Annotated in this window: 109 protein-coding genes, 1 tRNA gene, 1 other RNA gene, 1 pseudogene and 1 other annotated feature (1 of these 113 running past the window's edge); of the genes and pseudogenes, 72 read left to right on the forward strand and 40 right to left on the reverse strand. The window is 48.3% G+C overall.

Translation table 11 applies throughout. From position 1 onward, the window contains the following. Window positions 1–124 precede the first annotated feature (124 nt). From HGT71_RS12085 to HGT71_RS12140, 13 genes and pseudogenes are all read left to right on the forward strand, one after another. Window positions 125–201 (forward strand) — tRNA-Arg (locus HGT71_RS12085). Between the two features lie 143 nt (window positions 202–344). Next, entirely contained in the window at window positions 345–1,946 is a 1,602-nt protein-coding gene (gshA, locus tag HGT71_RS12090) for a glutamate--cysteine ligase (protein WP_214218037.1), read from the forward strand. Between the two features lie 154 nt (window positions 1,947–2,100). Next, window positions 2,101–2,616, forward strand: coding sequence for an S-ribosylhomocysteine lyase (luxS, locus tag HGT71_RS12095; protein ID WP_092675735.1), 516 nt, complete (start codon window positions 2,101–2,103; stop codon window positions 2,614–2,616). A gap of 198 nt (window positions 2,617–2,814) precedes the next feature. After that, window positions 2,815–4,965, forward strand: coding sequence for an SdrD B-like domain-containing protein (locus tag HGT71_RS12100; RefSeq protein WP_214218038.1), 2,151 nt, complete (start codon window positions 2,815–2,817; stop codon window positions 4,963–4,965). 30 nt (window positions 4,966–4,995) lie between these two features. Next, window positions 4,996–7,896 carry an Ig-like domain-containing protein gene (locus HGT71_RS12105; RefSeq protein ID WP_214218039.1) on the forward strand — a complete coding sequence of 967 codons (2,901 nt, stop codon included), beginning with the start codon at window positions 4,996–4,998 and terminating at the stop codon, window positions 7,894–7,896. Between the two features lie 45 nt (window positions 7,897–7,941). Continuing rightward, entirely contained in the window at window positions 7,942–12,117 is a 4,176-nt protein-coding gene (locus HGT71_RS12110) for an RHS repeat-associated core domain-containing protein (RefSeq protein ID WP_214218040.1), read from the forward strand. Beyond that, a complete protein-coding gene (locus HGT71_RS12115; protein ID WP_244986514.1) occupies window positions 12,114–12,575 on the forward strand; it encodes a DUF4279 domain-containing protein in 462 nt (153 codons plus the stop codon). Before HGT71_RS12110 ends, HGT71_RS12115 begins: the two co-directional genes overlap by 4 nt. Window positions 12,576–12,681: 106 nt before the next feature. Next, window positions 12,682–12,828: a hypothetical protein gene (locus HGT71_RS12120; RefSeq protein ID WP_214218041.1), complete on the forward strand. Its 147-nt coding sequence runs from the start codon at window positions 12,682–12,684 to the stop codon at window positions 12,826–12,828. Beyond that, entirely contained in the window at window positions 12,828–13,292 is a 465-nt protein-coding gene (locus HGT71_RS12125) for a DUF4279 domain-containing protein (protein ID WP_214218042.1), read from the forward strand. The genes HGT71_RS12120 and HGT71_RS12125 overlap by 1 nt, the downstream gene beginning before the upstream one ends. Before the next feature lie 61 nt (window positions 13,293–13,353). Next, window positions 13,354–13,482, forward strand: a pseudogene (locus HGT71_RS15905) (RHS repeat-associated core domain-containing protein); the annotation flags it as partial. A 42-nt stretch (window positions 13,483–13,524) separates the two neighbouring features. After that, complete coding sequence (locus HGT71_RS15865) at window positions 13,525–13,785, forward strand: hypothetical protein (protein ID WP_244986515.1); 261 nt, start codon at window positions 13,525–13,527, stop codon at window positions 13,783–13,785. A gap of 234 nt (window positions 13,786–14,019) precedes the next feature. After that, window positions 14,020–14,520: a hypothetical protein gene (locus HGT71_RS12135; protein ID WP_214218043.1), complete on the forward strand. Its 501-nt coding sequence runs from the start codon at window positions 14,020–14,022 to the stop codon at window positions 14,518–14,520. A gap of 226 nt (window positions 14,521–14,746) precedes the next feature. After that, the gene (locus HGT71_RS12140; protein ID WP_048912534.1) at window positions 14,747–14,983 is read left to right on the forward strand and encodes a DUF2171 domain-containing protein; all 237 of its coding nucleotides are present in this window, start codon (window positions 14,747–14,749) and stop codon (window positions 14,981–14,983) included. A 37-nt stretch (window positions 14,984–15,020) separates the two neighbouring features. On the opposite strand, the gene HGT71_RS12145 is transcribed toward HGT71_RS12140, so the two are convergent. The 3 genes from HGT71_RS12145 to HGT71_RS12155 form a co-directional block, all read right to left on the reverse strand. Next, the gene (locus tag HGT71_RS12145; RefSeq protein WP_214218044.1) at window positions 15,021–16,847 is read right to left on the reverse strand and encodes a glycoside hydrolase family 15 protein; all 1,827 of its coding nucleotides are present in this window, start codon (window positions 16,845–16,847) and stop codon (window positions 15,021–15,023) included. Between the two features lie 155 nt (window positions 16,848–17,002). After that, window positions 17,003–18,280 (reverse strand): HlyC/CorC family transporter, encoded by a 1,278-nt coding sequence (locus HGT71_RS12150; protein ID WP_048912532.1) that lies wholly within the window; start codon window positions 18,278–18,280, stop codon window positions 17,003–17,005. An 11-nt stretch (window positions 18,281–18,291) separates the two neighbouring features. Next, on the reverse strand, window positions 18,292–19,083 hold the full coding sequence (locus HGT71_RS12155; protein WP_214218045.1) for a cytochrome C assembly family protein: 792 nt from the start codon (window positions 19,081–19,083) through the stop codon (window positions 18,292–18,294). Between the two features lie 168 nt (window positions 19,084–19,251). Between HGT71_RS12155 and ffh the strand changes: the two genes are divergently transcribed. The 8 genes from ffh to HGT71_RS12195 all read left to right on the forward strand — a co-directional run bounded on the left by ffh (window position 19,252) and on the right by HGT71_RS12195 (window position 25,918). After that, window positions 19,252–20,613 (forward strand): signal recognition particle protein, encoded by a 1,362-nt coding sequence (gene ffh, locus HGT71_RS12160; RefSeq protein WP_214218046.1) that lies wholly within the window; start codon window positions 19,252–19,254, stop codon window positions 20,611–20,613. 142 nt (window positions 20,614–20,755) lie between these two features. After that, window positions 20,756–21,004 carry a 30S ribosomal protein S16 gene (gene rpsP / locus HGT71_RS12165; RefSeq protein WP_048912529.1) on the forward strand — a complete coding sequence of 83 codons (249 nt, stop codon included), beginning with the start codon at window positions 20,756–20,758 and terminating at the stop codon, window positions 21,002–21,004. An 18-nt stretch (window positions 21,005–21,022) separates the two neighbouring features. Continuing rightward, window positions 21,023–21,571, forward strand: coding sequence for a ribosome maturation factor RimM (gene rimM / locus HGT71_RS12170; RefSeq protein WP_048912528.1), 549 nt, complete (start codon window positions 21,023–21,025; stop codon window positions 21,569–21,571). A gap of 33 nt (window positions 21,572–21,604) precedes the next feature. Next, on the forward strand, window positions 21,605–22,366 hold the full coding sequence (gene trmD / locus HGT71_RS12175) for a tRNA (guanosine(37)-N1)-methyltransferase TrmD (protein WP_099825755.1): 762 nt from the start codon (window positions 21,605–21,607) through the stop codon (window positions 22,364–22,366). A gap of 41 nt (window positions 22,367–22,407) precedes the next feature. Next, window positions 22,408–22,755, forward strand: coding sequence for a 50S ribosomal protein L19 (gene rplS, locus HGT71_RS12180; RefSeq protein WP_048912526.1), 348 nt, complete (start codon window positions 22,408–22,410; stop codon window positions 22,753–22,755). A 227-nt stretch (window positions 22,756–22,982) separates the two neighbouring features. Next, window positions 22,983–24,266, forward strand: a complete 1,284-nt coding sequence (locus HGT71_RS12185) for a cystathionine gamma-synthase family protein (RefSeq protein WP_214218047.1) — start codon at window positions 22,983–22,985, stop codon at window positions 24,264–24,266. 134 nt (window positions 24,267–24,400) lie between these two features. Next, on the forward strand, window positions 24,401–25,426 hold the full coding sequence (gene adhP / locus HGT71_RS12190; RefSeq protein ID WP_214218048.1) for an alcohol dehydrogenase AdhP: 1,026 nt from the start codon (window positions 24,401–24,403) through the stop codon (window positions 25,424–25,426). A 60-nt stretch (window positions 25,427–25,486) separates the two neighbouring features. After that, window positions 25,487–25,918: an OsmC family protein gene (locus HGT71_RS12195; RefSeq protein ID WP_214218049.1), complete on the forward strand. Its 432-nt coding sequence runs from the start codon at window positions 25,487–25,489 to the stop codon at window positions 25,916–25,918. Between the two features lie 22 nt (window positions 25,919–25,940). Here HGT71_RS12195 and HGT71_RS12200 read toward each other — a convergent pair whose 3' ends face one another. Then, complete coding sequence (locus HGT71_RS12200) at window positions 25,941–26,246, reverse strand: hypothetical protein (protein ID WP_241595324.1); 306 nt, start codon at window positions 26,244–26,246, stop codon at window positions 25,941–25,943. 2 nt (window positions 26,247–26,248) lie between these two features. Next, window positions 26,249–26,431, reverse strand: a complete 183-nt coding sequence (locus tag HGT71_RS12205; RefSeq protein ID WP_099825749.1) for a hypothetical protein — start codon at window positions 26,429–26,431, stop codon at window positions 26,249–26,251. Between the two features lie 140 nt (window positions 26,432–26,571). On the opposite strand from HGT71_RS12205, the gene HGT71_RS12210 reads away from it, so the two are divergent. The 4 genes from HGT71_RS12210 to HGT71_RS12225 all read left to right on the forward strand — a co-directional run bounded on the left by HGT71_RS12210 (window position 26,572) and on the right by HGT71_RS12225 (window position 27,824). After that, window positions 26,572–26,769: a hypothetical protein gene (locus HGT71_RS12210; protein ID WP_048912523.1), complete on the forward strand. Its 198-nt coding sequence runs from the start codon at window positions 26,572–26,574 to the stop codon at window positions 26,767–26,769. Window positions 26,770–26,838: 69 nt separating this feature from the next. Next, window positions 26,839–27,129, forward strand: a complete 291-nt coding sequence (locus HGT71_RS12215; protein WP_214218050.1) for an I78 family peptidase inhibitor — start codon at window positions 26,839–26,841, stop codon at window positions 27,127–27,129. Between the two features lie 145 nt (window positions 27,130–27,274). Further along, window positions 27,275–27,418, forward strand: coding sequence for a hypothetical protein (locus HGT71_RS12220; RefSeq protein ID WP_214218051.1), 144 nt, complete (start codon window positions 27,275–27,277; stop codon window positions 27,416–27,418). Between the two features lie 103 nt (window positions 27,419–27,521). Next, window positions 27,522–27,824 (forward strand): PsiF family protein, encoded by a 303-nt coding sequence (locus tag HGT71_RS12225; RefSeq protein WP_214218052.1) that lies wholly within the window; start codon window positions 27,522–27,524, stop codon window positions 27,822–27,824. A gap of 103 nt (window positions 27,825–27,927) precedes the next feature. Here the strand turns inward: HGT71_RS12225 and proC are convergent, their stop codons facing one another. After that, window positions 27,928–28,740, reverse strand: coding sequence for a pyrroline-5-carboxylate reductase (proC, locus tag HGT71_RS12230; protein ID WP_214218053.1), 813 nt, complete (start codon window positions 28,738–28,740; stop codon window positions 27,928–27,930). Window positions 28,741–28,830: 90 nt separating this feature from the next. On the opposite strand from proC, the gene HGT71_RS12235 reads away from it, so the two are divergent. Beyond that, window positions 28,831–29,271: a YaiI/YqxD family protein gene (locus tag HGT71_RS12235; RefSeq protein ID WP_099825744.1), complete on the forward strand. Its 441-nt coding sequence runs from the start codon at window positions 28,831–28,833 to the stop codon at window positions 29,269–29,271. Window positions 29,272–29,286: 15 nt separating this feature from the next. Here HGT71_RS12235 and HGT71_RS12240 read toward each other — a convergent pair whose 3' ends face one another. Further along, window positions 29,287–29,964 carry a DUF2076 domain-containing protein gene (locus tag HGT71_RS12240; protein ID WP_214218054.1) on the reverse strand — a complete coding sequence of 226 codons (678 nt, stop codon included), beginning with the start codon at window positions 29,962–29,964 and terminating at the stop codon, window positions 29,287–29,289. Between the two features lie 237 nt (window positions 29,965–30,201). Here HGT71_RS12240 and aroL point away from each other — a divergent pair, with 237 nt between their 5' ends. Then, window positions 30,202–30,729, forward strand: coding sequence for a shikimate kinase AroL (gene aroL / locus HGT71_RS12245; RefSeq protein ID WP_214218055.1), 528 nt, complete (start codon window positions 30,202–30,204; stop codon window positions 30,727–30,729). Window positions 30,730–30,788: 59 nt separating this feature from the next. Next, window positions 30,789–31,073 (forward strand): pyrimidine/purine nucleoside phosphorylase, encoded by a 285-nt coding sequence (gene ppnP / locus HGT71_RS12250; RefSeq protein WP_214218056.1) that lies wholly within the window; start codon window positions 30,789–30,791, stop codon window positions 31,071–31,073. A 42-nt stretch (window positions 31,074–31,115) separates the two neighbouring features. Here the strand turns inward: ppnP and rdgC are convergent, their stop codons facing one another. From rdgC to sbcD, 3 genes are all read right to left on the reverse strand, one after another. After that, window positions 31,116–32,027: a recombination-associated protein RdgC gene (gene rdgC / locus HGT71_RS12255; RefSeq protein WP_048911654.1), complete on the reverse strand. Its 912-nt coding sequence runs from the start codon at window positions 32,025–32,027 to the stop codon at window positions 31,116–31,118. 77 nt (window positions 32,028–32,104) lie between these two features. Beyond that, the gene (locus tag HGT71_RS12260; protein ID WP_214218057.1) at window positions 32,105–35,779 is read right to left on the reverse strand and encodes an AAA family ATPase; all 3,675 of its coding nucleotides are present in this window, start codon (window positions 35,777–35,779) and stop codon (window positions 32,105–32,107) included. Window positions 35,780–35,782: 3 nt separating this feature from the next. After that, window positions 35,783–37,003 (reverse strand): exonuclease subunit SbcD, encoded by a 1,221-nt coding sequence (gene sbcD / locus HGT71_RS12265; RefSeq protein WP_214218058.1) that lies wholly within the window; start codon window positions 37,001–37,003, stop codon window positions 35,783–35,785. A gap of 186 nt (window positions 37,004–37,189) precedes the next feature. On the opposite strand from sbcD, the gene phoB reads away from it, so the two are divergent. From phoB to proY, 4 genes are all read left to right on the forward strand, one after another. Then, window positions 37,190–37,879: a phosphate regulon transcriptional regulator PhoB gene (gene phoB / locus HGT71_RS12270; RefSeq protein WP_048911657.1), complete on the forward strand. Its 690-nt coding sequence runs from the start codon at window positions 37,190–37,192 to the stop codon at window positions 37,877–37,879. Window positions 37,880–37,890: 11 nt separating this feature from the next. After that, window positions 37,891–39,207, forward strand: coding sequence for a phosphate regulon sensor histidine kinase PhoR (gene phoR / locus HGT71_RS12275; RefSeq protein WP_214218059.1), 1,317 nt, complete (start codon window positions 37,891–37,893; stop codon window positions 39,205–39,207). A 346-nt stretch (window positions 39,208–39,553) separates the two neighbouring features. Then, window positions 39,554–40,876 (forward strand): branched-chain amino acid transport system II carrier protein, encoded by a 1,323-nt coding sequence (brnQ, locus tag HGT71_RS12280; protein WP_214218060.1) that lies wholly within the window; start codon window positions 39,554–39,556, stop codon window positions 40,874–40,876. Between the two features lie 62 nt (window positions 40,877–40,938). Next, window positions 40,939–42,294: a proline-specific permease ProY gene (gene proY, locus HGT71_RS12285; RefSeq protein WP_214218061.1), complete on the forward strand. Its 1,356-nt coding sequence runs from the start codon at window positions 40,939–40,941 to the stop codon at window positions 42,292–42,294. A 43-nt stretch (window positions 42,295–42,337) separates the two neighbouring features. Here proY and lysM read toward each other — a convergent pair whose 3' ends face one another. Further along, window positions 42,338–42,775: a peptidoglycan-binding protein LysM gene (gene lysM, locus HGT71_RS12290; protein WP_214218062.1), complete on the reverse strand. Its 438-nt coding sequence runs from the start codon at window positions 42,773–42,775 to the stop codon at window positions 42,338–42,340. Window positions 42,776–42,950: 175 nt separating this feature from the next. Between lysM and nrdR the strand changes: the two genes are divergently transcribed. The 5 genes from nrdR to thiL all read left to right on the forward strand — a co-directional run bounded on the left by nrdR (window position 42,951) and on the right by thiL (window position 46,543). After that, window positions 42,951–43,403: a transcriptional regulator NrdR gene (gene nrdR / locus HGT71_RS12295; RefSeq protein ID WP_092675629.1), complete on the forward strand. Its 453-nt coding sequence runs from the start codon at window positions 42,951–42,953 to the stop codon at window positions 43,401–43,403. Next, on the forward strand, window positions 43,403–44,521 hold the full coding sequence (gene ribD / locus HGT71_RS12300; RefSeq protein WP_214218063.1) for a bifunctional diaminohydroxyphosphoribosylaminopyrimidine deaminase/5-amino-6-(5-phosphoribosylamino)uracil reductase RibD: 1,119 nt from the start codon (window positions 43,403–43,405) through the stop codon (window positions 44,519–44,521). Before nrdR ends, ribD begins: the two co-directional genes overlap by 1 nt. A 78-nt stretch (window positions 44,522–44,599) precedes the next feature. After that, window positions 44,600–45,070: a 6,7-dimethyl-8-ribityllumazine synthase gene (gene ribH / locus HGT71_RS12305; RefSeq protein ID WP_214218064.1), complete on the forward strand. Its 471-nt coding sequence runs from the start codon at window positions 44,600–44,602 to the stop codon at window positions 45,068–45,070. 16 nt (window positions 45,071–45,086) lie between these two features. Next, window positions 45,087–45,506: a transcription antitermination factor NusB gene (nusB, locus tag HGT71_RS12310; protein ID WP_048911678.1), complete on the forward strand. Its 420-nt coding sequence runs from the start codon at window positions 45,087–45,089 to the stop codon at window positions 45,504–45,506. Between the two features lie 62 nt (window positions 45,507–45,568). After that, window positions 45,569–46,543 carry a thiamine-phosphate kinase gene (thiL, locus tag HGT71_RS12315; protein WP_214218151.1) on the forward strand — a complete coding sequence of 325 codons (975 nt, stop codon included), beginning with the start codon at window positions 45,569–45,571 and terminating at the stop codon, window positions 46,541–46,543. A 28-nt stretch (window positions 46,544–46,571) separates the two neighbouring features. Here the strand turns inward: thiL and dxs are convergent, their stop codons facing one another. Genes dxs through xseB form a run of 3 tightly spaced genes read right to left on the reverse strand, consistent with a single transcriptional unit; the run spans window position 46,572 to window position 49,598 of the window. Further along, window positions 46,572–48,437, reverse strand: coding sequence for a 1-deoxy-D-xylulose-5-phosphate synthase (dxs, locus tag HGT71_RS12320; protein ID WP_214218065.1), 1,866 nt, complete (start codon window positions 48,435–48,437; stop codon window positions 46,572–46,574). Window positions 48,438–48,456: 19 nt separating this feature from the next. Further along, window positions 48,457–49,356, reverse strand: a complete 900-nt coding sequence (ispA, locus tag HGT71_RS12325; protein ID WP_214218066.1) for a (2E,6E)-farnesyl diphosphate synthase — start codon at window positions 49,354–49,356, stop codon at window positions 48,457–48,459. Window positions 49,357–49,358: 2 nt separating this feature from the next. Continuing rightward, a complete protein-coding gene (gene xseB / locus HGT71_RS12330; RefSeq protein ID WP_214218067.1) occupies window positions 49,359–49,598 on the reverse strand; it encodes an exodeoxyribonuclease VII small subunit in 240 nt (79 codons plus the stop codon). A gap of 216 nt (window positions 49,599–49,814) precedes the next feature. On the opposite strand from xseB, the gene thiI reads away from it, so the two are divergent. Continuing rightward, complete coding sequence (gene thiI, locus HGT71_RS12335) at window positions 49,815–51,263, forward strand: tRNA uracil 4-sulfurtransferase ThiI (RefSeq protein ID WP_214218068.1); 1,449 nt, start codon at window positions 49,815–49,817, stop codon at window positions 51,261–51,263. Between the two features lie 30 nt (window positions 51,264–51,293). Here thiI and HGT71_RS12340 read toward each other — a convergent pair whose 3' ends face one another. Continuing rightward, window positions 51,294–51,890 carry a DJ-1/PfpI family protein gene (locus tag HGT71_RS12340; protein ID WP_214218069.1) on the reverse strand — a complete coding sequence of 199 codons (597 nt, stop codon included), beginning with the start codon at window positions 51,888–51,890 and terminating at the stop codon, window positions 51,294–51,296. Continuing rightward, window positions 51,847–52,764: a 2-dehydropantoate 2-reductase gene (gene panE / locus HGT71_RS12345; RefSeq protein WP_214218070.1), complete on the reverse strand. Its 918-nt coding sequence runs from the start codon at window positions 52,762–52,764 to the stop codon at window positions 51,847–51,849. Before panE ends, HGT71_RS12340 begins: the two co-directional genes overlap by 44 nt. A 99-nt stretch (window positions 52,765–52,863) precedes the next feature. On the opposite strand from panE, the gene HGT71_RS12350 reads away from it, so the two are divergent. Next, window positions 52,864–53,355 carry a YajQ family cyclic di-GMP-binding protein gene (locus tag HGT71_RS12350; protein ID WP_099825718.1) on the forward strand — a complete coding sequence of 164 codons (492 nt, stop codon included), beginning with the start codon at window positions 52,864–52,866 and terminating at the stop codon, window positions 53,353–53,355. Window positions 53,356–53,412: 57 nt separating this feature from the next. On the opposite strand, the gene HGT71_RS12355 is transcribed toward HGT71_RS12350, so the two are convergent. From HGT71_RS12355 to HGT71_RS12390, 8 genes are all read right to left on the reverse strand, one after another. Further along, window positions 53,413–54,774 (reverse strand): MFS transporter, encoded by a 1,362-nt coding sequence (locus tag HGT71_RS12355; protein ID WP_214218071.1) that lies wholly within the window; start codon window positions 54,772–54,774, stop codon window positions 53,413–53,415. 127 nt (window positions 54,775–54,901) lie between these two features. After that, the gene (gene cyoE / locus HGT71_RS12360) at window positions 54,902–55,792 is read right to left on the reverse strand and encodes a heme o synthase (protein ID WP_048911688.1); all 891 of its coding nucleotides are present in this window, start codon (window positions 55,790–55,792) and stop codon (window positions 54,902–54,904) included. 14 nt (window positions 55,793–55,806) lie between these two features. Further along, on the reverse strand, window positions 55,807–56,136 hold the full coding sequence (locus HGT71_RS12365) for a cytochrome o ubiquinol oxidase subunit IV (RefSeq protein ID WP_092675588.1): 330 nt from the start codon (window positions 56,134–56,136) through the stop codon (window positions 55,807–55,809). Then, entirely contained in the window at window positions 56,136–56,744 is a 609-nt protein-coding gene (locus HGT71_RS12370) for a cytochrome o ubiquinol oxidase subunit III (protein ID WP_048911690.1), read from the reverse strand. The genes HGT71_RS12365 and HGT71_RS12370 overlap by 1 nt, the downstream gene beginning before the upstream one ends. Continuing rightward, window positions 56,744–58,726 (reverse strand): cytochrome o ubiquinol oxidase subunit I, encoded by a 1,983-nt coding sequence (cyoB, locus tag HGT71_RS12375; RefSeq protein ID WP_214218072.1) that lies wholly within the window; start codon window positions 58,724–58,726, stop codon window positions 56,744–56,746. The genes HGT71_RS12370 and cyoB overlap by 1 nt, the downstream gene beginning before the upstream one ends. 2 nt (window positions 58,727–58,728) lie before the next feature. Then, the gene (gene cyoA, locus HGT71_RS12380) at window positions 58,729–59,655 is read right to left on the reverse strand and encodes a cytochrome o ubiquinol oxidase subunit II (protein WP_099825715.1); all 927 of its coding nucleotides are present in this window, start codon (window positions 59,653–59,655) and stop codon (window positions 58,729–58,731) included. A 392-nt stretch (window positions 59,656–60,047) separates the two neighbouring features. Further along, window positions 60,048–61,520: an AmpG family muropeptide MFS transporter gene (locus HGT71_RS12385; RefSeq protein WP_214218152.1), complete on the reverse strand. Its 1,473-nt coding sequence runs from the start codon at window positions 61,518–61,520 to the stop codon at window positions 60,048–60,050. 42 nt (window positions 61,521–61,562) lie between these two features. Continuing rightward, a complete protein-coding gene (locus HGT71_RS12390; protein WP_214218073.1) occupies window positions 61,563–62,147 on the reverse strand; it encodes a lipoprotein in 585 nt (194 codons plus the stop codon). 157 nt (window positions 62,148–62,304) lie between these two features. Between HGT71_RS12390 and bolA the strand changes: the two genes are divergently transcribed. The 8 genes from bolA (at window position 62,305) to HGT71_RS12430 (ending at window position 71,868) form a co-directional block, all read left to right on the forward strand. Beyond that, on the forward strand, window positions 62,305–62,619 hold the full coding sequence (bolA, locus tag HGT71_RS12395; protein ID WP_048911695.1) for a transcriptional regulator BolA: 315 nt from the start codon (window positions 62,305–62,307) through the stop codon (window positions 62,617–62,619). A gap of 278 nt (window positions 62,620–62,897) precedes the next feature. Then, a complete protein-coding gene (gene tig / locus HGT71_RS12400; RefSeq protein WP_214218074.1) occupies window positions 62,898–64,196 on the forward strand; it encodes a trigger factor in 1,299 nt (432 codons plus the stop codon). Between the two features lie 219 nt (window positions 64,197–64,415). Then, window positions 64,416–65,039: an ATP-dependent Clp endopeptidase proteolytic subunit ClpP gene (clpP, locus tag HGT71_RS12405; RefSeq protein WP_214218075.1), complete on the forward strand. Its 624-nt coding sequence runs from the start codon at window positions 64,416–64,418 to the stop codon at window positions 65,037–65,039. An 87-nt stretch (window positions 65,040–65,126) separates the two neighbouring features. Continuing rightward, window positions 65,127–66,398, forward strand: coding sequence for an ATP-dependent protease ATP-binding subunit ClpX (gene clpX, locus HGT71_RS12410; protein WP_062812390.1), 1,272 nt, complete (start codon window positions 65,127–65,129; stop codon window positions 66,396–66,398). A 179-nt stretch (window positions 66,399–66,577) separates the two neighbouring features. Then, window positions 66,578–68,935 carry an endopeptidase La gene (gene lon / locus HGT71_RS12415; RefSeq protein WP_214218076.1) on the forward strand — a complete coding sequence of 786 codons (2,358 nt, stop codon included), beginning with the start codon at window positions 66,578–66,580 and terminating at the stop codon, window positions 68,933–68,935. 171 nt (window positions 68,936–69,106) lie between these two features. Beyond that, complete coding sequence (gene hupB / locus HGT71_RS12420; RefSeq protein ID WP_048911701.1) at window positions 69,107–69,379, forward strand: nucleoid-associated protein HU-beta; 273 nt, start codon at window positions 69,107–69,109, stop codon at window positions 69,377–69,379. A gap of 172 nt (window positions 69,380–69,551) precedes the next feature. Then, window positions 69,552–71,420: a peptidylprolyl isomerase gene (gene ppiD, locus HGT71_RS12425; protein WP_214218077.1), complete on the forward strand. Its 1,869-nt coding sequence runs from the start codon at window positions 69,552–69,554 to the stop codon at window positions 71,418–71,420. Between the two features lie 133 nt (window positions 71,421–71,553). Continuing rightward, window positions 71,554–71,868, forward strand: coding sequence for a ComEA family DNA-binding protein (locus HGT71_RS12430; RefSeq protein ID WP_214218078.1), 315 nt, complete (start codon window positions 71,554–71,556; stop codon window positions 71,866–71,868). 32 nt (window positions 71,869–71,900) lie between these two features. Here HGT71_RS12430 and queC read toward each other — a convergent pair whose 3' ends face one another. Beyond that, the gene (gene queC / locus HGT71_RS12435; RefSeq protein ID WP_214218079.1) at window positions 71,901–72,596 is read right to left on the reverse strand and encodes a 7-cyano-7-deazaguanine synthase QueC; all 696 of its coding nucleotides are present in this window, start codon (window positions 72,594–72,596) and stop codon (window positions 71,901–71,903) included. 107 nt (window positions 72,597–72,703) lie between these two features. Between queC and HGT71_RS12440 the strand changes: the two genes are divergently transcribed. From HGT71_RS12440 to amtB, 3 genes are all read left to right on the forward strand, one after another. After that, window positions 72,704–73,159, forward strand: coding sequence for an Lrp/AsnC family transcriptional regulator (locus HGT71_RS12440; protein WP_048911704.1), 456 nt, complete (start codon window positions 72,704–72,706; stop codon window positions 73,157–73,159). A 178-nt stretch (window positions 73,160–73,337) separates the two neighbouring features. After that, on the forward strand, window positions 73,338–73,676 hold the full coding sequence (gene glnK / locus HGT71_RS12445) for a P-II family nitrogen regulator (protein ID WP_092675984.1): 339 nt from the start codon (window positions 73,338–73,340) through the stop codon (window positions 73,674–73,676). 25 nt (window positions 73,677–73,701) lie between these two features. Further along, window positions 73,702–74,991: an ammonium transporter AmtB gene (gene amtB / locus HGT71_RS12450; RefSeq protein ID WP_214218080.1), complete on the forward strand. Its 1,290-nt coding sequence runs from the start codon at window positions 73,702–73,704 to the stop codon at window positions 74,989–74,991. Between the two features lie 52 nt (window positions 74,992–75,043). Here the strand turns inward: amtB and HGT71_RS12455 are convergent, their stop codons facing one another. After that, window positions 75,044–75,916, reverse strand: a complete 873-nt coding sequence (locus tag HGT71_RS12455) for an acyl-CoA thioesterase domain-containing protein (protein ID WP_214218081.1) — start codon at window positions 75,914–75,916, stop codon at window positions 75,044–75,046. Between the two features lie 173 nt (window positions 75,917–76,089). Between HGT71_RS12455 and HGT71_RS12460 the strand changes: the two genes are divergently transcribed. Beyond that, on the forward strand, window positions 76,090–76,560 hold the full coding sequence (locus HGT71_RS12460; RefSeq protein ID WP_048911709.1) for a YbaY family lipoprotein: 471 nt from the start codon (window positions 76,090–76,092) through the stop codon (window positions 76,558–76,560). Window positions 76,561–76,585: 25 nt separating this feature from the next. Here the strand turns inward: HGT71_RS12460 and HGT71_RS12465 are convergent, their stop codons facing one another. Continuing rightward, a complete protein-coding gene (locus HGT71_RS12465) occupies window positions 76,586–76,900 on the reverse strand; it encodes an MGMT family protein (RefSeq protein WP_214218082.1) in 315 nt (104 codons plus the stop codon). A 128-nt stretch (window positions 76,901–77,028) separates the two neighbouring features. Between HGT71_RS12465 and ffs the strand changes: the two genes are divergently transcribed. Beyond that, window positions 77,029–77,125, forward strand: an RNA gene (gene ffs, locus HGT71_RS12470) — signal recognition particle sRNA small type. A gap of 78 nt (window positions 77,126–77,203) precedes the next feature. On the opposite strand, the gene HGT71_RS12475 is transcribed toward ffs, so the two are convergent. The 4 genes from HGT71_RS12475 to HGT71_RS12490 all read right to left on the reverse strand — a co-directional run bounded on the left by HGT71_RS12475 (window position 77,204) and on the right by HGT71_RS12490 (window position 82,451). Next, window positions 77,204–77,428, reverse strand: coding sequence for an HHA domain-containing protein (locus HGT71_RS12475; protein WP_048911711.1), 225 nt, complete (start codon window positions 77,426–77,428; stop codon window positions 77,204–77,206). A gap of 34 nt (window positions 77,429–77,462) precedes the next feature. After that, on the reverse strand, window positions 77,463–77,798 hold the full coding sequence (gene tomB, locus HGT71_RS12480) for an Hha toxicity modulator TomB (protein ID WP_214218083.1): 336 nt from the start codon (window positions 77,796–77,798) through the stop codon (window positions 77,463–77,465). Window positions 77,799–78,127: 329 nt separating this feature from the next. Further along, window positions 78,128–81,244: an efflux RND transporter permease subunit gene (locus HGT71_RS12485; RefSeq protein WP_214218084.1), complete on the reverse strand. Its 3,117-nt coding sequence runs from the start codon at window positions 81,242–81,244 to the stop codon at window positions 78,128–78,130. Window positions 81,245–81,272: 28 nt separating this feature from the next. Next, complete coding sequence (locus HGT71_RS12490; RefSeq protein WP_214218085.1) at window positions 81,273–82,451, reverse strand: efflux RND transporter periplasmic adaptor subunit; 1,179 nt, start codon at window positions 82,449–82,451, stop codon at window positions 81,273–81,275. 165 nt (window positions 82,452–82,616) lie between these two features. Between HGT71_RS12490 and acrR the strand changes: the two genes are divergently transcribed. Then, on the forward strand, window positions 82,617–83,261 hold the full coding sequence (gene acrR, locus HGT71_RS12495) for a multidrug efflux transporter transcriptional repressor AcrR (protein WP_214218086.1): 645 nt from the start codon (window positions 82,617–82,619) through the stop codon (window positions 83,259–83,261). Here acrR and HGT71_RS12500 read toward each other — a convergent pair. Both HGT71_RS12500 and priC read right to left on the reverse strand, forming a co-directional pair. Then, on the reverse strand, window positions 83,258–83,419 hold the full coding sequence (locus HGT71_RS12500; RefSeq protein WP_214218087.1) for a DUF2496 domain-containing protein: 162 nt from the start codon (window positions 83,417–83,419) through the stop codon (window positions 83,258–83,260). The two genes, acrR and HGT71_RS12500, sit on opposite strands and share 4 nt — an antisense overlap. 61 nt (window positions 83,420–83,480) lie before the next feature. After that, window positions 83,481–83,972, reverse strand: coding sequence for a primosomal replication protein PriC (priC, locus tag HGT71_RS12505; RefSeq protein ID WP_214218088.1), 492 nt, complete (start codon window positions 83,970–83,972; stop codon window positions 83,481–83,483). A 127-nt stretch (window positions 83,973–84,099) separates the two neighbouring features. Here priC and apt point away from each other — a divergent pair, with 127 nt between their 5' ends. The 4 genes from apt (at window position 84,100) to recR (ending at window position 87,699) form a co-directional block, all read left to right on the forward strand. Then, window positions 84,100–84,654, forward strand: a complete 555-nt coding sequence (apt, locus tag HGT71_RS12510) for an adenine phosphoribosyltransferase (RefSeq protein ID WP_214218089.1) — start codon at window positions 84,100–84,102, stop codon at window positions 84,652–84,654. Window positions 84,655–84,806: 152 nt separating this feature from the next. Further along, window positions 84,807–86,711, forward strand: a complete 1,905-nt coding sequence (gene dnaX, locus HGT71_RS12515) for a DNA polymerase III subunit gamma/tau (RefSeq protein WP_214218090.1) — start codon at window positions 84,807–84,809, stop codon at window positions 86,709–86,711. Continuing rightward, window positions 86,050–86,111 (forward strand) — a sequence feature (DnaX frameshifting element). (Overlaps the previous gene by 62 nt.) Before the next feature lie 53 nt (window positions 86,712–86,764). Further along, window positions 86,765–87,094, forward strand: a complete 330-nt coding sequence (locus tag HGT71_RS12520; protein WP_048911719.1) for a YbaB/EbfC family nucleoid-associated protein — start codon at window positions 86,765–86,767, stop codon at window positions 87,092–87,094. After that, window positions 87,094–87,699 (forward strand): recombination mediator RecR, encoded by a 606-nt coding sequence (gene recR / locus HGT71_RS12525; RefSeq protein ID WP_048911720.1) that lies wholly within the window; start codon window positions 87,094–87,096, stop codon window positions 87,697–87,699. The genes HGT71_RS12520 and recR overlap by 1 nt, the downstream gene beginning before the upstream one ends. A 502-nt stretch (window positions 87,700–88,201) precedes the next feature. Here recR and HGT71_RS12530 read toward each other — a convergent pair. After that, on the reverse strand, window positions 88,202–89,563 hold the full coding sequence (locus HGT71_RS12530; protein ID WP_214218091.1) for a formimidoylglutamate deiminase: 1,362 nt from the start codon (window positions 89,561–89,563) through the stop codon (window positions 88,202–88,204). A gap of 98 nt (window positions 89,564–89,661) precedes the next feature. Here HGT71_RS12530 and hutC point away from each other — a divergent pair, with 98 nt between their 5' ends. Then, on the forward strand, window positions 89,662–90,423 hold the full coding sequence (gene hutC, locus HGT71_RS12535) for a histidine utilization transcriptional repressor HutC (protein ID WP_214218092.1): 762 nt from the start codon (window positions 89,662–89,664) through the stop codon (window positions 90,421–90,423). Beyond that, window positions 90,420–90,986: a HutD/Ves family protein gene (locus HGT71_RS12540; protein ID WP_214218093.1), complete on the forward strand. Its 567-nt coding sequence runs from the start codon at window positions 90,420–90,422 to the stop codon at window positions 90,984–90,986. Before hutC ends, HGT71_RS12540 begins: the two co-directional genes overlap by 4 nt. 12 nt (window positions 90,987–90,998) lie before the next feature. On the opposite strand, the gene HGT71_RS12545 is transcribed toward HGT71_RS12540, so the two are convergent. The 5 genes from HGT71_RS12545 to HGT71_RS12565 are packed head-to-tail and all read right to left on the reverse strand — an operon-like array spanning window position 90,999 to window position 95,863. Continuing rightward, window positions 90,999–92,528, reverse strand: a complete 1,530-nt coding sequence (locus HGT71_RS12545) for an HAL/PAL/TAL family ammonia-lyase (protein ID WP_214218094.1) — start codon at window positions 92,526–92,528, stop codon at window positions 90,999–91,001. Between the two features lie 5 nt (window positions 92,529–92,533). Then, on the reverse strand, window positions 92,534–93,412 hold the full coding sequence (locus tag HGT71_RS12550; RefSeq protein ID WP_214218095.1) for an ABC transporter substrate-binding protein: 879 nt from the start codon (window positions 93,410–93,412) through the stop codon (window positions 92,534–92,536). A gap of 29 nt (window positions 93,413–93,441) precedes the next feature. Continuing rightward, the gene (locus tag HGT71_RS12555; RefSeq protein ID WP_214218096.1) at window positions 93,442–94,122 is read right to left on the reverse strand and encodes an ABC transporter permease; all 681 of its coding nucleotides are present in this window, start codon (window positions 94,120–94,122) and stop codon (window positions 93,442–93,444) included. Between the two features lie 2 nt (window positions 94,123–94,124). Beyond that, complete coding sequence (locus HGT71_RS12560) at window positions 94,125–94,769, reverse strand: ABC transporter permease (RefSeq protein ID WP_214218097.1); 645 nt, start codon at window positions 94,767–94,769, stop codon at window positions 94,125–94,127. Then, on the reverse strand, window positions 94,766–95,863 hold the full coding sequence (locus tag HGT71_RS12565; RefSeq protein ID WP_214218098.1) for an ABC transporter ATP-binding protein: 1,098 nt from the start codon (window positions 95,861–95,863) through the stop codon (window positions 94,766–94,768). Before HGT71_RS12565 ends, HGT71_RS12560 begins: the two co-directional genes overlap by 4 nt. A gap of 490 nt (window positions 95,864–96,353) precedes the next feature. Between HGT71_RS12565 and hutU the strand changes: the two genes are divergently transcribed. The 13 genes from hutU (at window position 96,354) to HGT71_RS12630 (ending at window position 114,581) form a co-directional block, all read left to right on the forward strand. After that, window positions 96,354–98,030, forward strand: a complete 1,677-nt coding sequence (gene hutU / locus HGT71_RS12570; RefSeq protein WP_214218099.1) for a urocanate hydratase — start codon at window positions 96,354–96,356, stop codon at window positions 98,028–98,030. An 88-nt stretch (window positions 98,031–98,118) separates the two neighbouring features. Then, window positions 98,119–99,339: a purine-cytosine permease family protein gene (locus HGT71_RS12575; protein WP_241595364.1), complete on the forward strand. Its 1,221-nt coding sequence runs from the start codon at window positions 98,119–98,121 to the stop codon at window positions 99,337–99,339. Between the two features lie 158 nt (window positions 99,340–99,497). Next, window positions 99,498–100,706, forward strand: coding sequence for an imidazolonepropionase (gene hutI / locus HGT71_RS12580; RefSeq protein ID WP_214218100.1), 1,209 nt, complete (start codon window positions 99,498–99,500; stop codon window positions 100,704–100,706). Next, window positions 100,699–101,508 carry an N-formylglutamate deformylase gene (hutG, locus tag HGT71_RS12585; protein WP_214218101.1) on the forward strand — a complete coding sequence of 270 codons (810 nt, stop codon included), beginning with the start codon at window positions 100,699–100,701 and terminating at the stop codon, window positions 101,506–101,508. The genes hutI and hutG overlap by 8 nt, the downstream gene beginning before the upstream one ends. Window positions 101,509–102,155: 647 nt before the next feature. Continuing rightward, window positions 102,156–103,763: an ABC transporter substrate-binding protein gene (locus tag HGT71_RS12590; RefSeq protein ID WP_214218153.1), complete on the forward strand. Its 1,608-nt coding sequence runs from the start codon at window positions 102,156–102,158 to the stop codon at window positions 103,761–103,763. 50 nt (window positions 103,764–103,813) lie between these two features. After that, window positions 103,814–104,776 (forward strand): ABC transporter permease, encoded by a 963-nt coding sequence (locus HGT71_RS12595; RefSeq protein WP_214218102.1) that lies wholly within the window; start codon window positions 103,814–103,816, stop codon window positions 104,774–104,776. Continuing rightward, the gene (locus tag HGT71_RS12600) at window positions 104,773–105,720 is read left to right on the forward strand and encodes an ABC transporter permease (RefSeq protein WP_214218103.1); all 948 of its coding nucleotides are present in this window, start codon (window positions 104,773–104,775) and stop codon (window positions 105,718–105,720) included. Before HGT71_RS12595 ends, HGT71_RS12600 begins: the two co-directional genes overlap by 4 nt. Then, window positions 105,717–106,697 carry an ABC transporter ATP-binding protein gene (locus HGT71_RS12605; RefSeq protein ID WP_214218104.1) on the forward strand — a complete coding sequence of 327 codons (981 nt, stop codon included), beginning with the start codon at window positions 105,717–105,719 and terminating at the stop codon, window positions 106,695–106,697. Before HGT71_RS12600 ends, HGT71_RS12605 begins: the two co-directional genes overlap by 4 nt. Further along, the gene (locus HGT71_RS12610; RefSeq protein ID WP_214218105.1) at window positions 106,694–107,683 is read left to right on the forward strand and encodes an ABC transporter ATP-binding protein; all 990 of its coding nucleotides are present in this window, start codon (window positions 106,694–106,696) and stop codon (window positions 107,681–107,683) included. The genes HGT71_RS12605 and HGT71_RS12610 overlap by 4 nt, the downstream gene beginning before the upstream one ends. 545 nt (window positions 107,684–108,228) lie before the next feature. Further along, entirely contained in the window at window positions 108,229–108,843 is a 615-nt protein-coding gene (locus HGT71_RS12615; RefSeq protein WP_214218106.1) for a TetR/AcrR family transcriptional regulator, read from the forward strand. A gap of 73 nt (window positions 108,844–108,916) precedes the next feature. Then, window positions 108,917–110,020 (forward strand): efflux RND transporter periplasmic adaptor subunit, encoded by a 1,104-nt coding sequence (locus tag HGT71_RS12620; RefSeq protein WP_214218107.1) that lies wholly within the window; start codon window positions 108,917–108,919, stop codon window positions 110,018–110,020. After that, window positions 110,017–113,079, forward strand: coding sequence for an efflux RND transporter permease subunit (locus tag HGT71_RS12625; protein ID WP_214218108.1), 3,063 nt, complete (start codon window positions 110,017–110,019; stop codon window positions 113,077–113,079). Before HGT71_RS12620 ends, HGT71_RS12625 begins: the two co-directional genes overlap by 4 nt. 836 nt (window positions 113,080–113,915) lie before the next feature. After that, entirely contained in the window at window positions 113,916–114,581 is a 666-nt protein-coding gene (locus tag HGT71_RS12630) for an oligogalacturonate-specific porin KdgM family protein (RefSeq protein ID WP_214218109.1), read from the forward strand. Window positions 114,582–114,927: 346 nt separating this feature from the next. Here HGT71_RS12630 and HGT71_RS12635 read toward each other — a convergent pair whose 3' ends face one another. Further along, window positions 114,928–115,343, reverse strand: the 3' end of a protein-coding gene (locus tag HGT71_RS12635; RefSeq protein ID WP_214218110.1) for a family 43 glycosylhydrolase. It continues 502 nt past the right edge of the window; 416 of the gene's 918 nt are visible here — the last part of the coding sequence; its start codon lies off the right edge, out of view — the gene reads right to left on this strand; its stop codon occupies window positions 114,928–114,930.

Below are 115,343 nucleotides of genomic sequence, written 5' to 3' on the forward strand. Positions count from 1 at the left end.
CATCCGTAGCTCAGCTGGATAGAGTACTCGGCTACGAACCGAGCGGTCGGAGGTTCGAATCCTCCCGGATGCACCATTACTCGTGTAGTTCCCCAGGCTATAACTCGCATTACCCCCATACTCTGCATCCGTAGCTCAGCTGGATAGAGTACTCGGCTACGAACCGAGCGGTCGGAGGTTCGAATCCTCCCGGATGCACCATTCGCTTTTCTTCCCTAAATGCATAATCTTTATTAAATAATTCAATTGTTCTGCGCTAAGATAGCTTTTTACTGCCATAGCATCTAAGGTTTACTCATGTCCGCGACAACTTGCCGACAATCGGCTAGAGTATTGTCTGACTAATGATTGAATTAAAAAGACTTTCACCATGGGAGGTGTCAGTGTTACCTGACGTTACTAACGCGTTACGCTGGCTACAACAACAGCCACAGCTCTTAACCGGGATTGGACGAGGCATTGAGCGGGAATCGCTGCGTGTTCGGGCTGACGGCTCATTATCAGAACAAGGCCATCCTAAAGCGCTTGGATCAGCACTGACCCACGATTGGATAATTACTGATTTTGCCGAATCATTAATGGAATTTGTTACACCTGTCGATCGCGATATCCCTCATCTACTGACCTTTTTGCGTGACTTGCATAGACATGTGGCGAAGAATATTGGCGACGAGCGGTTATGGCCATTTAGTATTCCAGGCACCATCACTGATACGGAAACTATTGCCTTAGCCAATTACGGCTCCTCAAATCTCGGTAAAATGAAGCACATCTACCGCCAAGGTCTTAAACACCGCTACGGCTCGTTGATGCAGGTCATCTCCGGTATTCATTATAATTTCTCCTTACCCGTTGCTTTCTGGGAAGCGAGAGCGCTTGCCAACAATGACACTCGACCAGTACAAGCGATCGCTTCTGAAGGCTATCTTCGCATTATTCGTAACTACTACCGTTTCGGCTGGATAATCCCTTACCTGTTTGGCGCTTCGCCAGCGGTTTGCGAAAGCTTTTTGGGTGATAATCCTGTATTGAACACCATGGAAAGCGATGGACAAGGGTCTCGTTGGTTCCCTTATGCAACATCGCTACGGCTTAGCGACTTGGGGTATACCAATAAATCGCAAAGCGGATTAGAAATCTCTTTTAACTCTTTAGAGGAATACGTGGCCGGTCTTAAAAAAGCGATAGCCACGCCTTCAGAATCTTACGAGAAAATGGGATTGTTCGATGATCAGCAGCGTCGTATTCAACTGAATACTAATGTCTTACAGATTGAGAACGAACTCTACGCGCCTATCCGCCCTAAACGTGTCATTCGTCGTGGTGAAGCCCCTTCGGATGCATTAAAGCGTGGGGGGATTGAGTATATTGAAGTGCGTTCGTTGGATATCAATCCTTTCTCTGCCACCGGCATTAGCGAAGAGCAGGTACGTTTTCTCGATCTATTCTTGATCTGGTGTGCCTTGATTGATTCACCTGAGATGGATCAAGCTCAGCTTAGCTTTGTTAAGGGCAATTGGAACACTGTTATTTTAGAAGGGCGTAAACCAGGCCTCACACTAAAAGCAGAGTGTGGACAGCAGGACTTCTCGCTGCAAGAGGCTGGATTAGCCCTATTTGATGGATTAGCCTCGATTGCGAAGATTCTGGATCAGGGAACAGAGACGGCTTATCAGACGACTTGCCAGACATTACGTGGCATGATTACCGATCCTGAGACGACTTATTCAGGTAAAATATTAAGTATCATTAAGCAAGAAGGGTTTATTGGTAGTGGGATAACCTTGGCAGAGAATTACCGTCAAGCATTACTACAGGAACCTTTGGAAATCCTGAACGACGATATTTTTGCCGAAAAGGCCGCTGAGTCGATTATTGAGCAGCAGAATATTGAAGCGAGCGATACGCTCTCGTTTGAGGAATATCTTGCTTCTCGCAAGGGATAGGCGAATAGCAGACAAGAAAAAGGCCACTTCATTGTGGCCGAATAACATCTTAGTTGTCAGGATGATGATAACAAATGCGCGTCTTTCATAGATTAAGACGTCGTGTGATGTAAAAAGTTCATCAAATCGAAAATTTTTTTTAGCGAGGTGAAATATGCCGTTATTGGATAGCTTTACAGTAGACCACACCCGTATGGCTGCGCCTGCAGTACGTGTGGCCAAGACCATGAATACCCCACATGGCGATACCATCACCGTATTCGACCTCCGTTTCTGTATTCCTAATAAAGAAGTGATGCCTGAGCGCGGTATCCATACCTTAGAACACCTCTTTGCCGGCTTTATGCGTAACCACTTAAACGGTGACGGTGTGGAAATCATCGACATTTCGCCTATGGGATGCCGTACAGGCTTCTATATGAGCCTAATCGGTACGCCAGCGGAGCAACGCGTGGCCACGGCATGGAAAGCGGCGATGGAAGACGTATTGAAAGTTCAGGACCAAAAGAAAATTCCTGAGTTGAACGAATACCAATGCGGGACCTACGAAATGCACTCCCTCAGCGAAGCGCAAGATATTGCTCGTCATATCATCTCTCATGATGTAAGAGTCAATCACAATCAAGAACTAGAGCTTCCTCCAGAAACGCTAAAAGAACTGGAAATCTAATCGTCTTCACCTGATGCTTAGTAAGCGAACCGCGATCGGAACTTAACCGACTCGCGGTTTTTTTTTATAATGGCGATCACAAATGGGGTAAAAGATTTTAATAGTGTCTGTGCTTAGCCTGCTTAATATGCTTTATAGATAACATTGTGCAAGGAATGCACAAATTATCGGTGTCATGTACACCCCAGGAGCGCAAGGATGCCCGTAGAACCTCGAATCACCCGCCTATTACCTGTTTTTTACACTATTGTCGTTATCTCTCTAATGAGTTTCTGCTCCGTTGCCCGGGCGACAGAAGCCCAGTGCGCAGAGATAAGGTTCAGCTTAAGCCAACAAGCTTCTTTCGAGCGCCAAGCGTTTGACGCCCGACTGACCTTACATAATGCCAGTCCACTCCCCCTGACCGACGTGAAGGTCGATTTACAGTTCTTAGACAGCCAACTGCAGCCCGTTCAGGCTTCAACACTCAGCTTATCGAGTCAGGCGAGCTTCTTTTATCAGTTACTTGAACCAAAGCCTGAACCCTCCACCGTTACCGCTCAGCAGAGCACTACGCTTCATTGGCAAATCATTCCAACGCGCGGCGCGGCATTGCGTACCTACACTCAGTACCATCTAGCGGCGAAAGTCAGCTATACCCAAGGTGATCGTCGGGAAGAACTCGACGTCAAGCCCGTGATGATTACCGTGAAACCCCTGCCCGAACTGAGCGTTGATTATTTCCTGCCTCACGAGGTCTACGGAGACGACCCTTTCACCGACGAAATTGAGCCTCCCGTTCCCTTTATGCTTGGTGTACGGGTAATAAACACTGGGGCCAGCCCTTCTGTCGCGACGACCATTGAATCGGCGCAACCGATTATTCGAGAAAATAAACAGCACCTCCTCACGCAGTGGAAACTCTTAGCCACCCAGGTTGGCACCCAGCCAGCTGAACGGCGTATGCAGTTAAATTTGGGTGATATCGAACCCGATAAGGCTCGTGTCGGCCGTTGGTTGATGACCTCCCAGCTCTCCGGAAAATTTACTGATTTTATTGCCACTATTCGCCATGGTGAGGCACTTGGCGGCGAGCTCACCTCATTAATCAAGCAGACCCGTCACTGGGCGCTGTTGCACGATGTACAGGATACGCGCGCAGGGCGAGACGATATTCTCGATTTTCTGGTGATTAAAGGGGATGGACTGCATCTCTTTGCGTCGGAAGGGGGCGATGCAGCGGTCAGCGATGTATCGCTCGCCACGACAACGCGGCGTAACGACCAGTATCTCACCCTCTCTCTGCCCGCGAGTTCCCAGTTTCGTTACGTAAAAATAACTGACCCTTGGAAGGGGAAAAAAGCGTTATTTACCGCTTATCGTGGCGATGGCGAGATCTTACCTAGGGCGAATGTCTGGTTATCAAAAACGCGCAATGAACAGCGGCAATGGCAGCACAGTATTAACCTCTTCTTGGCCCCCGGTGGCCAAGAGAAGATTATTATCCAACTTTCTTCGCCACCACCAGCGAACAGCGCCAGTCTTACCGGCAAAGTTTTTTACGACACAAATACTAATGGATTGGTGGATAAAGGGGAGCGTGGTGTGGCGCAGCTACCGATCACATTGGAGGGTATTGATAGTCAGGGGCGGCAATGGCAACAACGGATGAAAACCGATAGGGCTGGGCAGTTTAGTTTCGATAAATTACTCTCAGGGACTTGGCGCGTTCACACCGGGTATCTTAACGGCTTTGTCGACGGAAAATCGTCGCCAGGCAGCGCCAGCGGCCATGCCGTGGCAGGTGAGATTCGCGATATCGCGTTATCAGCGGGTGAAAAAGTCACGCAATTATTATTCGCCAAACAGGCCGCGGATCAACCAGACCTTGGGCGAGCTGATCTTGAGGCGAAATGGCTCTTTCCTCCCATTATGGCACAGAGCTATCAGCCTTGGGTCGCCATGCTAGTAGTGAGTAATCGCTCCTCACAACCCGCCACAGATGTGCGCGTTCACCTACCTTGGCCGACACGCAGTATCACGCCGCAAAAAAGCCGAAGCTGGTCGATCACTCAGGGCGTACTTGCCGCGGAGTCGAGCCGCTGGCAGAGGGGCGAATGGCACATTGGTGATATGGCGGCTACTAGCCAAAGGGTACTGGTGGTAGAAGGCATTATGCGCCTTAGCGCTCGACCGCAAAGCGTCAACTTCTTCGCTCAGGTCGGTAGTCAGAGTCTCGACGATAATCTTAACAATAATGTTGCCCAGCGTTTAATCGTGGTCAGCGAACGTCAACCGAATAGTCCTCTTAACTTCGATATGAATCAATGGATTGAACAGCAGTTAGCGGAGCTAACCCGCAAAGGCTAGCGCAAAATCGTAATATTCAGGAAGAACATTATGCATAGAGTAGCAGGAAGGACGAGGGCGATTGGTGTTTGCTTACATCGTTTGGCGGTAGCGTGGGTGTTATACGGGGCACTCGGGGTAGCTCCGGCGTTTTCTGTCGTGAAATCTGTGGAATTTGGCAACTACAATGCTGTCGCTAATATCCCAATCGGCTTTAATTTTAGCTATTACGGAAAATCCTTAGATAGGGTTGTAATCAACCGCTACGGCGTCTTAAGTATAGAATCCAATCAGTATGCGCACGAATACAATAATTATCCGCTTCCTTATCGCTATAGCGGACTGTACGTTTTTTGGGATTACCTACGGGCTTCTCAGGGTATTCCTAAGGGTGGAGTCTATTATGAAACGCAAGGTGTCGCCCCTCACCGTCAATTTATCGTGCAGTTGAGCCATTTCAATGCGGGACTAGGTGCTCGGCCTATCGGGGATTTCCAAGTTATTCTGGATGAGCAGTCGAACAGCATTAAGTACCAATACCGTAATCCGCAGGGCAGTGCGACGGTCGGTCGTGATGCAACGATTGGTATTCAAGGCCCGAACCAACAATTTATTCAGATTGGCTATCACGACGAGTACGTGGTGGACGATCAGCAAGCCATACTCTTTACCCCGATACGCGATACGCTTGACTACCGCGTCGATAAACAGGCTGACTTCTCCTTTATCGATCTGACTCTCGCGGCCCCGCCGACGGGGCATTTTCTTCTCCCTCAAGGGAAGGAAGTAGTGGGGGATCAGGTTGCGATTGAAGTTGAAACAGAGACCGATGACCTGCAACAGATTGTCTCGGTAGACTTTTTTATCAATGAACAATGGCTTGCACGGCAGTCAGCCGCCCCGTGGCGAACAACCTGGTCGACCACCACCTACCGACAAGGCCAGCACTCGCTCACAGCGGTGATAACCAATCGTGATAACCGCACCACAACACTGACCAAAGCGGTACAGTTAACCAAAGTCATACCGAACAATAGGCCATCCTACTTCGCAGAGATCACTGGCCTATCACCATCAGTCGCCTGGCAATCCGGTCAGTCGATCACTATAGAAGGAAGGGCAAGGACGGTAGATGGCAAGCTACCCGCCAAACAGCAGCCCTTAATTTTGCATCTTCGTCGTAACGAGCAGACACGTTCGTTTCCTCTAACCAGTGATGCCGTAGGGAATTTTCACACTTCATTTGTCCCTAAGTTCAGTGATTACGGAGAGTGGCAGGTAGCGGTCACGCATCCCGATGATAAGGCGGTCCGCTTTCAGCCAGGAAAAGCATTTCGTGTTGAACCCCTATTACTAAGTTCAATAGAGCAAGACGTGACGGTCAGTGATAGCGAACCGTTGGTTATCACCAGTGAAGTGACCGCTGCGACAGCGGTTAAAGGGTTACGTTGGGTGCTGCGGGCTGAAGATCAACCGAGTGAGCGATTACCTAGCGGGGTGAGCTTAGGCAAAACGTCAGCCATCGATATCGCGGCGGGCAAGCAGGCTGCGCTGACTACCGAACTGACGATTTTGCCCTCGGCAGGGCGTCGAGGGCAGGTTACCCTCACGGCACTAAGTCCGTTATCTGCAAGCCACTCTCGTGGCCAACTACGAATCAACTGGCAGCGGGTGCCGGATAAAGCCCAATTAGGCTTTACACCCCAACGCCTAGCAATCGGGCTAAAGAGGGGTAGCCTTCATACCGAGACCCTGCAGTTAACAAACCTCGGCAGTCGACCTGCCGAGCAGCTAGGGTTGGCTTTAGTGGATGAACAGGGGCAACCGGCACCCGACTGGATTTTTTTCTCATCGCCGACCGCTCTGGGCGCTCTAGCCCAAGGGCAAAGTCGGTTAGTGGAGTTAACGGCGCAACCCCCGATGTCCGTTAATGAGGGCGATTATCGATTTCGCGTACTGGTCAAGGGCGAGCAACAAGTCGAGATCTCCCTCCCCGTTCAGCTGGCGATAAGTCAGCAAGGGCAGTCGCAATTATCCTTTCATCTTAGCGACATCTATACCGCCACGCGGGATGAAGGTGGGAAAGTTATCTCCGGTATCAATGGGGCAGCGATCGTCTTACAAAATGAGGCCGTGCTAAGTCAAATATGGACACTAACGAGTAACGAACAGGGAGAGGCCACCGTTAAGGGGCTACCGCCGGGCACTTACCTTTGGCGGATCAGTGCCGATCGGCATCAAAGCCGTCAGGGCAGAATAGTCGTGGCACCCGGGGAGAACCAACAGTCTGTTTTCCTCGATTACCAAACGATCACGGTGGATTTTGAGGTGAAACCGACGACGATAAAGGATCGTTATGATATCGAGCTAAACACGACCTTTCGCACCGATGTACCGGCCCCGGTGGTTATTATCAGTCCCGCGGCCATAAACTTAGCGGGATTAGCCCCCGGTTCAGAACAACGTGGCCAGCTTACCCTTTCCAATCACGGCCTGATAGCGGCCGAGAATATTCAGATAAAACTGCCAACCTCTGATGCTCGCTTCAGCTACCACTTTACGCAGACGCTACCCAAGACGCTGTCACCCGGTGAGCAACTCACCTTGGATTATCAGGTTATCGCTCGACCGCTCCAGCTCTTTAGAACTCAGCCGCTACCACGAAGCCAGACATTGGGCAGCGCATCCTGCGCCGGCTATCAGGCACCAGTGGCAGTGGGGTGGCAGAGTCTCTGCGCAAGCGGCCAAACGGTGGCGCAACAAAGCCATGCACTGTTTTATGCCCTAACCGGAACAGATTGCCACCTGGGTGCTCGGGAGCTATTTGGGGCAGGTGGGGGAAATTATCTCGGCTGGTTACCTGCTGGTAGCACTATTTTGACTTCGGGGTGCGCAGCGGACTGTGACTCTACCTGTTGTCACCCACAAGGAAAGATGGCTGGGGATAGGTAATCCTCGAACGGCTCTTACGCCCACGGCGAATGCAAGGATGCATACATGTTAACAAATTTTAGAATTACCCTCGCTCGCAGCATATTCCGCACACTTATCCTGTTGTGGGGGATGATATTCACGCCCGGGGTGAGTGCCAATAGCCCGATCTTACAAGGGTTCGCTTCACGGGTAGCGGCGCAAGTCACCCTACCCAACACCGAGTACCAAGAAGCTACGGTCGACCTAAGCGTTAAAATCTTGGGCGGAGAGCTGGTACTGACGCGGGCTTGGGTAAACAGCCAATGGATCATCAATCCAAGTTGGGCAGCACTACGCATTCAGGGGCGTGGTCATGACCAACAACCGCTACAGATCATCCGTGCAGGCACCGTCTATCGCTTAGATCCGCAAGCTAAGCAGTACGGTGCAGGAAGCTCGACCCTGCGTCGCAGTGAGAAAGGTTGGCAATGGCAAGATCGCCAAGGCAACTGGATTGACTACGATACCGCTGGTCGTATCACTCAGTATGGTAATAAACACCTGACCTTGGCTACGTTCCAATTCGATGATAGCGGCCGGCGGATAGCCGTTCAAGATAATCATGGTCAGGTTATTTATCGCTTTCAGTACGATGAGCAAGAACAGTTAGTCGCGGTCAGTGATCTGACGGGTCGCACCGTCGGCTATCAGTGGCAGGGCAACCAACTGCGCAGTGTTACGGATGTCGAAGGGCACCTTTGGCGTTACCAATACGACGACAACGGCCAGCTCAGCAAGCGTATCGATCCCGATGGCGGTGTGATGACGCTGCACTATGACAATAGGGCTATTGCGCCAAGAACGGCGATGCTCAGCGGTCAGGAAACCACCGGAAAGATTGAATCCTTATCGCCAAGTAAGCGGATATTATCCTCGCGCGCACACATCAGCAAAGTTATCGATAAATCCGGTGCGATCACCACTTGGCAGCGCCATGCGTTACAGGCTAACGGCGGCTGGCGAGTCGAGAAAATGGGACCGGACGGTGCCGTTGAACGCCAGGATTTCGACCGCCAAGGGCGCTTAACTGAAGTAACGCTTAACGGTCAGGTCATCACCCGTTTGGCTCGCCTGGATAATTTTACGCAAGAGATCACCGATGAAGGCGGAGAGATCACACGGCTGCGTTACGATAGCGCTCAACGTATTCAGCAGATTATCTCGCCAGAAGGTAAAACCGCTTCATTTACTTATGACCCGAGTCATGGTCGCCTGAATCGCTATCGAGACAACGCAGGGATTGCGACCGAGTTTAGTTACGATGACCAGGGTAATCTGCTCACGATGACCCTCGCGGCGGGCACGCCAGAGCGCTATCGCCTCGCCTGGCGTTACGACGCCTACGGTCAGCCAATCGGGATCCTGGAGGGGGAGGGAGACTCGCTTCGCCAATCGGTCATCACCTATGATCGCCAAGGCAATCCACTTACCCTAACCCAACAAGGTAAGCGTCAATACCAGTTCGACTACAACGTCGAGGGGCGGGTCACCGCCATGATCGATCCACTGGGCCAGCGTTGGCTCTATCGTTACAGTGCTGGTGGGCAGCTGCTACAGGCCACCGATCCGTTACAACAACATACCCGCTATCACTATGACGCGCTCAGTCGAGTCACCGCTATCGTCGATCCCTTAGGGCATCAATCGACCTACCTTTGGCAGCGCTCACCGCAAGGTTACCGTCTGCAGCTGACCGACGAAAAGAATCAGGCATGGCGTTACGAGTTCGATGCGCTCGAGAGACTGGTTAAGAGCGTCTCGCCGCAAGGTAACGAAACGACTCAAGACTTCACTCTTAACGGGCAACTGAGTCGACTCACCGAACCGAGCGGTGATACCCATACCTTTGAATATGGTGCAGGCAGCCCTGATCAAGGACGTTTAATCCGCTACACCAGCCCGGTCAATCAAGAGCAGTACCACTATACCGCAAGCGGGCTACCTTCAAGCATCACCCTATTGCCCCGCTTGGTGCAGCGTATTCATTATACCGCGCAAGACTTACCGGGGATTATTGAGGATACCGCAGGGCGTAAAGCGATACACGAATACAACGCCCTTGGGGCGCTGACCCGCTATATCGACCATCTGGGTGCTGAGACCCGTTATCGTTATCAGCCTCACGGCGAGCTGGCTAACGTTACGACGCCAGCGGGGCAGCAGTTTACCTTCGAGCATGATGCTTTCGGTGATCTGCTAACAGAAAGCCGACCTTCAGGGAACCATTATCAGTATCAGTACGACCTCGCCGGACAGCTCACTGCGCAACAAGATAAGCTGGGTAATCGAATCACCTATCGTTACGACGCTGCGGGACAATTAATTGCCGCGCACTATTTTGCGCCGCATCAGGTTAAGCCAGAACAGACGATTGATTATGGCTACGATGCAGCGGGTAACTTGATAGAGGTTAAACAACGCGGTAAGACCGAAAGCCACTACGTTTTTACCTACGATGCACGCGGACAACTCCTCACTGAAACCCTGCATTATGGTAATGAACACCATGCAGTGCGCACCCAATTACAGTACCGATATACAGCAGATGGGCGGCGCCAGTCGTTAACCTATCCGGATAACAGCGTACTGGCGTTTCGCTGGCAAAACGACCGATTGGCCGAGGTGATTTTACCTAATGGCCAGCACGAACGCCGCAAGGTATGGCAGTGGTACCAGCCGACCGCAATCCAGCGGCCGGGCAGCGAACAGGCGCTAAGCTTCGATGCGCTGATGCGACCGCAGATAATTACGCTAAGCGTTAATAATCAGGTCGTCGAGCGCCAGCAGTATCGGTACGACGATGCCGGGAATATTACCCAGCAAATTCGTAATGACCAGGCAACCCGCTACCAATACGATGCCGAGGACAGGCTGACCTCGATGCGCCATGCGCGGGGTGCGGTGCAGCGCTATGACTACGATGCACAGGGAAATCGTACCGTCCTCAGCGACGAGTCAGGCGCGTGGCGCTATAACGATAAACAGCAGCTAGTCAAACGGGGCAGCGGTCCCACCGAAGTCACCTATCGTTGGGGCGTAACGGGGGAACTGTTAGAAGAAACTCGCCCCCAAGCCACAACGACCTATCAATACAATGCGGCCAATCAATTAGTCACCGTCAGCCGTAATCACCAAGTTCTTGCTGAATATCACTATGATGCGTTTGGTCGGCGGATCGGTAAGTGGGTCGGTGGTGCTCAACAATGGTTTGTCTACAGTCCAGAGGGGCTTTTAGCCCAACTTGACGGCCATGGCCAGATGCAACAGGCATGGGGCTGGGAGCCGGATACGGTTTACGGCAGCAAACCGCTATGGCAGGCCGATCTTGGGCCGAAGGCCACCCTTAACACCGCGAAGATTGCTTGGCTACACACCGATAACACCGGTACGCCACTGATCGCCCTCGATGATCAGGGGAATAGAGTATGGCAGGGAACCCGCGATCCCTTTGCCGCTGTCATCCCTAGCGCTGAGAGTAAGATAACGGTGAATTTGCGCTACGCTGGGCAATATGCCGATGCCGAAACCGGGCTTTACTATAATGGTTCGCGCTATTATGACCCACTCACCGGACGATACCTACAACCCGATCCCTTAGGGCTTAGCGGCGGCCTAAACAGCTATACCTATGCCCTTAATAACCCCTTAAGTTATATCGACCCTGAGGGGCAGTTCCCGATCCTAGCATTGGCTGGGCCGATAGCTCGAACAATCGGCAGCTTGGCTATAGGGATGGCTGTAGATCATTTGATCTCTTATCTTCCCGATAACGATTGTGATCCGTGGTTAAGCCCAAGAAACTGGGCGCGGGGAATTAATTATGCCATCTCAGCCGGCGCTACGGCAAAAGGGATTTGGTCAGGCTATAAAGTATGGAAGGGGTGGGGGAAAAGACCATCAAAATATGGATGGACTAAGTGGGATGAATTACTTATACCCGTTCCAAAGAGTGTTGGAGCAAAAGGTAGGAAACCTGTAGTTTTACAAACAGGAGGAAGAACGATTGAACAACGTACGGCTAATGAGCTAAACAAATATTTCGGAAGAAATATAAATAGAAGAGAGTGGGGAAGAGCTTTAGAATCGCTTAAAAGAAGGAATAATCTCAGAAATGATGACCATGGTCGTATACTGGACAATGGTGATTATATTGGGATCCAGGGAAATATTATTGATAACATTGAGGACTACTTACATTGAGCAGTTTAAAAGGGCGGAGAACTGAAATTTCAAGCGATTATCCTAGTTGTAAGGAGTGTTATGCGACGCTTGTAATCTATCCCAGACTACTTCATCCAGAAGTTATTAGCGAAATATTGGGTATTACTCCGACCCGACAAAATGTTCTCGGTGAAAAAATCACTAACAGCCAAGGTAGAACAAGAGAAATAGAAAAATCTGGTTGGTTCCTTTCAACAGAGAATATCGTTTTTTCTAAGGATCTGCGCGATCATTTAGACTGGTTACTAAATAAAATTGAACCCTCATGTAATGTCATAGAAAAACTACAGTGTGGAAATGAAGCGATAATGGCTATAAGTTGTGTTTGGCACTCGCTGGTAGGTCATGGTGGCCCAGTTTTATGGCCAGAGCAAATGAAAAGAATGAGTGATTTAAACATGGAGTTTGGCTTAGACTTATTATTCTTTGAAGATTAAACTTTTGCATTTCTACGTGATTGATTTTTTAAATTTAAATTCAAATTTATTAAAATATTTTTTAGTTGTATTTAATTTAAAATCTAGATTATTGAGGTAGAGATAAATGGAAATGGAAGATTGGGTAAAAGCGCTGTTATTATTTAAAGAAGAGAAAGGCTTGACTCCCGAGAGCCTTGGGGAAATAAAAGATAATGGAGAGTATATTGATGATAATGGTTTTAATATGGGGAGTATCGAGGATTTCTTATAATGAAATATACAGAAACCTATAGAACACCGGTGAATAAAAATTATAGTAGTTGTTACGAATGTTACGCAATTCTTTTAATTTACCCCGCAGATATTCATCCAGATGAAATAACTAAATTACTGGATCAAAAACCAACTTTATGCTTGGTTTTTGGCGATGAATTTACTAATGTTAGAGGTATGATTCGGAAGGTTAAGTGTTCTATATGGGAATTATCTTCAAATGATTTTATGGAATCTAGGGATATACGCGATCACATAGATTGGCTCTTGGATAAAATTGAGCCAAGAAGTAAAGAGTTAAAAGAGTTACAAGAAAATCCAGACTTAACTATGTGTATTTATTGCACTTGGAGAGCGAAAAGAGGGTACGGTGGGCCAGTGTTATGGCCATCGCAAATGAAACGGATGAGTGATTTGAATCTAGAATGTAGCTTTGACGCGTATTTTTTCACAGAGGATTGATGATATTAATCTTTTATCCTTTATATACTAATTATGGCTAGGCCAGTATGCCGAAACCGGGCTCTATTATAACGGTTCGCGCTATTACGACCCAGTCACCGGACGATACCTACAACCCGATCCCTTAGGGCTTAGCGGCGGATTAAATAGTTACGTCTACGCTCTCAATAATCCCTTAAGCTATATCGACCCCGAAGGGCAGTTCCCGTTGATAGCGGTACAGTCCAAGCCGATGGCTTATTTAGTCGGCGGCTGGGCAGCTGGCGAGGCCATAGATTATTTAATCTCTTATCTGCCGGATAACGAGTGCAATCCGTTATTAAGCCCGCAACGCTGGGCAAATGCGATGACTTATGCCGTGGGGATTGACGTAACGCATAAAGGGATTAGGTCAGGATATAAGGTATGGAAGTTATCTTTTAGTAAAATAAGGATTATGATTAAATCAGCTAAATTACCCTATAAAAATACTACCACCGTCGGGCATGCTTAATCGAAGCATTCAGGACGGTATCCTGAGACCTGGGGTAAAATGCATGAACTATTCAACTTTGGGATGCTCAGGGAATGACGCATCTAAGAGATATTATCCGTGCGCCGGGATATTTTAAGAGAATTAAAACGCAGAAAGGGGTTTTATTTATAGAGAAAAGACTACCTGATGGGCGTGGGGGCAGGTTGAATATGGATGGCACTTTCAAGGGTTTTATAGATTAAGGAATGAAGTATGAATGAAATGTATGAATTATTATTTGAAGGTGTAGATAAAACCGATCTTTTTCCAATGTTAGAGTTCATTTTATCTAAAACAAAGAGCCATAGTGAGTTTACAACAATGGGCTTCCCTGTTGACGTTTATCATGAGAAAACAGATAAGGAAGTAGTGGAATTCATAACTAAACTTGAAGGTGGGTGCATATTTATAAAGCGATTAACTGATTTGAGAGTTAGCGATACATCAACAATAAGTAATCTAGCATTAAGGATAGTTAAATATCAGGATTTATTCGATATTGATATGGTTTTTAATTACTCTGATATTAGTGTTGGTTTATATTGCTCAGAAAATGAGCGTGTTGAGTGGTTAATGTATAATCTCCAGGGCTTCTCCTATAACATATCAAAAAGATTTAATTTGAAATTATATTGTGCGGGGGTTGAGCCAACTTGTGATGAAGAAATGCGTTATTTCACTAATGAAAAAATCGGGCCTATGATGGCTAGATAACATTAAACAGTACTCCCCTACGCTGGAGGTTAGCGCTTTTAAATTACTGCCGTTATTTCTAACAAATAAGCTTCTCCAATAAAACCCTATTTCTTTAGCACAAAATTATTAAAACTCTAGTCTTTGTAGCTACTATTTTTTTAATTTTTTTTATTTTGATCAGTAAATCCTGTACTATACTTTTTTGAGTGTTCGAAATAATCCCTTTAATAACGAGGACTCTCAAATGGTAACTAAAGCTCAAATCCTAGATCATGCAGAAGTAGTTGATAAGAATGGCGACTTTGTGGGCGTTGTCGACCATTTTGAAAGTGAAGACCAAATCAAGCTGGTTAAAAAAGCACCCAATGCAGACGGCAGCCACCACTTGATCCCGCTAGCATGGGTGACAAGCGTTGACGATAACAAAGTTATCTTGTCTAAAACGCTACAAGAAGTCGAACAAGAGTGGAAAGCAGTCTAAAGATATCTGCTACCCGCCTCGGCGGGTAGCACCCTTTCTAACAGCCAGACAGCGGCTGATTTCCTAGTGCTTGTGCCGCACAAATCAATGCTAAATGACTTAATCCCTGCGGAAGATTTCCTCGCCATTCTCCAGTACGAATATCAAACATCTCATTGAAGGTCTCGACATTGCCTCTGTCACACAGAGTCTCAAGAATCGTTTGCATATTTTGCTCGGCCAGAGCGTTTTCATCTAGCGCAGCGAGCGCCTCGACCATCCAAAATGAGCAGGCGACAAAAGTACTCTCCTCTTTCTCGACATGGCTGTAACGGTAAAGATGCGGTCCACCATGACCCAGCTCGTCAATCATGGCGCGGTAGGTTGCAAGCATGCGCGATTTGTTAATGCGCTGACCGTATCGATAGACCAGGGTTAAGGCTGCATCCAATTCATCATTATCATCAGAATAGAATCGGTAAGCCTGACGGGTTTCCGACCAGCAGTGCTGTTCCACCCATTGCGCGATACTGTCGCGCTCTGCTGCCCAGCGATCGCGCCATGTGGGCTCAAGGTGCCCCGCGTCGGCTAATTCCACTGCAGCATCTAAAGCGAGCCAGCATGCCATCTTAGAATGGGTGTAGTGCTGCAGGTCCGGTAGCTCCCACATACCAGAATCCTTTAATCGCCAGCGGTCGGCACATTGGTTGGCCAAACGGCATAACAGTCGTGAAGTCTCTAAATCAAGAATATGGCCAGATTGTACGAATAACTGTCCGACCGCTAACATATCCCCATACATACTGAGTTGACGCTGGTCGCGAGCATTATTTCCTTTCCGTACAGGCTGCGAGTCTTGGTAACCCTGTAGCGCTAGGTAGGTTTCAGCGGGAACCTCTCCTCCCTCCAAGGTGTAACAGGTAAGCAGTTCCTCACCGTGACGCATAATGGTTTTCGACAGCCAAGAGTAGGCGGCTTGGCAATCTTCCAGCGCACCTAAATAAACGAAAGATTTAATGATTAAGCAAGCATCGCGGATCCAAGCATAACGATAATCATAATTCTTCTCACCGCCGATACCTTCAGGGAGTGATGTCGTGGCGGCGGCGGCAAGCGCACCTGTCGGAGAAAACCAGAGAAACTTCAATGCGAGCGCGGAGCGGGTGACATGCTGTGGGTAGCTCCCTTGATAACTCAAGTTTTCTACCCAGTTTTGCCACGCAAGATGACTGGTTTCGATACGCTTATCAATTGCGTCGATTGTCGGAACGGCTAAGGGTTCAGCGTGAGAGACTAATAGGGCGCAGAGCGATGAGGAAGAGGGTTGGCTGGTTAACTGTGCGATGACCTGATTGTTTTCACAGGTCTTGATCTCAACATCATCGCTGCAGCGTAGCATCACCATCAAGTCACCGATATGGAAAATATTGCCTTGTGCGGTAGTGTCGAGCCAAGGTGAGCGAGTCTCCACTTGTGTGCCAAACCGAATGGTGAGTTGAAAAGTGATATTGCCCTCTTTACCTTCGATTCTTCTGGCTAATTCATTCCAAGGGAGAGGGCCAGCTAAATTACTATTGATTGATTCGGTAAGTAACGCCCGGCCGGAGGCGGTAATAAACTCAGTTTCTAAGATATTACTGTCTTCGCGATAACGTCGCTGAACGCTATATTCTTCCATAGGGGTCAGACTAAAGTAGCCACCAATATCGTTATCCAGTATGCGATCGAATAGGGCAGGGGAGTCCATATGCGGAACGCACCACCAGTCGATACCGCCATCGGGTGCAATCAATGCGACTGAACGGCCTTCGCCAATCGCGGCGTAATCACCAAGACCAACAGTGCCTTGTTGACGAACAGGGGAATGGTATTGACTATTCTTCAAGAGTGTCTCCTTGTGACGCGCGAACGAACTAAGTGAAATCTGATTTTCAGTAAGTTAATTAAGCATGGCACAGAAAGTCGTTTTGTCTTGAAAACAGCTGGGGATTGCTCGATAAATAAAAAACGCGACGGGGCGTCGCGTTATGAGAAGGGAGATTAACTCTGTTTAAGAGGCTTATTAGGGACGACTCGAACCTGCTTGACCATATTATCTTGCACATCAAGAATATCGATAGCAAAGGTGCCCAGTTTCACTTTAGTGTTTGTCTCTGGAATTTCTTCAAGGAACTCAAGCAGCATACCGTTAATTGTGCGCGCACCATCTTCTGGTAGGTCCCAGTTAAAGGCTTTATTAATTTCACGAACATTAGCACTGCCATCAATTAGCACTGATCCATCGTTTTGTGGCATCACTTCTTCGGCTAAAGAAGGAGACATTGAGGTGGTAAAATCCCCTACAATCTCTTCTAATATATCTTCGATAGTCACTAATCCCTTAATATCGCCGTACTCATCGATGACCAGACCCGTTTTTTTCTTATTCCGTTGGAACTTGACGAGCTGTTGATTAAGGGCAGTTCCTTCTGGAATAAAATAGATTTCATCTGCCGCCCGCAATAAATTCTCTTTAGTGAACTCACGCTTATCGTTCATGGTACGCCAAGCTTCACGTACACGTAGCATGCCGACGCAATCCTCAAGGGTATCGCGATAGAGTACTAAACGACCATGAGGCGAATGCGTCAGCTGACGGCTTAATGTTTTCCAATCGTCGTTGACGTTTATCCCAACGATTTCGTTACGCGGGATCATAATATCGTCTACGGTGACCTTCTCTAGGTCTAGCACGGAAAGCAACATATCTTGATTACGGCGCGACATCAGATTACGCGACTCATACACAATGGTTCTTAGCTCTTCTTTGCTCAATGCCGAGCTCATCGATGTCTCGGTTTTAATCCCGACCAAGCGCATTAAAAAACGGGTGATAGTATTTAATAACCAAACGATGGGTAACATGACTGTTTGAATCGGGCCGAGTAAAAGGCTACTTGGGTAGGCGACCTTTTCCGGATAGAGTGCGGCGATGGTCTTAGGTAAAACCTCAGCAAAAATTAAGACGACGAAGGTCAATACCCCGGTGGCAATGGCGACACCCGCGTTACCGTACAGGCGCATCCCGACGATTGTCGCCAGTGAGGAGGCTAAAATATTGACTAGATTATTACCGATAAGCACTAGGCTTATCAGTAGGTCAGGGCGCTTCAGCAGTTTCTCAACACGTTTTGCTGCACGGTTTCCTTGCTTTGCATGATGCCGTAACTTATAGCGGTTAAGCGTCATCATGCCGGTTTCAGAACCGGCGAACCAAGCAGAAACTAAAACCATAACAACTAAAATAATAATCAACGACGTGGTCGAGACAGAGTCCACTGAAACAATCCTTAATGAGTGAGTAATTGCTGGAGTATGCGGCTACCGAAGTAAGCCATCGTGAGCAGAAAGGCGCCACTACAATTGAACCAGACGATACGACGTCCTCGCCAACCTTTTTGGTAGTGTCCCCAAAGTAAAATGAGATAAACAAACCAGGCTAAGAAAGAAAGGATAGCCTTATCCATGTTCTCAGCGCTAAAAAAATTCTGTAAGTAAAAAATACCACTGGCCAAGACTAAGGTCAGTAAGACGAATCCCACTAGGGTGATATGGAACATTTTACGTTCTAACACCATCAGTGGTGGCATTTCATGATTAAAAGAGAGCTTCTTATTCTTAAGCTGATAATCAATCCAGACCAGTTGCAGGGCATAGAGTGCCGCAATGATCAGCGTTGCATAGGCAAAAAGCGCTAACCCAATGTGCACTAACATACCTGGAGTCGCTTCCAAATGGGTGAGAAACGCATTCGGTACAAAGGTTGCAAACGCAAGATTGATCAGGGCAAAGGTGTAGACAAAGGGCAGTAAAAGCCAGCCCCGATTACGCGAGGCGACGATGGTCATGACCGCGCAGATGATGAGGCTGATTACCGAGCCGATATTGAGCAGGCTAAAGTTTTGGCTGCTTTCGAGAGTGAAGATCCGTTGCTCAATGGCGACACCGTGGCAAATAAGCGCCACAATCGCAGAAAGCATCGCCATCATCCGCCAGCCATTACTGCGAGTCAGCAGGCTAGGTATGATTAGCGCAAGACTTAGGGAATAGGCGAATAACGCCACTATCGCAAACAAAGACATAGATGATGGATTCGTTTAAATATTGCCAGTAAACATCCAGTATAACGTTACCTGCTGCCTGCGCCAAACGATCTCAGTACAATTGCAGAGATCTCTGTAACTTCATGCTATGATAGGCACAATATGTCTCACAGGCGGCTTCGCCAGCCTACATCTGAGTAGTGGATAATGTTTGATAACTTAACAGATCGATTGTCGCAAACACTGCGCAATATCAGCGGTCGCGGCAGGCTGACCGAAGAAAATATTAAAGAAACGTTGCGTGAAGTCCGCATGGCTTTACTAGAAGCCGATGTGGCGCTCCCGGTTGTACGTGATTTTATCGCCCGGGTAAAAGAAAGTGCCGTCGGCCATGACGTGAATAAAAGCCTCACGCCGGGTCAAGAGTTCATCAAAATTGTGCGTGATGAACTAGTCGCGGCGATGGGCGCTGAAAATAATGCCTTGAACCTCGCGGCACAGCCTCCAGCGGTCATCTTAATGGCTGGCTTGCAAGGTGCGGGTAAAACCACCAGCGTCGGTAAGCTTGGTAAATTCCTGCGCGAAAAGCAGAAGAAAAAAGTATTAGTGGTCTCCGCCGACGTATACCGTCCAGCGGCGATTCGCCAGCTTGAAACGTTAGCCGAGCAAGTGAATATCGATTTCTTCCCTTCTGATGTCAGTCAGAAGCCTGTTGATATCGTTAACCAAGCACTGAAAGAAGCGAAGTTAAAATTCTTTGATGTGCTAATCGTCGATACCGCAGGGCGTTTGCACGTCGACGAAGCGATGATGGACGAAATTAAAGATGTCCACGCAGCGCTTAACCCAGTCGAAACACTGTTTGTCGTCGATGCCATGACCGGACAAGATGCGGCGAACACGGCAAAAGCGTTTAACGAAGCACTGCCGCTAACCGGCGTCGTATTAACCAAAGTTGATGGTGATGCGCGCGGGGGTGCGGCACTGTCAATTCGTCATATCACGGGTAAACCGATTAAATTTATGGGTGTCGGTGAAAAGACCGAAGCCCTAGACCCGTTCTATCCAGATCGTATTGCCTCGCGAATTTTAGGCATGGGCGACATGCTTTCTCTTATCGAAGATATTGAAAGCAAAGTTGACCATAAAGAAGCCGAAAAACTGGCGAAGAAGCTTAAGAGCGGCGATGGTTTCGATTTAGATGACTTCCTGCAGCAATTAAAGCAGATGCGTAACATGGGTGGACTGACTAGCCTGATGGGCAAATTGCCAGGCATGGGCCAGCTGCCAGATAACATGAAATCGCAAATGGACGATAAGGTGTTGGTCCGTATGGAAGCCATCATCAACTCCATGACGCGCCAAGAACGTGCTAAGCCTGAGATTATCAAGGGATCACGTAAACGCCGTATTGCGACGGGCTGTGGGTTACAAGTTCAGGATGTGAATCGTCTGCTTAAGCAATTCGACGATATGCAGCGCATGATGAAGAAAATGAAGAAGGGTGGTATGGCCAAGATGATGCGTGGCATGAAAGGTATGATGCCACCTGGATTCCCTGGGCGCTAAGCCCAAAACGAAAAGACTCGAGCGATTTTACATTATCGGTTGCTTTTTACGCCAAAATAAGTAAAATTTTCGGGCTTTTATATTGCACCTGGGCCCCGTTCCTCGATGGGGCCCAGTTGTTTTATTAACTCAAGAGGATGTTATGGTAACAATTCGTTTAGCACGTCACGGCGCAAAAAAGCGTCCGTTCTACCAAGTGGTTGTCACTGATAGCCGCAATGCACGTAACGGTCGTTTTATCGAGCGTGTTGGTTTCTTCAACCCGGTTGCTTCTGGCCAGGCTGAAGGTCTGCGTCTTGATTTAGATCGCATTGAACACTGGGTTGGTCAGGGTGCAACTCTGTCTGATCGTGTGAATGCACTAGTCAAAGAAGCAAAAAAAGCAGCTTAATCTGTCACGGTGGTGAGCATGACCAAAACTAACTCCGCACAGCCTCCTGCTAACCCACTTATTTTGGGGAAGTTGGGTGCGCCCTACGGGATTCGCGGTTGGCTCAAAGTGTTTTCCTCCACCGAAAATGCTGAAAGTATTTTTGACTATCAACCTTGGTTTATTCAACACGCCGGTAAATGGCAGTTGATCGAACTGGAGAGTTGGCGTCATCACAATCAGGATCTGATCATCAAGGTCAAAGGTATTGATGATCGTGATGCAGCAGCCCAATTGACGAATGCCGAGATATCGGTTAACGCTGCTGACTTGCCTGCGTTGGATAATGGTGATTACTACTGGAAAGACCTAATGGGTTGCAAGGTGGTTAACCTCCAAGGCTACGAGATGGGGAAAGTCATTGATTTGATGGAAACCGGATCGAACGACGTTTTAGTCGTTAAGGCAAACCTGAAAGATGCTTTTGGTGCGAAGGAGCGGTTAATTCCGTTTCTTGATGAACAGGTTATCAGAAAAGTCGATCTCGACACTTCTACCATTGAAGTGGATTGGGATCCTGGTTTTTGATCTCCGGATATCACGGTAACTGAGCGACGAAATATGTGGATTGGTGTTATCACCCTGTTTCCTGAAATGTTTCGAGCGATTACCGAGTACGGGGTAACTGGCCGAGCGGTCAAAAATGGCCTGCTAAACATTCAATGCTGGAGTCCTCGTGATTTCACGCATGACAAGCATCGCACCGTGGACGACCGTCCTTATGGTGGGGGGCCTGGAATGTTAATGATGGTTCAACCTTTACGGGATGCCATTCATGCAGCACGTGCCGCAGCGGGTGATAACGCGAAAGTGATTTATCTCTCGCCTCAAGGTCGCAAACTCGATCAACAAGGGGTTTGCGAATTAGCGACACAGCACAAATTAATTTTTGTCTGTGGCCGTTATGAAGGGATTGATGAGCGTGTAATCAATGCTGAAGTTGATGAAGAATGGTCAATTGGCGATTACGTGTTAAGTGGTGGGGAGCTCCCCGCTATGACGATGATTGACTCAGTTTCTCGGTTTATTCCCGGAGTCTTGGGCAAACAAGCGTCAGCAGATGAGGATTCTTTCTCTGAAGGTCTACTCGACTGCCCACATTATACCCGGCCTGAGGTGTTAGAAGGTGAAGAGGTCCCAGCAGTTTTGCTGTCGGGAAATCACGCTGAGATAAAACGCTGGCGCATGAAACAGTCGCTAGGACGTACTTGGTTAAGAAGACCTGAACTTCTGGAAAACCTGGCTCTGACTGAAGAGCAAGTAAAATTGTTGAATACGTTCCGCAAGGAATATCAACAACAACATGATGATGAGGAAGTCTGACTTCCCTTAATATCAGTTTACCCAGGATAAGAGATACAATTATGAGCAACATTATTAAACAAATTGAACAAGAGCAGATGAAACAGGACGTACCTTCCTTCCGTCCAGGTGACAACGTGGAAGTGAAAGTATGGGTCGTTGAAGGTTCTAAAAAACGTCTGCAGGCATTCGAGGGCGTGGTTATCGCTATCCGTAACCGCGGTCTGCACTCTGCATTCACTGTTCGTAAGATTTCAAACGGCGAAGGTGTTGAGCGTGTTTTCCAAACTCACTCACCTGTTATTGACAGCATTACTGTCAAACGTCGTGGTGCTGTACGTCAAGCTAAACTGTACTACCTGCGTGAGCGTACTGGTAAGTCAGCTCGTATCAAAGAGCGTCTTAACTAAGGTCTCGCTAACGCGACATCGAAAAGTTAATAATGAACAAGGGGTTGGCCAGTGGCCAGCCCCTTTTTTATGGATAAACCATTCTTCTTACCAAGCCATTATCTAGGTTAATATCTTTTTTTAGCATAATCTTCTTAATAAAGGTGATTAAGCAAAACTCTAAACTTTCGCTACACTCCCTCTTCTGTTTAATGGCCTGCACAGTTTCAGAACCTCAAGGAGATATCATGGGCGATCGTAAAACCCTCCGTACCGCACAGGGCGAGCATGTGCTCCACCCTCAGACGCTAATGACCAGTTATGGCTACGACCCCATGTTGTCGGAGGGAGCAGTCAAACCGCCGATATTTTTATCCTCGACCTTTATCTTTCGTACTGCAGAAGAAGGAAAAGCATTTTTTAACGTCACCAGTGGTCGTACACCTGCACCGGAGGGGCAAAGAGAAGGTCTGGTCTATTCACGCTTCAATCATCCCAATAGTGAGATTGTCGAAGACCGTCTAGCGTTATATGAAGGGGCTGAGCGAGGAGTGCTGTTCTCTTCAGGGATGTCAGCCATCACCACAGTCTTGATGGCGCTGTGTCAATCAGGGGAGACTATTTTAACGTCTCAACCCTTATACGGAGGGACTGAAACGTTATTTAATAAGACGCTATCCCGTTTTGGTATTCAACCTTTTCCCCTCCAAGACACAAGTGATCTTTCCGTATTACGACAGGATGCTAATCAAGCCACGCAGCGGGGCCCAATTACCGCAATTTTTGCCGAAACGCCCGCCAATCCCACTAATGCTATGACAGATATCAGCTTACTTGCTCAATTAGCCGATGAGCTGGAGCAGCAACAGGGAACTAGGCCCTATATTATCTGTGACAACACATTATTAGGGCCTATTTTCCAGAAACCTTTGGCGTTGGGGGCCGATATAACCGTCTATTCATTGACTAAATATGTCGGTGGCCACTCTGATCTCGTGGCAGGGGCCGCACTGGGGAGTCACATGCTGATTACAAAGATTAAACAGATGCGTAGCGCCATTGGGACACAGTTAGATCCCCACACCAGTTGGATGTTAGGGCGTTCTTTAGAAACACTACAGTTACGTATGGAGAAAGCGGCAGATAATGCGCAGCATGTCGCTCGTTATCTTCAGCAGCATGCGAAAATATCAGCCGTTACCTATCCACCTCTTTTCACACTAGGAAGCCAATTAAGCGCGCTTTACGATAAACAGTGTACCGGCGGAGGGTCTACCTTTTCGTTTGAGGTAGGGCAGGATGAAGCTGAAGCTTTTCGTTTCCTTAATGCACTGAAAATATTCAAATTAGCAGTAAGTTTAGGCGGAACGGAGTCACTTATCAGCCATCCTGCGTCAACGACTCACTCAGGGGTAGCCAAAGCTGTTCGTGAAAAATTTTCCATCTTTGATACCACCATCCGTATCTCGATAGGGATAGAGTTTGCTGACGATTTGATTGCCGATTTAAGGCAGGCGCTTGAAGCGTTATAAGTTGTGCCACTCATCAAATAAGCCATAAAAACTTAACTATTCTTCGGCTAATATTTGATCTGAATCAATTTACATAAAGGGCAAAGGCGTAGAGTGGCGGTGGATTGTTAATCACTTTTACTGAGAGGTACGAGATGAAAGCCGCTATAGTCACTCACGATCATCGAGTCAGTATTGAAGACAAACATCTAAGGCCCTTAGAGCATGGTGAAGCATTACTCACTATGGAATGCTGTGGTGTGTGCCATACCGATTTACACGTCAAAAACGGCGACTTTGGCGATAAAACAGGAGTCGTACTGGGTCATGAAGGGATTGGTATTGTTAGCCAACTGGGGCCTGGCGTAACCGCATTAAAGCTCGGCGATCGCGCTAGTGTGGCTTGGTTCTATCAAGGCTGTGGACATTGTGAATACTGTAATTCAGGGAGGGAAACGCTGTGTCGTTCGGTGAAAAATGCCGGATATAGCGTTGACGGTGGAATGGCTGAGCAATGTATTGTCCACGCCGATTATGCGGTCAAAGTGCCGGAAGGGCTGGACTCCGCGGCGGCCAGCAGCATTTCCTGTGCCGGGGTTACAACCTATAAAGGGCTTAAGGTCAGCGATATTCGTCCAGGTGAGTGGATAGCAATTTTCGGCCTAGGGGGACTGGGCAACCTTGCTTTGCAGTATGCTAAAAACGTGTTTAATGCCAAAGTTATTGCGGTGGATATTAACGAGCAACAATTGGCTTTGGCCTCCTCGATGGGGGCGGAGGTTGTGATTAATTCACGCGATCACGATGCGGCCGCAATAATTCAAGAGAAATGCGGCGGTGCTCATGCCGCACTGGTGACCGCCGTAGCGAAGTCTGCATTTCAGTCAGCGGTCTTTAGCGTTAGAGCTGGAGCGAAAGTGGTCGCGATTGGCTTACCCCCAGAATCGATGGCGCTCGATATTCCACGTGTAGTCCTGGATGGAATACACATTGTCGGCTCTTTAGTGGGCACGCGCACCGATTTGGCGGAAGCCTTTCAGTTTGCGGCAGAAGGCAAAGTCACGCCGAAAGTGACACTACACCCGATTGAAGCGATCAACACAATTTTTGACGAAATGCACGCTGGTAAGATTTCAGGTCGCGTGGTGATCGACTTTAAAAATAATACCTCCCCTCGATGAGGTTGAAGATTCGCTAATCACTTCTATACTGAATGAAACATACTTTCACTAGGAGTGGTTATGACGATTCTGAAAAGTGGTTCAGCGCATTGGGAAGGTCCAATTAAAGAAGGTAAAGGCACAGTCAGCACTGAAAGTGGTGCACTCAGCGAACAGCCTTACGGATTTAACACCCGCTTTGAAGGTAAGACAGGTACCAATCCTGAAGAATTACTTGGCGGTGCCCATGCTGCATGTTTCTCCATGGCACTGTCCCTGATGCTTGGTAATGCAGGGCATACCCCGAAAAGTATTGATACCACGGCGACAGTCTCGCTAGATAAAGCGGGCGAAGGCTTCAAAATTACTAAAGTTTCACTAAAGAGCAACGTCGAGCTTCCGGGCATTGATGAACAAGAGTTCGACAAAATCATCAATCAAGCCAAAGAGGGCTGTCCAGTATCACAACTGTTCGACGCTGAAATCACTCTCGACTATACGCTCAACGCATAGTGCCATCAGTGACGCTTCGGCGTCACTCTTCTTCCCGTCCCTGCAACTTAACCTCCCTCAATCGTGCCACCGTCGCGGTAGTCGATGCCGACGTCTTGGGCCGCTTCACAACTTTACTCGGGTCCGCTGAGATATAGTCTAATGTTGGTGAACAATAGAAGGGTAGCCAGCCGCCATAACTGTTTTCCCACTCCCAGTGAACAGGGCAGGGCCATAATAGCCCCTCTTCAAGTAAATAATAAACCCAATGACCCGTGGGTCGACGTGGGCGACGAGCCACAGCTCTCACGTTAGGGTTATCCGTGCGTTGTAACGAATCATCAACCATGATTAATCGGGATGGTCTCGGTGGACTTCACCACACAGTAATACAACATTAGGTCTTACCTTGTGAACGCGCGCTTCCATTTGTTGACACATTACGAGAGTGGGGTAAATAGTCTCTGTTACGGGTAAGGCATCGCAAGCATCGTTTCCACAAGCGCTCACCAGTAATACAAATCCTATTAGCATACCTGACTCCTGTGTGGGTTTAGGGAAGGCCCATTGTCATTTAATGAGATTATCTAATTTTCACTGCCACTATTCTGCCAGAAAAGCGTCAACTGAGTTACACTATCCTTGCCATTACGTTTAAGAAAATAAGGTTAATTATGTCGGAATTACCCCCACGTCCCTTGGATAATGAAAATATCGCTCATCCAGACAAGCATCCTAAGCAAGCCGCCCTACAACTCGTCGTCGAATTAGTACGAGCAGGAAAGTTAAGCCCCCTGCAAGGCGATGCCAGTAATATGTTGTCGATTTACGAGCAGTTCAAAAAACACTTTGAACAGGATCGTCATAATTAATCCTCTACTCGGGAGCTAAGGCGATCTGACTGCGAGCTCCCGATTGATAGAGTGTTCTATGAGGCTTTTATGAAACGTTTCACGCTACTGCCCTCTCTACTATTGTGCTCGCTACTCTCTGCTTGCAGCCATTCCGACCAAGCCGCGCATCCGAAGTATCTACCGGATGACGATATGTGTAGTGCCTCTCAATTTCAGAATTATGTCGGAAAGCCGCTGACGGCAGTTGATGATTTACAACTCGAACAACCTGTCAGGGCGATACCTGCTTATGCATCCGTCACCATGGACTTTGTCCTACGGAGAATAAATTTTCTTGCCGATGATAAGGGCATTATCACCCGGGTGTATTGCGGTTGATCCGTTAAGAGTGCAAGCATTTAATCAACCGAGTGTAGGGGTTGAGTAAAGCTCGGTTATTAAGTATTAACCCCATTCAGTTGCAGATTTTTCTGGTTGGTTCTCGAGATAGAATTCAATCTCTGAGAAAAAGAAGGATGTGCAGATGAAAATATTAATTAAAATTGTATCGGTGCTGGCACTCACCGCAAGCTTAAGCGGCTGCATTTTACCCCCTTGGGGAGGCCCAGATGGTGGCGGCGGTGGCGGCCCAGGTGGTCCTCATTTTGGCTATAGCCAATCACGTTAATTACCAAATAGTTTCTTCGAACCCTCATAAATTCGGTGTATTCTGTTAAATAATTCTACAGAGTATCTGTGAATTACACTATTGACTCATAAGGAGAAGTAGAATGAAACAGATGTTAATGACGCTTGCCTTAGCAACGACTTTAGTCGCAGGTTATGCTTCAGCAGCTGAAAAAACCGCTCAGCAACAAAAGATGACGGTATGTAATCAGCAGGCGAGCTCACAAAGCTTAAAAGGCGATAGCCGCAAGAGCTTTATGAGTAATTGTTTGAAGAAAGACAATAAAGCGTCTGGCTTAACTGCCCAGCAGCAAAAAATGAAGACTTGTAATGCTACTGCTAAAGATAAGAAATTAGCCGGTACAGAGCGCAAGTCATTTATGAGTAGCTGCCTGAAGAAATCTTAAAAATTTAATCACCCAATATCGGGGATACCGTATTGGGTGATTCTTTCTATCAATACTTGCCTAAGCTGTGCTTCAAGGCCCTGAACCTCTTACTGTTCCTCCGCTATTTCTTGCTTAAGGCATCCGACTTTGCGATACAAGCTTGCATGGCTTGCATAATCGACGAGCGAAAGCCGGTTTCTTCCAGCATGGCCACGGCTTCAATAGTGGTACCGCCGGGTGAGCACACATTATCTTTCAATTCGCCAGGATGTTTACCGCTCTCTAACACCATTTCTGCCGAACCTTTCACTGCTTGTGCAGCAAATTGGTAAGCTTTTGCACGAGGCATGCCCGCTAAGACTGCAGCATCCGCCATGGCTTCAATTAAGATATAAATATACGCAGGGGCTGAACCACTGACACCAACTACTGCATGGATCAGACTTTCGCTGACGACTTCGGCTTTACCGAATTGGCTAAACAGTGTTACCACCGTCTCAGTTTCTTGTTCCGTGACATGACTGTTAGGGGTGATAGAGCTCATGCCTTCTCCCACCAGACAAGGCGTGTTCGGCATGACACGGATAATTTTTTGCGCTTCTGGCAGCGCTGAAGCTAAAGCCTCTAACGTCACACCTGCCGCGACCGATACGATCACTGTTTCTTTACGCAGATCAGCAGAGAGCTTATCAAGTGTTGCCAGCAAGGCATTGGGTTTCACGGCAGCAACCAGGTAGTCCGCTTTTTCGGCGAGTTGATTAGCGCTATCCATCGCGGTCACGCCAAATTGGTCGTGAAGATCGCTATTCGTTTTAGGTTTACGGTCAAAGACGAGAATATTTTCAGCGGGTATTGCCTGACTTTTGATTAAGCCGCTAATCATTGCGCTGGCCATATTGCCACACCCTAAAAAGCCTATCTTTACGTTTTTCATATCGCTGTTAAACCTTATCTATGACAAATCCATGAGAAGTTATTACTATACACAATTATCTTTCACCATAAGTATAGATGGAGAATAAACATGATATGGGTTGATGCCGATGCCTGCCCGGTGGTCATTAAGGAAGTGCTCTACCGCGCAGCGGAAAGAACCCAGACGGTAGTGACGTTCGTCGCGAATCAGTCTTTACGCGTTCCCTCGTCAGACTATCTCCGTACGCTGCGGGTTGCAGCCGGATTCGATGTAGCCGATAACGAAATTGTAAAGCGTGTGGGGCCGGGTGAGTTGGTCATTACGAGTGATATTCCGCTGGCAGCAGAAGTGTTGGAGAAGGGGGGAGAGGCGCTTAATCCGCGTGGCGAACGTTATTCTCGTGAAACAATTAAACAACGCTTAGTGATGCGTGACTTTATGGAAACGCTGCGTTCCAGCGGGATACCCTCTGGCGGGCCCGCAGCGTTGAGTCAAAAAGATCGTCAGCTATTTGCTAACGAACTTGATAAGTGGTTCCGAGCGCGATAAGCCTTAATGTGATGCTTATAGGAAGCTGTCGTCGTCGTCGCCAAAGCTGCTATCCCCAAAGAAACTGCTGTTATCGTCGTTCTGTGGTGACTCCCAGTCATTATTGAAATCACTGGAATCTGCTTGTTGATTGAAAGTATCTAGATTTGAATCGTAATTCGGTTGTTCGAGCGGTGGCTCATTGATGATATTGACGATCTCTTCAGGCTGAGAATGGTGGAACATGCTCGTTAGCATATCCGCCATTACTACCCCTCCAGCAACCCCTACTGCGGTTTGCAAGGCGCCGCCTAAGAAGCCAGTACCACGCGCCGCAGGCTGTTGCGGGGCACTATTATAACCTTGTTGTGGGGCGGTATTTTGTGCATTGCCACCCCAGCCGCTATTTTGTTGTGGCGCGTTTTGTGGACGGCTGTTGCCACCGCCAAATAGGCCGGAAAGGAAACCACCACTACTTTGTTTAGGCTGCTCAGCGGCCTGACGCTCAAGTTGCGCCACCCGATCATTCAGCTTCTTCAATGCAGCCTCTTGGATAATAATGGCTTGAGCCATGTAATAAGGGGCATCGGGTTGGGACTGTAAATGCTGTTTAATCCGCTGTTCCGCGCCGCTATCACGTGCGCTGGATTGCGTTTCTGCCTGTTGCAGGCGACCAAACAGGTCATCGATGAGTTTTTGTTCTTCAGTTTGCATCAGAAACCTCTCTTTTCTTATAAGCAACAAGATACCTGGGCACTCCTGCGATAGGCTGGAACGCTCTACTTAGCTGATGATATGGGGTTAGTTACTGCAAAGGAAAGGGGTTAGCCGTAAATAAATATGTTTTCTTAGCCTAAGCGGGATAGCCGTCTACCCGTAATCCAGTTATGATGCCTACAGATCACTTACTATGGAGACGTCCGCCAGGCGGCGGTAGAGGATGTTCTGATTATGTCATTTCCGGTATACCTAATCGGTGCCCGAGGCTGTGGAAAAACGACAGTAGGCAAATTACTCGCTCGTCAACTCAGCTATCATTTTTGCGATACAGATCAACAGCTACAACAACAACTCGCCCAAAGTATCGCAGACTATGTCGCACAGCACGGTTGGGACACTTTTCGCCAACAAGAACATCATGCACTGCTTACTGTGACGTCAGAGAATACCGTCGTCGCCACGGGTGGAGGGATTATTCTCCGTGAGGATAATCGTCGACATATGCGTGAGGCCGGAACGGTGATTTGGTTAAGTGTTGATCACCACGTACTGGTCAATCGGCTGACTGCCGATCCCGAAATAGGGCAACGTCCAACCCTGACAGGTCGGCCGATTACAGAAGAGCTTTATGACGTGCTTCAACAACGTCTTCCGCTGTATCAGCAGGCGGCTCATCACACGATCGATGCCGACCAACCGCCGGAAAAAATCGTGATAGATATTTTAACGGCATTAAGCCGGGACTCATTAACGGCCTAATGTCTCGCACTCCCTGAAGGTCATTCATCACTCACCCATATTTCTAAAAAGGAAATAGTATGCTTAAAGCGAACGAGTATTTTGAAGGTAAAGTAAGATCGATTGGATTTGCAAATAGCCTCGCGGGCGAAGCCAGTGTGGGGGTTATGGCGACGGGTGAATACACGTTCGGCACAGCAAAAGCGGAAGAGATGACGGTGATCAGTGGGGCATTGAAAGTATTGTTAACGGGTGAAACTGAGTGGCAGTGGTTCGAAGCGGGCACGGCCTTTAATGTCCCGGCGCACAGCGAATTTCATCTACAGGTTGCGGAGCCTACGGCTTACCTTTGCCGCTATCTGTAAAGGAAAACAGGCTGCCGTTTTCAGGCAGCCATCTTGGCACAGTTAATGTTCTGACTCACCACCAAGACTCTCGGTAAGCGAATCGATAAAGGCCGCTAACTCACCGGTCATCAGCACAAAATCTGCATCAAACCGTAAATCGGCTTCTTCACGGCTAATATCATCATTTTGCTCACGAAGCGTATCGCTAAACTTGATTCGTTTGATCGATGCATCGTCATTGAGTAAGCACTGTACGCGCTCTTGCCAATCAATGCCCAGTTTAGTGACACGTTTACCCGACTCAATATGGTGGGCGATCTCGTCACAGACTAACTCTTGTTTTTTACAGCGAATCACGCCGCCTTCTTCCAAGGTCGCTTTCAATTCGGCCTCGTCCAGCAGTGTAAACCCAGCACTTGGCGTGCCAGAACGTACCCATTCAGTCAGCGTAATTTCCACGGGGGTCTGAAGCGTTAGCGGAACGACCGGTAAAGAGCCGAGGCTTTTGCGTAACAATGCCAACACATCTTCGGCTTTTTTAGCACTCCCGCTGTCGACGATTACGCGCTGATGTTGCACATCGATCCAAATCCATGTCTGACTATAGCGGCTAAAGGCACGCGGCAGCAGACTATGGATGACTTCATCTTTCAGAGAGTCTTTTTCCGTCTTCTTTAAACGGCGCTGTTGCTCTGTTTCAAGCTTCAACACTTTGGCTTCAAGCGCCTGCTTGATCACGGTCGCCGGTAGCATTTTCTCTTCTTTGCGGGCACAAAGCAGAAGCTGGCCTTGGCTAGCATGCACCAAGGTCTTCCCCTGCGGACCAAGGGGAGATACCCAGCCCATAGCCAGTTTATCTTGGCTTCCACAAGGCGTGAATTGGCTGGACGCTAATTGCGTTTCAATCTCTTCAGCAACTAGAGGGATCTCTCGGGTTAATCGGTAGACCATCATATTTTTAAACCACAACATTTGCTTTCCTCTGTTTGCTTTTCGCTGCGTGTATCATACTGAATTTACCAGAGGGTTTCAGCCACTATAGCACGCGATTACTGACGGATGACTAAGGAAGAAAAGCCTAAGCCATTCACTTTTTTAACGTTAATTTGTACCGGAATACGATCTTTCATTGCCTCCACATGGCTGATCACGCCGATCATTTTCCCTGAGGCATTAAGCGTATCCAGCGCATCCAGCGCGGTATCCAAGGTGGCAGCATCAAGCGTACCAAAGCCTTCATCCAAGAAGAGGGAATCGATATGATTCTTTTCACTCATCAAGTCGGAGAGCGCTAAGGCGAGCGCAAGGCTGACCAAGAAGCTCTCTCCCCCAGAGAGGGTTTTGGTATCACGGCACTCGTCAGCTTGCCACTGATCGACCACTTGTAATTCGAGTAAGTCTCGATCTGTCCGCTGTAAGCGATAGCGACCATGTAAGCGTTCGAGCTGTTGGTTTGCGAGCCAAACCAAGTTTTCCAGTGTGAGCCCTTGAGCGAAACGGCGGAATTTGTCACCGCTGGCCGATCCAATCAGATCATTAAGGTGATCCCAATTGGCCAAGTGAGCTTGTCGTTCGGTGATCATCGCGATAAGCGAAGATTGCTGCTGAGTCAGCGTATCGTCTGCTTGAAGCTGCTGGGCCACTTCACCTTGCTGAACTAATACCTGCTGGTAGCGCTCCTGTTGCTGGTGGCGTTGTGCAGCCAGCGTCTCGCCAGTCTCATCTGCGAGGGGAGGAGGGGTTTGGCTATGCTGCGTCACCGCCTGTTCAGATTGCTGAAGTCGCGTTTTAGCACGATCAATCTGCTGCGCCGCTTGATCGATTTTATGCTGGTAGTCCTTAACAACCGATTCAGGCAGGAGAGCTGACAAGAACTGTTGTTGGTCGCTAAAGCGTGAGGCCTGTAATGCTTCGGCGAACTGTTGCTCAGTGTGTTGATGCTGGGCCACCAGACTCTCGAGCTGCGTGATAATCTGGTGCATCTCGCCATGAGTCTGTTGTTGTTGATCTTTACAACTCTGCCAGAGCTGCCGATGCTGTTGTTCGTCGAGACGATATTGCGCAGCACGCTCTTCAAGTGCTTGGCGTAACGCGCTGACTGACTGCTCACCGACCAATGCCTGACGCTCTGCTCGGCATTGCTGAAGAGCCGACTCACCAGCAAGCAACTGTTGCTGACGCTGGTGGATTTCCGTTTCCCGCTGAGTCTGTTCGCGCTGTAAGGATGCCAGTCGTTCTGTCAATGTATGCAGAGCAGTTTCCCCCGCGAGCCGTTCTTTCTGGCGTGCTTGGTATTCTCGCCAAATCTGTTGGTACTCCGTCAAGGTCTCAGCCAGTTGTGCTAGGGGCAGCGGGGATAATTGATGCTGTGCCAAATGCTGTAAGAGGACCTTTAAAGCCTGTTGTAGCGCCTCTTGAGCAGTTTGTGCCTGCTGGGTTAGGGTGTCCAGTTGTTGTTGCTCTGACCGAGAGTGCTGATCGGTTAACGCCGCGGCCTGCTGTTGCTGTTGTAGGTCTTGTTGATGTTGATGAACTCTTTTCTCGAGTTGAGCACACTCCGCATGACGACGCTGCTGCTGTTCCAGCGCCTGCTGGTAACGCTGCTGAAAATCCTGTTGCTGAGTATAAGCCTGTTCCAGTCCCTCACGGTCCTCAAGACTCAAGGAAATGCCCTGTTGCGCGGTTTCGTGTTGCCATGTCGAGCGCAGGTCGGAAATACGCGCCTCCACTTGATCGAGTAGCTGGCGTTGCTGCTGTGCCTCGCGCTGACTATTGTGGCAGTCAGCCTCCAAACGAGTGAGCGCTTGCCTAAGCCTATCGACCGCTTCCCGCTGCTGATCGCGGGCAGGGAAATGGTTGGATGTCTGGACAGTCGCCGATCTTTCAGGATGACCCGGGTGGGACGTTGAACCGCACACCGCACAAGGCTCCCCTTGCTGCAAACTTTCGCGCAGACGTTGCAAATCGGCGACCTGCTGCTCTAGCACACAGAGTTTCTCTAAGGCATTGAGGTGCGCGGTTTCAGTTTCCAGCTGCTGTGCATGCCGGTTCTGCTGCTGTTGCAAGGAGATCAACTGTTGTTCGCTGCGGGTAAGTGCTTGTTGCGCCTGCTCAGCCGCGACTCTCTGCGTTTGCCATTGATCTGAATAGCGTATTAATTGTTGATAGCAGGGGGTTAATTGCCCCTGCTGTTGGTGCCATTGCGTTAGGGCCGCAAAAGCCGATGCTTCCTCTTGTGCTAGAGGATGTTGTAGAAAAGCGGTTAAGGCCGATTCGCTTTCCGTAACCAGACGTTGCGCGTTATCAATCTGTTGTTGTTGGCCTGACCGTGTACGGCTTAGCGAATGCAATGTGCTTTTCCGTTGTTCAAGCTGCTTTACCATGGCCTGATGAGCATTTTCCTCTCGCAACAGCTGCGCGGCTGTGTGCTGCCAGCCCCCCAGTTCCGGTCCCCACTCGCTCAGTGTCGGATAGCGCTGTTGCCAATCTTCAATCACTCGAAGACGTTGCTGCTGAGTGTCCGCTTGTTGGGTTAACAGACTTAACTGCTGGGCTGTCTGCTGATAGGCCTGTTGCAAGGGACGTTGCTGCTGCGCGAGCTCTTGTTGTTGCTGAGTTAACTGTTTAATACGTTCATCAAGGGGAATAATCTGTTCCACCAGCAATTGCTGTTGCTGCTGCTGATGGACGTGGAATTGCTGTTCCGCTTGAACGGTGTTTTGCCACGCTTGATAGCGGCTCTGTATTTGCTGTTCGGTATGTTCAACCTGTTGTTGTAAGGTCGATTGCTGAGCGCGTGTCGCCGCTAGGCGATGAGTCGACTGCTCTAAGGCTTGCCAAAAGGGTAACAGTTGCGCTGCGGGTTGGTCGGCAGCAAGCTGCTCCCGTAGCGGGGCGACGGTCTCTGCTTGCTGTTGAGTCGTGACCAACGCCTGCTGGCTATCGGTGACCTGTTGAACAAGCTGTAGATGGTAGTGCTGCCAATTCAGTGCATTGTGCAACTGTTCAAGCTGTTGCTGTAAGGCATCACGTTCTTGGGCTAACTCTTTACGTTGTTGAAACAGCGCGTCACGCTGCGAATCGTTAAGCAGCGTGACGCCAGAGAGCTTGGCCTGTAACTGGTCGAGCTCGATCTTATACTGCTTATGCCGCTCGTAGACCTGCTGTGATAGACGCCCATAGATATCGGTACCCGTCAGTTCTTCAAGTAATTCGGCCCGCTCCGACACGGGAGCGTTCAGGAACGCAGCGAACTGCCCCTGCGACAGCATCATTGAACGAGTAAAACGTTGGAAATTTAGACCAGAAAGCGTTTCGATAGTCTTAAGTTTATCCGAAACCTTATCGGCGAAAATTTTGTTATCGGCACAGCGAGCCAGTTCGACTTTCGGCGGCTGTAACTTACCTCGATGATCGTTCCTTGCGCGGTTCTGGCTCCAGAAGGCTCGCCAAGTCTCCCCTTTAATTTCAAATTCAACCTCGGCCATACAATCACTGGTGCCACGGGTCATTAGCTGATTTTGCGTCGGCGAGATCGCCCCTAAACGTGGCGTCTGATGATAAAGCGCGAGGCATATTGCATCTAATAGTGTGGTTTTCCCTGCGCCGGTTTCTCCGGTGATGGCAAATAAGCCATTATCGCTAAAGGGGGATAACCTAAAGTCGATAAACCACTCCCCGCGTAGGGAGTTTAAATTTTTAAGGCGTAACGTGACTATTTTCATCGCTTATTCTTCTGCCTCATCAAGTTGTGCGGAGACTTCTCGGAACAGTTGCAGCAGGGTGTGAGTCTGGTCATCCTCCAAGGGCTCTTGGGCTAATCGCCGCCGAAACACCTCTTCAGGCGTTAATTCGCTTAAGGTCTCTTTAACATTGGTGGAGAGGGCGAGGGGGGACTGAAGCCGTTTACGCCGCAGTAAGAGAATTTCCACGGACAGGCCCTCGGCCATTTTTTCTACCCGTTGTTGCAAATCGCTGAGATATTCCTCGTGGTGGATCTCGATATCCAGCCAGATTTTCTGTCCAGGTGTCGGTGGGGCTAGGGCTGCTAGCTGAACAGCTAGCTCACTTAAGTTCCCTTTCAAGCTGCGCATCGGTTGAAAACACGGAATATCGATCGCTTGCCACTGTAATGGCTGGTCGGCACTCAGGGTGATAAGAGTAATACTCTTCGACGACCCCAGCTCATCAAAGCTTAACGGAATCGGTGAACCGGAATAGCGAATTGGTTTATCGCCGCTAACATTTTGTGGGCGATGGATATGCCCCAGCGCGATATAGTCAGCCGGTGGAAAGGCACTTGCAGGAAAAGCTTCTAACGAACCGATATAAATATCGCGGACAGAATCACTCTTGGTTACGCCTAGCGCGGTAAGGTGCCCGGTTGCAATAATGGGCAGAGTATCGCCCTGATACTGTTGCTGGACGTGACGCGCTTGCTGAAAAATATCCTGATAATAGCCAGTGATAGCCTGTAACAGGTCTTGTTGCTTCTCTCTTGCCGACAGTCCGGCTTGACTCAGCTGAATATCTCGCGGGCGCAAATATGGGATCGCGCAGAGGATTGCGGCAACGTTACCTTGCCTATCTTTTAACGGAAAAATCGGTGAGTCGCCTTGCTCCGTCGGGCCAGTAATAATATGGGTATTGAGGCAGGCGACCAGTTCTCTCGATTCATTTAGCGTTGCCACCGAATCATGGTTACCCGCCAGCAGGTAGAGCTGACAGCCCGTTTCTTGTAGCGACACAATGAATTGGTTTAATAGCTCGCGGGCATAACTGGCCGGGGTAGCAGTATCAAAAATATCCCCAGCCACGATGATGGCCTCGACCTCTTGCTCAATGACTAACGCCTTCAACCACTGAAAAAAAGCCTGATGCTCCGCCGCACGGCTTCGCGCATAAAAAAACTGGCCTAAGTGCCAATCTGAGGTATGAACTATTTTCATCAGGCTTCACTTCTAAAGTTATAAAGGCAGGAGTATAGCCTTTACCGATTGGGCACAAAACACCTCGGGGCAAACTTGCAATCGTTAAGGGAAGATGATTAGTTACTACCGTTATTCATAAAACTGTAATAAAAGTGACAGATAATGGCGCCTATGCCTATATAAGGGGTTAATTTTGGAGATAAAATGGCCAAGCGGATCTTAGTAGTAGAAGATGAAGCCCCCATTCGTGAAATGATTTGTTTTGTACTCGAACAGAATGGTTATGACGTAATCGAAGCAGAAGACTATGATCGTGCTCTCCGACAATTAATTGAGCCTTGGCCAGATTTAATCTTACTGGATTGGATGCTGCCCGGCGGCAGTGGTATTCAGTATATCCGGCATTTAAAGAAAGAGGCCTTTACCCGCGATATTCCGGTGCTGATGCTGACCGCGAAAGGGGAAGAGGAAGATCGGGTGCGCGGGCTTGACGCCGGGGCCGACGATTACATGCTTAAGCCTTTTTCACCGAAAGAATTGATCGCGAGGATTAAAGCAATCCTTAGACGTATCTCCCCGATGCCAGAAGATGAACTCATTGATATCCAAGGGCTTGTGCTCGATCCCAGCTCGCACCGAGTGATGGCGGGGGAGACTCCGGTAGATATGGGGCCGACAGAATACCGCTTACTGCACTTTTTTATGTCACATCCCGAAAAAGTCTATACTCGTGAACACTTACTGAATCAGGTCTGGGGCACTAACGTTTACGTGGAAGATCGCACCGTGGACGTCCATATTCGACGCTTACGTAAAGCATTAGAACCCTCAGGTTATGAAAAAATGATTCAGACCGTTCGTGGCGCAGGTTACCGTTTCTCAGTACGCTATTAGGGAGCGATACGGTGCTGGATAAATTATCGCTTAAAACACTTCTGCTTGAGTTGTGTGTTGTCCTTATTGTAGCCTCGGTCATCGGATTTTTTTTTCATCAATCGGCTATCGCTATCATTCTTGGACTCTTGCTGCTGATAGGCTGGCACTTCAAACAGCTCTTGCGTCTCTCTCATTGGCTATGGATCGATCGGAGCATGACCCCGCCTTCAGGACGGGGCAGTTGGGAGCCACTCTTCTACGGTTTACTGCTGATGCAACAGCGCAACAAGCGTCGGCGCAGTGAATTACGCTCATTAATTCAACGGTTTCGCAGTGGGGCAGAATCACTGCCAGATGCCTTAGTGATGGTCACGGAAGAGGGCAATATCTTCTGGTGTAACGGCTTAGCGCAAGATTTGCTTGGGTTGCGTTGGCCGGAGGATAATGGTCAAAATATACAAAATCTTCTGCGTTACCCCGAGTTCTCGCGTTATCTGCAGCAACGACAATTTACTCAGCCCTTGGTGCAAGGACTGAACAATAGGCAGCAGATGGAATTTCGAGTGATGCCTTACAGCGATCAACAATGGTTGATCGTCGGTAGGGATGTCAGTCAACTCCATCAGCTCGAAAATATGCGTCGTAATTTTTTTGCCAATGTGAGCCATGAGCTGCGCACACCACTTACCGTTCTGCAAGGCTATCTCGAGATGCTGGAAGAGGGGGAGATGCCGCCCGCGAGCCAGCAAAAGGCGCTCGCATCGATGCAATCTCAAACGCAGCGTATGGCAGAACTGGTCAAACAACTTCTCACGCTTTCTAAAATCGAAGCAACCCCAGCCTATGAGATGCGACAGCATATCGACGTTCCGCGACTTCTGGAGCAAATTTACCTTGATGCGACCACATTAAGCGATGGCCGACATCAGGTAGTTTGCGATATTGATCAACGCTTAACGGTGCGGGGAAATGAGGAGCAATTACGCAGCGCGCTGTCGAACCTAGTGTTTAATGCGGTCAATCACACGCCGAATGGCACGACAATTACCCTTAGCTGGCAGAGAATCGCCAGTGGCGCAGAATTTAAGGTGATCGATAATGGACCGGGGATAGCGCCTGAGCACTTATCCAGACTGACGGAGCGCTTCTACCGGGTGGATGGTGCACGCTCACGCCATTCTGGCGGTAGCGGCTTAGGGTTAGCGATTGTTAAACATGCACTCAGTCATCATGGCAGCAAATTGCGCATTGAAAGCCAGCCTTATCTCCAAACTGTTTTTAGTTTTCAATTGGCCAAATCCTTTATCGTTTCTGAAGGTTCGTCATCAGCTGTGCTGAAGGAATAAAATCAAGGGGACTGCGGTCCCCATCGATAAGCAGAAAAGGGGGACAGGTTAGGTTCGTTTTTAGGCTATTGCGTTAGGCTGGACAAAAAACACTCATATCATTTTCTAAATGTTTCACTCTATACTTAGCATAATTACTGCTTTAATCCTCTTTTTTAGAATATCCTCCTGCATTGCGCTTGCTCTGTTGCCTTTGTTTGTTATAAAAGATTTACTTATGACCTTGACGGAGCTTGTGGCACAACGCCATCTCACTTTTTAATCCCTCTGGCCCAGGCTTTTAGAAGGGGAAGTGATCGTCAATAAACTATAACTTTTATAAACGACAGGGCGACATAGAGTATTTATGATGAAACGTTTAACAACTAGGGACATTTTTGCGCTGGGGTTTATGACTTTTGCGCTGTTTGTCGGTGCCGGTAACATTATTTTCCCACCGATGGTCGGTATTCAATCCGGCGAACATGTTTGGGTTTCCGCTATTGGCTTCTTAATTACTGCGGTAGGCTTACCCGTTGCAACGGTCATCGCGCTGGCGCGCGTCGGCGGGGGTGTGGATAGCCTGAGCACGCCAGTCGGTAAAGCGGCAGGTATCGTGTTAGCGATGGTCTGCTATTTGGCTGTTGGCCCGCTCTTCGCTACGCCGCGTACGGCAACGGTCTCTTTTGAAGTTGGAATTGGCCCTCTTGTGGGTGAAAACTCCTTAGCGCTGGCCATCTATAGCGCAATCTACTTCTTATTAGTCATCGTGATCTCGCTGTTTCCTGGAAAACTTCTGGATACCGTTGGTCACTTCCTTGCACCGGTTAAAATTGTCGCGCTCGCGATTCTGGGTATTGCCGCGTTGATGTGGCCTGCAGGCAATAATCTGCCGGCGACAGAAGTTTATCAGCACGCAGCATTTTCCAATGGCTTCGTGAATGGTTACCTGACCATGGATACGTTAGGGGCGTTGGTATTCGGTATTGTCATTGTCAATGCTGCGCGTTCGCGGGGTATCGAGAATCCAACATTACTGACTCGCTATACTATACTCGCCGGATTAATTGCTGGGGTGGGTCTGACGCTGGTTTACCTGTCTCTGTTCAAACTCGGTTCCGACAGCGGCAGTTTAATTAGCCAATCCGCTAACGGTGCAGCGATTCTCCATGCGTATGTGCAACATACCTTTGGTGCGGGTGGCAGCCTATTCTTAGGTATACTTATTTTTATCGCCTGTATGGTAACGGCGATTGGCCTGACCTGTGCCTGTGCGGAGTTCTTTGCTCAATATATCCCACTCTCTTATAAGACGTTGGTGGTGATCCTTGGCGTGTTTGCGATGATTATCTCAAATCTCGGCTTAACGCACCTGATCGCGATTTCTGTGCCAGTGCTGACTGCGATTTACCCACCTTGTATCGTATTGGTACTGTTAAGCTTTACCCTAAATTGGTGGCAAGAAGCGGGGCGTATCATCAAACCTGCGATGGCGGTTAGCTTGGTATTCGGCATTATCGATGGATTAAAGGCCAGTGATTTCAGTTCAGTCGTTCCAGCAAGCTTGCAACATTTGCCTCTCTCTGAACAAAATTTATCGTGGTTACCCCCAGTGTTAGTCGTTATTATTGTGGCGGCTATCATTGATAGAATGAAGGGCAAGACTGTTAGCGTGAAAACCACGCAGTAAACCAGTATTGACGTGAACAACCACGGGCTAAGGCTCGTGGTTTTTATTTGTGGGATCGGAAAATGAAGCAACAAAAAAATACCCTAAAGCGGGGATTGAGTATCCGGCATATCCGTTTTATGGCATTAGGTTCGGCGATTGGAACGGGCTTATTTTACGGATCGGCAGATGCGATTCGTATGGCTGGGCCAAGTGTGCTGTTAGCCTATATTATCGGCGGGTTAGTGGCTTACATTATTATGCGCGCCCTCGGCGAAATGTCGGTTAATAACCCTTCAGCCAGTTCGTTTTCACGTTATGCCAATGATTACTTGGGGCCTTGGGCAGGGTATTTGACTGGCTGGACCTACTGTTTTGAAATATTGATCGTCGGTATCGCCGATGTGACAGCGTTCGGTGTCTACATGGGGGTCTGGTTCCCAGAAGTCCCGCATTGGATTTGGGTACTGAGTGTCGTATTCATTATTGGCGCAATTAATATGATGAGCGTCAAAACCTTCGGCGAAGTCGAGTTCTGGTTCTCATTCTTTAAAATTGCCACCATTACGCTAATGATTATCGCTGGCTTCGGCATGATTATTTGGGGTATTGGCAATGGTGGGCAGCCCACCGGTATCTCTAACTTATGGACACATGGCGGATTCTTTGCCCATGGGTTAGTCGGTATGTTGCTTTCATTGCAAATGGTCATGTTCGCGTATGGCGGCATCGAGATTATTGGGATCACCGCTGGAGAAGCCGAAAATCCAGAAAAATCGATTCCGAAAGCGATCAACTCCGTCCCTTGGCGTATTCTTGTGTTCTATGTCGCGACGCTGTTCGTGATTATGGCAATCTATCCTTGGAACCAGGTTGGTACCCAAGGCAGCCCGTTTGTACTCACCTTTCAGCATTTAGGGATTGCCGCCGCCGCCTCTATCCTGAACTTTGTAGTCATTACCGCCTCACTCTCTGCGATCAATAGCGATATTTTTGGGGTGGGTCGTATGCTGCACGGATTGGCTGAGCAGGGGCAAGCGCCCGCCATTTTCCGTAAGGTTTCCTCACGCGGCGCACCGGCTGTGACGGTGATCGTTATGATGGTGGCACTGTTGGTTGCGGTACTGCTTAACTATCTGATGCCGGAAAAAGTCTTCTTAGTAATCGCTTCACTAGCGACCTTTGCGACGGTATGGGTATGGATTATGATCCTGCTCTCGCAAATTGCTTCACGGATCAAAATGGGTAAGGAGGCGGCAAAATCACTGAAATTTGCGCTGCCTGGCGGTGTCGTATTGTCGAGTATCGCGGTGATCTTCCTAGTCTTTATCATTGCCTTGATTGGCTATTTCCCTGAGACACGCCTGTCATTGTACGCTGGCGCAGTCTGGGTGGTATTGCTGATGTTAGGCTATCCGTTGACCCGTCGTAAGCGATAGACGGTGAAAGTGTCGCTGCCGATGACTCGGCAGCGATTTTTTTTTAGGCAGGAATACGCAGAGATTGACCCGGGTAGATCTTATCTGGATGCGATAGCATCGGCTTATTCGCTTCAAAAATTTTATTGTATTGGTTAGCGTCACCATAGACTTGCTTAGCAATTCCACTGAGCGTGTCGCCTGACTTAACGGTGTAGAACTTGCTCTCGGACGCGGTATCCGTCGTTTTCACGTTATCTTCGACATTACTAATGCCGGCAACGTTACCGATAGCCACCAAGATTTTCTCTTTCAGTTCTTGGCTAATCCCATCACCGCTGACAGTGGCTTTATCACCCTCTACATTAACTTGTACTTTATCAGCCCCCGGAATCCCCAGTTTTTTTAGGTGATCCTGAATTTTAGTTGCCGCATCGTCATGTGAGGTGACTGAATCCCAAATTTTTTCACCTGCTTCTTTAACAAAATCAAATAAGCCCATTACAAACTCCTGTTTTAGGTCGTGAAAATAGTCAGTATTTCATCGTAAAGCATAGACTATTTCTTTCACAATGAGAGATATCTGGCTGTAGTGAATAAATTTAATGCTAGGCGTTTCTGTCAACAGGGGTTCGCGCTACACTAGTTGACCCTACTGCCTCAGTTTAGGAGACACCATGTATTGCCCTTTTTGTAACGCTGTCGATACCAAAGTCATTGATTCTCGTTTAGTCAGTGAAGGGTCGTCAGTGCGTCGCCGTAGGCAGTGTTTACTCTGTAGTGAACGGTTTACCACTTTCGAAATCGCCGAATTGGTGATGCCACGTGTCATCAAAAGCGATGAGGTCAGAGAGCCTTTTGATGAAGAAAAAATGATGCGTGGGTTGATGAAGGCTTTAGAAAAGCGTCCAGTCAGTGCCGATGCTCTGGACAACGCCGTGCACAGAATTAAAGCACGATTACGCGCGACCGGAGAACGCGAGCTGCCAAGCAAGGTGGTAGGGAATTACGTGATGGATGAATTGAAATTATTGGATAAAGTCGCCTACATCCGCTTTGCCTCAGTATATCGTAGTTTTGAGGATGTTCGTGAGTTCGGTGAGGAAATCGCCAAGCTGGGGAGCGAGTAATGTCAGATCACGTGTTTATGCAACAGGCCTTAGACCTCGCTAAAAGGGGACGTTTTACTACCAGCCCTAATCCGAATGTCGGCTGTGTGATCGTTCAGGACGGCGAAGTGGTCGGTCAAGGCTGGCATAAAAAAGCAGGCGAAGGGCATGCTGAAGTGAATGCGCTGCGTGAGGCCGGTGATAAAGCACGAGGCGCGACAGCCTATGTCACGCTCGAGCCTTGTAGCCATCATGGTCGGACACCGCCTTGTTGTGACGCGCTTATTGCAGCAGGGATCTCACGGGTTATCGTGGCAATGCAAGACCCTAACCCACAGGTTGCGGGCAGAGGCTTGCACCGATTACGCCAAGCCGGGATCGACGTCGAGTTCGGCCTATTGGCGGCAGAGGCTGAAGCCATAAATCGAGGCTTCCTAAAACGGATGCGAACAGGCTTCCCTTGGGTACAACTAAAAATGGCCGCATCGTTGGATGGACGCACAGCCATGGCGAATGGGGAGAGTAAGTGGATCACCTCTTCTGCAGCACGACAAGACGTACAGGCTTTTCGCGCCGAAGCTTCAGCTATTCTCACCACCAGTAAAACTGTGCTCGCCGATAATCCCAGCATGAATGTACGCTGGTCGGAGTTAAGCCCTGCAGCCCAAGCGTCTATTGGGGGAGAGGAGCTGTTACGTCAACCGATTCGTGTGGTGCTGGATCGTCACCGTCAAGTGAACGATGAACAGACTCTGTTCACGGTGACGGAGGCACAGACATGGCGAGTCGTGACTCAGCCGGGGGAAGGCTCCTCGTGCTGGGCTAAAACCTTAGTCGTTCCGGAGCACCAAGAAAATATCGATTTGGTCGCATTAATGATGGTGTTGGGCAAACAAGAGATTAATTCTGTGTGGGTTGAAGCGGGGGCCAGCTTAGCAGGACAGTTATTGCAAGCAGGTGTCGTCGACGAATTAATTCTGTATATGGCCCCGACCTTAATGGGGACCGATGCTCGGGGGCTTTGTGTGCTACCGGGCCTTGAGCACCTTGCACAAGCCTTACGATTTGAGATACAAGATATTCAACAAGTTGGCCCCGATATTCGTATTATCTTACAGCCAACCTCAGTGTCTGCGTAAAAGCCTAAGCAGTTCGTTAAACATTATGCTAGAATTCGCGCCCTGTTGGGCGTCTAACTCTTAACCTGAAGGATATTTATGAAAATTATCGAAGCGCCGGTTGCTACGCCAGAAGCAAATATTGCGATTGTTATCGCTCGTTTCAACAACTTCATTAACGATAGCTTGCTTCAAGGTGCAGTCGATGCGTTAAAACGCATTGGTCAGGTCAAAGACGAAAACATTACCGTGGTGTGGGTACCAGGCGCTTATGAACTGCCACTCGCCGCACGGACCTTAACACAGACTAAAAAATATGACGCTGTCATTGCACTAGGCACCGTAATTCGTGGCGGTACTGCACATTTTGAATTTGTGGCAGGCGAAGCGAGTTCAGGAATTGCGAATGTTGCGATGAATAGTGACATCCCAGTATCTTTTGGTGTATTGACGACCGAAAATATCGAGCAGGCTATTGAGCGTGCTGGAACTAAAGCGGGTAACAAAGGAGCAGAAGCTGCTTTGACCGCACTCGAAATGATTAACGTATTAAAAGCGATTAACGTCTGATTCTGAGGGGATTTTTGTGAAACCTGCTGCTCGCCGCCGCGCCCGAGAGTGTGCTCTTCAAGCACTTTACTCTTGGCAATTATCGAATAACGACATTGCTGATGTTGAATATCAGTTCCTTGCTGAAAACGACGTCAAAGACGTTGATGTGCTGTACTTTCGGGAGATCCTGACAGGCGTAGCGAACAACAGTGATTATCTTGATAAGCTAATGCAACCCCACCTGAGCCGTCGCCTTGACGAGCTGGGCGAAGTTGAGAAAGCCGCATTACGTATCTCGCTTTACGAACTCAGTAAGCGTGATGATGTGCCTTACAAAGTTGCGATTAACGAAGGGATTGAACTGGCCAAAACATTTGGTGCAGAAGATAGCCATAAGTTCGTCAACGGCGTATTGGACAAGGTTGCTCCACAAATTAGACCTCGCCGTAAATAATGCTATGAGGCCGGATATTCCGGCCTTTTTTTATGGCTCAGCAAGACAAAAAGGTAAGCGTGATGGCTGGCGGAGAATTTGAGATTATTAGTCGTTACTTTAATCGTAAAACGACTTATAGACGAGATGTAGAAACAGGGATTGGTGATGACTGCGCATTATTAAATCTTGCTCCCAATCAGACATTAGCCATTAGTGTTGACACATTAGTGGAAGGCACCCATTTTTATCACGATATCGCCCCGGACGACCTTGCCTATAAGGCATTGGCTGTCAACTTGAGTGATCTGGCTGCAATGGGCGCAGACCCGGCTTGGTTAACGTTAGCGATCAGCCTACCCGCGATTGACCACCCATGGCTACAAGCCTTCAGTGATGCCCTATTCGAACAACTCGATTATTACCATATGCAATTAATCGGTGGGGATACCACGCGCGGTCCGCTGTCGATGACACTTGGGATCCACGGACTGGTACCTGCCGGGAAAGCGTTGAAACGAAGCGGCGCACAACATGGGGATTGGATTTTTGTCACGGGAACCCTAGGTGATAGTGCAGCGGGACTTGCTCTGTTACAAGAGAAGTTATCGACGGCAACCGCTGAACAGCGAAATTATTTATTAAAACGTCACTTGCGCCCAACGCCGCGTATTTTACAAGGCCAAGCGCTGCGCGATTTAGCTTCTTCCGCGATTGATGTGTCAGATGGATTACTCTCAGACCTCGGGCATATCCTGCAAGCCAGTGGCGTTGGGGCGAAGATAGATCAGGATCATCTGCCGCTGTCGGCGACTCTTCAAGAAGTGGTGTCACGGGAAGAGGCGATAGCCTTTGCCTTGAATGGAGGAGAAGACTATGAACTTTGCTTCACAGTGCCTGAAGTCAACCGCGAGGCCATCATAGTGGCCTTGGCGAATTTAGGCGTTGAAGGGCACTGTATTGGTCAAATTTTACCGGCTTCCGAGGGGATTACCCTCTTTGATAACGGTAAGAAGCTGCCTTACCAACCGAAGGGGTTTGACCACTTCACCGGATAAATAAAAAGCGCCGTCGGGCGCTTTTTATTTAGGCTGACCACTGCTGGTAGCTGGCGATAATCCCTTGGCTGTCTAAGCCTAGCAATGCTCTGACCTCTTCCTGCGTGCCCTGCGCGATAAATTCGTCGGGCAAGCCTAGATTGAGGACCGGGCGCATCAGTCGATGCGCCATCAGAAGTTCGTTGACCGCGCTGCCTGCACCACCTTTGATTGCCCCTTCTTCTAGGGTAATAAAGGTCTCGTGGCTTTGGGCAAGGGTAAGGACTAATGCTTCATCGAGTGGTTTAACAAAACGCATATCCACTAACGTTGCACCTAACTGCTCGGCCGCGTGTTTGGCTTCTTCAAGCAGTGTCCCGAAGTTTAAGATCGCGACTTGTGACCCTTCACGCACCACATACCCTTTACCCATCGGCAGGGCGGCTAATGGGCGCTCTGTTAAGCCGATACCGTTACCGCGAGGATAGCGCACGGCGCTAGGCCCTTGACGGTATTGGTAGCCGGTATAGAGCATTTGACGGCACTCGTCTTCGTTGCTTGGCGTCATGATGACGAGGTCTGGCACACAGCGTAAGAAAGCGATATCAAACGCACCTTGGTGGGTTTGACCATCGGCACCCACAATCCCACCGCGGTCGATGGCGAATAAGACAGGTAACTTCTGAATAGCGACATCATGAATCAGCTGATCATAAGCACGCTGTAAGAATGTTGAGTAAATGGCCACAACGGGATGATAACCCCCGATCGCTAACCCTGCTGCGAAGGTTACCGCGTGTTGCTCGGCGATTGCCACATCGAAATATTGCTGTGGAAATTCACGAGAAAAGCGAACCATCCCCGATCCTTCACGCATCGCTGGGGTGACTGCCATCAGTTTCGGATCTTGTGCCGCGACTTCGCATAGCCAGTCACCGAATACTTTCGAGTAGGTAGGGGCAATGCTAGGTTTACTAGCAGGTAATACACCGCTTGCGGGATCAAATTTTGGCACAGCATGCCAGCTAATCGGATCTTTTTCCGCCGGCGCATAGCCTTTGCCTTTCTGCGTAATAATATGCAGGAATTGTGGGCCTTTCAGCTGGCGCATATTACATAAGGTGCTCACCAGCGTCAGGACGTCGTGGCCATCCACCGGGCCGATATAGTTAAAGCCGAGTTCTTCGAATAAGGTCCCAGGGGATACCATCCCTTTTAGGTGCTCTTCCGTGCGTTTAAGCAGCTCTTTAATCGGTGGGAAGTTATCGAAGGCGCGTTTACCGCTCTCGCGCAATTTAGAATAAGTTCTTCCGGAGAGAAGTTGTGCGACACGGTTATTCAATGCCCCAACATTCTCGGAGATAGACATATCATTATCATTAAGGATAACTAACATATCAGGTTTTATGTCACCGGCATGGTTCATCGCCTCGAATGCCATTCCCGCAGTGATGGCACCATCACCGATGATACAGGCGACTTTACGATCTTTTTGTTCTTTCTGCGCGGCGACGGCCAGACCTAAACCTGCGCTGATAGAGGTTGATGAGTGTCCGACGCTTAATACATCGTGTTCACTTTCCGCACGCCACGGAAACGGATGCAGCCCATCTTTTTGACGAATAGTTCCGATGCGATCACGGCGACCTGTCAAAATTTTATGCGGGTAGGCTTGATGGCCGACATCCCAGATTAAGTGGTCGAAGGGGGTATCATAGACATAGTGCAATGCAACGGTAAGTTCAACGACACCAAGGCCAGAGGCAAAGTGCCCACTCGATTGACTCACACTATTGAGCAAATACGCGCGTAATTCTTCGCAGAGTTGTGGCAACTTCTCTTTAGGAAGTTGGCGTAATTGCTGAACGGTCTCAGCCAAGGCCAGAGTGGGATAAAGGGTATTGTCAAAACTCATCAGAGACTCATCATAGAATTTATTTATTGCGCTCAACGATATAACTCGCTAACGCCTGTAATTGCTGAGTAGAAAAGCCATGCTGTTCAAGCTGTGCCAGCGCATTGATGGCTTCTTGGTAAAGCTCTTGGGCTTTCGCTTTTGCTTGGTCAAGGCCTAATAATCCAGGATAGGTACTTTTGCCATGGGCAACATCCATCCCTTGTTGTTTACCCGTTACTTGACTGTCGCCGGTAACATCTAAAATATCGTCTTGCACCTGGAAGGCAAGGCCAATCGCTTCCGCGTAGCGGTCAAGAATCGGAAGGTATTGACGGCTCTCTTCTCCGGCACTTAAGGCCCCTAGGCGAATTGCAGCACGAATCAGTGCCCCCGTTTTATGGCGGTGGATAGTTTCTAAGGCGGCCAAATCGAGCGTTTTACCTTCTGCCTGTAAATCCAAGGCTTGGCCAAGCACCATACCGGCTGCACCACTGGCTTGGGCTAATTCGCTGACCATTGCAAGCCGCATCTTGTCCGAAACGCCTTGCATTGGGTTATCACTTAAAATCGAAAATGCCTGCGTCAGTAAGCCATCGCCCGCTAGGATTGCCGTGTCTTCACCAAAGGCAATATGACAGGTTGGCTGTCCTCGACGGAGGCTGTCATCATCCATGGCCGGTAAGTCGTCATGAATAAGAGAATAAGCGTGAATAAACTCGATTGCCGATGCTGGCACATCTAAAACGTCAGGGGAGACACCAAACATTTCACCGGTGGCGTAGACCAGAAACGGACGCATTCTCTTTCCACCTAATAATACGCCATGATGCATGGCTTTATATAAGGGAATAGACTGAAAAGTAAGATTCTCTAAACATTCTTCGAGTACACGGTCAATACGGGTACGGTAATGCGTTAAGGTTGTGGAGAGATCCATGATCACTTTTCCGGTGTGAACGTTGATAATTCAGCCTGCTCGTCTTGGGCAAGCAGAATTTGTATCCGTTGCTCGGCTTGCTGTAGTTGCTGTTGGCCTTGGCGTGCTAGGGTCACCCCTTTTTCGAATTCGTTGAGGGCATCCTCTAGCGGTAATTGACCGCTTTCTAAGCGTTGGACAATAGCTTCCAATTCAGAAAGTGATTGTTCAAAGCTGATCGTCGACGCAGGTTTTTTTGGCATATACAGTACCGGCTTGGTGAGTGAACGATAGTTGAGATATATGTTAGCTGACTAGAGGGTTTTCGCAAAACACTCTGTACCGCACGACTAAAACAAGCTAATACACCCTAATGGTGATATACTACGCGCGCTTAAATCAGAGGGTAACCCTGAAAACTATTTTAACATATAAACGATTAATAATTAACGTTTATTCCCACGTAAGTTAGTGCCATTATGAAGTTTATCGTAAAATTATTTCCAGAAATAACGATTAAAAGCCAATCTGTACGACTGCGCTTTATCAAAATTTTATCCAGTAATATACGAAACGTGCTGAAAAGCGTTGATGAAGATATTGCGGTAGTCCGTTTGTGGGACCACATTACGGTTCGTACGCGAAAGCCGGAGCTTAGCACGGCGGTGGCAGAAGCACTGACGCGGATTCCGGGAATTCATCACGTGCTCGCTGTTGAAGATCGTAGCTTTACCAGCTTACACGACATCTTTGAGCAAACCTTGGCTATGTACCAAACACAACTTGAAGGGAAAACCTTCTGTGTGCGTGCCAAACGCCGTGGTAAACATGAGTTCACTTCACACGAAGTTGAGCGGTATGTTGGCGGAGGATTGAATCAACATATTGCGTCAGCCTCGGTCAAACTGCAAAATCCAGATACGACAGTGCATTTAGAGATCGACCAAGATCGCCTATTACTGATCACTAATCGTTATGAAGGGCTCGGTGGTTTCCCAATAGGAACTCAAGAAGACGTGATCTCATTGATCTCGGGTGGCTTCGACTCAGGTGTATCGAGTTATATGCTGATGCGCCGCGGTAGCCGTGTTCACTACTGCTTCTTTAATCTTGGCGGTGCCGCTCACGAAATCGGTGTACGCCAAGTCGCGCATTATCTTTGGAACACCTTTGGTCGTTCTCACCGCGTACGATTCATCGCTATCGATTTCGAGCCAGTGGTTGGCGAGATTTTAGAGAAAGTTGATGATGGTCAGATGGGGGTTGTACTGAAGCGAATGATGGTCCGCGCCGCCTCTCATATTGCCGAGCGTTATGGCGTTCAGGCGTTGGTGACCGGTGAAGCACTTGGCCAAGTTTCAAGTCAAACCCTCACCAATCTTCGTCTTATCGATAACGTCTCAGATACCCTTATTCTGCGTCCGCTGATCTCCCATGATAAAGAACATATCATCAAAGTGGCCCGTCAAATCGGCACAGAAGATTTTGCGAAAACCATGCCTGAATATTGTGGTGTGATCTCGAAGAGTCCCACCGTGAAAGCGGTCAAGGCGAAGATCGAAGAAGAAGAGAATAATTTCGATTTCACCATCTTAGACCGGGTCGTTTCTGAGGCACGTAACATCGATATTCGTGAAATTGCCGTTGAGACTACCGCTGAAGTGGCAGAAATTGAATCGGTCAGCGAGTTTACGGCTCAAGATGCAATTCTGGATATTCGTTCAATCGATGAACAAGAGGATCATCCCCTCGACATCAGTGGTGTAGAAATCAAATCGATACCGTTCTACAAGCTGAGTACGCAATTCGGGGACTTGGACCGTTCACGTACCTGGTTACTCTACTGCCAGCGGGGGGTAATGAGCCGACTACAAGCCTTGTACCTGCATGAGCAAGGGTTCACTAACGTTAAAGTGTACCGACCTTAATGCTAAGGCCTCAATGATGAGGCCTTTTTTTTACTCTTGATAATTGTAAATCCCAATCGGGATAGCGAGATCATGAGTAATGGCATGAGCATCTTCCTTTCCCTTCAGCAGCTCGATAATTTTCAGCGCCATATCGGTTGCACACAACGGTCCTTGGCCGCTTAATAGATGATAGCGTGGGTCGACCACAACACGTCGTTCTTGCCATTGTGTATGCTGTAATAAAGCTTTCTGTTGTGGGAGGCAGGTTACATTCGCCCCGCGAAAACGATCGACCTTATCGATTAGTCCTGGCACAACATGGCTCATGGCCGCAACGTAGCGTTGGCTCGCCGTGAATTGAGCGATGGATTCAATCACCAAGTCGCTCTCGACGTAAGTCTGACTACTCTCTCTTCCTCCGAGGAGCAATAAGACATCGTGGGCGTTATCGACTGCCTGACAAAGGGGGCGGTCGGCCTGAAAGGTAAGCCCCTCTGCGCTTCGAACGGCGAGGGTGCTATCACCCTCAACACTGGCGACGGTAACCTGAATACCGGCGCGCGGCAGTAAACTTAAAAAGGTAGTGATCTCAATGGCATCATTACCATGAGCGAGGCAGAGTAGCACTGAGGGCGTCGCCGACATACTCGGATTCCTTTTGTTTAATCCATTGATAAAGCGCCGAATGCTGAGGCAACGTTAACCCGTAGCAGCGCGCACGTTTAAGGAGATAGCCAGTGATATAGTCGATTTCAGTTAAGCGCTTTGCGTGGATATCTTGACGCATAGAACTACTGTTCTCGGCGGTGAGGCTAATCACATTGACGACCTGATCGGTTAATTGAATGGTGTCGGTATGGATACCTTCACGCTTCATCACGGTTGCCAGCTCACTGCACAATGCCTTAACCTCGTCTAACACCGCCATTAGCTCGCCATTTTGGCAGTCATATTTAACCGTTAAAGGGTTAATTACCGCATTAACCGCTAATTTCTTCCACCCTGATATTTTTATCTCATCATACCAAGCAACATCTGGCAGAGCTTGGTGGAGAATATCAGCGACATGGCTTACCGACTGCGCTGCTGCGTTTAACGGTCCGATTTGTGTTAATCCCCACGCTTTATGCAGCGTCGCTGCCGCGGTACGGTAAGCCGCTTGCGTGGTCACGGCATGACAGAGTGGCTGGGTGATTGCAGGCAGATCATCAATGACCCCCAGTCCATTATGCATTAAGACGATAGAGCATGTTGCAGGCAGAAGCGGCAAAAGCGGCATTAATGCCGATTGCAGTTGCTGGGCCTTCAACGTCACCAGCAATAATTCACATTGTTGCAGAAGGTGAGTATCATTAACGGTGAACCTATGCTGATAGGAGTCTTGTTCAGGGGTGAAGACCTGTATAGCGAGCTGCGGTTGTGGCACTTTGAGCCACCCTTGTACATCATGGCCTGCTCTGAACAGAGCCGACAGCCATATCTGACCTAGGGCACCACAGCCTAATACTGTTATTCTCATAATATTTCCTCGCAATCCATTGCCAATTTTTGCTGAACAGTTGTGTCGTCATTACAGATCGGTATTATGCATGTCAACGATTTAAGAGGAGAAGAAAATATGCCATCTTTCGATATAGTTTCAGAAGTTGAAATGCCAGAAGTGAAAAATGCTGTTGAAAATACCAACCGCGAACTCTCAACCCGTTTCGATTTTCGCAATGTGACGGCAGAAGTGACATTGAATGAAAAGAATGAAGTGATCACTGTGAGCAGTGAGTCTGACTTCCAAGTGCGTCAAATTGTCGACATCCTGCGTGAAAAAATGTTGAAGCGTGGCATTGAAGGGGCAGTGCTGGATGTACCCGAAGAGATTACCCACAGTGGTAAGAGCTGGAGCCTAGACATCAAAATGAAAAAAGGGATTGAGTCAGACATTGCCAAGAAAATTGTCAAAGTCATCAAAGATGCCAAGCTGAAAGTACAAACGCAGATTCAGGGTGAATCGTTGCGCGTGACAGGTAAATCGCGTGATGATTTACAATCCTCAATGGCAACCGTTAAGGCGGCTAATTTGGGGCAGCCGTTCCAATTTAAAAACTTCCGCGATTAAGATGACTTACCACTTACCTGAGCAACGGATCAGGTAAGTGGTCGAGAGGGGAGGGGGTTAATTCGCTGCAATCAGCGCTTCGATTTCTTGACGGTTGGTCGTTTTGCTGTCGATTTTAATATAAGCCGCCCGCTCTTCAGGAATAATTAAGACGTTACTCACGCCCGGAGCTTGGCGTAAGCGCTGTTCAAGCGACTGAGCATTATCAGTGCGGTCGATCACCACGCGAAGACTACTGACGTAAGGAGGCTCTTGCATGGTTAAACTGACCAGCAACCACACAATGGCAATTCCTGCGCCAAGTAAAAAGACAGCTTGCGCATCGACATGTTGGAAAACCCATCCGCCTACACTGCCGCCGATAGCAACACCCAAGAATTGACTGGTCGAGTAAATCCCCATTGCCGTCCCTTTATAGCCAGCAGGCGACTCTTTACTGATCAGTGAAGGTAAGATGGCTTCCATCAAATTAAAGGCGAAAAAGAAAAGCTGAACGCCCACGACCAAAGTCCAGAAGTGAGCACCAGCTTGCCACAATACCAGCTCTGCTATCAGTAATAGCGCCACGCAGCTCACAAACACCAGCTTCATCTTACGCTTCACTTCAGCAATGATAATAAACGGCACAACGCCTACAAAGGCGATCAGCATGGTCACCAGATAGACTTTCCAGTGCTCCGAGGCGGGGAAACCGGCTTGTTCAAACTCTCCGGGTAGCGCGACGAAGCTCGACATCAATAAGATATGCAGGAATAAAATACCGGCATTGAGTTTAAGCAGTTTGGGATTCGCAAGTACCTTGCTAAAGCTACCTTTAACCATACCCGACTCACGGTTAAGGACATGCTCGGAGGTAGAGGGGACAACTAATAAGGTGATGATGATCCCGAGGCTAGCGAGTACAGCAATCATCCAGAACAGGGCGTGTAAGCCGAGGAGATGCGTCACTATCGGGCCTATCACCATTGCAATGGCGAAGGTCACCCCAAAACTTACCCCAATAAAGGCCATCGCTTTGGTACGATTTTGCTCTCGCGTCAAATCGGATAATAGCGCCATTACCGCCGCGGCAATGGCACCGGAACCTTGCAAGGCACGTCCTAAAATAATCCCCCAAATTGAGGTCGTCGTTGCCGCAACAATACTGCCCAATACAAATACTAATAATCCGCCGACAATTAGAGGCTTACGACCTACGCGGTCAGAGAGTAGGCCAAAGGGGATTTGGAAGATGGCTTGTGCGAGGCCGTAGATACCAATAGCGAGTCCAATCAATCCCTCTGTCGCGCCCTGCAACGCCATACCATAGGTGGTTAATACAGGTAAGACCATAAACATGCCGAGCATGCGTAAAGAAAATACCGTCCCCAATCCCCAGGTTGCGCGCAACTCGAGTGGGGTCATTTTATTATCGTTCATGACAACCTCTAATTTAATTCTGTTTATAGTCTAAGGAGTTGTGTAGGTTGGGTAAATGAATAGATCTTAAGCTTACGTAACAAAAAGAAAAGGCGCGAAATTCGCGCCTTAGAAGCATAGCGTGGAATTAACGCACGTAGGTCAGTAGCTCTGGCGAGCCAGGGCCCATAAAGTCGACAGACATCATCACGCTTAACGCGGTAATGGCGACAATAGAGAAGACAAACAGCTTACGTGCCCAGACACGGTCATCGTTTTCAGATTTGTAACCTGATAATGCCATGCCCAACCACCACAGACTAACCGCGGCGGCAACCACTAAATATTTATAACCAGCATAGCCCCCTAAGGAGAGCATTAATGTCGCTACCATAAACGCGATGATATACAGCGTAATGTGGTTTTTAGCGACGGAGATACCTTTCACGACAGGTAACACCGGAATATTTGCCGCTTGATAATCTTTAAAACGGAAAATCGCTATGGCATAGGAGTGAGGCATTTGCCATAGGCTAAAAATAGCTAATAAAATCAATGCACCGGCATCGAAATTGCCCGTGACGGCACAATAGCCGATCACGGGAGGTGCGGCGCCCGACAAGCTTCCAATCAGCGTTCCGTAAACGGAATTACGCTTCATATAGAGGCTGTAGACACCGACATAAACCACGAAACCCATGACCGCTAGCCACATGGCTAACGGATTAGCACCAAAGTAAAGTACCGCGAATCCAGCAATACCTAACAAGGTGGCGTAGGCCAAGCTCACTTTTGTTGAGATGAGCCCCTTCACCAGAACTCGGTTTTTCGTTCTTTCCATCTTGTGGTCAATATCGCGGTCAATCACGTTGTTATAAACACAACCTGATGCGACGACGAGAGAGACGCCAATCAGTGAGACGAAAAATAAGCGGAAGTCGATGCTGCCTTTAGAAGCCAGCAGAAAACCCCCGATCACAGAAATTAAATTTCCGAAAATAATTCCTGGTTTTGTCACTTGTAGGTATTGCTTAATCATTACGGTTAACTCAGTTAGTGGGGCATCATGTTGTAGTTAAGGTTCCACATGATCCACAGTGAGCCGACCACAACAATCAAAATGATGATTGCTGAGAAGACAATGGCTACTAGGTTCCAACCGCCCTCAGACTTACTGTCGAGGTGGAGGAAATAGACCAGATGGACAATAACCTGAACTACGGCACAGATCACCACTACCGCTAAGGTAGTGGAGTGTGCAGAACTTCCATCCATTACCATCCAGAAAGGAATTCCCGTCAGGATGATAGAGAGGATGAAGCCAATCATGTACGACTTCACGCTACCATGCGATGCGCCATGTTCGGTTGCTGAGTGACTCATTACATGACCCCCATCAGATAGACAATGGTAAACACACAGATCCACACCACATCCAAGAAGTGCCAGAACAAGCTCAGACACATGATACGGGTGCGGTTAGTCGCGGTCAGACCACGTGTTGCGATCTGGAACATCAGGACCAGCATCCAAATCAGACCACAGGTTACGTGAAGTCCGTGGGTACCGACCAAGGTAAAGAACGCAGACAGGAAGCCACTACGCTGAGGACCGAAGCCTTCAGAGATCAGGTGATGGAATTCGTTGATTTCCATACCGATGAATCCTAGACCGCAGAGGAAAGTTAAGACTAACCAAGCATTAACCGTTCCTTTATTACCTTTGTTCATCGCAATCACTGCCATGCCGTAGGTAATAGAACTCAGGAGGAGTAGGGCGGTTTCACCAAGAACATATGGCAGTTCAAAGATGTCACGTCCTGCAGGACCGCCTGCGGTGCTATTCATCATTACTGCATAGGTTGCAAACAAGGTTGCAAAGATAATGCAGTCACTCATCAGGTAGATCCAGAAGCCGAAAATCTTATTGGCTCCTGCATCGTGATGCCCATGCTCTCCATGGGCGTCGTGGTGTTTAGATAGAGAAGACATTATTTCACACCTGCTTTGCTAAGTTCTTCAAAGTGTTTGTTCTCAATCTGTTCGATTTCTTTAACGGTAACGTAGTAATCCACGTCTTCGTCAAAGCTCTTGATGATCCAGCTCGCCAAGATTCCAACAAAAGAGACAACCGCCAACCACCAGATGTACCAGATCATTGCGAAACCGAAGATAGTTGCGAAGGCAGCGATAACGACTGCAGCACCACTATTTTTTGGCATATGAATTTCTTCATAATGCGCGGGTTTCTTATAGGCTTCACCTTTTTGCTTCATTTCCCAGAAAGAGTCACGCTCATTGATTTCTGGAATTACCGCAAAGTTGTAGAACGGAGGTGGAGAAGAGGTTGCCCACTCAAGAGAACGACCACCCCATGGATCCCCAGTCAGGTCACGATTCAGTTCACGGTCACGGATAGAGACATAGAACATAATCAGCTGGCAAAGGATACCCAGTGCGATCAGGCCTGCACCACAAGCTGCAACAACTAACAGCGGGTGGAATTGTGGATCGATGTTTTGACTTAAACGACGGGTCATCCCCATGAAGCCTAATGCGTACAGCGGCATAAAGGCAACGAAGAAGCCGATGATCCAGAACCAGAAAGAGCGTTTGCCCCATTTCTCGTCAAGCTTGAAGCCGAAGGCTTTCGGGAACCAGTAGGTCACACCCGCCATACAACCGAAGACAACACCACCGATAATAACGTTATGGAAGTGCGCAATCAGGAACAGGCTGTTGTGTAATACGAAGTCAGCACCAGGAACCGCTAACAGAACACCCGTCATACCGCCGACCGAGAAGGTCACGATAAAGCCGATGGTCCATAACATAGGCGCAGACATTTCGATACGACCTTGATACAGCGTAAACAACCAGTTGAAGATCTTAACCCCTGTTGGGATTGCGATAATCATTGTCATGATACCGAAGAAGGCATTGACGTTGGCACCGGATCCCATAGTGAAGAAGTGGTGTAACCAAACGATAAATGACAGAACGGTGATCGCAACTGTTGCCCACACCATTGAGGTGTAACCAAACATGCGTTTTTTAGCGAATGTTGCAGTAACTTCAGAGAAGACACCGAACACAGGAAGCACAAGGATATAAACTTCTGGATGTCCCCAAACCCAAATTAGGTTCACGTACATCATCATGTTACCGCCCATTTCATTAGTAAAGAAATGGAAGCCAAGGTAACGATCCAAAGTCAGCAGTGCTAAGGTTACCGTCAGTACTGGGAACGCAGCGATAATCAGGACGTTAGTACACAGCGCGGTCCAGGTAAAGATTGGCATTTTGAACATAGTCATGCCTGGGGCACGCATTTTCAAAATAGTGACGAAGAAGTTAATCCCGGTCAGTGTTGTACCAATACCTGATAGTTGTAGACTCCAAATCCAGTAGTCAACCCCTACGCCTGGGCTGTATTCAGCACCCGACAGAGGAGGGTAGGCCAGCCAACCGGTTTGCGCGAATTCGCCCACACCCAGAGACAGGTTTACCAAGATGACACCGATAGCCGTAAACCAGAAGCTTAAGTTGTTCAGGAATGGGAAGGCAACGTCACGGGCACCGATTTGTAACGGGACAGCGATGTTCATCAAACCAACAACGAAAGGCATCGCTACGAAGAAAATCATAATCACGCCGTGCGCGGTAAAGATTTGATCGTAGTGGTGCGGCGGAAGGAAGCCAGCTTCACCCGCAGAGGCAAGAACCTGTTGGCTCCGCATCATGATGGCATCGGCAAAACCACGGAGCAACATCACGAAAGCCATGATGCAGTACATGATACCGAGTTTTTTGTGGTCAATAGAGGTAAACCACTCTGTCCACAGATACTTCCACTTACCGTAGTAAGTGATGGCGGCAACGAGTGCCAGACCAATAAGGATAATAGCGGAGATGGTCACCATGACGATTGGTACGTCTAGGGGAACCGCCGCTAATGTTAATTTTCCTAACATGATTATTCCTCTGCTCCGGCTGAAGCGGTGTGATTCATGTCCATACCAGCGTGAGCAGGCATGTTCATTTTTCCGTGGCTAGACATAAACTTGTCAACAACTTGTGTAAACAGTTCAGGGTTAGCATTTGAGAAATATTCTACTGGATTGTTTTCGCTTGGCGCAGCCAACTTCTCAAACTGATCCATGGTAGTCAGTGTATTAGGTGCAGTCTTGACCTTGTCTACCCACTGCTGGAATTCAGCATTAGTGTTGGTGGCAATGGCTTTAAACTTCATACCAGAGAACCCGCGACCACTGTAGTTAGACGAAATACCATCAAAAATCCCTGCTTCGTTGGCAATCAGGTTCAATTGCGTTCTCATTCCAGCCATCGCATAGATTTGGCTTCCCAGAGTAGGGATAAAGAACGAGTTCATCACAGAGTTAGAGGTGATATTGAAATGCACCGGAGTGTTAGCTGGGAAAGCGATCTCATTAACTGTTGCAATACCTTGCTCAGGGTAAATAAACAGCCATTTCCAGTCTAAAGCAACGACATCAATTTCGACAGGTTTTACATCAGAAACGAGAGGTTTGCTAGGTTCTAGAGAGTGAGTACTTTTCCAAGTCAGCACGCTTAAGAAGACAATAATTAGGATAGGAACTGTCCAAACTACTGCTTCCACTTTATTAGAGTGTGACCAGTTAGGTGAGTATTTAGCATTTGTATTCGATGCCCGATACTTCCAGGCGAATGCAATTGCCATGAAGACTGCTGGAATGACGACAATCAACATCAAGCCGAAGGCTGTCAGTATTAGTGAACGTTGCTCCAGTGCAATCTGACCTTTAGGATTTAAAAGTGCACTATCACAACCACTCATGAGCAGAGTGGCTGAAATTAATGACAAAATCCCCAAACTATTTTTGTATTTCTTGAGTCTCATTTAACGACCTCAATGACAAAGGGCTGTATTGTCGTTTAAGTGTATCTGTATTTTACGGTAACGTTGGAGTAGTGTAAACCTGCTTGAGGTTCTGTCAGTAAAGTGTAGATGGTTATTTGAGACATTTAACAAATTTTATTCACGCAATGAAATTATCAACACCATCAATTAGTTGGCTTTAATATAACAAAAGCCTATTGATCTATGACTCACCTATTTGTTTCGAGCTATAACCACGAACTCTGTGCATCATTTATTTAACATAAAAGACCATATATCGTATCATTTATTCATATTCTATTATCTCAATGGTCGCCGACCTGCGGCGAAACCTTGAATTAATAATTAGTTCGATAAATTGAATTTTTCCTAATAATAAAAAAAATAGCATTTTATGCTGCTTTTTCCCTCGAAAGGATATCCAGCATCACCCCTACCACGGTGGCGAGAGCCGCGACGAGTAAGCCATAACGAATGAGTGGCTGTGTGAGGGCGAGCGCCACGGTATCGAATAAGTAGGTGATCAACATCATAAACAACCCTAGCGTTGCCATCAGTGCTCCCAGTAAAAACCCTTTGGTAGTCAGCGAGTAGGCGAAAGCGTAGTGGCGTCGGGGCGCAAAATCAGTCGTATCAGCCAATCCAAGCAGAGACGTTTTCGCAGCACGAAGCAGTAGAAGGCCCGGTAATGACGCGATGACCGTAAAGGCATAAAATCCTGACCAGTGCCAAGACTCAACCAGCCAGCCAGCAATAGGCCCAACATAAACGCGGCCCATCGCACTGAGGGCAGAGAGTAGGGCGAATTGTGTGGCAGAAAAACGGCGGTTACAGAGCGACATTAATAATGCGACAGCCGCTGCGGTCCCCATCCCGCCACATAAATTCTCGATGAAAACGGCACTCCCCATCGACCATAAATGGCTAGGGATCACGGTCAGCACCCAATAAGCCAAATTACTGAGTGCTTGTGCAATCCCGAAAATCATCAACGCTCGGTATAAGCTCCACTTTCGCATGAGCGCGCCACCATATAAGGCGCCGATGATGGTCGCGACCAGGCCAAGGGATTTGTTTACCAGCCCAACATCACCGGCACTGAATCCAAGACCCCTAATCAGAAAAGAGGTACTGAGCGCCCCCGCAAAGGCATCACCTAATTTGTAGAAAATGATGAGGGTAATCATTAGCCAAGTATTACTGCGCGTGAAAAAGTCTTTGAGCGGATCGACGACCGCATGGCGTAAGGATAACGGTGGGGCGACAGATTGTTCCGGCTCCTTGGCAAGCAGCGTTCCAATCAGGCCAAGCAGCATCAGCCCTGCCATCAGGAAATAGATATTATGCCAACCGAGATAGCGGTCAGCCAACCAGAGCGCCACTCCGCCGGACACTAACATGGCGAGGCGATAACCGAGAACCGTCAAGGCTGCCCCGTTACCGCGTTCTTCTGCAGAGAGTACATCGGTTTTCCATGCATCAAACACAATATCTTGTGACGCAGAACAAAATGCGACCGCGACGGCAAAGATAGCCAGTAGCAGTAATCCCGAATTCGGGTTAACGGTACCCATTAGGGCAATTAATAGGATAAGTAAAAGTTGGCAAACGGCTAACCAACCACGTCGCCGCCCGGTAAACGGCAGCGAGTAACGATCCATCATCGGGGCCCAAAGGAATTTGAAGACGTAGGCTTGGCCAACCATGGAAAAGAAACCAATGGTTTTCAGGTCGATATTCTCAACCGTCATCCATGCTTGCAGGGTGCCTGACGTCAGCGCTAAGGGAAGCCCTGATGAGAATCCTAAGAGTAACAGGACCCATGTCGTACGAGAGAATGTGATGAATCGTAAAGGTGAGGTCATGATGAATGGCTGCATGAAGAAAACATACAGCCATACTATCAGTTAGTGAGCGTTTTGTTTAATAAACTCGTGGATCGAGGTGTCATCGGCCATATCGCTAATCACATCGGTTAATGCGCTGTTCACAGCGGAAGTGATTTTAGCGTTGGTCGCGGTGAATGGCCCTTGAATGCTGTTACTTTGACGATAGGTTTTCACCTGCTTATTACCATTTTTTGCGGTAGCAATAATAGAAATGTCAGCTTGGGTTGTAATGCTGTAACGCACGTTACCCTGAGTCACATCGGCATAAAGCTTATTCACAATGATCTGCAGATCGACTGCTCCAGACGGGCCGACCATGTATCCGCGTGCTGTCATCTGCTTTTCTAACACTTCTTGAAGCAGGAAACGCAGGTCGCGTGACGGCGTCAAGGTGACTAATTGACCGTCTCGATTCACTTTTGCCAGTGCTTGGTCGGTACGCTGGTCGGCACCATTAATACTGATAGTGACCCCCATCAAGCTTGGATCTTGCTGAGGTAGGCGAATTTGGGGAGTTACATCAATGGTGTTGCTTGGCGCTGCGCAACCTGCCAAGAGAAATAAGGCTAGCAACGGGAAACCAAACTTTTTCAAAAGAGCCATGAATTTGCCACTCGATAGTTCATAAAGGAATTAAACCGCTTGTGCGGAACCGTCACTAAAATAGCACGTTTTTTTTTCGCAAAAGTAGTATGTAACAAGAAATAAACGCTACAATTTATTTAAGGTCATTGGATGCCTTATTAGCGAGGGACTTATTATGATACGTCAGACGATTGAAGAAAAATTAATTCAGGCTTTTTCACCTTCTCACCTTGATGTGCAGAATGAGAGTTATCGCCACAATGTGCCAGCAGGTGCGGAAAGTCATTTCAAAGTGATTATCGTGTCTGAACAATTCACCGATCAACGCTTTCTCGCGCGTCACCGCTCTATTTACAGCATTTTAGGCGCTGAGCTATCGGGTGGCGTTCATGCTTTAGCGCTACACACTTATACGCCGAAAGAGTGGGCGGGATTACAAGACACAGTATTGTCTTCACCGGACTGCCGTGGCGCAGGAATGATCGCTTAAAAAGAAGACAGTTTGAATAATTATTTTCTGATTTGTCTCAAAATGTCCCCTTAATGGATAAAATTTTCGCAGAATCTCCCCTCGAAACCCTGCCAAATCTCGACTCATATCGTTGATGCCGCTATAATGCGGCGTCTATTTTTCCAGAATGTCTTCGTGACGCTTCTGGTAACAGGGATGTTGTGCAAACCGTATCAACATATTCTGTTGTCGAACAGTGAGTCGTCTTGCTGTTCTCTATGAAGCCAATCGAGCACGTGATTTTTTGAGGTAACAAGATGCAAGTTTCAGTTGAAACAACTCAGGGCCTAGGCCGTCGCATTACCATGACTATCCCTGCCGACAACATCGAAGGTGCGGTGAAGAAAGAACTGGTTGATATCGCTAAAAAAGCGCGTATTGATGGTTTCCGTAAAGGCAAAGTGCCAATGACCATCATCGAAAAGCGTTACGGTGCTTCTGCTCGTCAGGATGTTCTGGGCGAACTTATGTCTCGTCATTTTATCGATGCGATCATTAAAGAGAAGATTAATCCAGCGGGCGCACCAAACTACGTTCCAGGTGAATACAAGTTAGGTGAAGATTTCACTTACTCAGTAGAATTCGAAGTTTACCCAGAAGTTGAATTAAAAGGGTTAGAGAACATCGAAATTGAGAAGCCTGTAGTCGATGTCAACGATGAAGACGTTGATGCCATGCTAGACACTCTGCGTAAGCAACAAGCAGATTGGAAAGAAACTGATAAAGCGGCGACTGCTGAAGATCGCGTAACCATCGATTTCTCTGGTTCCGTTGACGGTGAAGAGTTCGAAGGTGGCAAATCTTCTGACTTCGTTCTGGCGATGGGTCAAGGTCGTATGATCCCAGGCTTCGAAGAAGGCGTAGTCGGTCACAAAGCAGGTGAAGAATTTACTATCGATGTTAAATTCCCTGAAGAGTACCACGCTGAAACCCTGAAAGGGAAAGACGCTAAGTTCGATATCGTTCTGAAGAAAGTTGAAGAGCGTGAACTGCCAGAATTAACTGAAGAGTTCGTTAAGCGTTTCGGCGTTGCAGACGGTTCTGTTGATGGCCTGCGTGCAGAAATCAGCAAAAATATGCAACGTGAGCTGAAAGGCGCAGTGCGTAACCGCATTAAGACCCAAGCTATCGACGGTCTACTGGCGCAAAACGAGATTGACGTTCCTGCTGCACTGATTGACGGTGAGATCGACGTTTTACGTCGTCAAGCAGCTCAACGCTTTGGTGGTAACGAGCAACAAGCGTTAGAACTGCCACGCGAGCTGTTTGAAGAGCAAGCGAAACGTCGCGTTATGGTTGGATTACTGTTAGGTGAAGTGATCAACACTAACGAGCTGAAAGCTGACGAAGAACGTGTTAACACCATGATCGCTGATATGGCTGCAGCGTACGAAGATCCACAAGAAGTGATCGAGTACTACAGCAAAAATAAAGAGATGATGGACAACATGCGTAACGTTGCGTTAGAAGAGCAGGCTGTTGATTTCATTCTTGAAAAAGCTAAAGTTACTGATAAAGCGACTAAGTTCCAAGAACTGATGAACCAACAAGCTTAAGACGTAATAGTGTAGCTATTGAATTAGGCTCGTGATTTTAGGTCACGGGCCTTTTTTATCGTCCCCCCTTGAAAAGAATTTTCTGAACCGCAGTAATCTACTTCGCGTATTAATCAAAACCTTGTTATGCTTGAATGAATGTAAAATTACACTGCATCAGTGGCTGCTGTTACTAAAGGCGACAAGCGTTGCTCAAGAAATTTACCCAGGAGATGGTTTATGTCATACAGTAATCAACCCGAAATGACGCCAGCCCAAATGGCACTGGTTCCCATGGTTGTCGAGCAAACCTCGCGCGGCGAACGTTCTTACGATATCTATTCACGCTTATTAAAAGAACGCGTTATTTTTATGACCGGTCAGGTTGAAGACCATATGGCAAACCTGATTGTTGCGCAGATGCTGTTTCTTGAAGCAGAAAACCCAGAAAAAGATATCTATCTTTATATCAACTCACCGGGTGGGGTGATTACCGCTGGTATGTCTATCTACGACACCATGCAATTCATCAAACCGGATGTCAGCACTATCTGTATGGGGCAAGCTTGCTCCATGGGCGCGTTCTTATTAACCGCTGGCGCAGAGGGTAAGCGTTTCTGCCTACCTAACTCCCGTGTGATGATTCACCAGCCATTAGGCGGTTATCAGGGGCAAGCGAGCGATATCGAAATTCATGCCAAAGAGATCTTGAAGGTCAAACAGCGTATGAATGAACTGATGGCTAAGCACACTGGTAAAACCTTAGAAGAAATCGAGCGTGATACTGAGCGGGATCGTTTCCTCTCTGCAGCAGAAGCCGTAGACTATGGATTGGTCGACTCCATCCTGACTCACCGCAAGTAAAAGCGCTAAGCAAATTGCACACCTAAACGTCGAGTATTATCACAAAAGATAATGCTGGCATTGATAACACTGAGAAGAGGCTAACTGATGACTGATAAGCGCAAAGAGGGTTCAGGTAAATTGCTGTACTGCTCTTTCTGCGGCAAGAGCCAGCATGAAGTGCGTAAGCTAATTGCCGGACCGTCAGTGTATATCTGCGACGAATGTGTTGATTTATGTAATGACATTATTCGTGAAGAGATAAAAGAAGTTGCTCCACATCGCGAGCGCAATGCACTGCCGACGCCGCGTGAGATCCGCACGCATCTCGATGATTATGTGATTGGTCAAGAAAAGGCGAAGAAAGTCCTTTCTGTCGCAGTCTATAACCACTATAAGCGCCTACGTAATGGCGATACATCGAACGGTGTTGAATTAGGTAAAAGTAACATTTTACTTATCGGCCCTACCGGAAGTGGTAAAACCTTACTTGCTGAAACCCTAGCACGTTTGCTGGATGTGCCGTTCACTATGGCGGATGCCACGACCCTGACAGAAGCGGGTTATGTCGGTGAAGATGTTGAAAACATCATCCAGAAGTTACTCCAAAAATGTGACTACGATGTTGAGAAAGCGCAACGTGGTATCGTTTATATCGATGAGATCGATAAAATTTCACGTAAGTCAGATAACCCTTCCATCACCCGTGATGTCTCGGGCGAAGGTGTTCAACAAGCCTTACTGAAACTGATTGAAGGGACAGTGGCAGCCGTTCCTCCACAAGGTGGCCGTAAACACCCACAACAAGAGTTTTTGCAAGTTGATACTTCAAAAATTCTCTTTATCTGTGGGGGCGCTTTTGCTGGATTAGATAAAGTGATCGCTCAGCGTGTCGAAACGGGTTCAGGTATCGGTTTTGGCGCAACGGTAAAAGATCCGTCTAAGAAAGCGGCTGAAGGAGAGCTTTTAGCCCAAGCAGAGCCTGAAGATTTGATTAAATTTGGCTTGATCCCTGAGTTCATCGGCCGTCTTCCTGTGGTCGCGACCCTGAGCGAACTGAGTGAAGAAGCGTTGATTCAAATTTTACGCGAACCTAAAAATGCGTTAACGAAGCAATACCAAGCGTTATTCAGCCTTGAAGGCGCAGAGCTAGAGTTCCGTGAAGAAGCACTTGTGGCGATTGCAGAGAAAGCAATGAGCCGTAAGACCGGCGCACGCGGACTCCGTTCTATCGTTGAAGCGGCATTGCTTGAAACCATGTATGAACTGCCTTCAATTGAGGGCGTTGAAAAAGTGGTTATCGACGAAAATGTGATTGCGGGAACCTCTGAACCGATGCTTATTTATGGTAAGCAAGAAGCGCAAGCCTCTGGTGAGTAAATAACCGAGTCGTTAGAGTAATACGTTAATAAAGGGGAAATTAAATTTCCCCTTTATTTTTCTTACGTATAGACCGTTGAATATCATAATATCATCCCCATATGTTAATCATCTAGACGTGGTAAGTCACAGAGTTAGGCCTATCACACCCAGCGGAAATTAAACTAAGAGAGAGCTCTATGACTTCTGAGCGTTCCGAACACATTGATATTCCCGTGTTACCTTTACGCGATGTGGTGGTTTATCCGCACATGGTGATACCGTTATTCGTGGGTCGCGAAAAATCTATCCGCTGCTTAGAGTCAGCGATGGATAACGATAAAAAAATTCTGCTGGTGGCGCAGAAAGAAGCGACTACTGATGAGCCGAGTATTGACGATTTATTTACTGTCGGAACGGTGGCTTCGGTCCTACAGATGCTAAAACTGCCAGACGGTACGGTTAAAGTATTGGTCGAAGGGGTACAGCGTGCAACATTGACCTCGCTTGATGATAGCCAAGAGTTTTTCACGGCGCAGATTGAGTATATCGAAAGCCCTGACATTGATGACAGCGAGCAAGAGGTGCTGATCCGCGCGGCGGTCAGTCAATTCGAAGGCTACATCAAACTCAACAAAAAGATCCCACCGGAAGTGTTGACCTCTTTAAACAATCTTGAGGATGCAGCACGCCTAGCAGATACCATTGCCGCGCATATGCCACTTAAATTGGCAGACAAGCAATCAGTACTGGAAATGTCAGACGTTAATGAACGTCTGGAGTACTTGATGGCCATGATGGAATCAGAAATTGATCTGCTACAGGTCGAAAAACGTATTCGTAATCGTGTCAAGAAGCAGATGGAGAAGAGCCAGCGCGAGTATTATCTGAACGAGCAAATGAAAGCGATTCAGAAAGAACTCGGCGAAATGGACGATGTACCTGATGAATTCGAAGCATTGAAACGCAAGATCGATGAAGCGAAGATGCCTGCGGAAGCGAAAGAGAAAGCTGAAGCTGAGCTACAGAAGCTGAAAATGATGTCACCGATGTCTGCTGAAGCGACAGTCGTACGCGGCTATATCGACTGGATGGTTCAGGTTCCTTGGGTGGGGCGTAGCAAAGTTAAGAAAGACCTGCGTAAAGCACAAGAAACGCTTGATAAAGACCACTTCGGTTTAGATCGCGTTAAAGACCGCATTCTTGAATACCTCGCGGTACAAAGCCGTGTGAATAAGATCCGGGGTCCTATTCTTTGCTTAGTGGGGCCTCCTGGTGTTGGGAAAACCTCTTTAGGTCAATCTATCGCTAAGGCGACAGGACGCAAGTACATCCGTATGGCGTTGGGTGGCGTGCGCGATGAAGCGGAAATTCGTGGACACCGCCGGACTTATATCGGTTCTATGCCGGGTAAATTGATTCAAAAGATGGCGAAAGTTGGGGTTCGTAACCCGCTATTCCTACTTGATGAAATCGATAAGATGTCCGCAGATATGCGGGGCGATCCCGCTTCAGCGCTGTTAGAGGTGTTAGATCCAGAGCAAAACAATGCGTTCAATGATCACTATTTAGAAGTGGATTATGATCTGTCTGATGTGATGTTCGTTGCGACGTCTAACTCAATGAACATCCCAGGGCCGTTACTGGACCGGATGGAAGTGATTCGTCTTTCTGGGTATACCGAAGATGAGAAGCTCAATATCGCTAAAGACCACCTGTTACCCAAACAGATGGAACGTAATGCGCTTAAATCGGGTGAATTAACGGTCGAAGATAGCGCCATCATGGGCATCATCCGTTTTTACACGCGTGAAGCGGGCGTGCGTAGCTTGGAAAGGGAACTCTCTAAACTTTGCCGTAAAGCCGTTAAAGCGCTTCTGCTTGATAAGAAGTTGAAACATATCACGATTAATGCTGAAAACCTCAGCGAATATCTTGGTGTTCAACGCTTTGATTATGGCCGTGCAGACGAGAAAAATCGTATCGGTGAAGTGACTGGACTGGCGTGGACCGAGGTAGGTGGCGACCTGTTGACCATTGAAACCGCGAGTGTTCCAGGTAAAGGTAAACTCTCGTACACCGGTTCTCTGGGCGAAGTGATGCAGGAATCTATTCAGGCGGCGATGACAGTGGTACGTTCTCGTGCAGAATCATTAGGTATCAATAATGATTTCTACGAAAAACGAGATATTCACGTTCACGTTCCTGAAGGTGCGACACCGAAAGATGGCCCAAGCGCAGGGATTGCAATGTGTACGGCTTTAGTCTCAAGTCTTACTGGAAACCCGGTTAAAGCTGAAGTGGCGATGACGGGAGAAATCACTTTACGCGGACAAGTGTTACCTATAGGTGGCTTAAAAGAGAAGCTGTTAGCCGCTCACCGTGGTGGCATAAAAACCGTGTTGATTCCTTTCGAGAATAAGCGCGATTTAGAGGAAATCCCTCAAAATGTTATCGCTGATCTCAGTATCCATCCGGTGAAAAACATTGAAGAAGTTTTAAAATTAGCCCTTGAACGTGCGCCAGAAGGGATTGAAGTAATTACCCCATCGGCATAACATGGCGAACTTGTCGAATACCTATAGTGGGTATTCGACATCATTAAGTTGATTTTTGTGGACCATTCGGAGCATTTACGTTGTTTCGAGCGTCGATGCCTGCTATAACAAGCAGCTCATAAGTGAGAGGGGATACTCTCTGCGACATGAAATAATAAAGGGGATGTTAACGTGAATAAATCACAATTGGTTGATAAAATTGCTGCTGATGCAGATATTTCCAAAGCAGCTGCAGGACGTGTTTTAGACGCATTTATTGGTGCGGTAACTGAATCATTAAAAGCTGGTGATGACGTTGCTCTGGTCGGTTTTGGAACTTTCGCGGTTAAAGAGCGTGCTGAACGTACTGGCCGCAACCCGCAAACAGGTAAAGAGATTACTATCCCTGCAGGTAAAGTCCCTGGCTTCCGTGCAGGTAAAGGGTTAAAAGACTCAGTTAACTAACTCTTACTCACCGTGAAACAATTTCTTTCATGGAATGAGGACGCGATAACGCTTCTCATGTAACATAGAGGCACATCAATCGATGTGCCTTTTTTTCTGGTAAGTCATACGGGTTGCCTTAGGCCACATCGGCCAGCGTTAAATTTCTACCACAGTGGAGTGTTGCCAAATCATGATGGACAATTTACGCTCAGCGTCTAACCACGTTGTGCTTAAAATCATACTGGGAATAATCATTATTTCTTTCGTACTGACCGGTGTCAGTAACTATTTGATCGGCGGAAATCATGATTATGCTGCAAAAATCAACGGTGAAACAATAAGCCGAGCTCAATTCGAAAATGCCTATAACAATGAGCGCGCACGCCAGCAACAACAATTGGGCGACCAATACGCACAATTAGCGGGCAATGAGCAATTTATGCAGCAGCTTCGTCAACAAGCGCTTTCCCAACTTGTGGACCAAACACTTCTACAACAATATGTTCATTCACTCCACCTTGCGGTGACAGATGAACAAATTAAGCAGGCTATTTTTGCCGTCCCGCAATTCCAAACCAATGGACATTTCGATAACGCGCTTTATAACTCTGTGTTAAGCAGCGTGAACTATACGCCAGATAGCTATGCAGCATCTTTACGTAAAAGCCTAGCAAATCAGCAATTAGCCCAAGCAGTGGGTAATACCGATTTCGTGCTTAATAGCGAAGCAAACCGCATTGCCGATCTTGTTTCTCAACAACGTAAAATTCGTCAAGCAACCTTAAATATCGATAGCTTAGCTGCCCAGCAAAAAGTGACGGATGATGAAATTAAGGGTTATTACGACACGCATCAAGACGCATTCAAATTACCTGAGCAATTCAAAGTCAGTTATATCAAACTGGATGCTAAGGCGATGCAAAAAGCGCCGACCGAGCAAGCAATTCAGGAATGGTATGACAGCCATAAAGCGGACTACACTCAACAGGCTCGCCAGCGCTATAGCGTTATTCAGGTAAAGACTCAGCAACAAGCAGACGATTTACTTAAGCAACTGCAGCAAGGCGCTAACTTCGCGGAGATTGCGCGTCAACATTCTGAAGATTCCGTATCCGCCAAGCAGGGTGGGGATCTCGGCTGGATGGAGTACGATTCTGTTCCCGATGAAATCACTTCGGCGAAACTGACCGAGAAAGGCACACTGTCTGGCGTTATCAAAAGTTCTGTAGGCTACCTGATTGTCCGTTTAGACGATGTCCAACCGGAACAGCAACAGTCGCTTGCTACGGTTCATCAAGCTGTTGCGGATAAAGTGCAACAAGAGGCCGCCATTAGCCAGTTCTACGCACTGCAGCAAAAAGTCAATGATGCAGCGAGTAACGATAATGACTCTTTGGCTGCTGCTGAACAAGTTGCAGGGACAAAAGCGGTTCAAACTTCATGGTTTAGCCAACAGTCAGTGCCTGATGTGCTGAATTTTGACCAAGTGAAAGAAGTGATCTTCAACGGTAGCTTACTCGGTGAGCAAGGCACGCCTGGCAGTAACTCGAGTATCATCACGGTCGATGGTGATCGCGCATTTGTCGTCCGTATTTCGGCACATGAACCGGCTAAAGTGAAACCTCAATCTGAAGTGACGGCAGATATTACTGCTGACATTAAGCATGATAAAGCGGTTGCTGCAGCTAAAGCTCAAGCTGAGTCAATAGTCACCGAATTACGTCAAGGTAAACAAACACGCTTTGCGCAAGCTGGACTGCAGTTTGGTGCTGCGCAAACCTTGCAACGTAACCAACAATCGTCTTTATCAGAGACGGTATTTGGGTTAACGCCACCGCAAGGTACAACGCCTAACTATGGCTTTACTCAAGATAATAACGGCAACGTTGTCATCATTGCGTTGGACAAAGTGATCACCGGTGAAATGCCAGCTGCCCAGAAAGCGCAGATGGTGAAAGGGATTGCGGATAATAATGCCCAACTGGCCTTTACTGCACTGCTTGAGCAATTACGCCAGGAAGCGAAAATTAAGTACGGCGATGCAGTGCAATTGCAATAATACTCACAAATAATCATTGTTGTAATGATAATAAAAAGGTCGCTTATGCGGCCTTTTCCATTTCTCAACGCTCTCAATTGGCAAGCTTCCGCCATCGACATAGCCTATAGCTTCACTTAATAGGAGAACATCTATGTCACGACAACAACTTACCCTTTTAATCTTCTTATTCGCTACACTGAGTCCCCTCACACAAGCTGCCACGCCGAAAAAGGGTGATAAAAATAGCGAAGTGGTACAACAACTGGCCGTTGATAAGGTGAATCTTAATACCGCAGATGCCGCAACCTTGTCCGCAAAACTCAATGGTGTCGGACTGAAAAAAGCCCAAGCGATTATTGAGTACAGAGAAAAATATGGCTTATTTACGGATGTGAAGCAGCTGATAGAAGTGCCTGGTTTTGGCGAGAGCCTGGTTAGCCGTGTTATCGCAAAATTAACGCTATAGGGAGTAAGGGGTTACCGATGTAACCCCTGTGGTTAGCTAAGGTGATTTTTCGACTTCAATTCTTTCATCGTTTCGTCTGGTGCGTTAAGGTACTGCTCAAGACCTTTAGCACGAAGGTGACAGGCTGCACACTCTCCGCAGCCTGAACCGGCGATACCGTTATAACAGGTTAGGGTATGGTCCTTGATTAGCGGTAACTGTCCCCAATAATCGGCAAGTGCCCAAGTTTCTGCTTTGTTCAGCCACATCAAAGGCGTTTCAAAACGCACGTCTTTAGCCATTCCGAGTACCACTGCTTGATTCAGGGCTTTAACAAATTCGTCACGACAATCGGGATAGCCTGAAAAATCGGTCTCACAGACACCGGTGATCACTGCTTCCGCTTCAACTTGGTAGGCATAGATCGAGGCTAAAGTAAGAAAGAGAATATTTCGGCCGGGAACAAAAGTACTGGGGAGTTCTGTGGCATTAGGTTGATAGCCGGGCACGGGAATATTGTCACGTGTCAGACTACTTATGGCTAATTCATTGAGTAAGGTCACGTCCATCACTTTATGCGCCGCTACGCCTAATCGCTGAGTCAGTTGCTGAGCAATAGCGATCTCTTGTTGGTGGCGTTGCCCATAATCAAATGTAATACAGTGCACCTCATCATAGTGCTGAATGGCCTGCACTAAACAGGTGGTTGAGTCTTGACCACCACTAAATACGACAACTGCTTTTTTCATCTTTAGGGTCTCTAAGGAAAATTTTGACTATTTTACCTCGAGAAGAGGAGTCGCCGCAAAATTAGCAGTATGATAGTGCTGATTTTGGCTCAACGATAGGCATGTCTATGATAGATAAAATTGATCGCAAGCTACTCGCCTTACTCCAAGAAGATTGCAGTCTCTCTTTACAGGCGTTAGCTGATGCCGTAAACCTCACGGCCACGCCTTGTTGGAAGCGTTTAAAAAAGCTAGAAGAAGAGGGGATTATTCGCGCCCAAGTGGCGTTATTGAATCCAGACAAGTTAGGGCTTACCCTCACGGCATTTATGTTTCTAAAAACTTTGCATCATAATCGTGAATGGTATATCGATTTTGTTCAACAGATCAAAACCATGCCAGAGGTCTTGGCGTGTCATCGACTCACGGGTGAATATGATTATTTATTACGCGTTCAAGTTAAAGATATGAAATGTTACGACAACTTCTATAAAACGCTGGTCAATAGTATAGACGGCTTAAGCGTCGTGACATCCAGCTTTTCGATGGAAGAAATAAAGTATACAACAGCCCTACCGTTATAGCTTTGCACTGAAATGGCGCTGACTCAGTGCGGCGCGCACCGATATAGTGCAATGCTTCCTCTGCGTGGTAACTCACTCATCTTTGATCGTCCCATTCTGAATGCTCGCAAAGATTCATAATGTGGCACGCTTATTGCTTCCTCAAAAGAAATATTGGCAGGCTGTCTGGGGAATATAAATGAAACTAGTAACGGTAGTGATCAAACCTTTTAAACTCGAAGACGTGCGTGAAGCGTTATCGTCCATCGGAATTCAAGGTCTAACAGTTACGGAAGTGAAAGGTTTTGGTCGCCAAAAGGGGCATGCAGAGCTCTATCGCGGTGCAGAATATAGCGTCAACTTCCTGCCGAAAGTCAAAATTGATATTGCGATTGCTGAGGACCAATTAGAAGAAGTTATCGAGGTCATTACTAAAGCAGCTTATACCGGTAAAATTGGAGACGGTAAAATTTTCGTCTCTAATCTGGAGCGGGTTATTCGTATTCGTACGGGCGAAATCGATGAGTCGGCACTGTAATTTTATGCAGCGATTGGGGAATAATATGAAAAAAATAGTCTCACTGCTAAGTTTGTTTGCTGCGTTAGGGCTGCCAAGTTTAGCCTTTGCCGCACCGGAGCCTACCGCCAGCGGCGCAGATAATGGCTTTATGATGATTTGTACGGCGCTCGTATTGTTTATGACCGTTCCTGGCGTGGCGCTGTTTTACGGTGGTTTAATTCGTGGTAAAAACGTTTTATCGTTGATGACCCAAGTCTTAGTCACCTTTGCCTTAGTCTGTGTGGTATGGGTTGTCTACGGCTACTCCCTGACATTCAGTGAAGGCAACAACTTTTTTGGTGGTTTCCAATGGACGCTGCTAAAAGGGATTGAACTGAAAGCAGTCATGGGCAGTATTTACCAATATATTCATGTTGCTTATCAAGCCTCCTTTGCGTGCATCACGGTAGCCTTAGTGGTCGGCGCACTTGCTGAACGCGTTCGTTTTTCTGCGGTATTAATCTTCTCGCTGCTATGGGTCACCTTCTCTTACTTCCCTATTGCTCACATGGTCTGGGCCAATGGCCTGTTAGCGAAAGATGGTGCGCTGGACTTTGCTGGTGGCACGGTTGTGCATATCAACGCAGCCATCGGCGGCCTAGTGGGAGCCTGGGTACTGGGTAAACGGAGTGGATTTGGCAAAGAAGCTTTCAAACCCCATAACCTGCCAATGGTCTTCACCGGTACAGCGATTCTTTATATCGGTTGGTTTGGATTCAATGCAGGGTCTGCAGCATCAGCTAATGAAATTGCGGCGCTTGCTTTTGTGAATACCATTGTTGCCACGGCGGGTGCGATATTATCATGGACGTTTGGTGAATGGGCAATCCGCGGCAAACCTTCACTCCTTGGTGCATGTTCGGGTTTCATCGCCGGATTAGTGGCTATCACCCCAGCTTGTGGCTATGTAGGCGTCGGTGGGGCGCTGGTTATCGGGGTTGTCGGTGGGTTAGCAGGTATTTGGGGCGTGACTGGGTTAAAACGTTTCCTTCGCGTGGACGATCCTTGTGATGTCTTCGGCGTGCACGGCGTCTGTGGTATCGTTGGCTGCCTCTTAACAGGTGTCTTTGCATCCTCTTCTTTAGGTGGCGTAGGCTACGCAGAAGGTGTGACGATGGGACATCAAGTGTGGATTCAATTACTCAGTTGTCTTGTCACCATTGTATGGTCTGGCGTTGTCGCGTTCATAAGTTTCAAGATTGCGGATATGACGGTCGGACTCAGAGTAAGCGAAGATTTAGAGCGTGAAGGCCTTGATGTGAATAGTCATGGTGAAAATGCCTACAACCAATAAAGCTCACTAAGAAAACCTCAATACAGCCTGGCTCAAGTCCAGGCTGTATAATTTAGGCCTTATCAAGATGTTGTCGAATAACCCCTTCCTGAGCCGTCGAGGCAATTAATGTGCCTTGGTTATCGTAAAACGCACCTCGTACGAACCCACGACTATTTTGTGCTGAAGGGCTTTCTATATCATAGAGCAGCCAATCATTGATGTTGATGGGGCGATGGAACCACATGGAGTGGTCAACCGTAGCTACTTGCATATCTTCTTCTAAAAACCCTTTCCCATGGGGTTGTAAGGCGACAGGAAGAAAATTGAGATCGGCTGCATATCCTAACAGCGCACTGTGGAGGAAAGAGTGCTCGTCGAGCTGGCCATTCGCTTTCAGCCATAACTGACGTTCCCCCGCACTGACATGACCTTTTAAAGGGTTATAAGGTTGAACGGGACGGATCTCTAGCGCACGCTCGGCACTGAAGGCATTTACAAAACGTTTGTTTATGGCGGTCGGTGAGAGTTGGCGTACCAGCTCCTGTTCAGTGGCTAAGGAGAACGGGGCAGGGGCCTGAGGCATGTCGGTTTGATGCGAGAAGCCTGGCTCATTCGAATGGAATGAGGCTGTCATGGTGAAAATAAGTTGTTCATTTTGCGAAGCCACTATGCGTCGCGCGCTCAGGCTTCTTCCGTCGCGCAATATCTCAACGTCGTAATGGATCGGTAAAGCGCTATCACCTGGACGTAAGAAGTAACTGTGGCAAGAGTGGATGAGTCGATCAGCAAGCGTTGTTTGTTGCGCCGCACTGATGGCTTGAGCAATAACTTGGCCGCCAAATACTTGGCGAAGCCCTAAGTTTTCACATTGACCCACAAAGTGTAGGGGGCCGATTTTTGTGAGGCTCAGTAATTCGGTTAACGCGTTAAGTGCTTGACTCATTGATCTATCCTCATGATGAATCATCTGACTTTATATTAATTAAAATCAAAAAATAGCGGATTTAACAGGCATATTTTCGATTATGTGCCACAATTATTTTGTTACGATAGCTACCCTATTGGCAAAATTAAAACAATATTGTGGTTAGATTGGTTCACAAGGAGAAGACATCAATGAAAACAAAACACGTATTGGGCGGATTACTTATCTCATTAGCAGTCACATCCTGCGCGAGCCATAGCGGTTCACCTGTGCCAATTGCTAACGATCCAACAACTAAAGCGGTCGCACCGTTCTCACTCAGCGGTTCAGTCTTTGTTCGTCAACGTATGGCAATCCCAGCCAATGCTGCACTGACCGTGACCCTATCGGATGCTTCAGGCGGTCCAGGACAGACGAAAGTGCTTGCTCAGCAAGTACAGACGCTATCGGGTAAACAATCACCCTTCAATTACGTATTGCCACTACAAGGTGTACAACTTGGCGCTCATAGCCAAGCCTTGTTAACCGCTGCAATCACGCTGAACGGTAAAGTGATTTTTGCCTCTGACCAATTGCAATCTATCACTAGCGTGGCGAGCCAGAAAAAAGACATCAACTTAGTGGCTGTTCCACAAGTTGCCCTTCCTGTCGCCGCACAATAGTGCTTTGCTAATTATCGTTGGTGGGCTACGGCCGCCAACGATATCTCTTCATATTAACGCTTCCCGCGTCACTGACCTCAATCCCTTCCTGACGTAAAATATCGCTTTGCAGGATACCCCTTTCTCCAGATAGAGAAATTTTCCCTTGCTGAGAAATAACCCGATGCCAAGGTAACTGAGAGTGTTGAGGGAGATGCTTAAGAATTCTGCCCACTTGTCGGGCGGCACGAGGATGACCTGCCAATAGGGCGACATCGCCATAGCTGCTAACGCTGCCGCGGGGAATGGCATCAATCACTAACCAAACACGTTGTTCGAACGACGGTTCTTGAGTAGACATAAAGACAATTGATTCCTTGAGTGAGTCGGAGTGCTTAATAAAACAACGGTTGGCGCTATCAAGCTTGCATTTCTAACGCCCATCTACCATAATCTCACTCGCTCTTAGGAGCAACTCAATGGGGACCTTGTTGGTTCTCCCGCAATGTTAACCTGTTAACCCGGTCAGGTCCGGAAGGAAGCAGCCGCAGCAGGTAACACATGTGCCGGGATGTCGCTGGCAAGGGCCCCACCCAATTCGTCGCCACCTTTATTTACTCGCACTTTAGGCATCCTTGCCTTCCTTCCTAAAGAAAACTTTTCCCTAGCGAACGTATTTCCAGACGGTTGCAGGAACCTTATCGTATAGCTTGTTCATGGTTAACTCAGCGAGACGATGGTCGGCAGCTGAATAGAAAACCACCAACTCATCATCTGATAACTCATATTTATTCTTCTCAATCACTCTTTCTAGCGTTTCAATAGAGCGGCAACGTCTAAGACGCATTAAATAGTCATTCTTAGTTAAGGGTAAGGTGTTGGTGTTCATTATTATTGGTTACTCATACTTATTTATTGTTTTATTAAAAATAGTGAAAAAGCGTATCGGATAATTGTTTCCAATCTTTGATTTCTTTCGGTGTGACTCCATAGTTTCCTAATAATTGAGAACTATGGTCTAAAAATTGGTCAAGCGCTTCAATTAGAGCCGTATCTTGTGAGTATTTGATCCTGTAATTGATTCCTATGTTAGCGATATGTTCAATAAAGTCGTTCAATAACAGAGATTCGGTAGCGGTAGGGTCATTCACAGCAAATTGACTCGTTTCGTTTAATAACAATTCACATTCGCTGTAGAGTTTTTCACAAAGATATTTTAGTTGCGCAATATCGAAATACTTTGGCGTATATTCATCCATCATTCACCTCTTCATCTTCAGATTGAAAAGTGATCGCTTAGTCGACACCAAATTGAGTCAGTCGTTTAGTTTTCAGTCACTGCAGGATAACGCTCGAACAGATCCTATCCTTGCTGGTGATAAGATTATTGATATTATAATAGTAATTAACCCAATAATAGATAGCTTTTAACTATCAACGATAACAGGTTTATTATAAACCACTTAGCCAAAATCAAAAAGCGTCGGTCGTAAATAGCGGTTAAAAATGTAAGCATATCATTACATTACGTGGACAATAAAAAAGGGCTGCCGGAGCAGCCCTATATCTTAAGGGAAGGGGGTAGGGATTACTGCTTCTTCTCTTTTTGTCCACCGAAGCGACGGCGAACGACAACAAAGAAGACAGGAACTAAGAAGATAGCTAAACAGGTAGCTGTCACCATCCCCCCGATAACCCCTGTCCCGACAGCATTCTGTGCACCGGAACCGGCACCAGAGCTAATCGCTAAGGGAAGTACACCCAACATGAAGGCCATTGAGGTCATCAAGATAGGACGCAAACGCATACGTACCGCATCCAGAGTCGCCTCCATTAGTCCTTTACCTTCCTTCATCAAGTCCACGGCGAATTCAACAATCAAGATGGCATTCTTCGCGGATATCCCGACGGTGGTTAACAGTCCAACGACAAAGTAGACGTCGTTACTCATTCCACGCATGGTTGTGAAGGCGAGCGCACCGATAACCCCTAGTGGTACCACTAACATTACTGCGAACGGTATCGACCAGCTTTCATACAGTGCGGCAAGACAGAGGAATACCACAATTAAGGAGATCGCATATAATGCGGGTGCCTGGTTTCCTGACATACGCTCTTGGTATGACATGCCGGTCCACTGGTAACCTATTCCTTGTGGTAGCTTGGAAGCCAATTGCTCCATCAGGTTCATGGCTTCACCGGAGCTTTTACCCGGAGCTGCTTGCCCCAAGATTTCCAATGAAGGCAATCCGTTATAACGCTCCAAACGAGGTGAACCATACTGCCATTTTGCACTGGTAAAGGCTGAGAAAGGTACCATTTCGCCGTCACTGTTACGGACGTACCACTTGTTGATATCGCTAGGTAACATGCGGGAATCCGCTTCACCCATCACGTAAACTTTCTTCACCCGTCCACGGTCAATAAAGTCGTTGACGTAGTTACCGCCCCAACTCGCACTGAGCGTCGTATTGATATCGGAAATTGATACACCCAGCGCACGGGCTTTTTCTTGGTCGATAATCAGCTTGTACTGCGGTGTATCTTCCAAACCGTTTGGACGCATACCCACTAATACATCAGGATGTTGCGCAGCCATACCCAGTAATTGGTTACGGGCTTGCATCAGCTTGTCATGACCTAAGTTGGCATTATCCACCAGCTCAAAGTCGAAACCTGTTGCGTTACCTAACTCGATAATGGCTGGTAAGTTAAACGGAATGACGATGGCATCTTTAATTTTACCTAAAGCGACCATTGCGCGGCTGGCGATGGCATCGACTTTATCGGCCGCTGCCGTCCGGTCTTCCCAAGGTTTTAAGCTTAAGAAGGCGATACCGGTATTCTGGCCACGTCCGGCAAAACCAAATCCGTTCACGGTAAAGACAGATTTAACTGTGTCTTTCTCATGTGTCAGGAAGTAATCCGTTACCTGATCAAGAACCTTCTCAGTACGCTGTTGTGTCGCGCCTGCGGGGAGCTGCGCCTGAACCACTAACAACCCTTGGTCTTCTTCCGGTAAGAAGGAAGTGGGGAGCTTCATAAACAACCACACCATGCCAGCGAAAATCACCACGTAGATGATCAGGTAGCGACCAGTACGGCGGATAATATGACTGACACTGTTGACATAGTGGTTGGTGCTCTTATCAAACATTCTATTAAACCAACCAAAGAAACCTTTTTCTTTATGGTCGTTGTTATCATGTTTTTTAAGCAAAGTCGCACAAAGGGCAGGGGTCAGAATCATCGCAACCAGTACCGATAGCACCATTGCAGACACAATAGTAATCGAGAACTGACGGTAGATAACCCCGGTAGAGCCACCAAAGAATGCCATTGGAATAAAGACCGCTGACAATACTAGGGCAATACCGACTAGCGCACCTTGGATTTGTTCCATCGAGCGCTTAGTCGCCTCTTTAGGATCCAAACCTTCCTCTTCCATCACCCGTTCGACGTTTTCGACGACCACGATGGCATCATCGACTAAGAGTCCTATCGCAAGGACCAGCCCGAACATGGTGAGGGTATTTATCGAATACCCAAAGGCGCTGATTATTCCAAATGTCCCTAAAAGGACGACCGGCACCGCGATGGTAGGAATAAGCGTGGCGCGGAAGCTTTGCAGGAACATATACATCACTAAGAAAACCAACACGATGGCTTCGAAGAGTGTTTTGACAACCTCAAAAATCGAAATTTTTACGAAGGGAGTCGTATCGTACGGGTAAACTAACTTCATACCATGCGGGAAAAAAGGCTCCATTTCTTTCAGGCGCGCTTTCACTGCGTTGGCGGTATCCAGTGCGTTTGCACCGGTAGCGAGTTTAATCCCTAATCCCGATGCGGGGTGACCATTAAAGCGTGCGATAACTTCATAGTTCTCACCACCTAGCTTAATGGTTGCCACATCACGCAGACGAACGGTTGATCCATCGGTATTCGTTTTTAATAAAATTTTACCGAACTCTTCAGGGCTCGTTAGTCGAGTCTGCGCGATAATCGAGGAGTTCAGTTGTTGATCAGCAACAGCCGGTGCGCCCCCTAACTGACCCGCAGAGACTTGGGAGTTTTGAGCCTTGATCGCGGTGATGATATCACCTGGAGTAAGGTTATAATTGACCAGCTTTGCAGGGTCCATCCAAATCCGCATCGCGTATTGCGCACCGAAGAGTTGGGTGTCACCGACACCTGTCGTCCGGCTGATCGGGTCTTTAACGTTAGAGGAGATATAATCGGCAAGGTCGTTCATATCCATACTGCCGTCTTCGCTGACAAACCCTGCAACCATCAAGAAGCTACTGGAGGATTTTTGAACGTTAATCCCCTGTTGTTGCACCTCTTGTGGCAGCAATGGCATTGCCAACTGCAGTTTGTTCTGAACCTGAACCTGCGCAATATCCGCATCGGTGCCTGACGCGAAGGTCAGGGTTAACTGCAAGTTACCAGAAGAGTCACTGTTAGAGGACATATAAAGCAGTCCATCTAAGCCATTCATATTCTGTTCAATAACCTGAGTCACAGAGTCTTGCAATGTTTTTGCATCCGCCCCTGGATAGGCTGCACGGATTTGCACCGCTGGGGGGGCAACTTCGGGATACTGCTCGATCGGAAGTTTCATGATCGAGAGCGCCCCGACCATCATAATAACGATGGCGAGTACCCAGGCAAATATGGGGCGATCTATAAAGAACTTAGCCATATGTCAGTGGCTCCTGTTAACGCATAAATTATTCAGACTGCGTCGATGCAGCATCATCTTTCTGGTCGGCGCTGACTTCTTTCGGCGACACTTTCGCACCTTGTGCGGCACGTTGTACCCCTACAGAAATCACACGGTCGCCCGCTTTAAGGCCAGACGTCACCAGCCACTTATCACCAATTGCTTCTTGAGCGGTGACTTGGCGAACATCAACTTTATCCTCGTCATTGACGACCATAGCAGTTGCTTGACCTGTCGGCGTACGAGCAATGGCTTGTTGTGGCACCAGTAGCGCGTTTTGGTTAACGCCTTCTTCTACCCGCGCACGCACAAACATGCCTGGCAGTAAGCTATGGTCAGGATTCGGCACGATGGCGCGCAAAGTGATCGATCCCGTCGTTTGATCGACTGTTACGTCAGAAAACTCCAGCGTTCCTTTTTGTTTCAAGGTGGTGCCATCGTTTAAGACGATAGTGACAGGCGCTTTACCTTTACCTTGAGTCAGTTCACCGGACGATAACTGATTACGTAAACGCATAAAGTCGTCACTGGATTGCGTCAGGTCGACATAGAGCGGATCAAGTTGCTGTACGGTGGCCAGGGCGGTGGTTTGACCATTCTGAACCAAAGCACCTTCGGTGACGGCTGTCTTACCAATACGGCCTGAAATCGGTGACGAGACCTTGGTATATGCGAGGTTAATGCGGGCATTTTCCACCGCCGCTTGGGCTGAGCGAACTGCTGCATTATTCTGCGCTAAGGTCGCCGCCGCCGTATCGTAGTCTTGTTGGCTAATATATTTTGTGCCTAACAGAGGTTTATAACGGTTCAGAGTCACTTGTGCGATACGCGCATTAGCTTGGGCTTTAGCAAGATCCCCGACAGCGCTGTTGTAAGTGGCTTGATAAGGTGCGGGATCAATTTGGTAGAGGGATTCACCCGCTTTGATATCGGTTCCCTCTACAAAATTGCGCTTCAAAATGATGCCTGAAACTTGAGGACGGACTTCGGCTACACGATAAGCAGAGGTTCTTCCCGGTAGTTCAGTCGTCATGTTTACAGGAGCGGCTTTCAATGTGACAACACCGACTTCAGGCGCAGATTTTTGTGCAGACTGCTGTGATTTGTCATCACAACCACTTAGCACTACTGCCCCTGATAACATCAGAATTGCTGCCAGAGGTGTCAATCCTCTGTTCATTTTCATAATAAAACCTCTACTCGTCCGGTATTAGGACCCGACAATAAATGGTGTCGAGAAATGTGTGTAAAGATAAAGCGTGTTATAGTACATATATACATGAATGTATGTAAGCATTAGTGCAACAATTATTCTAACAATAACGCAGAATTTAAAGCTAAATTATTCACTATGGCACGAAAAACCAAAGCTCAAGCGCAAGAAACCAAATCATTACTGATTGAAGCGGCGATCGATTGCTTTGCAAGTCGAGGCGTTTCTGCAACATCGTTGTCGGAAATCGCCGAACATGCGGGCATGACGCGTGGTGCTATTTATTGGCATTTCAAAAACAAGACAGAACTCTTTAAAGAAATCTGGGTGAACAGCGATCAAGAAATCGACCTTTTATATCTCGAGTTCGCCTCTCTCTATCCTAACGATCCGCTGGGTCAATTAAAGCACTTTTTAATCTCCTTTTTGCAATCTTTAGTCGTGGATGAGCGTCGACGCAAAATTATGGAAATTATTTATCACAAGTGTGAGTTCGTTGGGGAGATGCAATCTATGAACCAACTCGACCAAAAGTTAATTTTAGAAGATTACCCAAAGATTACCGAGAAACTGTCGCTTTGTATTCAAGCCAAGCAGTTGCCGCCGACATTGGATACGCAGCGTTCAGCCGTAGTGTGTAGAGCCTACATTACCGGGGTGATTGAAAACTGGCTATTTTCTCCCACCAGCTTCGATATGCAGGCGCTAGCCCCCACCTTAGTGCAGACGATGATCGATCTGTTGCAATATAGCCCGTCTTTACGCAGCGAGTCTCATTGTTAATCGTCAGCGGGTTTTTCTTGGGCTAATTTTAGCTGAAAGTCTCTCTCGACGATTTTCAGCGCGTTCAACACAAGTTGTGTTGGAAGATTATGATTTTCCAATAGCATAATCAGATCGATGGCGAGTTGAGTTTCCAGCGGAGCGGACTGTAACGACATAAGCAAATTGCCTGCAATAAAGAAAGGGAGAAGTGCATAGCTGCCGATATCGTCCGGCTTACTACGTCACACTTTTCTTCCAAGAATAGTCTTTTTGCGCCATTTGACAACGCTCAAGACGTTGTTGAGTGATCGCTAATCGTGAGAGTAACTGTTGTTGTTGTTGAAAACCGGTCGCTGTCGCCACTTGATGCTCAAGATCGGCGACCATTTGTAATAATCTACGCTCATAGCCCGCAAGCTCATCTTGAGGCGTGACGGCCTGTTTTTTTTTGGTTGGCAAGGTGTGAATCACTTTCTGAATCGCCTGACATTGCTCAAGTAAATGTTCCAATTGCCATGGGGTAGAAGGCATATTCACGGAGTTAAGCTCAAGTGTGTTAAGCGTATCGTTACATTCACCGAGATAATCGCCAAGCGTCGAATGATGATTTTTAAAGAGTTTTCGTTCAAAGCCGAGTGTTTTTAAGCGAGGGTTGCCTAGCTCCTTAACCTGGCGGGTAAGATGTTCTAACAGTTTACGCAACTGGTTAATGACGACTTTCTGGTTCATAGAGTTGCATTTATCCTTTACTTTGCTTAAATTTGACGGTTTTGATGCGTAGGCGGCAATCTTTACATCGCATTTATCCTGTTATTACAGGGCGCCTCACACTTCACTTGTCACCAGGCACACTATCATGACCACTACAGACCACGCTCAACTCGCACTGATCAAAGACAGTATTTGCAGTGTACCCGACTACCCAAAGCCAGGCATACTCTTTCGCGATGTCACCAGCTTATTGGAGAATCCACAGGCTTATGCCGCCACGATTTCATTGATTGCTGAACGTTACCGCGCTGCAGGGATCACTAAAGTCATTGGCACTGAAGCGCGAGGATTCCTCTTTGGCGCACCGGTCGCTCTAGCGTTAGGCGTAGGGTTTGTTCCTGTTCGTAAACCGGGTAAGCTGCCCCGTGCAGTGTGGCAGGAAAGTTATATCCTCGAGTACGGCACAGACGCCTTGGAAATTCACCAAGATGCGCTGACCGAAAATGACAAAGTCTTAGTCGTCGACGATTTACTGGCCACTGGCGGAACGATTGAAGCAACGGTGAAACTGATTCGTCGCGCTGGGGCTCAAGTGGAAGATGCTGCGTTTGTGATCAATCTTTTTGATCTTGAAGGTGAACACAGATTGAATCAGCTCGGCCTTAACTGCTTTAGTGTTGTTGACTTCCCTGGTCACTAATTTCCCCTACGCGCGGACCCTAAAATAGATGGGCAAGGCGCGATCAGACTGCTAAACTGAGTGCATTACGCAACGGTAAGCATCGTCATGTGACGGCCGCGCCAAGTCGCGCGGTTGTCGATATTTAACTCCTATCAAGTGATACGATCTCCATGAGTTATCAGGTTCTCGCTCGAAAATGGCGACCACAAATTTTTTCTGATGTTGTGGGTCAGGAACATGTATTAACCGCGTTAGCTAACGGTCTAAACCTTGGCAGACTGCATCACGCTTACCTTTTTTCGGGTACTCGCGGTGTGGGGAAAACCAGTATTGCTCGCCTCTTTGCCAAAGGGCTAAATTGCGAAACGGGTATCACGGCCACGCCTTGTGGAAAATGCGATAACTGTGTTGAGATCGAGCAGGGGCGTTTTATCGATTTAATTGAAATCGATGCCGCGTCCCGTACACGTGTAGAAGACACTCGTGAGCTATTAGATAACGTGCAATATGCGCCAGTGCGTGGTCGCTTCAAAGTCTATCTTATTGACGAAGTGCATATGCTGTCCCGGCACAGTTTTAATGCGTTGCTGAAAACGCTTGAAGAGCCGCCTGAGCATGTAAAATTTTTACTCGCCACCACCGATCCGCAAAAACTGCCTGTGACTATTCTGTCGCGTTGTCTGCAGTTCCACTTGAAAGCGTTAGACACCGACCAGATCCAGCAGCAACTGTCGCATATCCTGAACAGTGACCAGATTTCTTTTGAGCCCCGTGCGCTGCAATATCTCGCCCGCTCGGCACAAGGTAGCCTGCGTGACGCCCTCAGCTTACTTGATCAAGCCATTGCCGCCGGCGATGGACAGGTTACTGATCACGATGTAATGCAGATGCTCGGTACGCTTGATGATGAACAACCACTCAGATTAGTGGATGCGATTATTAAAGGGAATGGAGAATCTGCTCTCTCGCTGGTGGCTGAAGCCGCGAGTCGCGCGACAGAATGGGATGCCTTACTGGCAGAAATGCTAAGAATTTTCCATACTATTGCGATGTTACAACTCCTTCCCGATTCGTTAAACGACGCTTATCGGCAGCATGAGACCCAACTACGTGAACTGGCGCGTCGGGTCCCACCGGAAGATCTTCAGCTCTATTACCAAATAGTCTTAACCGGTCGTAAAGAGTTACCCTTGGCGCCCGACGCGCGGATGGGAATAGAGATGACGCTACTGCGGGCCTTAGCCTTCCACCCATTGAAGGTTGACGCACCAAAGGCCGTTTCCGCCCCACAACCGCAAGCAGTCGACCCAGAAAAACCGGCCGTGCCTACGCGCACTGAGTCGCCCGCGCCAAAGCCGGCGGTGGGCAATGATGCAACGAGCCAACTATTACAGGCCAGAACGGCATTGATGCGGCAAGGAGCCTCCCAAGCAAAAAAGAGTGAGCCGGTTGCGTCGAGTCCGCGACCGGCACACTCAGCGCTCGAGCGATTAGCGACGCTTACTGAGCGTAAAGTACCTGCAGCAGGACAGTCCGCCAGCGAAAAGGCGGTTAAGAAAAAAGAGAGCTACCGGTGGACCTCGCAACGTATTGAGGAGACGACGGTACTCCCTGTCGCAACGCCTAAGGCCCTGCGGACAGCATTAGAGCACGAGAAAAATCCGGAACTGATGCAGCAATTGATTACTGAAACTTGCCAACGGGATCCGTGGGCCGCGCAAATTGCGAGCATGTCACTGCCCAAACTGGTGCAGCAATTAGCCCTCAATAGCTGGAAACAGCAGGTTGAGCAACAGGTTGTGATCAAGTTACGCAGTCATCAGAAACATTTAAATTCGAGCTCGGCGCAGCAAGTATTAACCAACGCCTTCCATCAGTTACTGGGAGAAACGGTTGAACTCAGCATTGAGTCCGATGATAATCCTGAACACCTAACGCCACTCGAATGGCGTCAGGTCATTTATGAAGAGCGTTTATCACAGGCAAAAGAAGCTGTTTTAAATGATTCGCATATTCAGACTCTGCGTAAGATGTTTGATGCAGAGGTGGATGAAGAAAGTATACGTCCCGTTTAACACCGCTACAGGTCATCATTGGATGGCTGTGGCCTTAGCAGAGAGAGAGCGATATGTTTGGTAAAGGTGGTCTGGGTAATTTGATGAAGCAAGCCCAGCAAATGCAAGACAAAATGTCACAAGTTCAGGAAGAGATCGCTGCGTTAGAAGTAACGGGTGAATCCGGGGCCGGCTTAGTAAAAGTGACCATTAATGGTGCACACAATTGTCGTCGCGTCGAAATCGATCCTAGCCTATTAGAAGACGATAAAGATATGCTGGAAGATTTAGTGGCCGCAGCATTTAATGATGCGGCACGTCGTATCGAGGAGACCCAAAAAGAGAAGATGGCTTCCGTCTCTAGCGGTATGCAATTGCCTCCTGGCTTTAAGATGCCATTCTAATGCAATCCAGCCCATTACTGGAAACATTGATGGAGTCCCTACGCTGCTTACCGGGCGTAGGGCCTAAATCTGCACAGCGAATGGCGTTTCATCTCCTACAGCGTGATCGCAGTGGGGGCATGCGTCTGGCTCAAGCATTAACCAATGCGATGTCGGAAATCGGTCACTGCCAGCAGTGCAGAACCTTCACCGAAAAAGAGGTCTGCGCGATCTGTACCAACAGTCGCCGCCAAGAAAACGGAATAATTTGTATTGTCGAGAGTCCTGCCGATATTCAAGCGGTCGAACAAACGGGGCAATTTGCCGGGCGTTATTTTGTTCTGATGGGGCATCTTTCTCCGTTAGACGGCATTGGCCCTGACGACATTGGCTTAGATATTCTCGAGCAACGACTACAAACCGAAACGTTAACTGAAGTGATCCTCGCGACCAATCCCACTGTTGAAGGTGAGGCAACGGCAAACTTTATTGCCTCCCTCTGTCGCCAATATGGGGTAGAAGCGACGCGTATCGCCCATGGCGTCCCTGTTGGGGGAGAATTGGAGTTAGTCGATGGCACGACGTTATCTCACTCACTTGCTGGCCGCCAAAAGTTTAAATATTAATTAGTTCAGCAGCCAATAACGCCCCGATTACTACGTATCAGTAGATTCGTCCTTTCAGTTGTATTTGTATACTATTGGGGGCCCCACAAGCTACCGCCGGAATTTTAGCGCTTTGGGGACTTATCCCATGATTCTAAAGAGCATATGTATCTAAAAGCGTCTAATGAAGGTGGGAATCAAACTCACTGTATTCAAGGACTCGACGATCACTTGCCCTGGGGATTACTGGCCAAGATAGAGACGAACCGCTGGCGATAATCGTCAAGTGTCGGGCACCTCAATCTACGTCGGCATCAAGAGATAGAGATTATTTCTAAACTCTTTGAACAACATGGCGAAGCGATTGGCCGTTATCTGATCTAACCTCCCGCAACGATGCGAAGTCGTTATCGAGATCCGTGAGTCGTTTTGCTGAAGAATTTTTACGCTATCGACCCATAAAAACCCTCCAAATAATGACTGACCAGCTATACATCGATTTGTAGGATATTCTAGGCAATGCCTAATCAGTCAACTCACGTAACACGGTAATAAATTTTTGGGTGAGGGATTGGTCGTCTCGATGACGACCGTCTCGTATTACCCAGCGGCCTCCGGTCATTACGTGCTGAATAGGGTTCGCCGCACAGGCAAAAAGCCAGCGGTTTAGACGCATACTGTCGTCTGCTGTCGCAATAAAAGGATCGTCGCTATTTAATACCAGTAAATCGGCACGATACCCAACCTCGATGCGGCCGACTCGCTGGCCCAGAGCCTGAGCACCACCTTGAAGCGCGCCCTGATAAAGAACGTCCCCCACAAAAGGATTTTCTGCGCTGGTTATACGGTTGCGTCGCTGTAGATGTAGCCGCTGTCCATATTCAAACCAGCGTAAATCCTCGCTGACACTGACACTAATATGGCTGTCTGAGCCAATCCCCCATATCCCGCCCCGAGCCACGTATCTTTGGCCAGGGAAGATACCGTCCCCGAGGTTAGCCTCGGTGGTTAGACAAAGCCCCGCGACGGCTTGGGAGTGGGCGATAATATCGGTTTCGTGGTCGGTGAGGTGAGTGGCATGCACTAAACACCAATTACGATCGACCTGTACGTTATTATACAGCCACTCTACTGGCCGCTGGCCGCTCCAGTTCAAACAGTCATCAACCTCCTTCTTCTGCTCCGCGATATGGATATGCACGGGCTGTGGATGGGAAGATGCCGAGAGAACTTCTGTGATTTGCTCTGGCGTTACAGCACGTAGCGAATGGAAGCATAGCCCTGTACGCTGCATCGGGACCTTGGAGAGGTGTTGGCTTAACCTATCGTGGAGTGATAAGTAACCTTCGGTATCGTGTATAAATCGTCGCTGCCCCGCAGAGGGGGACTGGCCGCCGAATCCGGCATGGCTATAGAGGACGGGGAGAAGCGTCAGGCCTATCCCAGCCTGGTGGGCAGCATTTGAGATACACAGCGCCATTTCTTCGTGGTGTGGGTAACGATTACCTTGGGGATCATGATGAAGATAGTGGAACTCTGCCACAGAGGTGTAACCCGCCTTAAGCATCTCGATATATAAGTAATGCGCGATGGTTTCCAGCTGCTGAGGCGTGATTTTTGCTACCAGACGATACATCAAATCACGCCAACTCCAAAAACTGTCAGCTGGATTTAATGCGACTTCAGTGAGACCCGCCATAGCTCTCTGAAAAGAGTGAGAGTGAAGGTTAGGCATGCCGGGTACTACAATAGCTCCGAGTCGGCTTCCTTGCGGCACGGAGTCTGGGGTGACCGAAGTAATATCGCCATCGCTCGAGATTTCGATTCTAACATTTGTTGCCCATCCCTGCGGGAGTAATACTTTTTCTGCAAACCAGACAGCCATCTCAACCACCCTCACTTATTTGTATATACATGATTATATATATACATCCAAAAACCCTTAGAGTAAACTTCGGTCGTCATTACATTGAGGATTGATGAATGGGAAAATCATACCAAGATAAAGCGCTGCAACTGGATGAACAATCGGCAATCCCCGCTCCGTTTTATGAGCGGGTTAAGGTTATGATTAAGACCAAGATCCATAGCGGTAAGTGGCCGGTTAACTTTCGAGTACCTTCTGAGAGTGAGCTAGTAAGTCTATTTGGCTACAGCCGGATGACTATCAATCGAGCATTACGCGAACTTACCTCCGAAGGCCTCTTAGTCCGGATACAAGGCGTTGGAACCTTTGTCGCCGAAATTCGTGGCCAGTCGGCGCTTCTGGATATTAATAATATTGCGGATGAGATTGCGAGTCGGGGTCATCGCCATCACTCCAGAGTCCTCCATCTGGCTGAAATTATCGCCGACACCCAGCAGGCACTAAATTTCGAAATACAGAAGGGTAGCCGCCTATATCACTCTTTGATCTGTCACTATGAAAACGGCGTTCCAGTGATGCTCGAGGATCGGCTCGTTAACAGTCAGGTTGTGCCTGACTATTTACAGCAGGACTTCACCCGTATCACCCCTAACGCTTATCTTTCGTCGATTGCCCCAATTGTTGAGGGTGAGCATGTCATCGAGGCGATAAATGTCAGCCGAGCAGAGAGCACTTATCTTGAGATAGACGAAATAACGCCTTGCCTGCTGGTTAATCGTCGCACTTGGACCGGGCATCGAGAGAAAAAAATTGTCACAAGCGTCAGACTTGTGTATCCAGGCCCGCGTTATCGGCTACAAGGAAGCATGCGAAAATGACCCGCCTACTATGTTTTCGTGACGCGACGGTTATGCCCTGGAAGAATGGTCAGGGCGAAACCAGAGAAATCTGGAAGCAAGGTGACTCGATAGAAGATTATGATTGGCGAATTTCTGTGGCAACAATCCATCAATCTGGCCGATTCTCCCGCTTTGATCACTATCTGCGGAATATAAGTGTTTTGGAGGGGGGAGGGATGCATCTTGATATTGATGATCAACCCGGCGCGCTCATCCTTCCCTTCCAAGCGGTAGAGTTTGACGGCTCATCGCACGTCTATTGCCGGGTGAACGAAGGGCCACTACTGGATTTTAATGTCATTTATCGTGCCGGTTGTTTCAAGGTAACAGTTGACTGGAATGATGGGGCCGATTGGCACTACGAAGGTGGGACTCGGTTATTATTGAATGCCAGTGCTAAGGCAACCGTACGTAGCGGCAAAGAACAGTTCTTACTAGACCGCTACGACTGCCTACTGACTGACGATAAAGATATATTATCGCTTAGCGACTCCCCTGACGCATCCTTCGCCAGGGTGACACTGTTAGCAATCGGTAGTTAGCAGCAGGCGTTTCTATTGGCTACTTAGGGTGGTGAGTAGCCTGCTCAGCGTGCCCTGACGAATAAGAAAACGTACAGCCTGCATATCTGGATAGAGTGCTGAATCCTGAGCACGGAACGGTACCTGCTCCCTGATCAATGCCAGGGTTGCCTCGCTACCCATCGAGGCCTTGAGTGGGCGGTGGAATTCCAACGCCTGACAACCACAAAGCAATTCGATACCAATAATATCCTCTGCATTCTCAACCGCTTTTAATGCCTTTCTTGCCGCCGAGACCCCCATACTAATATGATCCTCCTGACCGGCACAGGTAGAAACGGTATGGATGCTGGCGGGGACAGCGAGACTACGATTATCGCCGGCCAATGCCGCGGCAACGTAAGGCGGGATCATCATTCCCGAGATGCCGCTGCCTGGTGGGGCAAGAAAAGCGGGTAATCCACTAAGGTGAGTATTAGTTATCCTGTCCGAGCGAGCCTGTGAAGCCGTACTGACTTGGGCGATAGCGATAGCCAGCGCATCAAGAGCTAAAGCAACGGGAGCACCGTGCCCGTTACCGCCAGGTAAGGTAACGAGTTGCTCATCTTCGATCACGAATACGGGGTTATCAGTAACACTATTCAGTTCCCGAGTCAGTATCCGTGCGCAGTTTTCAAGCTGCTCGCGTACCGCGCCGTGGATCTGCGGTATACAGCGCAAGCTTAGTGCATCTTGTACCCGATGATTCTTCCACTTTTCGAGAATTTCACTGTTACGCAATAAGGCACGCATTATTCTCGCGGTTTCTACCTGCCCCGGATGCGGACGCAATCGATGAAGTCTCTCATCGTAGCCTCGAGTGTTGCCCCCTAGTGCTTCCAGACAAATCCCGCCTGCCATATCCGCCACCGGTAATAATCGCCTAAAATCGGCGATCGCTAGACAACCGAGTGCGGTAATTTCATAGGTACCGCCAATCAGAGCGTGCCCTTCACGAGGACCAGGTTGACTTACCGACATTCCGGACTGTTGTAAGGCTTGCGTGGAAGAAAGTAATTGCCCTTGGTACCAGCATTTACCTTCACCAAATACCGACAAACCGATGTGTGCCGTCGCAATGAGATAACCGACTGAACCCGCAGAAGGCGACCAGGGAATAACGTGACGATTAAGCATTTCCGCTAGCCGGATTGCCAGAGACGAACTAACCCCGCTGTATCCTTGCAGTAACGATTTTAGCGTGACCGCCATCATGGCTCGCGTCTCGCGTATCGAGAGATCGGCTCCAGTGCCACAGGCATGGCTACGTAGCATATTCATTTGCGAGTCGCCGATTTGCTCGGCTGTAAGCCGGGTACTGACCAGAGAACCGACACCAGTCGTTAGGCCATAGATCACTTCACCTTGGTCGATCGCGCGACGGACATAGCCGTGTACCTTATCCATATTTTGTAAGGCCTCGGCATCCAGAGCAACGTGCGCACCGTCGGCGATCTGGATGATGTCATCAATCGACGACTCAGCGCTCCCTAATGTGACAGCTGTTGTAGAAGTTATCCTCATAGCCGTTAGCCTTTAGTCATACCATGTTTTACCAACCACTGGTGGGCGACGTCATCAATACTGGTGAACTCAGCGAGTTGTTGGTTCATATCAATTAGATCGTCGGTGGTGAGTTTGGCTGAAACTTCATTTAGCGTGGCTTGCGCAGGACCGTCGATCGCTGAGATGGCCACAATCGTGACTATGTTTTGGGCAGCAAATAGATGCTTAGGATCATCAAGTACCACTAAATGATTCTTTTTGATATCAGGCGACGTCGAGAGGATATCGGCTGCTTGAATCTGATTATTTTTCAGTGCGTTCAGAGTCAGAGGGCCGCCGACATCGAGCACTTTAAAATTTTTGAATTTAAGCTGATAAACGTCCTGTAGGCCAGGTAGCCCTTCGTGACGGGTCTTCCACTCAGCCGGCCCCCCTAGCACGAGTTGTTCGGCAATAGGTGTTAAATCGCTGATAGATTTTAGATGATATTTTTCAGCCGTTTTCTGGGTAACCGCCAGCACGTCACGGTCTTCTGCGGGTGAAATCTTCAGCATTTTCAAACCAGCGGGGAGTTTTGCGCTGAGCGCTGTCGCCACGTCGTCGCGACTGTGAGCGGTATTTTTGGTATCAAGATATCCCAATAACGCGCCGCTATATTCTGGAATAACGTTAATAGAGCCGTCGCGTAGTGCTGGAATATAGACTTCGCGGCTGCCAATATTTAATTTAGTCTCCACCGGGATATTGTGGGCTTTTAGTGCGCCGGCATAGATAGTGCCCAATAATTGGCTTTCCGGGAAATCGGCCGAGCCGATAATCACTTTAGATGCCGCCCAAGTACCGCTGGTCGCCGATAACAGTAGCGTAGAGAGGAGCGTCAGGGCACTGTGTTTTATCTTCATATTGATATCCTTTAGCGCACTCAGCGCGGTTAGTGAGTTTTCAGGCGGCGGGTGATTCCGGGAGAGACTACATATTTTTCCCCCAGAGCAAATAATGCATCGATGAATAAAGCGAGTAGAGCAATTAATAGTGCGCCAGCGACCATCTGGTTAAAATCGTTAGCGGCGCGGCCGTCGATGATGAGCCTTCCTAGCCCTCCTAACGAGACATAAGCCGCAATTGTGGCAGTAGAGATGATTTGTAGGGTAGCGCTGCGAATACCGGAAAGTATCAGTGGAAGCGCACAGGGTAGCTCCACTTGTAGCAGTATTTGACGAGAGGTCAAGCCGATGCCTATGGCTGCATCCCTGACACTTGGATCGACTGCTCGGATCCCCGCATGAACCCCGAGAGCTACCGCGGGCAGCGCGAGTACGACCAATACCAGAACACAGGGCACTACGAAGGCCATGTCAGATTCAAATGCACCAGACAGCACGATAACCAGTAAAATAATAAGCCCGAAAGAGGGGAGCGAACGCAGGGCATTGGTCGAACCGATGAGTAAAGCCTCACCCTTCCCAGTATGACCCGTATAGCATCCCACTGGGAAAGCGATCATCACCGCGATGAGCAATGAGATCACGCTATAGCCGATATGCTGGGCCAGTAGTGGTAAAATACCGTCGTCGCCGATCCAGTGAGCAGAATCTAAAAACCAATCGATCATAATTATCCTCTCTGCGGCTGCCAGTGACTGAGCCGGCGAGTGGCGAACACCACCAACCGATCTAGAAGAAGAGCCAGTAAAATACTCAGGACGATACCTGCAATAATCGGGGTAAGGAATTGCAGCTGGAATCCTTGCGTAAACAGTGAACCCAGCTGTGGAGTACCGATCAGTGCGGCGACCGCGACGATACTGACGTTGGAAACGATGGCGACACGCATACCGGCACCGATGACTGGCACTGACAGCGGTAAGTTAACCTGAAAAAACTGCTGTGCTGGCGTATAGCCAATCGCTGATGCTGCCTGACGCGTTTCGGGTGATACGGAGTCCAGTCCATCACTGACAATTCTTACTAGCAACGCAAAACTGTAAACCGTCAGCGCAACCAGAACGTTAACGGGGTCTAGAATTTGTGTGCCCAAAAGTGGAGGCAATAATACGAACAGGGCTAACGAGGGAATGGTATATAACAACCCGAAGATATTGGTAATGAAAGACTTCAATGATGAAAGGCGGTTGACGCACCAGCCTACAGGAATAGCCAGTGCTAGTCCCACTAGTACAGGAACCACGGACAGATAGCTATGCCAGAGGAGGAGTTGTAGGATGGTGTCATGTTGACTCCACAGCCAGTCGAACCTCATACCACCTCCGCCGGAATATTCTTACAACGATTCAGTACCTCATCGAGGGCAATGCTGCCGAGAGGCTGTTGCCGATCGTTGACTAAGACTGCGCGGTGGCAGGGGGAGCTGAGCGCGGCATCCAGCAGGTGGCGAAGTGAGCCTGAAATGGGGCAGAAGGTTGCCCCCAAGTTGATGTGTTGCGCGCTAGCGTGGTCAACGTGCTGCCGAGTATCTAACCAGCCGAGTGCTTTACCTTCTTGGGTCACCAACACCCAAGGGTCTGCCGCTGTTCGGCGGGCCTGCTGCAGGCTACTACCGAGTTCGACCAAGGGTTCGTCTTTTAGCGGTAGACGGTGATCAACCTCGCAGAAGCTAAGCTTACGGTAACCCCGATCTCGGCCAATAAAGTCGGCGACAAAAGGGTTTTGTGGAGTATTCAGTAATTCTCCTGGCGTGGCTATCTGAGCCAATCGCCCACCGGGGCGTAATACTGCTACTTGATCCCCAAGCTTCATGGCTTCATCGATATCATGGGTTACCATAATAATGGTTTTACTCACTGCCCGTTGAATCCTTAAAAACTCGTCTTGTAACTGCTCGCGAACCACCGGATCAACAGCGCTGAAGGGCTCGTCCATCAGCATAAACTCTGGGTCAGCCGCCAATGCTCTCGCGACACCCACCCGCTGTTGTTGGCCACCAGACAGTTGCCAAGGGTAGCGCTTAGACATTGCGCTATCTAGACTCACGACTTCAAGGAGTTCACCTGCTCGCTGTCGAGCCTTGGCTTTACTCGCCCCACATAAGATGGCTGTCGTGGCAATATTATCGAGGATATTTTTGTGAGGAAACAGCCCTGCGTTCTGGATGACGTAGCCGATACGACGGCGTAGTTGTACGATATCCATTTGTTCAGTCGCCTCACCATTAAGGAGAATCTGTCCTGTAGACGGCTCAACCAGACGGTTGATCATCCGCAATGAGGTGGTCTTACCACAGCCGCTCGGGCCAACTAAAACGGTAATTTTCCCGCCTTGAGCTTCAAGGTTCAGCCCGTCGACGACAACTGTTCCACTACCATAGTATTTCGTAATATTTTTGAAGGTAATCATTTTAATATCCAATGGTGTCGGTAAATAATTCGCTGCAACACTACAGCCGCTGATTACTGTCGATGTATATCCTTGTATGTACAATTAGCAATTTCGATGCCATTTAGACATTTCCGTAGGGCTTGCGTATCTATCTTATTGTTTATAAATGAAAATATTAAAATTTATATTTTTCTGAGGTGCTGTCTCTTATATTTATTAAGCATATTCTCGGATTTGATAGTGATAACGCTGTAGTGACTACGACTCTTGGCACGAAAATAGTGCACTTCTCTATTTTATTGCACTGAAATAGACCTTAATTAGAATTAATTTACTCTCCCTCTCCTAATGATTCGCGTAATTACCTTTTCAACATACTGATTAATAATGATCTTTAGGGATTTTGATAAACTGGCATCGATTATGCTTATCATGTCTATACAAGATGAGGTGCAGTATATATTTCTCCCTGCCCATCCCCGCAGGCAATATTAAGAAGGTAAGGTACATGACTAAGCAAACAACCGATTTTCGTGATGTTGAGATCCGCTCTCCCCGTGGTAATACGTTGAATGCCAAAAGCTGGCTAACTGAAGCACCACTACGTATGTTGATGAACAATCTCGATCCAGAAGTTGCTGAAAACCCCAAGGAGTTAGTGGTTTACGGTGGAATAGGCCGCGCTGCAAGGAATTGGGAATGTTACGACAAGATAGTTTCCACGCTTAAACAGCTTGAAGACGACGAAACGTTACTGGTGCAGTCGGGCAAACCGGTGGGAGTATTCAAGACACATAGCAACGCCCCACGTGTGTTGATTGCTAACTCTAACTTGGTGCCGCATTGGGCGACATGGGAGCATTTCAACGAACTGGATGCTAAAGGGCTTGCGATGTATGGGCAAATGACTGCCGGTTCGTGGATTTATATCGGTAGCCAAGGAATTGTACAGGGAACTTACGAAACCTTCGTCGAAGCGGGTCGTCAGCACTACGAGGGCTCTCTACGCGGCCGCTGGATCCTCACCGCCGGGCTAGGAGGCATGGGAGGAGCGCAGCCTTTAGCCGCTACACTTGCTGGCGCTTGTTCGCTGAATATTGAGTGTCAGCAGTCACGTATCGATTTTCGACTGCGCACGGGATACGTTGATGAGCAGGCCACTTCGCTGGACGATGCGTTGGAGCGCCTAAAAAATTATACCGCTAAAGGTGAGGCGATCTCTATCGCGCTACAGGGTAATGCGGCAGAGATCCTCCCCGAAATGGTTCGCCGGGGTGTTCGCCCAGATATGGTAACCGACCAAACGAGTGCTCACGACCCGCTAAACGGCTACCTACCTGTGGGCTGGGATTGGGAGACTTACCGTGCGAAGGCCAAAACAGAGCCTGCGGCTGTGACCCTCGCAGCTAAAAACTCTATGGCTCAGCATGTTATGGCAATGCTCGATTTTCAGAAGCAGGGTATTCCAGTGTTTGATTACGGAAACAATATCCGTCAGATGGCGTTGGAAACGGGGGTAGCTGACGCCTTCAATTTCCCTGGATTTGTCCCAGCCTATATTCGTCCACTTTTTTGCCGAGGGATTGGACCTTTCCGCTGGGCGGCATTATCCGGCTCCCCAGAAGATATTTATCGTACCGATGCCAAGGTGAAAGAGCTGATTCCCGACGACGAGCATTTGCATCGTTGGCTGGATATGGCTCGCGAGCGTATCAGCTTTCAAGGGCTACCTGCTCGAATCTGCTGGGTGGGTTTAGGTCAGCGAGCGCGCCTTGGGTTGGCTTTTAACGAAATGGTACGCAGTGGTGAGCTGTCGGCACCCATTGTCATTGGTCGAGACCATCTGGACTCTGGGTCGGTCTCCAGTCCAAACCGCGAAACCGAATCGATGAAAGACGGATCCGATGCGGTATCGGATTGGCCGTTACTTAACGCCCTGTTGAACACTGCTAGCGGCGCGACGTGGGTATCCTTGCACCACGGAGGGGGAGTGGGTATGGGCTTCTCCCAGCACTCTGGAATGGTTATTGTGTGCGACGGGACCGATGAAGCCGCAGAGCGTATAGCGAGAGTGCTAAGTAATGATCCCGCAACAGGTGTTATGCGCCATGCCGATGCCGGCTATGATATTGCTATCGAATGCGCCCGTGAACAGGGCCTGAATCTCCCTATGATTACTGGCTAATCCGAATAATTCAGCGGAGTGAATAATAGTCAGCACCACATTTATCGTGCGACACTGGTCGCACGTTTATTGGCTACGGGAGATCACGATGAGCCAAAACAGTTTCACTGAAACTCGTTCTATTGAACCTATACCCGATAATGAGCGTCACGGTAGTCTCTTTAGCCAGTTCACCCTATGGCTAGGGGCAAATCTACAAATTACTGCTGTTATCACCGGCGCTCTGGCTATTGTATTTGGCGGGGATGTTTTCTGGTCTTTGATTGGCCTGGCAATTGGCCAAGTAGCGGGCGGCGTCGTCATGGCGTTACACGCGGCCCAAGGGCCTAAACTAGGGATCCCGCAGATGATAAGTAGCCGCGTACAGTTTGGGGTGTATGGGGCTTGCCTACCTATACTGTTGGTCTGTCTCATGTATCTCGGTTTCATTGCGACTGGCGCAGTCCTCTCCGGGCAGGCCATCTCAGCTATTTTCGGTATATCCGAAACGAGTGGTATCGTGATTTTTGCAATGCTGACCCTACTCGTCGCGTACAGTGGTTATCGGTTAATTCATCTGATGGGCAAACTCGCTAGCCTGATTGGGATTATTGCGTTTTTCTGGTTATTTTACCGAGTAGGCACTCTTCATTCGTTGCGCACTCTAGTAACCGTTCAACCATTCCATTGGGCGACGTTACTGACCGCGGTCGGGCTGTCTGCCTCATGGCAGATAACGTTCGGTCCTTACGTGGCTGACTATTCGAGATACCTTCCTGCAAGGACCTCTTCACGTAAAGTATTCTTTGCCGTGAGTAGTGGCTCGGTTATCGGTGCTCAGGTAGCAATGACCATGGGGGTCTTTGCGGCGGCGTTGTCGCAGGGAAAATTATTAGGTCGTGAAGTCGAATATATCGTTAGTCTAGGGGGGAGCGGCGGGGTAGCTATCCCACTCTATTTAAGCATCGCTTTTGGTAAGCTGACGATTAACACGCTAAATGCCTACGGTAGCATGATGTGCCTAGCGACCGTCTATAGCTGTCGTGGACGGGTCGTACAGCTCAGTCGGCTGGCGCGATTTTCTATTCTGGCAACGGTAATCATTATCGCCACAGGGGTTGCAATGTTGGGCCAGCACTCCTTTCTAAGCGCATTTAAATCTTTTCTATTATTTCTGTTGACCTTTTTTACTCCGTGGAGTGCCGTCAACCTAGTGGACTACTACTTTTTTAACCATCAGCCAATCGATATTAAGGCGTTAAACAATCCAGCGGGTAAATACCGAGCATGGAATGCCGTTGGGCTTGGAACTTATTTTTCGGGGTGGTAATACAAACTCCCTTTATCGACAGCGGGTTTTACAGTGGTCCGATGGTTAAGGTACTAGGAGGGATTGATATCTCGTGGGGGGGCGGGTTGCTGTTTCCCGCAATGGTATATTACTGGCTGTGTAAACGCCGGACAATACGCGACTAGAAGAGGTTTGTTATGTATACACTTTGGCATCATTGCCGAGCGGTCACCATGGGCAGTGGGAAATATAATTTACTCTCTAACGCAGCATTGCTGACGCACGGTGCGGTAATTTTTTGGGTCGGTGAATATGATGAGCTTCCTGACGCACTGATAACGCACCGGATCGATCTTGGGGGACGGCTAGTGACGCCTGGACTCGTCGATTGCCATACTCATGCAGTGTTTGGAGGCAACCGTGCAGCAGAATTTGAACAGCGTCTACAAGGTGTTAGCTATGCAGAGATTGCCGCTGCAGGGGGAGGTATCGCGAGTACTGTTCGCGATACCCGCGCCGCTAGTGAGCAGCTCCTGTTAAAGCAGGCCACCCAGCGTATTCAGGCGCTCAGGCAGGAAGGGGTAACCACACTAGAAATAAAGTCTGGATATGGTTTGGATCTAGAAAGCGAGCGGAAAATGCTGCGAGTGATAAGACAGCTCGGCCGGGAACTTTCCATAGCCATTCGTAGTACCTGCCTGGCCGCCCATGCAGTCCCGTCAGAATATCAGGGGCGTTCCGACGACTGGATTGATCATATCTGCAATCAGCTACTACCCGAACTGTACCATGAGGGATTGGTCGACGCGGTAGATGCTTTTTGCGAGCATCTGGCCTTCTCACCCACCCAAGTCGAGAGAGTCTTTCAGGTTGCAACCGAACTGGGTCTACCGGTAAAACTGCACGCGGAACAACTCTCTTTACAGCATGGTGCGGCTTTAGCTGCACGCTTTCACGCGCTATCCGCTGACCATTTGGAATATCTGTGCGAACCCGATATCGCGGCGATGGCACAGCAAGGTACCGTAGCGGTGTTATTGCCGGGAGCCTATTATTTCCTACGAGAAACTCAGCAACCGCCAGTCGATTTGCTCCGCCAATATGGCGTCCCGATGGCGATTTCGAGTGATATGAATCCTGGCACCTCGCCAATGCTCTCACTGAGACTCGTAATGAACATGGCCTGTACGCTATTTCGAATGACGCCTGAAGAGGCGCTAGCAGGTGTGACGCTTTACGCCGCTCGGGCGTTGGGGATAGAAGATCGTTGCGGCACGTTAGAGCCAGGTAAAGAGGCTAACTTCGTCGCTTGGGATATAGAACATCCTGCAGAGCTCAGCTATTGGCTAGGTGGTACGTTATCAAAACACGTTATCTTTCAGGGAGAAGAAGTTTATTATGACTAAATCATTCGAATTGACACGCGGTACCTTACCGCTATTAATCAGCATGCCGCATCCTGGTACCGCGCTGACCGAAAGCATTGCGGCCGGGCTGACTTCTCGCGGACATCGATTAGAAGACACGGACTGGCATATCCCCAAACTTTATCAGAATATTAGAGAATTAGGCGCGAGTACGCTGGTGGCGGGTTATTCACGCTACGTGGTCGATCTAAACCGTCCAGTCGATGATAAACCCCTATACAATACGGCAACGACTGGATTATTTACCGATATCTTCTTTGACGGAGAGCCACTCTTTATTCCGGAAGGCCAGCCGAATCAAACCGAGAAAACGCAGATCCTCTCTTCAGTCTGGAAACCCTATCATGATGCTCTAGCCGCCGAATTGAAAAGATTGCGGGACAAATTTGGCTATGTATTACTCTGGGATGCCCACTCAATACGCTCTGTTGTTCCTCGGTTATTCGAAGGGCGTTTGCCGGATCTTAACTTTGGTACTGCTGACGGGAGTAGTTGTGATCCCGGACTGGGCCAAGTATTGCTACAGTGCTGTGAACATCCTCCGGAGGAGGTACCGCAGTATAGCCATGTGCTGAATGGTAGATTTAAAGGGGGCTATATTACAAGGCACTACGGGAACCCTGAGCAGAATATTCATGCCATTCAGCTGGAAATTGCGCAGTGTATTTATATGGATGAAGAGACATTCGTCTGGCAGTCCGACGACGCTGCAAAAGTTCAGCGTCTATTGCAGGCGTTGGTGACGACAGCGTTGGGCTGGGGAAAACACCATTATCAGTAGCCAACTTTCTCGCTTGGTCAAGGTCATGGCGGGAATTAAAAAATAGGTTTCCGTTATAATGTTGGAGCGATGCTTATCCATCTAATAATACCAATGTATATTTTTAATTGAGGCTAACAGGCTTTCATAAAATTAGCCTCTACGTCCAGATTTCCAATTCATTACCCGGTGAGAATTATACTCTCTTATTTTTCTATTTCCCGTAGGGAGATTCTACGCCTGGAAAGCATAGCTGTTATCGCCAACAAAAGATCAATGTAATGGATATTATTTATTGACAAACATCCGAATAATGCTTGGTTATCTACGGATAACTTGCTGTCAGCCAATTGGCAATCGGAGTATTAGCTACAATCTAGCCATCCTGTAAAGATTATCCCGCTATCATTTCTATCAATTATTTGAATATTTTTAGGAGCGTAAAGATAAATGTCATCGTTACTATTCCATAAAAGTTGTTAGTATTTTTTATTATTTGTTATAGCCTCTAGTTGTTAGACACTGAATAAGGAAAAGCTTAATTTCCGATTTTGAAAATGAATTTAATGGATCGGTGAGGATTTATCTTGGTCAGCTTAATTAATAAATATAATGTCCCACTCCAGCTTAGCATTGCCCTCTTCAGCGGCGCAGCCATTTTTAGCTCCATGGCTTTTGCTGACGATATGCTTAAAGAGGGTTTCACCCCAGCTACCGACGTCAGTCAAATTCCAGCCACCGCCAAACTACGCAAAGATACCATCGTGGCGGGAATTTCCGAACCACAGGGTATCTTCAACCCATACTTCTTTGTTAATGGTTGGGATGAAAACGTTACTAATGTTATTTTTTCGCGCTTAATCGATTGGGATAGCCATGGCAATTTGGTACCAGGATTAGCGGAAAGCTGGACCGTGAGTCCAGATAAAAAAGTCTATACCATTAAGCTGCGCCACGATCTTACCTTTAGCGACGGTTCACCGTTGACTGCGAAGGATGTCGCCTTTACCCTGACGCTGTTATTCGACCCGAAATACGACGGCGATACCGATATCACTCTGGCTAATATCGTAGGGGGCGCTGAGTATAAGGCAGGGAAAGCCGATAGTGTGAGCGGTCTGAAAGTCTTGGACCCACTGACGCTGCAGGTGACTACCAGTCAACCCGGTGCGACAACATTGGCTAGAATTGGTGGCCCGGTACTGTCTGAGGCCTATTACGGTAAGGGCTATCAGCGCGGTAATCTCGATTACGTGCGCTCTTTACACGGTAAGCCCCTCGGTAACGGCCCCTATGTCTATGAGAAATATCTCCCCGAGCAGGAGATCCGTTTTCATGCCAATACTCACTTTTACCGAGGTACGCCACCGACACCACGCTTTATTTATCGTATTACCAATCCTTCGACTAACTTTCAGTTGTTTCAGACCGGTGAGACCGATTACGACGCGTTTACCTCGCGACCAGACGATATCGAACAGTTGAAAATGCTCGGCTTTGCCAATATCAATCTCTATGGCTCCAGTGATTACAGTAAAGTGGAATTCAATCTCCACCATGCTGTATTACAGGATGCTAAGGTCCGACAAGCGTTAATTTATGGGCTCGACCGTCAGAAGCTAGTCGATGTGGTATATCAAGGGTATGGCAAGGTTGCCATCGAGCCTATTGCACCCATCTCTTGGGCCTATAATCCCGAGGGGATAAATCCCTACCACTACGATCCCGCTCAGGCTAAAAAGTTACTTGACGACGCGGGATGGAAACCCGGCCCAGATGGTATTCGAGTTAAAAACGGCCAACGTCTAGAACTGACTCTACTGGCAAGTAAAAAAGTCCTCAACGACGCGCTCATTCCAATCGCCCAACAGGACTGGAAACAGATCGGTGTGTTACTTAAACCACAGATCGTCGACTTCAACGCCTTAATGGCCCAGCGTAAAGCCGGTAATTACGACTTAGCCTCCTTTAGTACCAGCACGTTGAACGATCCTCATGACGGGGTATGGGATTACTACAGTACCGAGGCTAAGGTCTCTGGTTATAGCAATCCACAGGTCGATAAGCTGATTAATCAAGGTAACGCGGTATTGGACGTTGCGCAGCGTAAACCTATTTATCACCAGTTGTACAAAGTGCTGGCGGATGACCCTCCGGTTATTCTACTGGGGTATCGCCAAGTTCTCACCGCCAGTAGCGCACGAGTCGTCGGTTTCAAGCCGGATATTTACAATGGTCTTACCGGCAGTCTTCCCAACGTCAAGATCGTTAAGTAACCTTGCCATCACTCAGCCGTTGGGTTGCCAGCGGCTGGTATGAGAACGCCATGAAAAATTTTATCCTCAGAAGACTGCTCCATACTTTGCCCATGCTGCTGTTCGCTTCGTTTATTATTTTTATGTTATTTGCCAAAACGCCGGGTGACTTTATTGATGGGAACGTATCACTGACCGCCGCCCGGGCGGCAGAGCTGAAAGCAATTTATGGCTTAGATCAGCCACTACTCACTCGCTACTTGCACTGGTTGAGTCAGTTATTACGCGGTAACTTAGGGTTCTCGCTACAATACCAAATCCCCGTCACACAGTTGCTTAATCAATATATTTGGAATTCTTTCCTACTGGCGAGCGTAGCGCTGGTGTTTTACTGGGGAATTGGTTTGTCTGTCGGTATCGCCTCGGCGATTAGGGCTAATTCGTGGTTCGATCATCTGATTAGCATACTGGTATTTGCCGCAATGTCTTTTCCGACATTTTTCCTCTGTTTATTGTTAATTAAATGGTTTGCGGTAGATCTGCACTGGTTACCGGTCGGCGGAATGAGTAATACCGGTAGCGACGACACGGGGTGGGCCTACATCATGCAGGTCGCCGCACACCTTGTATTACCGGTATTGGCGTTAATCATGCTACAGGCGGGGAGCCTGACTCGTTATTTTCGCGCCAGCATGCTTGATGTGATCAAAATGGATTTTATCCGCACGGCGAGGGCAAAAGGTTTGCGTGAGCGTACGGTCATCATGAAACACGCACTACGCAATGCGCTACTCCCGATTATCACCCTGCTTGGCTTTGAACTGCCGGGACTCTTCTCAGGGGCTATCATCACCGAAAAAGTCTTTAACTGGCCTGGGGCAGGGCATATCCATATCGACTCACTTGCTGCGCGTGACTACCCTGTACTGATGGGCTTTACGCTCTTTCTGGCGGTCTTAACCATTCTGGGTAATTTACTGGCCGACGTCCTTTATGCGTGGGCCGATCCCCGTGTTCGAGTAAGCTCGTCATGATCCACTTCTTCTATTCCAGACATCGCCGATTATCTAAGGCCGTTACCACAGCACTGGCACAGGTAACTCCCTCTTTATGGCATCAAGCTTGGCAGACGTTACGGCGTAATCGATTGGCGATACTATGCCTCGTTTTACTTATTATCATGGTACTTGGCTGCGTAGTGGGGCCGCTCTGGTCGCCTTGGCAGGGCGAGGGGATGGATGCGCTGAGCGTTAATCAGCCGCCAAGCGCGCGGCATTGGTTGGGGACCGATTTCTTAGGGCGGGACGTCTATACCCGATTACTCCTCGCTGGGCGGATTTCCCTCTCTATCGGTTTATTGACGATGCTATTGTCAGTGACCTTGGGTTATCTACTGGGTGCCGTAGCAGGTTACGCGGGGGGACTCACCGATAAACTTATTATGCGTGTAGCCGATGTGGTGATGACCATACCTAGCCTGCCTTTATTAATTGTAGCGGGCGCGATGTTATCGGAATTCGATTTCTCATCGGACGCGCGAATCTATATGGTCATTATCATGTTGAGCCTACTAGAATGTCCTAAACTGGCTCGGCTAGTTCGTGGCCAGATCCTGTCGCTGCGTGAGCGCGATTTTATGCTGGCGACACAAGTTCTAGGCCTCTCCACCTATCGTCGCCTATTTGGTCATCTACTGCCGAATACCATCCCGATTTTGGTCGTCATGGCGACGATGGCTGTCGCGAACGCCATACTCAGCGAGTCTGCACTGAGTTATCTCGGTGTTGGCATCGTGCCGCCCACTCCCTCGTGGGGGAATATGATGGATGCGGCCAATAGCCTGATAGATTTTCAGCGCCGTCCATGGTTATGGATACCGCCGGGTACCGCTATTTTTATTACTGTGGTCGCGATTAACGTGCTCGGTGATGGATTGCGCGATGCCCTCGATCCCCACCTAAAACGGAGCCTAAAATGAGCCAGCCGCTGATTACTTTCGAACGGTTATCGGTCTCCTTTGCCGCTGAAGAAGGTCGCGCGCGCGCCGTGCAAGAGGTCTCTTTTACCCTTGAGGCTGGACAAACCATGGGTATCGTCGGGGAGTCAGGTTGTGGTAAGAGCGTTACAGCCATGTCGTTAATGGGATTGTTACCGGCCAAGGTGGCGAGTATTGATAGCGGCTCGATCTATTTTCAGGGGCAGGATCTGCTTGATCTTCCTCCCACCCAGATGGCCGACTTGCGGGGTAACCAGATAGCGATGATTTTTCAGGAGCCGATGAGTGCTCTAAACCCAGTGTTAACCATTGGTGAGCAGCTTTGTGAACCACTCATCCATCATCGCAGTCAATCGCCCAAGGCGGCTTGGCAACAAGCGATAGCGTTGATCGAGCGTGTTGGGCTCGCTCGGGCGGAGAGTTTGATGAAGAGCTATCCGCATCAACTCTCCGGAGGCATGCTACAGCGTATCATGATTGCAATGGCCCTCAGCTGTCAGCCGAAGCTACTGATTGCCGATGAACCTACCACGGCGCTGGATGTGACGGTACAGGCCCAAATTTTACTGTTATTGCGCGAACAAGCCCGCGCGAACCAGATGGCCCTCTTATTGATTACTCATGATCTAGGGGTTATCGCCCAGATGACGGAGCAAGTCGTGGTGATGTATGCCGGACGGGTTGTTGAACAAGGACCTACGGCGGAGATTCTGCATAATCCGAGTCATCCTTATACTAAAGGATTGATTGCGTCGCGGCCGGTGCCTGGGGAGCGGCGGCGGCGACTTTATTCTATTCCGGGTCAGGTTCCCGATCTGGCCGCGCTACCGAATTTCTGTGCTTTTTATGAGCGCTGCGAGCGTGCCACTGAAAGATGTCGCCAGGGGATCCCACCCCTTGTTGGGCAAACGCGGCGGGTCGCTTGTTATCACTGTGAAACCGTAGAACCCTTATTATGAATGATGAATATTTGATTGAAGTGGAAGGACTAAAACAGTATTTTCCACTGCGTGATGGTCTATTTGGACAACAAACCGGGCAGGTGCGGGCGGTGGATGATGTTAGCTTCGGGATCCGCCCAGGTACCATTTTTGGCTTGGTGGGCGAGTCGGGCAGTGGTAAAACAACCGTGGGTCGAACCCTACTGGGGCTATATTCTGCCACCGCAGGGAGTATTACGTACCGAGGACAGCGACTCGCCGGCTTGACGGCAAGGCAGAGACAAGCATTACGCCCTACCATGCAGCTGGTGTTTCAAGACCCCTATAGTTCGCTTAATCCACGGATGCGGGTCGGAGACGCTATTGGCGAGGCACTGTTACACCATAAACTCTGCACAAAAGCCGAACTGTATGACAAAGTGATCGCCGTGATGAAAATTTGCGGACTGTCTGCACAACATTACCCGCGTTTTCCGCACGAATTTTCTGGCGGGCAGCGTCAGCGTATTGGTATTGCCCGTGCATTGATCCTTAATCCAGATTTTATTGTCGCCGACGAACCCATTTCAGCGCTGGATGTCTCTATTCAGGCGCAGATTATCAACTTATTCTCCGATCTCCGTGACGAACACGGCGTAACCTTCCTATTTATTTCTCACGATCTCGGTGTAGTGGAACATCTCTGTGATGATATCGCGGTAATGTACCTTGGGCAGCTGGTAGAGACCGCCAGTCGGGATACTCTCTTTAGTCAGCCCTTACATCCCTATACTCAGGCACTCCTCTCCGCCGTCCCTACACTTGATCCAAGTGCCGAGCCGGTTGCGGCGATCCAGGGGGAAATTCCTGACCCATCGAACCCGCCTTCCGGTTGCCGCTTTTCTTCGCGCTGCCCACGAGCGGAAACACAGTGTTATCAGGACGCGCCGAGGCTACGAGAAGTATCGCCGGGGCACCGCGTTGCCTGTCACTTGATTTCCCCTCATCAGGGACTCCAACAATAGGGGATGACTCCTCATTTGCGACGCAGTGCCGACTTACTCGCCAGGGATGAGGGTGTTTCTTAAAACAGGGAGATGAGAGGATGCACGACGAAGAAGCTGTTTATTTTCTCGCCTAGTATGTTAGCCAGTACGTGCTGCGTAAAAGTGGGTAATAGGCTTGAAGGGGATATCGATAAGCGCTCATTTTATTGATAAAAACTCGCTATATACCTCTCTTAGCCAAACCCTCAGGTCGAATACTGAAACGAGTTTATGGTCGTAAGTCGGAACATCGATGATACACTCTTCCGAGCGTCCAGCACCGCATGCTGTCGACATTCCGTCAATCAGTAGAACGAAAAGCGCCCCAATTTTGTCGGTTAACGATCAATACACGAGAGCTTCCTTCGCGAACAATCGGTGAAGGTAGTACATACTACGATCAAGGCGACTAACCCTGAGAGTGGGGGAGAAAGCATATGACTATCTGTTGGCAGACTAATGGTCACTAATTTATAACAGGGTCACTCGTTGTTAACTGCCCATTATCACGCTAGGCTATAAGAATGAATAAAAAAACAACCACTCCCCCAGTCAGGGGACCTTCAGAGCATACGATCCGCGACCAAGTGGTTGCTGCGGCAACAGAATATTTTGGTTATTTTGGCTACGAAAAAACGACCGTTTCAGACTTAGCGAAAGCGATTGGATTCTCCAAGGCATACATCTATAAATTTTTCGACTCGAAACAGGCGATCGGCGAGCAGATTTGTTCTAATTGTCTGATGAGTATCATGGATATCGTTAATGCCGCCGTTGCTAATGCGCCGACGGCTTCGGAAAAAATAAGGCAACTCTTTAGCGTACTAACGCAATCTGGGAGCGATCTCTTCTTTCACGACCGTAAGCTCTATAACATCGCGGCGGTCGCTGCTCGGGATAAATGGCCATCGGTTGCCCTATACGAAGCCCGCCTTATGAAGCTTATCGAGAGTATATTAATTGAAGGGCGTGATTGCGGAGAATTCGAACAGCAAACCCCTCTCGATGAGGCAACAAAAGCCGTATTTCTTGTGATGGAACCTTTTATAAGCCCTGTTCAACTTCAGTATAATCTCGATACGGCAGAGTCCGCAGCGGCCCTTCTTTCGTCACTGATCTTAAGGAGTCTCGCCCCTTGATTTAGTGACCATTGACAAATTTGGTCACAAGTATAAGATTACGGTTACTTTCCCTACGCCACTCCGGTAACCTATGCTTAAAATTTACCCCATTATCTGCCTGTTGCCGTTAGCCTTAGTGGCTTGCGGCGATAAATCCGCTACCGACGATCCTCGCACATTGCCTCCTCTGGTCAGGGCTGTAAAGGTGTCTGACACCCATAATGCTATTCGTTCCTTCACCGGTGTCGTGGTAGCAAAAATACAAAGCGACCTAGGTTTTAGGGTGTCAGGCAAAATTTTGGAACGCTTCGTGGAGACTGGCCAGACGGTGAGGCGCGGGCAACCACTGATGCGTCTTGATCCAAGCGATCTTGGCCTCCAAGCTCAGGCTTCACAGCAGGCGGTTAATGCGGCTCGCGCTCGCGCGAGGCAAGCCTCACTCGATGAAGCGCGCTATCGAAGCTTAGTTACGACAGGTACCGTTTCGGTATCAACCTATGACCAGTATAAAGCTGCCGCGGATTCCGCGAGAGCTGACTTGAGTGCGGCGCAATCGCAGGCCAATGTGGCACGGAATGCCCAGAGTTATGCCGTCCTGGTTGCAGATAGCGATGGGGTGGTGATGGAGAGACTCGCCGAGCCGGGTCAGGTGGTTAGCGCAGGTCAACCCGTTATCAGATTAGCGCGTGCCGGGCAGCGGGAGGCATTAGTTCAATTACCTGAAACGCTAAGACCAGCGATTGGTAGCCAAGCTGAAGCAACGTTGTATGGCGATAGAAATCAGCCTGTCGAGGCTCGGCTCCGTGTTCTCTCCGATGCAGCCGACCCTTTAACGCGGACCTTTGAAGCACGCTATGTCTTGGCCGGTCCATTAGCCAATGCCCCATTAGGGGCTACCGTCACCCTGCATATCGCTGAGGGAAAAGCGGCCGTTACCGTCGCGCAAGTGCCTATTACCTCGCTCTTCGACCCAGGTAACGGTCCGGGAGTGTGGGTGATTACCGGTCGTCCCACTCGGGTAGCCTGGCGGGCGGTACAGGTTGCCGGTCTGAGCGACGATATGGCCACTGTCACCCGCGGAGTGGGTAGTGATGATGAGGTTGTCGCGTTAGGGGCTAACTTACTGCACGAAGGGGAGACAGTACGTGTGGCCCATCAAGGTGATGGCAGCATAGCGGGGGGGACAGCCCCATGAGTAACTCCCGCTTCAATCTTTCTTCGCTCGCTGTTCGCGAGCGCTCGATCACCTTGTTTCTAATTATTCTCGTAACGGTCGCCGGTACGCTCTCTTTTTTCAAGCTAGGTCGAGCGGAAGATCCGCCCTTTACCGTCAAGCAGATGACAATCATTACCGCATGGCCAGGGGCAACTGCTCAAGAAATGCAAGATCAAGTCGCTGAACCGCTAGAAAAACGCTTGCAGGAGCTGAAGTGGTACGACCGCACAGAAACTTATACCCGTCCCGGAATGGCTTTTACTACGCTATCGCTTCAAGACAGTACACCACCTTCGCAGGTACAAGAAGAGTTTTATCAGGCGCGAAAGAAAATAAGTGATGAGACTAAAAATCTCCCGCCAGGCGTTGTGGGACCGATGGTCAATGATGAGTTTTCCGATGTGACCTTTGCGCTTTTTGCCCTGAAAGCTAAGGGCGAGCCACAGCGTTTACTGGCGCGTGATGCCGAATCACTACGTCAGCGTCTGCTTCACGTACCGGGCGTAAAGAAAGTCGATATAATTGGTGAGCAGTCCGAGCGTATCTTTGTCTCTTTTTCCCATGATAAGTTAGCTACTCTCGGGGTCTCGCCCCAAGATATCTTTTCAGCCCTAAACAGCCAAAATATGCTCACGCCAGCAGGATCGATTGATACTCATGGCCCGCAGGTTTTTATCCGCCTAGAAGGCGCTTTTAATAAGCTTACGCAAATTCGTCAAACACCCGTCGTGGTTAACGGCAAAACTCTACTATTGTCCGATATTGCTACCGTCGAACGGGGCTACGAAGATCCTGCAACATTTATCCTCCGTAACCAAGGTGAACCCGCATTGTTACTGGGTGTAGTTATGCGAGAAGGGTGGAATGGGCTGACGCTAGGAAAGTCCCTAGATACCGAAGCCGCCAGCATAAACGCCTCGATGCCGTTAGGGATGTCGCTAACAAAAGTCACTGATCAGTCTGTTAATATTCGCTCTGCCGTTGATGAATTTATGGTCAAATTCTTCGTCGCGCTGCTGGTCGTCATGGTGGTCTGTTTTGTCAGTATGGGCTGGCGCGTCGGCATCGTTGTCGCTGCGGCAGTCCCCTTGACACTGGCCGCCGTTTTTATGGTCATGGAAGCCACGGGTAAAAATTTCGACCGCATTACCCTCGGATCCCTCATTCTGGCGCTAGGGCTTTTGGTGGACGACGCTATTATTGCGATCGAGATGATGGTCGTAAAAATGGAGGAAGGCTACGATCGTATTAAGGCGTCTGCCTATGCATGGAGCCATACTGCGGCGCCGATGTTAGCCGGGACATTGGTGACGGTAGTGGGCTTTATGCCCAACGGTTTTGCACATTCTACGGCGGGTGAATACACCAGTAATATGTTTTGGATTGTAGGCATTGCCCTTATCGCCTCCTGGATAGTGGCGGTTGTCTTTACGCCTTATCTCGGAGTGAAGATGTTGCCAGAGATTAAAACGGCGTCCGGAGGACATACGGCAGTTTATGATACACCGCGCTATAACCGCTTTCGTCGCTTATTGACTCAAGTGATCGCTAGAAAATGGCTGGTCGCTGGTGCGGTGGTTATCGTCTTTACGTTGGCCATCGTCGGGATGGCGGGAGTTAAGAAACAATTTTTCCCAACCTCTGACCGTCCAGTGGTACTGGTTGAGATTCAGATGCCTTACGGTACCTCGATTGAACAGACCGATGCCGCTGCCGCGAAAATAGAAAACTGGCTGAAAAAGCAAAAAGAAGCGAAGGTCGTTACCTCTTATATCGGTCAGGGGCCTCCCCGTTTCTACCTCGCGATGACACCTGAGTTACCTGATCCGTCTTTTGCTAAAATTGTAGTACTCACCGACAGTCAAGAGGCCCGCGATAAGCTTAAGTCTCGGTTACGACGTGTCGCGGCTGATGGACTTGCTCCGCAAGCACGTATACGCGTTACCCAGCTCGTTTTCGGTCCTTATTCACCCTATCCCGTGGCCTATCGTGTGATGGGACCCGATCCAGATAAGCTGCGCGTCATCGCGGGGAAAGTCGAAGCGGTAATGCTGGCCAGCCCTTTAATGAGAACCGTCAATACAGACTGGGGCCAGCGCGTCCCAACGCTTCACTTTTCGCTCAATCAGGATCGGCTTCAGGCGGTAGGTCTTACCTCAAATAGCGTCGCCGAGCAACTTCAGTTCCTCCTCTCTGGCGTGGCGATAACAGCCGTGCGCGAGGATATTCGCTCCGTACAGGTCATGGGGCGTGCAGCAGGCGATAGTCGGCTTGATCCCGCTAAAATAGCTGCATTCACGTTGGTGGGGGCTTCAGGTCAGCGAGTACCGCTCTCTCAGGTCGGTGATATCGAGGTAAGAATGGAGGACCCCTTACTACGACGCCGAGATCGTACCCCGACTATCACGGTAAGAAGCGATATTGCGGACTCCTTGCAGCCACCGGATGTCTCCACGGCGATCCTAAAACAGTTACAACCGATTATTACTAAACTCCCTGCGGGATACCGTATTGAGCAAGGAGGGCCTATCGAGGAGTCGGATAAAGCGACGCAAGCGATGATTCCACTCTTCCCGATAATGATCGCCATCACGCTGCTCATTATTATCTTGCAGGTAAGATCGATGTCAGCGATGGTGATGGTATTTTTAACCTCACCATTAGGGTTAATTGGAGTGGTCCCGACGTTGCTACTATTCAACCAACCCTTCGGCATTAACGCATTAGTGGGATTGATCGCCTTATCGGGAATTCTAATGCGTAACACATTAATCCTTATCGGGCAGATTCATCATAACGAGAGTGAAGGGCTATCTCCTTTTGAGTCAGTAGTTGAGGCAACGGTTCAGCGCGCTAGGCCCGTATTACTGACGGCAATGGCGGCCATTTTGGCTTTTATTCCGCTCACGCATTCGGTCTTTTGGGGGACGCTGGCTTATACGCTGATCGGCGGAACCTTCGCGGGGACGATTATCACCCTCGTATTTCTACCCGCCATGTATGCGATCTGGTTCAAAATCCAGCGGAAAAATGAGTAAGATTATCCCGTAGCGTTTTTACGAAAGTCCTTCATAGACTACTCGCGCCGATGCAGGCTCGCTTACCGCCGGACTTGAAGGTGGAAGCGAGGAACAAAGGGGGGTTGGGCTTGCGATAGCTCAACCACCTATGCTGGCGGATAAAGTATATCAACACGTAGGCTATATTATTTCGTGATATAGCCAGCTCTCCGCTACCGAAAGGGGACGCCCGAACACTCCCAATAACAGCCTATAAATCCTTCACACCCGGTCAATATAGAGAAATAGCAGTGGGAATTACCCTGTCCCTTCTTATTGGGAGAATAGGGATAGTTAAATAGTGACGTTAATTTAAATAATATCAAACGAGAGCCTATAAGCTATTACAAGAGCAATGTTTGCCCAGTTGTTAACCACTTTTTTATCTCATCCTAGGGCTAATTAAATTAATCGACGATTACTCAGTAGGGAACTTCTTAGAAATTTTATAAGAATCGTCTTGAAAACTATCACCAGTGAGCCTAACTCTATCTTTTGCCGTGAGCACAGTGATCCACGGAAAAGGCTAAGGTCTTCGTGTATAGACTGCTGACCACCAACGAGACTAGTATTAGCCTCTCGGCCGCCACTGACCTATACAATTCGGTTTATTACTGTTAACTTCCTCGCGTTATGAGTTATAAAAATCCAACTTTAGTGAACTTGATGGTAGGTTATAATTGTGGTCAATCGTAATATCTCTTTAGCGAGGGAATCGATGAATAGAACGGTTAGTAAAAAATCGACGATAATGAAAAACCCTCCTATCTCGACACACTACCTTTTGCTCCAAAAAAAAAACGTGCCCGTTATTGATGCTATTAGTGTTTTTTCCCTCTATTTCCTTCAGTGCAGGTAGCTGGATAGACGTCCGTGACGGCTATGAGACCGCATATAATCGTCACGAACTTTCCTTTAGGGGGGGCTATAATTTCGATAATACGGCCGGTATTATGTTTACGAGTGCCTATAATTTAGAAGCAATGAACCAGTTCGACTATAGTTGGCGTGAGTTGGAGGGATGGTATCCATTAGTTAACTATAATAAATTTTGGGTTACTGGTGGGGCTCTATTCAATGGTAATACCGATGGAAGTGGCGGGGCGGGTTATTTCGATTTTAAGTCTATGCTAAGGGAAGATTTGACGGTTACTTTACGTACTCGATACAATTATCGCAACTACGACTCAGACAACATATATAGTAGAAGAAAACCCGCAAACACTCTAGAGTCCCATCTTGGGGTAAGCTATAACATAAATAATGATTGGAATTACTATTTCGAGCCTGCCTACTTCAAACATTTGAATAACTTTCGTTCAGCAAATAATAAAAGTTATCATATTGAGGTCGATAATATGTTGACCTACTTGGGCTTCAAGCATATCCAGCCGTCGATAGAGTTGGCCTATCTCGATCGCTCTGCACAGCGCAATCGCAATAACTATCGTATACGAGTGGGTCTGCGCTACAATTTCTGAGAATAAGGGAATTGATTAATCTCGTCGTTGAAATGAGGATCTCTATTATCTCAGTAATCACGACATAGGTAGTAGTATTACGGGTTTCCTTTAAAAATGGGTCACTACGTTGATAGCTAGCAAAGCGCAGGCTTTAGCGAAAATCATTAATTACTACAGCGCCTAATCGTGATGTCGAATGACTCTATTGAGAGAGGGATGAAACAGCTTAGGGTTGATACCAACCAAGGAATTGCGGTGAATGATTAAGGCTAGCGCCACTTTCTGATTTTTCTCCAGAACAATGCTGAGAAATAATAAGCAGTGATAATCTATAGAGGTAGAAATTTATCACTGCCTTATCGAATTATATCGAATGGTTAATAGGTTTTATAGCACCGTCATCATCAAAGCATAATATCTTTTTCTGTAGCTCACGATGATACCCCGACTCATCGTTCCAGAGCTGGCCATCCTGCAACGAAAATTGATGGTAAAATAGATAGAACTCGTCGGAATTGGGCTTATTAATGACATCACAATGGCCCGTTGCTAATATATTTAGCGCTTCGCACTTTTCTAAAACAACATTGTCTTTCGGTATTATCAGAGGGTCTTCTATCGAGAAGTTATAACCGTATCTCAGACGGTAATCAGGATGTCTCGTATCGTTTTCAGACCATATATAATAATACCTATCTTTTCTGTAGAATACCGAGACAGCTTCTCTGAATGATCCGTCATTGGGTGTGATATAGGCGATGCTCTCTTCTTTTATGCTGA

Origin of the sequence: Rosenbergiella epipactidis (assembly GCF_018494055.1) — a bacterium.
In the GTDB taxonomy this organism is placed as follows: Bacteria; Pseudomonadota; Gammaproteobacteria; order Enterobacterales; family Enterobacteriaceae; genus Rosenbergiella; species Rosenbergiella epipactidis.

Coding starts and splice junctions, on each gene's coding strand:
- gshA (WP_214218037.1), top strand. CDS start 345: ATGATTGAATTAAAAAGACTTTCACCATGGGAGGTGTCAGTGTTACCT.
- luxS (WP_092675735.1), top strand. CDS start 2,101: ATGCCGTTATTGGATAGCTTTACAGTAGACCACACCCGTATGGCTGCG.
- HGT71_RS12100 (WP_214218038.1), top strand. CDS start 2,815: ATGCCCGTAGAACCTCGAATCACCCGCCTATTACCTGTTTTTTACACT.
- HGT71_RS12105 (WP_214218039.1), top strand. CDS start 4,996: ATGCATAGAGTAGCAGGAAGGACGAGGGCGATTGGTGTTTGCTTACAT.
- HGT71_RS12110 (WP_214218040.1), top strand. CDS start 7,942: ATGTTAACAAATTTTAGAATTACCCTCGCTCGCAGCATATTCCGCACA.
- HGT71_RS12120 (WP_214218041.1), top strand. CDS start 12,682: ATGGAAATGGAAGATTGGGTAAAAGCGCTGTTATTATTTAAAGAAGAG.
- HGT71_RS12125 (WP_214218042.1), top strand. CDS start 12,828: ATGAAATATACAGAAACCTATAGAACACCGGTGAATAAAAATTATAGT.
- HGT71_RS15865 (WP_244986515.1), top strand. CDS start 13,525: ATGGCTTATTTAGTCGGCGGCTGGGCAGCTGGCGAGGCCATAGATTAT.
- HGT71_RS12135 (WP_214218043.1), top strand. CDS start 14,020: ATGAATGAAATGTATGAATTATTATTTGAAGGTGTAGATAAAACCGAT.
- HGT71_RS12140 (WP_048912534.1), top strand. CDS start 14,747: ATGGTAACTAAAGCTCAAATCCTAGATCATGCAGAAGTAGTTGATAAG.
- HGT71_RS12155 (WP_214218045.1), bottom strand. CDS start 19,083: ATGTCTTTGTTTGCGATAGTGGCGTTATTCGCCTATTCCCTAAGTCTT.
- ffh (WP_214218046.1), top strand. CDS start 19,252: ATGTTTGATAACTTAACAGATCGATTGTCGCAAACACTGCGCAATATC.
- rpsP (WP_048912529.1), top strand. CDS start 20,756: ATGGTAACAATTCGTTTAGCACGTCACGGCGCAAAAAAGCGTCCGTTC.
- rimM (WP_048912528.1), top strand. CDS start 21,023: ATGACCAAAACTAACTCCGCACAGCCTCCTGCTAACCCACTTATTTTG.
- trmD (WP_099825755.1), top strand. CDS start 21,605: ATGTGGATTGGTGTTATCACCCTGTTTCCTGAAATGTTTCGAGCGATT.
- rplS (WP_048912526.1), top strand. CDS start 22,408: ATGAGCAACATTATTAAACAAATTGAACAAGAGCAGATGAAACAGGAC.
- HGT71_RS12185 (WP_214218047.1), top strand. CDS start 22,983: ATGGGCGATCGTAAAACCCTCCGTACCGCACAGGGCGAGCATGTGCTC.
- adhP (WP_214218048.1), top strand. CDS start 24,401: ATGAAAGCCGCTATAGTCACTCACGATCATCGAGTCAGTATTGAAGAC.
- HGT71_RS12195 (WP_214218049.1), top strand. CDS start 25,487: ATGACGATTCTGAAAAGTGGTTCAGCGCATTGGGAAGGTCCAATTAAA.
- HGT71_RS12200 (WP_241595324.1), bottom strand. CDS start 26,246: ATGGTTGATGATTCGTTACAACGCACGGATAACCCTAACGTGAGAGCT.
- HGT71_RS12205 (WP_099825749.1), bottom strand. CDS start 26,431: ATGCTAATAGGATTTGTATTACTGGTGAGCGCTTGTGGAAACGATGCT.
- HGT71_RS12210 (WP_048912523.1), top strand. CDS start 26,572: ATGTCGGAATTACCCCCACGTCCCTTGGATAATGAAAATATCGCTCAT.
- HGT71_RS12215 (WP_214218050.1), top strand. CDS start 26,839: ATGAAACGTTTCACGCTACTGCCCTCTCTACTATTGTGCTCGCTACTC.
- HGT71_RS12220 (WP_214218051.1), top strand. CDS start 27,275: ATGAAAATATTAATTAAAATTGTATCGGTGCTGGCACTCACCGCAAGC.
- HGT71_RS12225 (WP_214218052.1), top strand. CDS start 27,522: ATGAAACAGATGTTAATGACGCTTGCCTTAGCAACGACTTTAGTCGCA.
- proC (WP_214218053.1), bottom strand. CDS start 28,740: ATGAAAAACGTAAAGATAGGCTTTTTAGGGTGTGGCAATATGGCCAGC.
- HGT71_RS12235 (WP_099825744.1), top strand. CDS start 28,831: ATGATATGGGTTGATGCCGATGCCTGCCCGGTGGTCATTAAGGAAGTG.
- HGT71_RS12240 (WP_214218054.1), bottom strand. CDS start 29,964: ATGCAAACTGAAGAACAAAAACTCATCGATGACCTGTTTGGTCGCCTG.
- aroL (WP_214218055.1), top strand. CDS start 30,202: ATGTCATTTCCGGTATACCTAATCGGTGCCCGAGGCTGTGGAAAAACG.
- ppnP (WP_214218056.1), top strand. CDS start 30,789: ATGCTTAAAGCGAACGAGTATTTTGAAGGTAAAGTAAGATCGATTGGA.
- rdgC (WP_048911654.1), bottom strand. CDS start 32,027: ATGTTGTGGTTTAAAAATATGATGGTCTACCGATTAACCCGAGAGATC.
- HGT71_RS12260 (WP_214218057.1), bottom strand. CDS start 35,779: ATGAAAATAGTCACGTTACGCCTTAAAAATTTAAACTCCCTACGCGGG.
- sbcD (WP_214218058.1), bottom strand. CDS start 37,003: ATGAAAATAGTTCATACCTCAGATTGGCACTTAGGCCAGTTTTTTTAT.
- phoB (WP_048911657.1), top strand. CDS start 37,190: ATGGCCAAGCGGATCTTAGTAGTAGAAGATGAAGCCCCCATTCGTGAA.
- brnQ (WP_214218060.1), top strand. CDS start 39,554: ATGATGAAACGTTTAACAACTAGGGACATTTTTGCGCTGGGGTTTATG.
- proY (WP_214218061.1), top strand. CDS start 40,939: ATGAAGCAACAAAAAAATACCCTAAAGCGGGGATTGAGTATCCGGCAT.
- lysM (WP_214218062.1), bottom strand. CDS start 42,775: ATGGGCTTATTTGATTTTGTTAAAGAAGCAGGTGAAAAAATTTGGGAT.
- nrdR (WP_092675629.1), top strand. CDS start 42,951: ATGTATTGCCCTTTTTGTAACGCTGTCGATACCAAAGTCATTGATTCT.
- ribD (WP_214218063.1), top strand. CDS start 43,403: ATGTCAGATCACGTGTTTATGCAACAGGCCTTAGACCTCGCTAAAAGG.
- ribH (WP_214218064.1), top strand. CDS start 44,600: ATGAAAATTATCGAAGCGCCGGTTGCTACGCCAGAAGCAAATATTGCG.
- thiL (WP_214218151.1), top strand. CDS start 45,569: ATGGCTGGCGGAGAATTTGAGATTATTAGTCGTTACTTTAATCGTAAA.
- dxs (WP_214218065.1), bottom strand. CDS start 48,437: ATGAGTTTTGACAATACCCTTTATCCCACTCTGGCCTTGGCTGAGACC.
- ispA (WP_214218066.1), bottom strand. CDS start 49,356: ATGGATCTCTCCACAACCTTAACGCATTACCGTACCCGTATTGACCGT.
- xseB (WP_214218067.1), bottom strand. CDS start 49,598: ATGCCAAAAAAACCTGCGTCGACGATCAGCTTTGAACAATCACTTTCT.
- thiI (WP_214218068.1), top strand. CDS start 49,815: ATGAAGTTTATCGTAAAATTATTTCCAGAAATAACGATTAAAAGCCAA.
- HGT71_RS12340 (WP_214218069.1), bottom strand. CDS start 51,890: ATGTCGGCGACGCCCTCAGTGCTACTCTGCCTCGCTCATGGTAATGAT.
- panE (WP_214218070.1), bottom strand. CDS start 52,764: ATGAGAATAACAGTATTAGGCTGTGGTGCCCTAGGTCAGATATGGCTG.
- HGT71_RS12350 (WP_099825718.1), top strand. CDS start 52,864: ATGCCATCTTTCGATATAGTTTCAGAAGTTGAAATGCCAGAAGTGAAA.
- HGT71_RS12355 (WP_214218071.1), bottom strand. CDS start 54,774: ATGAACGATAATAAAATGACCCCACTCGAGTTGCGCGCAACCTGGGGA.
- cyoE (WP_048911688.1), bottom strand. CDS start 55,792: ATGATTAAGCAATACCTACAAGTGACAAAACCAGGAATTATTTTCGGA.
- HGT71_RS12365 (WP_092675588.1), bottom strand. CDS start 56,136: ATGAGTCACTCAGCAACCGAACATGGCGCATCGCATGGTAGCGTGAAG.
- HGT71_RS12370 (WP_048911690.1), bottom strand. CDS start 56,744: ATGTCTTCTCTATCTAAACACCACGACGCCCATGGAGAGCATGGGCAT.
- cyoB (WP_214218072.1), bottom strand. CDS start 58,726: ATGTTAGGAAAATTAACATTAGCGGCGGTTCCCCTAGACGTACCAATC.
- cyoA (WP_099825715.1), bottom strand. CDS start 59,655: ATGAGACTCAAGAAATACAAAAATAGTTTGGGGATTTTGTCATTAATT.
- HGT71_RS12385 (WP_214218152.1), bottom strand. CDS start 61,520: ATGACCTCACCTTTACGATTCATCACATTCTCTCGTACGACATGGGTC.
- HGT71_RS12390 (WP_214218073.1), bottom strand. CDS start 62,147: ATGGCTCTTTTGAAAAAGTTTGGTTTCCCGTTGCTAGCCTTATTTCTC.
- bolA (WP_048911695.1), top strand. CDS start 62,305: ATGATACGTCAGACGATTGAAGAAAAATTAATTCAGGCTTTTTCACCT.
- tig (WP_214218074.1), top strand. CDS start 62,898: ATGCAAGTTTCAGTTGAAACAACTCAGGGCCTAGGCCGTCGCATTACC.
- clpP (WP_214218075.1), top strand. CDS start 64,416: ATGTCATACAGTAATCAACCCGAAATGACGCCAGCCCAAATGGCACTG.
- clpX (WP_062812390.1), top strand. CDS start 65,127: ATGACTGATAAGCGCAAAGAGGGTTCAGGTAAATTGCTGTACTGCTCT.
- lon (WP_214218076.1), top strand. CDS start 66,578: ATGACTTCTGAGCGTTCCGAACACATTGATATTCCCGTGTTACCTTTA.
- ppiD (WP_214218077.1), top strand. CDS start 69,552: ATGATGGACAATTTACGCTCAGCGTCTAACCACGTTGTGCTTAAAATC.
- HGT71_RS12430 (WP_214218078.1), top strand. CDS start 71,554: ATGTCACGACAACAACTTACCCTTTTAATCTTCTTATTCGCTACACTG.
- queC (WP_214218079.1), bottom strand. CDS start 72,596: ATGAAAAAAGCAGTTGTCGTATTTAGTGGTGGTCAAGACTCAACCACC.
- HGT71_RS12440 (WP_048911704.1), top strand. CDS start 72,704: ATGATAGATAAAATTGATCGCAAGCTACTCGCCTTACTCCAAGAAGAT.
- glnK (WP_092675984.1), top strand. CDS start 73,338: ATGAAACTAGTAACGGTAGTGATCAAACCTTTTAAACTCGAAGACGTG.
- amtB (WP_214218080.1), top strand. CDS start 73,702: ATGAAAAAAATAGTCTCACTGCTAAGTTTGTTTGCTGCGTTAGGGCTG.
- HGT71_RS12455 (WP_214218081.1), bottom strand. CDS start 75,916: ATGAGTCAAGCACTTAACGCGTTAACCGAATTACTGAGCCTCACAAAA.
- HGT71_RS12460 (WP_048911709.1), top strand. CDS start 76,090: ATGAAAACAAAACACGTATTGGGCGGATTACTTATCTCATTAGCAGTC.
- HGT71_RS12465 (WP_214218082.1), bottom strand. CDS start 76,900: ATGTCTACTCAAGAACCGTCGTTCGAACAACGTGTTTGGTTAGTGATT.
- HGT71_RS12475 (WP_048911711.1), bottom strand. CDS start 77,428: ATGAACACCAACACCTTACCCTTAACTAAGAATGACTATTTAATGCGT.
- tomB (WP_214218083.1), bottom strand. CDS start 77,798: ATGGATGAATATACGCCAAAGTATTTCGATATTGCGCAACTAAAATAT.
- HGT71_RS12485 (WP_214218084.1), bottom strand. CDS start 81,244: ATGGCTAAGTTCTTTATAGATCGCCCCATATTTGCCTGGGTACTCGCC.
- HGT71_RS12490 (WP_214218085.1), bottom strand. CDS start 82,451: ATGAAAATGAACAGAGGATTGACACCTCTGGCAGCAATTCTGATGTTA.
- acrR (WP_214218086.1), top strand. CDS start 82,617: ATGGCACGAAAAACCAAAGCTCAAGCGCAAGAAACCAAATCATTACTG.
- HGT71_RS12500 (WP_214218087.1), bottom strand. CDS start 83,419: ATGTCGTTACAGTCCGCTCCGCTGGAAACTCAACTCGCCATCGATCTG.
- priC (WP_214218088.1), bottom strand. CDS start 83,972: ATGAACCAGAAAGTCGTCATTAACCAGTTGCGTAAACTGTTAGAACAT.
- apt (WP_214218089.1), top strand. CDS start 84,100: ATGACCACTACAGACCACGCTCAACTCGCACTGATCAAAGACAGTATT.
- dnaX (WP_214218090.1), top strand. CDS start 84,807: ATGAGTTATCAGGTTCTCGCTCGAAAATGGCGACCACAAATTTTTTCT.
- HGT71_RS12520 (WP_048911719.1), top strand. CDS start 86,765: ATGTTTGGTAAAGGTGGTCTGGGTAATTTGATGAAGCAAGCCCAGCAA.
- recR (WP_048911720.1), top strand. CDS start 87,094: ATGCAATCCAGCCCATTACTGGAAACATTGATGGAGTCCCTACGCTGC.
- HGT71_RS12530 (WP_214218091.1), bottom strand. CDS start 89,563: ATGGCTGTCTGGTTTGCAGAAAAAGTATTACTCCCGCAGGGATGGGCA.
- hutC (WP_214218092.1), top strand. CDS start 89,662: ATGGGAAAATCATACCAAGATAAAGCGCTGCAACTGGATGAACAATCG.
- HGT71_RS12540 (WP_214218093.1), top strand. CDS start 90,420: ATGACCCGCCTACTATGTTTTCGTGACGCGACGGTTATGCCCTGGAAG.
- HGT71_RS12545 (WP_214218094.1), bottom strand. CDS start 92,528: ATGAGGATAACTTCTACAACAGCTGTCACATTAGGGAGCGCTGAGTCG.
- HGT71_RS12550 (WP_214218095.1), bottom strand. CDS start 93,412: ATGAAGATAAAACACAGTGCCCTGACGCTCCTCTCTACGCTACTGTTA.
- HGT71_RS12555 (WP_214218096.1), bottom strand. CDS start 94,122: ATGATCGATTGGTTTTTAGATTCTGCTCACTGGATCGGCGACGACGGT.
- HGT71_RS12560 (WP_214218097.1), bottom strand. CDS start 94,769: ATGAGGTTCGACTGGCTGTGGAGTCAACATGACACCATCCTACAACTC.
- HGT71_RS12565 (WP_214218098.1), bottom strand. CDS start 95,863: ATGATTACCTTCAAAAATATTACGAAATACTATGGTAGTGGAACAGTT.
- hutU (WP_214218099.1), top strand. CDS start 96,354: ATGACTAAGCAAACAACCGATTTTCGTGATGTTGAGATCCGCTCTCCC.
- HGT71_RS12575 (WP_241595364.1), top strand. CDS start 98,119: ATGAGCCAAAACAGTTTCACTGAAACTCGTTCTATTGAACCTATACCC.
- hutI (WP_214218100.1), top strand. CDS start 99,498: ATGTATACACTTTGGCATCATTGCCGAGCGGTCACCATGGGCAGTGGG.
- hutG (WP_214218101.1), top strand. CDS start 100,699: ATGACTAAATCATTCGAATTGACACGCGGTACCTTACCGCTATTAATC.
- HGT71_RS12590 (WP_214218153.1), top strand. CDS start 102,156: ATGGCTTTTGCTGACGATATGCTTAAAGAGGGTTTCACCCCAGCTACC.
- HGT71_RS12595 (WP_214218102.1), top strand. CDS start 103,814: ATGAAAAATTTTATCCTCAGAAGACTGCTCCATACTTTGCCCATGCTG.
- HGT71_RS12600 (WP_214218103.1), top strand. CDS start 104,773: ATGATCCACTTCTTCTATTCCAGACATCGCCGATTATCTAAGGCCGTT.
- HGT71_RS12605 (WP_214218104.1), top strand. CDS start 105,717: ATGAGCCAGCCGCTGATTACTTTCGAACGGTTATCGGTCTCCTTTGCC.
- HGT71_RS12610 (WP_214218105.1), top strand. CDS start 106,694: ATGAATGATGAATATTTGATTGAAGTGGAAGGACTAAAACAGTATTTT.
- HGT71_RS12615 (WP_214218106.1), top strand. CDS start 108,229: ATGAATAAAAAAACAACCACTCCCCCAGTCAGGGGACCTTCAGAGCAT.
- HGT71_RS12620 (WP_214218107.1), top strand. CDS start 108,917: ATGCTTAAAATTTACCCCATTATCTGCCTGTTGCCGTTAGCCTTAGTG.
- HGT71_RS12625 (WP_214218108.1), top strand. CDS start 110,017: ATGAGTAACTCCCGCTTCAATCTTTCTTCGCTCGCTGTTCGCGAGCGC.
- HGT71_RS12630 (WP_214218109.1), top strand. CDS start 113,916: ATGCTATTAGTGTTTTTTCCCTCTATTTCCTTCAGTGCAGGTAGCTGG.